The following is a 115,343-nucleotide window of genomic DNA, read 5'->3' as shown; positions in this document are numbered from 1 at the left end:
TAGGCATGGTGCATCCTGTGCATTACTCCATATCCATAAGCGCTTAAATAATTAGATCCCTGAAATACCCATGTTAGCACAAAGCAAACGCGCTCTGTAAATTTAGACATTGTAAACGTTTGGTGTGCTGCGTATCTGTGTAAAAAGAAGGTTTGAAAGAACAAACCTGTATACCATAAAATGATAATAAATATAATAATAGTCATAGTCCTTGCTTTAATTTTGCAAAGGTCTATAATAATAGCCTGAATAAAAATGAACCTAAGTTAAGAAATACGTTTCCTAATTCTGCTTAACGCTTGTGGTGTAACCCCAATGTAAGATGCTACATACTTTAACGGAATCTCTTTTATTAAGTTAGGACGTTCTGTAAACAAATTAAGATAACGCTCTTCTGCTGATTCGTTTAACAGCGATTGCTCACGTTTTGATTTGATCAAAAATAAGCGCTCAGAGGATAAACGTCCAATCACATTACCTGCAAAACTTTTCTCATATACTTCTTGTAAATCTTTATGAGAAATACTCCACATTGTAATATCCGATAACGCTTGCAACTTGTAAAGTGATGGTTTTCTTGTTAAAAAAGAATCATAAGCACTTACAAATTCATTTTTAAAACAAAATCCAAAGGTTAAATCTTTCTCTTCATCTTCCTTCGGAATTAAAAAGCGCGCGATACCTTCCTCGATAAACGAAATATAGTCTTCAGTCTCTCCCACCCCAAGAATTGTAGTTTTCTTTTTAAAGGTTCTGACTTTTAATTTAGAAGAAAACAATTGCCAATCTGCATCAGAAACAGCTACTGTTTTTTCTATATACTCTCTAATGTTTATCATATTTGCTTGTCCCTGCAAATATCGCTATATAATTTAAGAGTTATATTAAAATTGACTTAAATACCATCGTAGTTTGATTATATATGATCGATATCCTAATTAAACACATTACTTCTGAGTTTTTAGGTAACTAATACAAGTAAAACCCTTCCGAATCCATACTTTTTAGAAAGCATGAATCCACCTTCCCTGAAAAAAAGGGAAGGAATACTTACTGTTGTGGCTTGCGGGGATTTGATTACTCTTTTGTAAAAGATCAAAAAACAAAAAGAAAAGCAAGAACAGCAGAGTAAAAGTCTCCTCCTTTTTTTAAGGAGGAGAATGAATTTAAAATTGCCTTAAAAGAATTTTAAAGAAAGAGGTGGTTATTTCTTACTACTATTTAAAACAAGCTTTTATACCATTAAGTACATAATCCAAATCCTCAAAAATAAATTTGTTCTCAATTCTGAAAATAGTAAAACCTAAATTATTTAAAACCTCATCACGTTCGTAATCTTTTAATTGTTGTTCAGAACGCAAATGATAGCCACCATCCAACTCAATGATCAACTTTTCTTTTGGACAATAAAAATCAACGATATAATTTAATATACTATGTTGCCTTCTAAATTTGCGTCCTTCTAACTGTTTTTGTTTTAAATGATTCCATAGTGTTGCCTCAGCAGACGTCAAATCTTTACGGAGTGCTTTTCTTTTATCTTCTAAGTATTTACGATTATGTATGGGTTTCATTTTTACATCTATTGAATAATTAAAGTTATGAAAATATATTTTATTGATTTTGATTGACTTGTGTTTGATTACTCTTATGTTTAACCCTTCCGAATCCATGCTTTTTAAAAAGCATGAATCCACCTTCCCTAAAAAAAGGAAGGAATACTTACTGTTGTGGGCTTACTTAACTCTAAACTCTTTTTTAAATTATAATAAAAAACGCAACCTTTTTGAGGTTGCGATTTTTGCATTAGGGATAGTAGTGGCATCCTTTTGCCTTTTAGCAAAAGATATAACGGATAGCCCGACACTTTGTAGCTTAAGCGGAAAAGTGTAATGCCCAAATAATAGTTTTATTCAAGATTGCATCGTCATACCTTCTGGCAAGGACATTACAATACATTATCCATAATATCTTGCACACATTCTGGATTAAGCAATGTACTTGTATCACCTAAATTTTCGGTTTCATTACTAGCAATTTTACGTAAAATACGTCGCATAATTTTTCCGCTTCGTGTTTTAGGTAATCCGTCTGTAAACTGAATTTTATCTAACTTAGCGATAGGTCCTATTTGCTCTGTAATAATTTGATTTATTTCTTTACGCAGGTTGACATGATCTCTACTTTCTCCTGTTTCTTTAAGCGTTACGTAACCATACAATGCGTTTCCTTTAATATCGTGCGGGAAGCCTACAATTGCACTTTCGGATACCGCTGGATGCTCGTTAATAGCATCTTCGATTGGTGCAGTTCCTAAATTATGTCCCGATACGATAATCACATCATCTACACGACCTGTAATACGATAATACCCAACCTCATCACGTAATGCTCCATCTCCTGTAAAATACATATTATCATAAGCGGAGAAATACGTGTCTTTATAGCGTTGGTGATTCCCCCAAATGGTTCTAGCTATACTTGGCCAAGGGAATTTTATACATAAACGCCCATCCACTTGATTCCCTTTAATTTCTTGTCCATGCTCATCCATTAATGCTGGTTGAATCCCGATAAAAGGCAAGGTTGCGTAGGTTGGTTTGGTTGGAGTAGCAAATGCAATTGGTGTAATCATGATACCTCCAGTTTCGGTTTGCCACCAAGTATCTACAATTGGTGCTTTTTTCTTACCAACATTATCATCGTACCAATGCCAAGCTTCCTCGTTTATAGGTTCTCCGACGGTACCTAAGACTTTTAGAGACGATAAATCGTGTTTTTCTAGATGCTCTACTCCTTCTTTTGCGAGTGCTCTAATAGCGGTTGGCGCTGTATAAAACTGGCTTACTTTATGTTTTTCTACAATCTCCCAGAAACGTCCAAAATCAGGATAACTTGGTACGCCTTCAAACATAACGGTTGTTGCTCCATTACATAATGGTCCATAAACAATATAACTGTGTCCTGTAATCCAACCTATATCTGCCGTACACCAATACACATCTTCCTCTCTGTATTGAAATACATTTTTAAACGTATACGCCGTATATACCATATATCCTGCTGTGGTATGTACCATTCCTTTTGGTTTTCCGGTAGATCCTGAGGTATATAAAATGAATAATGGATCTTCTGCATCCATAATTTCTGGATCACAATCGTGATAGGCTTCGTCCAATAGTGGTTGTAACCATTGGTCACGACCTTCTTGCATGTTTATATCTGAATTGATACGTTTTGCTACCAATACAGTATTTACATCTGGACAGTCCTCTAAAGCTTCGTCTACAATCCCTTTTAAGTCGATTGTTTTTGCGCCACGATAAGACCCATCTGATGTGATTACCATTTTACAATCACTATCATTAATTCTGGTTGCTAATGCTGTTGAAGAAAATCCTGCAAAAACTACAGAGTGTATTGCACCTATACGAGCACATGCTAAAACAGAGACTGCTAATTCTGGAATCATTGGTAAGTAAATACAAACACGATCGCCTTTACCTACTCCATTTTCTTTAAGTACATTGGCGAATCTACAAACACGCTCATGTAATTCTCTATATGTAATATGAAGCGCTTTTTCTTTTGGACTGTTAGGCTCAAAAATAATTGCTGTTTTATCTCCTCTTGTATATAAATGCCTATCCAAACAGTTTTCTGTAATGTTTAATTTAGCGCCTTCAAACCATTTGACTTCAGGTTTAGAAAAATCCCAACTTAAAACGTTGTCCCATTTTTTACGCCACATAAAATGCTCTTCTGCGATTTCTTCCCAAAAGCTTTCTGGGTTTCTGACGGATTTACGATAAACTTGGTAGTACTCTTCTAAATGTTTTATGTGATAATTACTCATAATTAGTTTTATTTATTAAACACGTTGATTGTGTTTAGTGGGATATTTATATTATTAATTTTTTTTTTTTCTAGACACTTCGACTCCGCTCAGTGTGATAAATAGTTTTTTATATTTATAGATCTCGATACAATTTTTTCATACTTCAAAAATCACTCGATGTGACGTTATCTTTTGGTCACATAAGATAGAGTGATGCCATTTTAAGAGCATTGTATCGATAGCTTATTTATGAATCCCAATACTATGGGTTTTATATACTATTTTTATTTCGTCTATAATTGTAACATCATCAATGGTTGATGGTATATTATACTGTTGTTCGTCTGCGATATTACGCAACAATTTACGAAGAATTTTTCCACTTCGTGTCTTTGGCAATCGGTTTACAACTAACACCTCTCTAAAAGAAGCGACTGCACCAATTTCTTGACGAACGGCTTGTATTATTTGGTTTTGAATCGCATCGTTATCTAAAGCTATTTCTGTTTTTAAAACCACTAGCCCTAATGGTTTTTGCCCCTTAAGCTCGCAATGGACACCAAATACAGCACATTCTGCTACCGATTTATGTGAGGACACAATTTCTTCCATTTCGGCAGTCGATAATCGGTGCCCTGCCACATTAATAACATCATCTACACGACCGGTTATAAATACATAACCATCTTCGTCTTTATAACCACCATCTCCTGAAAAATAATAGCCAGGAAAACGCTCTAAGTACCCAGATTTAAAACGCTCTGGATTCCCCCAAAGATTACTTAATGTACCTGGTGGTAAAGGTAATTTTACGGTAACGTAACCTTCTACGCTAGACTGTACCTCTTCTCCTTCTTCATTTAAAATCTGGATATCATAACCACTTACAGGCAAACTTGCTGATCCTGGTTTTATCTCCTGTAGTCCTACACCGACCATATTAGAAATCATTGGCCAACCACTTTCTGTTTGCCACCAATGGTCAATTACTGGTACATTCAATTTTTCTTCAGCCCATTTTAAAGTAGCCACATCACAACGTTCTCCTGCCAAAAACTGATATTTTAAGCACGACAAATCAAAACGCTTTAACATATGCCCATTTGGGTCTTCTTTTCGTATTGCTCTAATAGCAGTAGGCGCTGTAAACATTGCTTTTACATTATGCTCGCTAATGACACGCCAAAATGTAGACGCATCTGGAGTTTTGATGGGTTTTCCTTCAAACAGAATGGTTGTGTTTCGATTTAATAATGGTCCGTAAGCAATAAAACTATGTCCTACAACCCATCCAACGTCACTTGCAGCCCAAAATGTTTCGCCTTCGTTTACGCCATAAATGTATTTCATAGCGAATTTTAAAGCGGTTGCATAACCACCTGTATCTCTTATAATACCTTTTGGTGTGCCTGTTGTTCCTGATGTGTATAAAATATATGACGGGTGTGTAGACTCTATAGCAACAGCAGCAATGGAGGGTGATGCCTCTACTAAAGTTGTATAATCTATATCGTAGCTTTTCTTCGGAATCTCAACACCTAAGGCTCTATCAAAAACGATAACGTGTTCTGGTTTGTTTTTAGCTTTAGTGATGGCTTGATCAACAAATGGTTTATAAGGTATTATTTTCTGAATCTCTACTCCGTTGGATGCTGTTATAATTGCTTTTGGTTTACAATCGTCTATCCTGATAGCCAACTCATGTGGTGCAAAACCACCAAATACTACCGAATGTATTACGCCTATTCTAGCACAAGCTAACATAGCATATAACGCTTGCGGAATCATTGGCATGTAAATAATACATGTATCCCCTTTTTGCAATCCTAAACTTTGCAATCCACCTGCAAGTTTTGACACTTCGTGATGTAATTGATTAAAAGTAATATGTTGCTTTACATTAGTTACAGGAGAGTCGTAAATAATAGCATTCTGATCGCCAAAACCCTCCTTGATATGTTTATCAATACACAGATAACTTAAGTTAAGTTGCCCATCTTCAAACCATTGATCATAGTCATATTTATCCTTAGACAATATGGTTTTTGGCACTTTAAACCACTCCAATTGCATAGCTTGTTCTTGCCAAAATTGCGTTGATTGGTCTATACTTTTTCTATAAAATTCTTGATAATACATAGCTAGGCTTTTTTAGAATTAAATAAGCCGAACCAATTGGGATTAAGTACTTTTAATTTGACAAGTGCATAGATTATAAGCACAAAACAGAGTCCCAAAACAATTGAGAGCATTGGACTTGTATAGGTTTGACTTTCAAATTTAAACCTAAGATAAAGCGTAGCGATAATATAAATACTAATTATAATATCTGACGCTAATGGGTTGATGTGAAATTTCATGTCTTTAAACTTTAATTAAACTTAGTTTGTTTGCACACAAAACCAATTTTAAATAAACTTAAAAAACTGTTTTAAGTCACTAGTTCCAATATTTCTGAAACTATTTTTTTTACTGAAAAAGGTTTTGTTAAATACTTATCTGCTCCAAGTTTTAAACCTTTTTCAATATCTGAAGCTTTATTTTTTGCAGTTAAAAACACCACTTTGGTATCCTTTAAACTATCTGTATTTTTAATTTGCGTTAAGGTTTGAAAACCATCAACGTTTGGCATCATAATATCTAACAAAACCACGTTAGGAATATGATGTTTTAATATCTCTAAAGCCTCACTTCCATCTCTTGCAATAAACACTTCAAAACCTTGTTTTTTGAAAGTGTATTCTAACGACATGACAATATTTGGCTCGTCGTCAACAATTAAAATTTTCTTCTTCATACTTTACGACAACAATTTACTTAAAAGGTATGGTAAAAACAAGCATTGCGCCATTTTTAACGTCTTTTTTTGCCCAAATTTTCCCGTTATGCTTTTCTACAATTTGTTTTGTAATTGCTAAACCTAATCCACTGCCTTGTGGTTTGATGGTATTTTGGTGTTTTGACTGATAAAATTTATCAAAAATAAACTTATGATCTTCTTCCGGAATTCCTTTACCATTGTCTGTTACAGAGATTTCTATCGTTTGATTCCCTAGCTTATAATCTATTTCAATAACTCCTGTTTTTGGATTACAAAACTTGATGGCATTAGACAGTAAATTGGTTAATACCTGCAGAATACGATCCTCGTCATAATTAGTGATAAACGCATGTGGGTTTTTATTAACTATTTTAACGTCTTTTTTAGCTGCAATCTGAGAAATACTACTAGTAGCCTTGTGTATTGTTTTCTGGATATCTTGATATTGTAAATCCAAGTGCAAACGCCCTGTTTCTAACTTTTCAAAATCAAGGATATTATGTATTAAGCGTCCTAAACGATCGGAATCTTGAAGGATATTTTTTAAAAACTGTGCCTTAATGTCTTGTGGCATATCATCGTCTTCATCCATCAAAAGCTCTGTTGCAGCTCTAATACCAGTAATTGGTGTTTTTAACTCATGCGCAACAGTGTCTAAAAATTCGTCTTTTTGCTTGTCTTTACTTATTAATTCATCATTAGCATCTTTTAACTTTGAAGATAGCTGAGATAATTCATTTGATTTTTCTATTAATACTTTATTACTGACGATATTTTCTTTAGACTCTTCCAAAATCTTTAATACTTCGACTAAACTAATTTGCTCTTCCTTGACTACGCTGGCAATTAATATTTTGGCTGAAGCCGAACCAATGCTTCCTGTTAACAATTTTTCTGAGAAATTAATTAATCTAGCATCCGCTAATTGTGTGTCTTGAGGTAATTTGTATTTAGTGAAGAATATAGTCAGTGCACGAGTGGCTCTTTTTTCACCTAAAAACCGAATTAATACACTTTTAATATCGGAGACGTAAGCTTCTCCTTTCCAAACCAATGCATTATCCTGAAGTGTCGTAAAGTTATTACTATCCACAAACATCTCAGCATAATTACGCTCTCTGTAATTTCCTTTTGAGGTTAATGAAAACACCGCATAGCACAACATGTTAAAAGTAATACTCCAGAAAAAAGCATGTGCAGGCGGACTTAAAAAATCAATACCAAATAATGCATAAGGTTTTAAAGCTGAAATACCGAACAAACCAAGTTGCGTAAAATCATCTGTACCTGTGTAAGCTTGAAGTGTAAAGGGTAACACTAATGTATACACCGCTATAAAAAAACCGACTAATATCCCTATAATTGCTGCTTTAGAAGCCCCTCGATTCCAATATAATCCTATAAAAAAGGAAGGCGCTAATTGCGAAATAATAACAAACGATATTAATCCAATAGAATACAACGATAATTCTTTTGAGAATAACACATAGAAAAAATAGGCTGTAATAATGATTGTAAAAATAGAAATACGACGGATATTCTTAATGTACTTAGAGTTTCGTTCTGGTTGATTTTTTATAAACTTATCTAAAAACCCATAAGGAATAATCAAGTTGTTACTCACCATAGTAGACAACGCCAAAGTGGACACAATAACCATTGATATTACAGCGGAAAAACCACCTAGAAAAACTAATGTTGCTAAAAACGAATTCCCATTTTCTAATGGTAATAATAACGAGTAATATTCTGCATTCTGAGTCGATCCAAACGTGATTTTACCTGCCCAAGCTATAAAAATAACAAACAGATTAAATAATAATAAATACAAAGGGAACAACCAAATAGCCTTTTTAAGATGTTTTTCTCTGTTGTTTTCTAAAACCGAAACCTGAAATTGTCTCGGTAATAAAAATATTGCCATAAAAGACAATCCTATTAAGAAAAACCAGTTAAAACCATCCTCCACACCACTAAGCGTGGTGAGTTGTTTAAAATTTTCAGTTTTTGAAATCTGATTATAAATATCTGTAGTCCCATCAAACAAGTAATAGGTCACATAAACGCCAATAGCCAAAAAGAATACTAGTTTTAAAACCGACTCAAAAGCCACAGTAGCAATAATTCCTTTATGCTTTTCGGAAGCATCCGCATTTTGTGTCCCAAAAAAAGTAGCGAATATCGCTAACAATAAAGCGACGTAAAAAGTAGAATCGTCAATTACAGTTGTAGAAACATAACTAGTATCGTCAGACATAATTTCAAACGTTTCGGAAACTGCTTTTAATTGTAATGAAATGTATGGCAAGGTTCCAAACAAACAGACTATGGTCACTAACGCTCCAAGAAACCGACTATTTCCGTAACGTAGGGAAATAAAATCGGCAATAGTTGAAATTTTATGTTGTTTAGAAATCCTTATAATCTTCCGAAGCACAACAATCCACAAAGGCGCTGCTATAACTGGCCCTAAATAAATTGGTAAAAAATTAATTCCTGAATTTGCCGCAATACCAACACTTCCGTAATACGTCCATGCAGAGCAATACACCGCTAAAGACAGTGTATATACGTAGGGATTGTTAACCCATTTGCTTTGTTTCTTTTTTTCACCAAGAAAAGCAATGTAAAATAACACCGCTAAATAAATTACAATTATGGCAATTAGTGCGTAGTTATTCATAGTGACGTTTTAATACGATATATGAAATAACGATAGATACTAACCAAATTGAAAATATTGAAAAATATAAGGTTGGAATACCAAAAATAGCACCTTTAAAATTAAAGACTAAGATAAATGGGACATTAAAAATTAAACATAATGCTATTGATAATACAACTAGCTTTTGTTCGTGGCGTTTTTTCATTGGAAATTATTATCTAAATAGATTTATTGATTAGACTTCACCTAGCTCAGTCTGACATGATTTGAGCAACAGAATTTAGTTTATTTTACTAATATAAGAAATCAGCACTACATAAATGTAATGCTGATTTGCATACTAACTAAATTAAAATTAAGTTCTTTAATTTTTAGCGAAAGCTAAAAACGATTAAAGACCGAACTCAATGCCTTAATGATCTTGAGCTTCTCCAGCTCCTGAAGGGATTCTTATACTTTCAACCATATCTTGTACATTCTGAGGTGGCGCAGGTGTTAAGCGCGATACCACAAGTGACACCACAACATTTAAAATCATTGCTATAGTACCAAATCCTTCTGGAGATGTACCAAACCACCAATCTTCTTTTGTACCACCACCAAACATGTCGAGTTTAAATTTCATCATGTAGAATAACATTAAAACAATACCGACAACCATTCCTGAAATAGCACCTTCGCTATTCATACGCTTATCAAATATTCCTAAAATAATAGCTGGAAAAAAGGACGCTGCTGCTAGACCAAATGCTAGTGCGACGACCGCTGCGACAAATCCCGGCGGATTAATACCAAAGTACCCCGCAATTAAGATGGCTACAAAAATGGCGATTCTTGCGACTTTCAATTCGTCTTTATCAGAAATATCCGGCTTCAATTGTTTTTTAACTAAATCGTGAGACACAGATGTCGAAATTACTAACAACAATCCTGCTGCTGTAGATAGTGCTGCTGCCAATCCTCCGGCTGCCACTAATCCAATAACCCAATTTGGTAGGTTTGCAATCTCTGGATTTGCCAATACCATAATATCTCTATCTACGTAAAGCTCGTTTGAAGCATCACTAACATTAGACACGATACGTTCTCCACTTGCACCTCTAGCATCTGTATATATTGGTTTTTTACTTGATAAGGCATCACCTGCAACATATTGGATTTTTCCATCTCCATTTTTATCAGACCATGCTATTAACCCAGTGTTTTCCCAGTTTTTAAACCATTCTGGAATTTCTTTATATTCTTTATTACTAACCGTTTCAATTAAATTAGTTCTTGAAAATACTGCAATTGCAGGCGCTGTTGTATATAAAATAGCAATTAAAAATAAAGCATAACCAGCAGATTTACGGGCATCTTTTACTTTTGGCACTGTAAAGAAACGTACAATTACGTGCGGTAATCCTGCAGTACCAGTCATTAAAGCTAATGTGATTGCAAAAACATCCCAAGTGGATTTTGTTCCGCTGGTATACTCGTTAAATCCAAGTTCTGTATGTAATAAATCTAATTTATCTAATAGAAAGGCACCACCTTCAACCTTACCTCCCATTCCAATTTGAGGAATAATATTTCCTGTCATTTGTAAAGAGATAAAAAATGCAGGCACCATAAAAGCGAAAATCAAGACACAATATTGTGCGACTTGTGTGTATGTGATACCTTTCATTCCTCCCAATAAAGCAAAAGTTAAAACAACCGTCATCCCAATGATAACACCTATATTAATATCTACTTGTAAAAATTGAGAAAATACTATTCCTACACCACGCATTTGACCTGCAACATATGTAAATGATACAATTAATGCGCAAATTACTGCTACTGTTCTTGCTGTGTTTGAGTAATATCTATCTCCAATAAAATCTGGCACTGTAAACTTACCAAATTTACGCAGGTAAGGTGCTAATAATAACGCTAACAGTACATAACCACCAGTCCATCCCATAAGATAAACTGAGCCATCATATCCTGAAAAGGAAATAATACCAGCCATACTAATAAAGGAGGCTGCACTCATCCAATCGGCTGCTGTAGCCATACCATTTGCTAACGGAGAAACACCTCCACCAGCAACATAAAACTCTTTAGTTGAGCCTGCTCGGGCCCAAATTGCTATTCCAAAATATAAGGCAAAAGTAATTCCTACTAATAACCATGTCCAAAATTGTACACTCATAATATCTTATTTTTTAAGTTATTAGTTTAGACTACTCGTCAAAACCGTATTTTTTATCTAGTTTGTTCATTAATCTTACGTATACGAAAATTAAAATCACGAATACATATATAGATCCTTGTTGGGCAAACCAAAAACCGAGTTTAAAGCCTCCAAGTCTAAATTGATCTAACTCTTCTCTAAATAAAATGCCACATCCAAAGGATACCACAAACCATATGACAAGAAGTATAGCCAAATATTTAATATTTTCTTTCCAATACGCTGACGCGTGTTTTTGTTTATCACTCATAGTTGTTAGTTTTTATAGATAAATCATAGCTTGAAGCGAAATAGTATTTGCATCTAAAGCCCCAAATTCTTGGTTTTTATATTCTAAAGTTAATTTTGAATTATGTCCACTCATATAAGCGTTAACACCAACACCTAATATAGATCTGTCATCACCTACAGCATCATAACTATGCGTACCGTAACTTACATAAGGTTGAAATCTTGTTTTTGTAACATCGCCTTTAAAGACATAACCAACATGACCATAAATCATACTTCCAGTACCATAAGCACTGTATAAGTAATCTTTACCGTAATCGCTATTTTGATAGACCGCATAAGCCGTTATTGCGCTTCCATTATCACCAAGTGGCGCATCATAAAAAGCATCTACTGCAAAGATTGAAATATCCTCACCTTCTAAGTTTGGTGTTAATGCTGTACCAGTATCAATTACAGATCCTTTTGGATGCAAGAAGAACCCTGCTCCAACATTAAAAATCTTTTTTCCTCCTAAATAACTTCCTACTTTGTACGGCAGAAAATTAGATTCTTGATCTAAGAAATTATAATCAAAATAACCGGCGTATGTTTTACCCGCATCTTTAGATCCTAAAGTAGCACGACCATTATAAACTGCGTCTCCACCAGCAACTGCTGTGCGACCGTCTAGTGTTGATACCGCAGCGTCATTAATCGCGACACGATATTGAAGCTTATCAAATTTACCTTTTGCAAAAACACCTAAATGACGCGCAAATTGATCGGATAAACCAATGGTTGCCCAAGATTGACGGTTGTTATCCAACGTCATCATATTAAGTGTACTTTGATTATTTAGTCTTGAAATACCATTAAAATAATGTAAACCACCACCAACAGTATGGTCTTTACCTAAATTGTATTGTGCCCAAACATCATGAAAAAAGAGTTGAGAACCATCTCCTTTTCCCGTTGGACTTAATGTAGAACTTGTTAAACTGTTTAATCCAAAGTGTGTTACGATTAAAAAGTCTTTATTAATTTGTGCAAACATTAAAATACGAGCACGACGTAAATTAAAATTTAATTTACTGTTCTCGTTTCCGTTTGCATCAAATGTATCGTCTGTATTATAGTTAGCTTGGACTTGCGCCCAAGAAATAAGCCGAAGATATTTAGAACCATCTTCGTTAAACTTAAACTTAAGACCTCCATCATAATCGGGAGAGCCTTGAGCGGTCATTAATTGAAAGGACATTAAAAAGAGTCCTGCCAATAATAGGGTTTGTTTTTTCATTGTTTAAAGGATTAATTAGTAGTTAATTGGTTTTGTGTGCACTACTAAGCTCTTAAAAACAATGTGTTAACAGAAAATTAATATATTTATCTGTTAATTTATTATACTAATCTTTAAAACGCTCCCATTTAATCAACATAAATTTATCCCCTAGTTCAGTAACAACAACACCTGCACCCTTAATATTTTGAGCATTACTAAAATAAATACCCAGTTCTGTAGCGTTTAAAATCTTATAGGTTGGATGGTAATTAGAATTATAAGGACGTTTAATATTGTACTTTTTCACCCAATTCATGATACTGACGTGAGAGATCCCTAAAATGCGTTCGATTTCTCGATAAGTCAATCCTTCTAGGTATAGTTGCAGTGACTTGTTAACGTAGTAATCATCTATCTTCTTACCTATCTTATTAACAGAGAAAAAATAGTTGCATTTTTTACACTTATAACGCTGTCTATCGTTAACAATTCCGCTTTTAATGTAATGGTCTGATCCACAATTGGGACATAAATCTACAGTCATGTATATTAATTTAGCATAAATATATCAATTTAGCAATAAAATAAAAACCAAATTGTTAAATAATTAATTATTACCCTAAAAAAAAGCCCTAAAACCAACAATATCATTGATTTTTAGAGCTTATATTATTAAAATAGGAATACCTATGTGAAATCAGCTATTAAAAAAAGCCTCCTCTTCTGTAGTTAATAATCTAGAATGAATTAAAAACCGAAGTCCTAAAGGGATTTCTAAAGAAAAGCTAGCACCACGACCTTCTGTTATGTCCACAGTAAGGTGTGTGTGCTTCCAATATTCAAATTGATCTTGATTCATATAAAAATTAACGCCTTTTAGCGTTCCTAACAACACATCGCTTTCATCTAGATACATATCGCCTTTTTCAAAAACCATAGGCGCAGACCCGTCACAACACCCGCCACTTTGATGAAAAATTAAATCGCCATGTTTTGCTTTTAGTTGTTCCAAAACCGCTATTGCGGCTTCTGTAATTGCTACTCTTTCCATAACTTAAATGTATTAAAAAAGGCTGAATTAACTAAACTCAGCCTTTTGTGCTATTAATAAAACGTTTCTAAATAACTACTAAAAGAACCCTAATTTGTTTTTATCATAAGAGATTAACATGTTTTTAGTTTGACGATAGTAGTTTAGCATCATAACATGATTTTCTCTACCAAATCCAGATTTTTTATAACCTCCAAATGGTGCATGCGCAGGATACGCGTGGTAACAGTTTACCCAAACACGACCCGCTTTTATTGCACGCGGAATTTGATATAATTGATGTGCATCTCTAGTCCAAACGCCTGCTCCAAGTCCGTAAAGCGTATCATTAGCAATTTCAATCGCTTCAGCCTCATCTTTAAACTTAGTCACACAAGCTACCGGTCCAAAAATTTCTTCTTGGAAGACTCTCATTTTATTATGACCTTCTAATAAGGTTGGTTTTATGTAAAACCCATTTGCTAGATTACCACTTAGATTATTTGCAGATCCCCCGGATAATACTTTAGCACCTTCGTCTTTACCTATTTTAAAATACGATTGTATTTTCTCATGTTGATCTTTAGAAGCTTGTGCCCCAACCATTGTATTTACATCGTATGGGTTATCTTGTATAATGGCATTTGTGCGCTCCACAACGCGTTTCATAAACGCATCATAGATATCTTCTTGAACCAATATTCTAGAAGGTGCAGTACAAACTTCTCCTTGATTAAAAGCAAATAATACCGCACCTTCAATAGCTTTATCTAAAAAGGCATCGTCATGATCCATAACAGAGTTAAAGAAAACATTTGGCGACTTACCACCTAATTCCATCGTTACAGGATTCAAGTTTTTAGAAGCATATTGCATAATTAATTGCCCTGTTGTTGTTTCCCCTGTAAAGGCTACTTTATCCACTTTCGCGCTTGACGCTAATGGTTTTCCGGCTTCTGGCCCAAAACCATGTACTATATTTATAACACCTGGAGGGAAGACATCTGCAATTTTCTCCATTAATAATGTTGCTGTAGAGGGTGTTTGTTCTGCAGGTTTTAAAACCACACAATTACCTGTTACTAATGCTGGCGGTAATTTCCAAGACAACATTAATAACGGAAAATTCCATGGTATAATTTGACCAATAACACCTAAAGGCTCCTTAATATTCATGGATAATGTATTTTGATCTAACTCGGTTGCACTTCCTTCTTCAGATCTAATACACGCTGCAAAATAACGCCAATGGTCTATTGCTAAAGGGACATCTGCATTTAAAGTTTCACGGATAGGCTTACCATTATCGCAGGTTTCCATAACTGCAAACTCCTCTAAATTTGCTTCAATAATATCGGCTACTTTATTTAATAACGTGGCTCTCTCCGTTGCTGAGGTATTTCCCCAAGCTTCTTTGGCAGCATTGGCAGCATCTAAAGCCAGCTCGACATCCTCTTTCTGAGAACGCGGATATTTTGCAATTAAACTATTATCAATTGGTGAGGTATTCTCAAAATATTGCCCACCAATAGGAGCGACAAATTTTCCATTAATAAAATTAGCATATTTCTCTTTAAACTTAGGTTTAGAATAACTCATATAAATTGATGTTAAATTAGTAATTAGATAATTTTATGTTCTAAAAAATATATTATCTTTAGTTTTGATAAAGTTATTTTATCAAATCCGAAGTTTATTGCACGTATTTATCATAATTGTGAACATATCTCTTATTAACAGATCTGCTGACTAAAATTTTGTAATATTGACTATGAAACCGCTTTTAAATCAACATCTAAACACCAGAAAACTAACCACTTTAGTAGAAAACAGAACGACTTATAGTGCCGACTATGCAGAACTTAATATCTATGAGACACACGCTTTCGCGGAAAAAGTCTCGTTGACATTTAATTTTCCAATTATAGCAAGCATGTTAACTGGCCAAAAAGTTATGCATATTGATGGTTATGATCCTTTTGATTTTTTTCCAGGCGAATCTGTAGTTATGCCTTCTAATAAAGAAATGGTTATTGACTTTCCAAATGCAACACAAAATAACCCAACACAATGTTTAGCTTTGGGAATTGATGCCTTTAAAATTGATGAGGTTGTTGAAAAATTTAATCAACAAGTCGCTATTGAAAATGAGAATAATACTTGGGATTTAAATGAAACCACATCACACTTAATAAATAACACAGATGTTAATCATTTAATAGAACGCTTGACTTACACTTTTACAAACAATAATAAATCTAAGGATGTGTTGTTGGATTTAATGATTCAAGAATTAATTGTTAGGCTATTACAAACCAAAGCCAAGTCTTTAATAATTAATGATCCTAATCAGGTTTTTAACGACACCAGAATAGGCACCGTTATTAAATATATAAAAGACAACTTAACTGATAAAGATATTAGTGTTGATCTGCTGGCTAAAAAAGCTTACATGAGCACATCGCACTTCCATAAACAGTTTAAAAACACCTTAGGCATCTCTCCTATTGATTATATAAATTCTGAAAAGATTAAATTTTCTAAAAAGCTAATTAAAGAATCTAAAGATTTTAGAATGTCTGAAATTGCCTTTAAATCTGGTTTTAATAATACCAGTTACTTTAATAGACAATTTAAAAAAATGGAACTAATGACGCCTCAACAATTTAAGGCGTCCGTAAATAAAGCTTAAACTTGTTTTGCCTCTTTCATCCTCTTAAAATAATCTTTTGCTGCTTTTATTACTCTTGGCGATAAGATTAAAGTTGCTGTCATTGTCGGAATTGCCATTAATGCAAAAACACCATCAATTAAATTAATCATTAAAGCTAAAGATGTTGTTGCTCCTAAAATAATACTGACAATATAAAAGTAATTGTAGTAGTGTTTGTTTTTATCTCCTATTAAAAAGGATAAACATTTACTTCCGTAATAAGAATACGAAAACAGTGACGATACACTAAACACAACAATACATATTAACAATAGATACTTACCATAAAGTGGCATTGCACTACTAAATGCTTTTGCTGTTAAGCTAACTCCATTAGCATCTGTGGTTTCCCAAACACCAGTTACTAAAATAGCTAAAGCAGTAAGTGTACATACAATTAATGTATCTATCGCGGGTCCTAACATGGCTACTAAACCTTCGCGAATAGGCTCGTTAGTTTTTGCTGCACCGTGCGCTAAAGGCGCTGTACCTATACCTGCTTCGTTTGAAAATGCACCACGTCGGATACCTAAAACTATCAATCCACCTAAAAGACCTCCTAAAAAAGCATCTCCTTTATAATTTTCTGCTGCAAAAGCATCTGTGAAAATCAATTTAAAATAAGTTGGCACGACTTCCGCATTAGCGAACAAAATAATAAGTATCAACACAAAATATAGTAATACCATACTAGGTACTAGTTTAGATGCCACCTTGCTTATTCGGTTTAACCCCCCTAAAATAACCACTGAAGTAATAGTTACTAATACCAATCCTATGATTAAATTTGAGGTAAAATTTACAGTAATTCCGTTAGGTTTTAAGACAATATCGTTGATGGCTTGCGTTAATTGATTGACATTAAAAACGGGTAATGCACCTATTAATCCACAGGCGCTAAAAAACATAGCTAACGGTTTCCAGTTTTTACCTAATCCTTCCATTATAAAGTACATTGGACCACCTTGGGTATTACCTTCGCTATCCTTACCACGATACATTATAGCTAAACTTGAGGTGAAAAACTTGGTAGACATCCCTACTATTGCACTAATCCACATCCAAAATACAGCGCCTGGCCCTCCAATAGAAATTGCCACTGCTACTCCTGCAATATTCCCCATACCAATGGTCGAGGATAACGCAGTTGTCAAGGCTTGAAAATGAGTGATTTCTCCGGTATCTTCTGGGTTATCATACTTACCACGAAGGACTTGTATGGCATGTCCCAAATACCTAAATGGTAAAAATTTAGATAATATCAATAGGTATAATCCACCTCCAATTAATAAAATTAGTAAAGGTAAACCCCAAACAAAAGAAGCAAAATCTCCAACCCACTCATTTATTTTATCGTACATATTATTCTAAAGTTTTAGACTTTAAATATAACTATTATCTTTACATGACTAACAAATATTACTACTTGAAACCAACCAGACTATTTTTTCTTGATGCTGTTAGAGCTTTTGCTATACTAATGATGCTACAAGGTCATTTTATAGATTCGCTTTTAAACCCGATTTATAGAGACACCTCTAATACGGTTTACAATGTATGGGCCTATTTTAGAGGGATTACCGCACCTACCTTTTTTACAATTACAGGATTAGTCTTTGTATTTTTATTATTAAAAGCTAAAGAAAAAGGCACAGAACGCGAGCGAATTAAAAAAGGAATTAATCGCGGGCTATTGCTTATTATATTAGGTTATGCCTTACGATTCTCGTTTTTAAGCTTGATGTATGGTAAAGTTAACATGAATTTCCTACAAGTGGATGTCCTGCAATGCATAGGGTTATCGCTACTAATTTTAATCTTATTATATAAAATTAGTTTTAAAAACGAATGGGTTTTAGCACTACTCTTCTTAATTCTAGGGTGTGGTATTTTTGTTTCTGAACCGTTGTACCGTACTTTAAATCTAGCGGATGCACCAATCCTTTTTGTTAATTATATAAGCCAGCAAAATGGCTCTGTGTTTACTATTATTCCATGGTTTGGCTTTGTTGCTTTTGGTGGCTTTATTGCGGTATTATTTTTCAAGTTTGGACATAAAAACAACTACAAACCTTTAAAAATTATTGGTTTTCTGGTTGTTGGTTTGGCATTAATATTCTTTTCCAGTGCGGGTTTAAAACTTATAGATAATCTGTTTGATATTCCGTTATTTAATAAAAGTGCTAACTACAATTATTTGTTTAGTAGACTAGGTAATGTATTAGTGATCTTTGGCGTATTCTACACTTTTGAAACGTACCTTAAACAAGCTATAATTACTAAAATAGGACAAAAAACATTATCTATTTATGTGATTCATTTTATGATTATCTACGGTAGTTTTACAGGTTTAAGCTTAAAACACTTTTTATACAAGAGTTTAAATCCAACCCAAGCCATCCTTGGAGCGATAGTGTTTATAGTGGTTGTTTGCTTTATTTCATTTTATTACGTAAAAACCAATACTTATATTTACAATAAGATAAGACGCTTTTATAAAAAGCTAAAAACTAAATAAATGTTAAAGTGTATTATTATATCTAACCGATTAGTTAGTTTTGTCGTGTAATTAAAAATAATGGCTAGAAAAAAGCAATATATAGAGGAGGAAGTTGTTGACAAAGCAATGCAATTGTTTTGGCGTAATGGCTACGAAAACACATCTATGCAGATGCTTGAAAAAGCAATGGGCATTAATAAGTTTTCCATCTACTCTAGCTTTGAAAGTAAACATGGTTTATTTTTAGAAAGCCTAAAACAATACAAAGTAAAAGTCAGTGTGACTTTAGAAAAGTTAAAAAACGGAACACAAGGTGTTGAAGACATCAAACAATTTTTTTACGATTCTGTAAGTTCTAGTTTTAAAAGCGACAATATAAAAGGTTGTTTAGTAACAAACACGTATAATGAATTTTCTGAAACTGAAGATGAATTAGTCAAAGCACAAATGACTGCTTTTATGGCTAATCTAAAAGATATTATTATCCAAAAGTTAGCATTGGATAGCAATAAAGACGAAGCGACAATATTAAAACAAGCTAACTTTTTACTTTTAGCAAAGCACGGATTAGCTGCTGCGTCAAGGGTAAATACAAAACAAGAAATAGAAGATTATATAGAAATGATTTTTAAAACAATTTAAAATCATTTTTTTTAAACAATAACTAAACGAACGTTTAGAAAAATTAACAAACAATTAATAAAAATAATTATGACAACTTTAAAAATTCACAACATTGCATCTGCTCCTGAACAAGCAAAACCATTATTAGAAAAGTCTCAAAAGGCTTACGGAATGATTCCTGGGTTACATGGCGTATTAGCTGGAGCACCTCAATTATTAGACGCATACCAACAATTACATGAGTTATTTACACAAACATCTTTTAATGAAGAAGAATTGACTGTGGTATGGCAAGCAATAAATGTTGAACACGGATGTCATTATTGTGTCCCTGCACACACAGGAATTGCAAAAATGATGAAAGTTGATGATGCCATCACAGAAGCTTTACGTAACCAAACAGCTTTAGAAAATCCTAAACTAGAAGCTTTACGCACAATGGCATTAACAATTGTTAGAAACCGTGGTAATGTAACGCAAGAAGATTTAACTACTTTTTATGCTGCTGGATATGGTGAGCAACAAGTATTAGAAATTATTTTAGGGTTATCTCAAAAAGTAATTAGTAACTATACAAACCACATTGCCAACACACCTGTTGATGATGCTTTCAAAGCTTTTGCTTGGAAAAAATAAGGTAATCCCTTTATTACTAATAAATAGCTGTAAACCTTCTGTTACTTTTACAGAAGGTTTACTAATTTTATAAAAAACATATTATGATAAAAGTATCTGTAATGTACCCAAACGGTAAAGACGTCACGTTTGATTCTGATTACTACACTAACAGTCATTTACCAATGATTGTTAATGCACTTGGTGATGCCTTAAAAGGTTTAGAACTAGACTTAGGCATTGCTAGCAGAGTTCCGGGAGAACCTGCTCCTTATGTCGCTATTGCACATTTAAAATTTGATGATGTTGCTGCTTTTCAAGCTGCTTTTGGACCTCATGCAAAAACGTTTGCTGATGATGTCAAAAATTATAGTAACGTTGAGGGACAACTTCAAATTAGTAACCTAGTAACTTTTTAATTATGACAAAAAAACTTAAAATAGATATCGTATCTGACGTTGTATGTCCTTGGTGTACCATTGGATACAAACGCTTAGAAAAAGCAATAAAAGAACTTGGTGTTGAAGATAAAGTAGAAATAGAATGGCAACCGTTTGAGTTAAATCCAAACATGCCTGCCGAAGGTCAAAATGTAAACGAACATATTACAGAAAAATATGGCTCTACAATAGAACAACAAAATCAGTCCAAACAACACATGACGGAAGTTGGGGCAGAATTAGGGTTTACTTTCGATTATTTTGATGACATGCGTATGGTCAACACTTTTGATGCACACGTTTTATTAGAATATGCAAAAGATTTTGGAAAACAAACAGAACTAAAAATGACACTTACTAAAGCGTTTTTTAGTGATCGTAAAGATGTCTCTAAACATGATGTTTTAAGAGCTGCATTGTTAGAAGTTGGTTTAGATGCTGACGAAGCTTTAGCTAAACTAGACAATGAAGACGCGCGCTTAGAAGTAAGAACAAAACAAGACTATTGGAAAAACATGGGCGTAAATTCTGTGCCAACTATTGTTTTTAATAGAAAAAGTGCAGTTACAGGCGCACAACCTGTGGATACCTTTAAACAAGTGCTTTCAGAATTAATCGCTGAACAATAATATTTAATTATAAAATCACAATACTATGGATACCACAAAAAACACAGGACCTTTAGATGCCTTATTAGATGTTAAGCGTCAAGACGGTGCTTCAAAATTTACTGAGGAGAAAAAGAAAATTTACGCTGATGGTATTGCTAGTGTTTCCGATTCAGGAATCCTAGATACCGCTTTAAACGTTGGTGATAAAGCACTAGACTTTTCATTAAAAAATCAACTAAATCAGACCGTATCTTTATATGACCAATTAAAATATGGTCCTGTTGTGTTAACATGGTATAGAGGTGGTTGGTGTCCGTATTGTAATATTACTTTACACTATTTACAAGATAAATTACCTGAAATTAAAACTGCAGGTGCTACACTTTTGGCATTAACACCGGAGTTACCGGACAACTCATTAAACACTTCTGAAAAAAACAATTTAGAATTTTCTGTATTAAGTGATGTTGGTAATGTTATTGGTAAAAATTATGGTGTTGTATTTGAATTAACTCCAGAAGTAGCCACTATTTATAATAATGGTTTTGGTTTAAATGAAAAAAATGGAGACGCTAGTAACCAATTACCACTAGCAGCAACCTACGTTATAGATACAAATGGAATTATACAATATGCGTTTTTAGATGCTGATTATACCAAACGTGCAGAAGTTTCTGAGATAGTAACTGCTTTACGTAAATTAAAATAACAGATGAAATAATGACCAAATCAGTAAAAATTATAACAGGTATTCTAGGTCTTATAATGTTAATACCAGGATTAGCCAAATTGAAAGAGCCTTTTAAAACGTTTATTTACAAGCATCTTACAGGTATTGGCTTTCCTTTTCCAGATTTAATGCAATACGTGGTTAAATTTAGCGAAATTGGGGTTGGACTATTACTCTTGTTTTTAGCATTTAAAAGCACTACTTTAAGTCAGAGATTGACTAAAAATTTGTTTTATTTAGGAAACTTAACAGTAATAATAATGATGTTAGTTGCTGTTTATACGCATTTACATCCTGATGTGCCTGCAAACGTGTTACCATTGGAGTTTAAACCTCCAGTAATGCCTATTTCCTATTTACTACTAGTCTTTTTAAATATCTATTTATTTCAAAAATCTATAAAAAATGAGTACTAAAACCAGACCTAAAGTTTTGTTTTTTGATGTAAACGAAACCTTATTAGATTTGACGATAATGAAAAAACAAGTTGGTGACGCTTTAGGCGGAAACGAAGCGTTGTTATCATTATGGTTTACTACAATGCTACAGTATTCATTAGTGGTATCTGCTAGTGGGCGTTATGAGCCTTTTGGACATATTGGTGCTGCTGCATTGCAAATGGTAGCTGCCAATCAGGATATTAATATTCCAGAAGACAAAGCACGAGATATTATTGTAAATGCGATGCAAAATTTACCACCTCATTCAGAAGTTAAAGAAGCCTTATCTGAATTAAAAAAAGAAGGTTATACTTTAGTTGCATTAACTAACTCTAATAAAGAAAGCTTAAAAAACAAATTTGAAAACGTTGGTTTAACTTCTTATTTTGACGCGCTATTAAGCATTGAATCTGTGGGGAAATTTAAACCTTTTACAGATGTTTATAATTGGGCTTCAACAAAAATGAATGTAAAACCAGAAGAGTGTATGCTTATTGCTGCACATGGTTGGGATGTTGCAGGCGCACTTTGGGCGGGCTGGAGAGCTGCTTTTGTAAGTCGTCCAGGACAGCAAACATTTCCGTTAGCTCCACAAACAGAAATAAACGAACCAGACTTAAATAAAATAGCTGATATTCTTATTTCTTATAAATAAGGATATCAGCTATTATTAAACTTAAATAATTAAGTCTTATTTCAAATAGGCTAAAACATTAGTTTCAATACGTTCTTGTATGTTAGACACCTCTGCTTTTACAAAAGGTTCCCCCATAATATTTTCGTATAATTCAATATAGCGTTCTGATACCGTTTCAATATACTCATCAGACATTACAGGTACAGTTTGACCTTCTAAACCTTGAAAATTATTAGCAATTAACCATTGTCTTACAAACTCTTTAGACAGCTGTTTTTGTGCTTCGTTATTATCCTGACGCTCTTGATAACCTTCTGTATAAAAATAACGAGAAGAATCTGGCGTATGGATTTCGTCAATTAAAACAATTTTTCCGTCTTTAGTTTTACCAAATTCATATTTAGTGTCTACTAAAATTAATCCTCGTGAAGCAGCTATTTCAGTACCTCTTTGGAATAATTTACGTGTATAATCTTCTAACACACTATAGTCGGCTTCACTAACAATTCCTTTTTTCAAAATATCTTCTCTAGAGATATCTTCATCATGATCACCCATTTCTGCTTTAGTTGCAGGCGTAATAATAGGCTCCGGAAACTTATCGTTTTCCTTCATCCCTTCTGGCATTGCAACGCCACAAAGCATACGTTTCCCTGCTTTATACTCGCGTGCAGCATGACCAGACATGTAACCACGTATTACCATTTCTACTTTAAAAGGCTCGCATAAATACCCAACAGCAACGTTTGGATCCGGAGTACCCGTTAACCAGTTTGGCACCAAATCTTCAGTCGCTTTCATCATGCTAGTCGCAATCTGATTAAGGATTTGTCCTTTATAAGGAATTCCTTTTGGCATTACCACATCAAACGCACTAAGTCTATCTGTTGCAATCATGACCAATTCTTCGTCATTAATATTATAAACTGCTCTAACTTTTCCTTTGTAAAGGCTTTTCTGATTCGGGAAGTTAAAATTGGTATCTATTATTGTATTACTCATTACTTAATCTGGTAATTTATTTATTTTATATTTTTTTAAAAATCTAATCTACATTCTCGATGTTCTTGTATGCTTCAATAATTTTCTTAACTAATTTATGACGTACAACATCTTTATCATCAAGAAAAACCATTCCAACACCTTCTACCCCTTTTAGAATAAGCAACGCTTCTTTTAAACCAGAAATGGTACGACGTGGTAAATCTATCTGTCCTGGATCACCAGTTAGCAAAAACTTAGCATTTTTACCCATTCTGGTTAAAAACATCTTCATCTGTGCATGTGTTGTGTTTTGACCTTCGTCCAAAATAACAAATGCGTTATCCAATGTACGTCCACGCATAAATGCTAATGGTGCAATTTGTATGGTTCCGTTATCTATATAATGTGCTAATTTTTCCGCAGGTATCATATCTCGCAAAGCATCATAAATAGGCTGCATGTAAGGGTCTAATTTTTCTTGCAAATCTCCTGGCAAAAACCCTAAATTTTCTCCTGCTTCTACTGCTGGTCTAGTTAATATGATACGTTTAACTTCTTTATTTTTTAAGGCTTTAACAGCTAATGCAACACCAGTATATGTTTTTCCTGTACCGGCTGGTCCAATAGCAAAAACCATATCGTTTTTACGCATCAGCTCCACCATTTTACGTTGGTTGGCTGTAATAGCTTTAATTGGTTTTCCGTTAGCACCATGTACTAAAACTTCTCCACTTTTTTCTGAAGTCTTATAATCGTCACTACTTTGACTGGTCAATACACGTTCAATAACGTTTTCATCAATAGCATTATATTTAGAAAAATGCTTAATCAACATAGTCATTCTACGATCAAATTCTTCTAAAAGCTCCGCATCACCAATGGCTTTAATTTTGCTTCCGCGCGCAATTATTTTAAGTTTTGGAAAGTATTTTTTTAAAAGTGTTATGTTCTCGTTTCCTGTTCCAAAAAACTCTTTTGGAGAGATCTCCTCTAGTTCAATAATTATTTCTTTCAAAAGCGTGGATTTATTAAATTAGTCTGTACAATTTTATTAGTTTTGTGTATCTAACAAACTTACACAATTTTTGTGTGTTTAAGGTTAAAAAAATATCAACAATACTACATGCCAATTATAACGCTTACCACAGATTTTGGAGAGAAAGATCACTTTGCTGGCGCAATAAAAGGAGCTATTTATAGTGAATTACCTGAAGTAAGAATTGTTGATATCTCTCATTCTGTCTCACCATTTAATAGTGCAGAAGCTGCATACATTATTCAAAATGCATACAGTAGCTTTCCAAAAGGAACTATTCATGTTATTGGAATTGATTCAGAAATAAACCCTGAAAACAAACATATTGCGGTAGAATTGGACGAGCATTATTTTATCTGTGCAAACAATGGAATAATGAGTATGATTGCCAATGAAATTGCACCTTCTAAATTAGTCGAAATTAATATACATGACAAAATAGAAACTAGTTTTCCGGTATTAGATGTTTTTGTAAAAGTGGCCTGTCATATTGCGCGAGGTGGTACATTAGAAGTTATTGGAAAAGCGATTAGCAATATAAAGCCAATTAAAAACTTAGTCCCTTACGTTAATGAGGAACAAACCCAAATTATTGGAAGTATTATATATATTGACAATTACGGTAATGTAGTGACTAATATTAGAAAAAACTTTTTTGAAACACTTCAAAAAGGACGCCCTTATGAGGTCTCTGCTAGAAACTATAAGTTTAAAAAAATACAAAATAAATATAGTGATATTGTTAATTTTGAAACGCCCGAAGACAAACGTAATGACGAAGGACGTGGTCTGGTGGTTTTTAACAGCTCTAACTACCTAGAAATTGCGATATATAAAAGTAACAACCAAACCGTTGGTAGCGCAAGTAGCTTAATGGGATTAGGAATAAGAGATACTGTTACTATTAATTTTTTTAAAGAGTAATTATTTCGCTTAAGCGGAAATTAAAAAAGGTAAAATTCATGTTTGTAAGAATTGTAAAATTAAGTTTTGCTGAAGAAAATATTGACACCTTTTTAGCTAATTTTGAAATCATAAAGTTTAAAATAAGAAACTTTGAAGGCAACCAATTATTAGAATTGTATCGCGACAAACACAATAGTAATGTGTTTTTTACGTATAGTTATTGGGATGCTGAGAGCGACTTAGAAAACTACCGAAACTCTGAACTATTTAAAGGTATTTGGGCAAAGACAAAACCGTTGTTTAATGCCAAACCCGAAGCTTGGAGTGTTGATAAGTTAGCATCACTTAAGTAATAAATAATACAAAAACCAAGAAAAAGCATGCTAGCCATACTTAAAAAAGAAATAAATTCATTTTTCGCTTCGCCAATAGGCTATTTAGTGATTGCTATATTTTTGCTATTAAACGGTCTCTTTTTATGGGTGTTTAAAGGCGAATTTAATATACTAGACAATGGATTTGCAGATTTGTCTCCGTTTTTTTTATTAGCGCCTTGGATTTTAATATTCTTGATTCCTGCGGTAACCATGCGTAGTTTTAGTGACGAGAAAAAACAAGGAACATTAGAGTTACTTTTAACTAAACCTATTAGCACATTACAGTTAGTATTAGGCAAATACTTTGGTGCTTTTGTATTAATAATTATCGCATTATTACCAACAATATTATACGTCTATACAGTATACCAATTAGGAAATCCAACAGGAAATATAGATTTTGGAAGCACTTTAGGGTCTTATTTTGGACTGTTATTTTTAGTGGCTGCTTACACTGCTATTGGTGTATTTGCATCTACATTATCCGATAATCAAATTGTAGCCTTTATTGTTGCCGTATTTTTATGCTTATTCTTTTTTATTGGTTTTGAAGGGATTGCAGATGTGGCTTCCAGTAATATGATTGAGCAATTGGGGATGAATGCGCATTATAAAAGTATGAGTCGTGGTGTTTTGGATACTAGAGATATTATTTACTTTTTAAGTGTAACTATACTGTTTATTGCGCTAACCAAATTCAATATCAAAAAACAATAATATGGTTATTACTATTACTTTAATTATATCGTTTGTTGTTGTTTTTGTTTTGGCTTGGTTATTTATAAAAACCATTGGAGACAATAAATGGGTCAGCTTACTTATTACTTTAATTGCGACACCACTACTCTATTTTTATATGTTTTACCCTTTAGTAAATATCTTTTCTAACTACCATCATCAAAAATATTTTAATGCTGAAAACTGGGCAGAATACCCTGAACTGCGTTTTGAAATGATGGACCAGCTAAATAAAGACAATCAGTTAATTGGAAAAACTAAAGCACAGATAACTACGGATTTTGGTACTGCAGAATGGTTTGGTTGGGATGATAGCATCAAAGCCAACTCTAAAGACCAATGGAACTATAATATGGGCTTTAAACCAGGTGCTTTTAATAATCAACAAGAGTGTGTCGAGTTTAAATTTAAAAACGATACCATAGTTGCTGTTAAAACCTATAAACTTGAGAAAAAATTTGAATAAACTTATCAAAAATATCGCACTTATAGTCGTTGGTTTAATACTACTAAACGTACTCTCACAGACTGTTTATAAACGCTTCGATTTAACTACAGATCAACGTTATACGCTTAATCCTTCCGCTTTAGCGATATTAGACAAAGCTGACGCACCCATTGTAATTGATGTCTTTTTAGAAGGGGAAGCATTTCCTTCAGAGTTTAGAAAACTACAAATAGAGACCAGACAATTATTGGAAGAGTTTAAGGCTTATAACAACAATATCAGTTTCAGTTTTATTAATCCTATTGAAAATGATGCAACTCGTGATCAAACCATTCAGCAATTAAATGATCGAGGATTAACACCAATGCAATTAAATGTAAAGGAAAACGGAAAATCTAGTCAAGCCGTTATATTTCCTTGGGCATTAGCCAGTTTTAATAATACAACCGTAAAAATTCCTTTAGTAAAAAATACCATTGGAGCAACGCAACAACAATTAGTTACAAATTCTGTACAACAATTAGAATACGCCTTTGCTGATGGGATTAGTAAATTGGTTAATCCTAAACGTCGTAAAATAGCAGTTTTAAAAGGTAACGGACAACTAGAAAACAAATACATTGCGGATTATGTAAAATCTATTAGAGACTACTATTTTATTGCCCCATTTACGTTAGATAGCGTTGCTAATCAGGCGGAAAACACCTTGAAAAAACTTCAGGAATACGATTTAATTATTTCGGCTAAGCCAACAGAAGCTTTTACAGAGAAAGAAAAATTTGTTTTAGATCAATATACCATGAATGGCGGAAAAAGCCTATGGTTGCTAGAACAAGTCGCTATGGACAAGGATAGTCTTTACAACGACTTAGGTAAAAATGTGGCCATCCCAATGGATTTAAAACTAACTGATTTTTTCTTTAAATATGGCGTACGTATTAATCCATTAATTGTAAGCTCTATGTACTCTGCTCCTATTACTTTAGCCTCTGGCGAAGGTAGTGATAGCCAGTTTCAAAGTTACCCTTGGACGTATTCTCCGCTTGCAAAAGGAAACACGAAGCATCCAATTGTAAATAATTTAGACTTTTTAAAGTTTGACTTTGCAAATCCAATGGATGTTTTAAAAAGTAGCACTAAGAAAACTATATTGCTACAAAGTGCACCTTTGAGCAAACTAGAAGGGACTCCAAGAGAAATAAGCTTGGATATGGTAAACGACCAATTAGATCCTAAAAGCTTTAATAAAGGTCCGCAAACGCTTGCTGTTTTGCTAGAAGGCACCTTTACATCTGTTTATAATAATAGAGTAAAACCGGTAAATCTACCAAATACCAAAAATGAAAGTGTACCAACCAAAATGGTCGTGATTAGTGATGGTGATATTATTAAAAATGAAGTAGGTAGAACTGGCCCAGAAGAACTTGGTTTTGATAAATATACAGGGCAGACTTTTGGGAATAAAGAATTTTTAATAAATGTGGCTAATTATCTTTTAGACGACACTGGACTTATAAACATTAGGTCTAAAGAAATTGCGGTTGCCTTTTTAAATCCTGAAAAAATAAGTGCCGAAAAAACAAAATGGCAACTCTTAAACATCTTATTACCATTGGTTTTATTAGGTGTTTTTGGATTTGTATTTAACTACTTAAGAAAGAAAAAATACGCTAAGTAAGTGTTGATAAGTTTGTTTCTTAATTTAAGACATTAACAATATATTTGTAAGACCAATTATTAATAGTATTAATTTCCATATATAGATGAAATTTATTGTATCAAGTACTTACTTACTAAAACAATTACAGGTTTTAGGAGGTGTTATTAACAGCTCGAATACACTGCCAATTTTGGATAATTTTTTATTCGAATTAGACGGAACAAAACTAACCGTATCTGCAAGTGATTTAGAAACAACTATGTCTTCAGTATTAGATGTAGAAAGTGATAACGAAGGTAGCGTTGCTATTCCTGCACGTTTACTTTTAGATACTTTAAAAACGTTTCCAGAACAACCGTTAACGTTTGTAATTGAAGAAAACAATACAGTAGAGATTAGCTCTAATCATGGTAAATACGCTTTAGCTTATGCGGATGGTAACGAGTTTCCAAAAGCAATTAGCCTAGAGGATCCAAGTAATACAAAAATGCCAGGTCATATTTTAGCAACTGCAATTAACAAAACTATTTTTGCTGCTGGTAATGATGATTTAAGACCTGTAATGAGTGGTGTTTTCTTTCAGTTTTCTACTGAAGGTTTAACGTTTGTAGCTACAGATGCTCATAAATTGGTAAAGTATACAAGAGCTGATGTACAAGCATCTCAGGTTGCAGAATTTATTATGCCTAAAAAACCTTTAAACTTATTAAAAGGAATTTTAGGAGCAAGCGACGAAGAAATCACTATCGAGTATAATGATTCTAATGCTAAATTTACTTTTGAAAACACAGTATTAATCTGTCGTCTAATTGATGGTAAATATCCAAACTACGAAGCTGTAATACCAAAAGAGAATCCAAATAAATTAACAATAGACAGAACTCAATTTTTAAACTCTGTACGTCGTGTTAGTATTTTCTCTAACAAAACAACGCACCAAATTAGATTAAAGATTGCTGGAGCAGAATTAAATATATCTGCAGAAGATATTGACTACTCTAACAAAGCTGAAGAGCGTTTGACTTGCGATTACCAAGGAGATGACATGCAAATTGGATTTAACTCGCGTTTTTTAACAGAGATGTTAAACAATCTAGGATCTAACGATGTACAATTAGAATTAAGTATGCCTAACAGAGCAGGTATCTTAACGCCTATTGACGATTTAGAAGAAGGAGAACATGTTACAATGTTAGTTATGCCAGTTATGTTAAATAGCTAATAACTACCGCTTAAATAATATTAAAAAGGCAACTCTATCGAGTTGCCTTTTTTTTTGACAAATAACCAATGTGTTATTGCTACTTATTTTAGTACTTTTAGCGCTTAAAACAATATTATTAATTTCCCTCAGTTATTATAATTACATTTTATTGAAACAATTAATCCAAAGTATGAAAAGTAACATTAAACTAATACTTTTAGTTCTAGCATGTTTAACACAGTTATCTTGTCAAAACGATAACAACACAACAAGTACAACTAGTAACAATTCCATTATTGGAGAATGGTTAAGAAGTGACTACTTAGTTGATACATCTACAGAATATAAATTATTTTTTTATGAAGATAATGCTAATGGCTTAATAACAGAACAACTAACCACCCAAGCAGGAATTATATCTAGTGCCAACCCATTTACTTGGACACTTAACGAAGCTGAATTAATTCTAACCGAACAAAATGGCACAGAAACCATAACATCAGTGCAATTTTTGGAAAATGGAAATCTAATTTTAGAAAATTTTTCGACTTTAGAATTTATAAGACAATAAACGCAAACAACATAGTATATAACCTAAAAACGCAACCCTTACAGGTTGCGTTTTTCTCTTTATCATAGTAATATAACTAACTAATAAAATTAAAAGATAAAGGGTATTCTGGGGTTTCGCCATTACTAACTTTAACAGCATTTATTACTGGATATATAATAGATACTAGGCCTAGAACAAACCAACCTAAAAAACCTAATCCAAATAACAGTATTAAAGGTACACATACAAAGTATAAAACAACAATACTTAACTGAAAGTTAACGATTGCCTTTCCATGTGCATCCATGTCGTATACTTTATCTTTTTGGGTCAACCATATTATTAATGGTAAGATTAAGCTACCGCATCCTATAACTAAAGATGCCAATTGACTTAAATGGGTTAATACTAATAATTGTCTGTCTGTTTTCATTTTTACTTTAATTCGCTTTTTAGATTTACACCTATATGACGTATCATTTGTAAAAATGTTACAGAGTTTGAAAAATATTTTTAATTAATGAGGCAATTTACCCTTTAAAACACCATATAAAAATGTCCCTAATGCTGCTGACAAAAACACGATAATAATAGGCAGATAACCCGCACCTATAAGCACAAATATTGGTCCTGGACATGCACCAACTAGTGCCCAACCAAGTCCAAAAATAATACCTCCAAGTAAATATCTAGAAAACGATTTTTCCTTTGGTGCAATTACAATTGGATTACCATCAAACGATTTGACGTTATACCTTTTTATAATTTGAACAAACAAAATACCAAACGCTAAAGCTGTACCAATAATACCATACATGTGAAATGCTTCAAAACGAAACATTTCATAAATTCTAAACCAAGAAGCAGCTTCTGATTTGTACATTATAATCCCAAAACAAAGTCCTATAAAAATAAAAAGTAGTTTTTTCATATTAAAAAATTAAAGGGAATAATAAATGAACCATTACTAATCCACCGATAAAAAAGCCTATAACAGCAATTAAAGACGGAAGTTGTAAATTACTTAATCCAGAAATAGCGTGACCAGAAGTACAACCTCCAGCATATCGTGCTCCAAAACCAACCAAAATACCACCAACAACTAAAATTATAATGGTTTTTATATCGCTTAAAGCGGAAATAGAAAATAACTCGACAGGTAAGTATTGGTTTTCAGTTGAAATATTTAAACTAGATAACGATGCTTTTGTAGCATCACTAATGGCTGGCATATCTGTAGCTGACAAATAATGTGATGCTATAAACCCACCAAGCATAGCTCCTATCACGACTAATAAATTCCACACATCCGATTTCCAATCAAATTTAAAAAACGAATTGACTTTTCCGGCACCACAAGCAGCACAAAAAGTTCTTAAGTTTGATGACATACCAAACTTCTTTCCCATTAATAATAAGAATAGCATTGTACAGGCAATTAAAAATCCTGAAACAAACCAATGCCAAGGTTGAAATAAAAAATCCATAAATTAAATTTGCGCAAAAATACATGCTACAAATCAATTTATGGAATTTTACAACACCAATTTTATAGGAATAAAACTAATGTTATTTAACACTACAACCTGCACCTTCTTTCCTCACACCTAACTTTACTAATATTGTTTCTAACAAACACCATTTTGTAAATGCAGACTGTATTAAGTTAACGCCAATAAACACAGTAAACCACATCCATTTTGGACTTACATAAACAGAAAGCACCACACTTAATAATACCATTACACCAACAATTACTCTAAAATATGTATTCAACATCTTTACTCTTTTTTTTAAATTTATAGCTTAACATTCACGTCATTCTGAACTAGTTCAAAACCTAATTATTCACAACTCAACTTTCTTTTTATTACCCAATCTTATCAGCAAACCGCACGTCATTCTGAATTCATTTCAGAATCCCATCATTCACAACACAATTACCCATTATTTATAATTTTGCTTCTCTATCATATAATAAACAAGAGGCACAACCAGTAAAGTCAATACTGTAGACACAATAGTCCCTCCCATTAATGATATCGCCAATCCTTGAAAAATCGGATCAAACAGTATCACAAATGCTCCAATAACAACCGTTCCTGCTGTTAATAAAATTGGCGTTGTACGCACCGCACCTGCTTCAATACACGCTTGCTTTAGTGGCACACCTTCTGCTGTTCTTATATTAATAAAATCAATAAGTAATACCGAATTCCGAACCATAATTCCTGCTAAAGCAATCATACCAATAAACGACGTTGCGGTAAAAAACGCTCCCATAATCCAATGTCCTAGTATAATTCCGATTAACGATAATGGTATCGCAACCATCATAACGATTGGTGCTTTAAAGTTTTGAAACCAGCCTACAATTAAAATGTAAATTAAGATAATAGCTCCTAAAAAGGCAATACCTAAATCTCTAAATACCTCTAAAGTAATTTGCCATTCACCATCCCATTTTACAGTATAATTATCTTCAAAATCTGGTTGACCTAAATACATTTCGTTTAACTCATAGCCTTTTGGTAACGGAATCTCTTTTAACTTTTCTTCCATTCCAAGAATAGCATACGCAGGACTTTCTAATTCTCCAGCCATATCTGCCATCACGTAAACCACGCGCTTTTGGTTTTTACGATAAATACTTTTTGCAGCTATCGTTTCCGTAATAGTTACCAAATCTGCAATAGGCACCATATTCCCGTGTTTCGATTTTAGTTTTAATTGCGAAATATCACTAATTGTAGATTTCTCTTTTTCATCTAAAGCCAATATCAAACCTACTTGAGTAACCGCATATTCATCATATAAATTTGTGATCGCTCTATTAGACAATGCCATATTCATGGTATACGCAATTTGTTGTGGCGCAACACCATACAGCATGGCTTTTTCTTTGTTTATATTAAATTGATATTCGGTTTGATCGGCTTCCACCATCCAATCAATATCAACCACATCATCTGTGTTTTTTAAAATCTCTTGAACGCCATTGGCGATTTTAATTTGCTCATTATAATCAGGTCCATACACTTCTGCAACAATCGTTGACAATACTGGAGGTCCTGGTGGTACTTCTACCAATTTAATATTAGCGTTATACTTTGCAGCAATTTTCTGAATATCTGGACGCATTACTTTAGCAATGCCATGACTTTGAATATCACGTTCGCCTTTATCAATTAAATTCACTTGGATATCAGCCATATTGCTTCCTCCTCGTAAATCGTAATGACGCACCAAACCGTTAAACGTAATTGGTGCAGATGTACCAACGTAATTTTGATAATTAACCACTTCTGGTCGCGTCGCTAAGTATTGCGACACTTCTTGTGCTACAACTCCTGTTCTTTCTAGCGTTGTGCCTTCAGGCATATCAATAACCACTTGAAATTCATTCTTATTATCAAATGGTAACATTTTTACAGCAACCGATTTAGTAAAAAACAACACCATTGTGGCCATTAAGACCATAAACGTTATCCCTAAAAACAACCAACGCTTACCTTTGCTTTCTAATAAAGGACGTTCAAACTTGTTATAAATCTTATAAATAAGCGTGTCTTCAACTGCTTTTTCTGGTTTCTCCGCTGCTCCTTTTTTATCTTTTTCTTTTAGAAAAATATATCCTAAATAAGGTGTAATAGTTAAGGCAACAAATAAAGACAATATCATGGCAATAGACGCACCTATCGGCATTGGCGCCATATATGGCCCCATTAATCCAGATACAAAAGCCATAGGTAAAACTGACGCTATAACTGTAAATGTTGCTAAAATCGTTGGATTCCCAACTTCATTAATCGCATATAAAGCTGCGTCTTTAAATGGTAAGCGTTTCATTTTAAAATGTCGGTGCATATTTTCGGCAATAATAATCGAGTCATCCACCACAATTCCCGTTACAAATACTAACGCGAATAAGGTAATTCGGTTTAGCGTGTAATCCATCATGTAGTAACTCAGTAAGGTCAAAGCAAACGTAATTGGCACCGATAAAAACACGACCAATCCACCACGCCAACCCATTGCTAGCATCACTACAAGTGTTACTGCAAAGATAGACCCAATAAGGTGCCACAGTAATTCCGATACTTTATGAGACGCTGTTTCACCATAATTTCTAGTGACTTCCACATGTACATCATCGGGAATTAAAGTACTACGTAAATGATCTACTTTATCAATAATCACATCAGCAATTTTCATGGCATCTGCACCTTTACGTTTCGCTACCGAAATAGTTACTGCAGGATATTCCGACTTATAATCAACCGATTTTACACTTCCTTTTCCGTAACCTAAACTCACATAATTTTGTGGTACTTCTGGTCCTTCAATAATTTTAGCGACTTGCTTTAAATAAATAGGCTGATTTTGTTGCACACCAACCACCAGATTTTCAACATCAGTAACCGAAGCTAAAAACGAACCTGTATTTACTAAAAACTCAGTATCATTCTTATCAAAACTTCCAGCACTTAATTGGCTATTATTTGCTTTAATCATTTCCGAAACCGACAAGAAATCCAAACCACTTGCAGCTAATTTATCTTTATCTAAAACCACACGTAATTGACGATCTCTACCACCAATTTTATGCGTAATAGCCACATCGTTTATCTTCTTAATTTCGGCTTCTAATTCTTGAGCCATTTGGTTTAACTGGTAATCGTCATAATTTTCACTCCACAACGTTAAACCCAACATTGGCACATCGTCAATCGCACGCGTTTTTACTAACGGAAACGTAACACCTTCCGGCATTTGGTCCATGTGCTTGTTAATTTCGTTGTATAATTTCACAAAAGAACGCTCAATATCTTCGCCAACATAAAACTGTACGATGACCATTCCTTGCTCTTTCATAGACGTAGAATACACGTATTCCACACCTTTAATATTCGAAATTAATTGCTCTAAAGGCTTAATCACACGTGACTCTACTTCCGTTGGACTTGCTCCTGGATACCCCACAAAAATGTCTGCCATAGGCACATCAATTTGCGGTTCTTCTTCACGCGGAATTAAAAACGAACTGTACACACCAACCACCATAAATACAATCATCAAAAGCACTGTAAGCTTCGATTGCATAAAGACTTTGGCAATTTTACCTGCGATTCCTTCTTTCATAATTATTACTTTTTTTCATTCCCATGACAATGGAAATCTTTATATTTTGGGCGTTTTAACAGGCTATCCACTGTATCTTTTTTATCTGTCATTACGAAGTGATTTTTTTATTTACTGTGACCATCTCTTAATCGATTGGGAGATTACCACGTCGTTGCACTCCTCGTAATGACTACTTATTTATTAAGTAAAAAAGGATGTCGTTTCTATCCCTAACGCAACTTATTAGTTATTGAATTGTAACTTTCGCACCATTAAACAGTTTACCTTCAGCAGAAACAATGTATGCTTCGTCTGTATTTAAACCAGATAATACTTCTACTTGATCACCAAACGTTCTACCTAAACGTAACCAACGTAATAATGCTGTATTGCTTTGGCTTACTGTATACACACCAGATAATTGTCCGTTTGTGACAATAGCTTCGTTTGGTATTAAAACCATTGATGACGTTGCTTTTCTTTCTACAGGAAATTGCACTGTTGTAAACATCCCAGATAAAATATTAGCCTCTGTTTTATCTAAATCTATTTTCACTAAATATTGTCCTCCAGTATTTTTAGCAGAAGTACTCACTTCTTTTACTTTTCCTTTTATGGTTTTATTGATTGATTTAACTAACACATCAACAGTAGCTCCTTTTTTAATCGCTGAAATTTCAGTTTCCGGTACCATTGCCATCACTTCAAAATTCCCAGGTGTTTCTATACTTATTAATGATACACCAGGATTTGCCATGTTACCAGCTTCTACATTTTTACTAGTTACTGTTCCGCTAAAAGGTGCAGTAATATTACTGTAAGCAAATTGTGCGTTAATTTCGTTTTTCATTTGATTAGCGCCTTCTACTCTAGCTTTTGCCATTTCGTAATTTGCAGTCATATCATCCATCTCTTTTTGAGACGCACTATTATCCGCAAATAAATTTTTAAAGCGGTTGTAATCTTTTTGCGCATTACTTAAAGCTGCATTTGCTTCTGTAATTCCTGCATTTACTTGCGCTCTTTTAGCTTGCAAATCGCTATTATTAATAGAGACTAATAATTGTCCTTTACGCACTTTGTCTCCTACGTTTACATGTACTTTATTAACGTAACCCATCATTCTAGTACTTAAATCGGCACTATTAGTAGCCTGTATTTTACCGCTTACAGATAAAAAAGGGCTATTCCCATTTGCTGCTACTTGACTCGTTTTTACAATAATTGCTGGCGAATTATCTACAACTGGTTTTTTGTCTTCGCTACCACAACTCGCTACTAATAGCGCTACAGAAAGTGTTAGGATTGTATATATTTTTTTCATGGTTGTTATTTTTTATTTAAGACACTTCGACAAGCTCAGTGTGACATTTTTTATAATTAAAAACTCTCGGAAATCAATCTTGATTCTTGGTTCTATATTCTTGTATCTTTTTTATTCTTTAGTTAAAAATTGCAAATATGATTGTGTGTAATTGTATTCAAAAATAGTTTGGTAGTATTCCAATTGCTTTTGTGCATATTGCGTTTCGGCAATTAATAAATCTGATGTTTTTTCTAAACCCTCTTTAAATCTATTGGTTCTAATTCTTAAAGATTCTTCAGATTGCTGTAATGCTAGAGTAGTTAATTTCAACTTATTGTTAGCATCTGTAAACGCTCGCTTTGCTTTATTTAATTCTAAATTACTTTTAGATACATATTGCTGATACTCTAATTTAGACTTTTCGAATTCTGATTTACTTTTTTGAGCTTTACCAATACGTTTAGACCCTTGAAATATATCCCAACTTAATTGTGCTCCAAATAAATACCCATTTGCATCACCTTGAAAAATTTTATCATCATACAACTCATAACTCCCAAACGCATTTAAACGTGGTAAAAACGCCATTTTATCTGCTTTATTCATAGCTTCATAAGCATTGGTTGCTAATTGCATGGCTTTAATGTCAGAACGATTTTCAGACACCATTTTATCTTCTAAAGTAAAAGAGGCAATGGTTAATTCATCTGTTGGTGTGTAAACTACATAAGCATCATCATTCATTAAAAAAGACAAATAATTAGACGCATTTTGCACATTACTTTTAGCGGTTTGCAACTGATTCTGAACTTCAGTAACACGTACTTCCACATTCAAAACATCTGCGCGTTGTAAATACCCTTGTTTAAAACTATCATCTGCTAATTTTTTATTAGCGTTTGCAGCTACTAATGCCTTTTCTAAAACAGTAACTGCTTTATATGCTAACTGCAATTGCATGTAGGCTTTATCAACTTCAAACACTAAATACTCTTGTGTACGTTCTGTTTTTAAAGACATAGCTTCCATTTTAGATTTGGCTGCTTTACGTTGGTAAATACCATCTAAATTTATTAATGGTTGCTGAATTTCGAATTTGGTTGCATAGTTTTCAATTTGAGAAGGATCGTTTAACAACGCAGGACTAAAATCATTCTGAGTTAAAATCTCCTGATTTAATTTAGAACCAAAAGCCATTAAAGGATTGGTTGTCGCCATTGCAGTGTGACTTGCTGTAATGTTTGGCAAAAACACGGCATTAGTTTGTCTGTAGTCTGCTCTAGCTGCGTTAAAATCTTGTTCAGAAATTTTTATACTAGTATTATTCTCAGATACTTTTGACAAAACATCAGATTTTGCTATGGGCACCAAGTCTTGTCCTTTTACAGACATACTGAAAACAAAAAGTAAAGCGACTATATATATGTGTTTTTTCATTTATCATTAATTTACAGTACAAAAATAGTTCAGGAATTTACTTTAGTTAGTAACATAGGTTACTTAAGAAAAGTAATAGTACTCCAGACATCGTTAATAGTTCTAAATTTATAATAAATAAAAAGTCTACACACTGACAATTATCATGCAAAATACTGACTATTAGGTAATTAAATGAAACCAAATAAAAAAAAATGCTGACAATCTCCTTTTAATAAGCGCCCAAAAAGTAACTTAAGTATTGTAATAAATATATTGGTATCCCTTACTTTTGTATTTGATATGGATTCATTAACACAAATAGTATTAGGTGCAGCTGTAGGCGAAGCTGTTTTAGGTAGAAAAGTTGGAAATAAAGCCATGCTTTATGGCGCTATTGCAGGAACTATTCCTGATTTAGATGTCTTAGCATCTTTTTTTACAGACAATGTCACTGCTCTTTATGTGCATCGTGGATTTACACATTCCATTATGTTTTCTTTACTTTTCTCGCCCATATTGGCATGGATTGTGACACGGTACGAAAGCTATAAAAACTTTAAAAACTGGACTTGTCTATTTTTTTTAGCATTTGTAACACATCCTATTTTAGATGCACATACGACTTGGGGAACACAACTGTTTTGGCCTTTTGATTTACGATTAGCGTTTAAAAACATATTTGTAGTTGATCCATTATACACCGTGCCTTTTCTAGTGTTTTTAATTTTGGCAATGCGCCAGAAACGGACTACTGCAAAACGTCGTTTTTATAATAACATGGGATTGATTTTAAGTACCTCTTATTTAGCATTAACTTTATTATTAAAGTGGGCTGCTTATACAAAATTTGAATCTGCTTTAGCAACACAAAATATTGATTATTCAGATATTGACACTAGACCATCACCTTTAAACACGATACTTTGGAGTGCCAATGTGCAAACTGAAGATGCTTATTTACTTGGTAATTATTCGTTTTTTGATAGCCAACCCATCACTTTTGAAAGCTATCCAAAAAACCACGACTTATTAGGTAGTCTTGTTGAGGATAAAAGTGTTAAACAAATGATTGTTATTACTGAAGGTTGGTATACTATTACTAAAGAGAATAACACACTTTACTTTAACGATTTACGCTTTGGATTATTAAGCCTAAAACCAAAATCAACCAATTTTGTTTTTAAATACAAATTAGAAGTTGATCCAACGGGTAAAGTTTCATTTATAGAGGCGCCTAAAGATTCTAATGATGGTAAAAAGCTATTATCAGAACTTTGGCAACGCTTAAAAGGGAATTAATTTCGGTTTAAAAACCACTATTTAATTTCAACTAGACTAATTATTACATACTATTAATTTCTTTAGAATTTGAGAATGGAAATCTTTCAAATTTTAAATATCTTGTAAACTAAACTTATAAATTTATGGACATTACTGCAGCATATACGGATCTATATCAAATTACAATGGCGCAAGTCTATTTTGTGACTAAACCAAATGGCAAAGCGGTGTTTGACTATTATTACCGTCGTAATCCTTTTGATAATGGGTATGCCATATTTGCGGGGTTAGAAGATGTTTTAGACATACTAGAATCGCTTAAATTCTCAGAGTCTGATATTTCTTATTTAAAGCAAAAAGGATTTGAGAACGAGTTTTTAGAGTATTTGAAAAACTTTAGCTTTAAAGGTAGTATTCGTTCTAGTAAAGAAGGTGATATTGTTTTTCCTAACCGTCCAATTTTACAGGTTGAAGCCAATATTATAGAAGCACAAATTATAGAAACCCTTTTACTAAATATTCTTAATTTTCAAACCTTAATCGCAACCAAAGCTAGCAGAATACGCTATAGTGCAAAAGATGCCATACTATTAGATATGGGGTTACGTCGTGCCCATGCTACAGGCGGTTATTATGCGTCAAGAGCTGCTGCTATTGGTGGTTTTGACAGTACTAGTAATGTGAAAGCTGCAGAAGATTACAACATCGCATCAACAGGAACAATGGCACATTCGTTTATTCAGAGTTATGATAATGAATTAGACGCTTTTCGTGATTTTGCGCAAGTACGCCCTAAAAACTGTGTGCTTTTAATTGATACTTATAATACCCTAAAATTAGGACTTCCAAATGCGATTATTGTTGCAAAAGAAATGGAAGAGAACGGTGAAAAATTATTCGGAATCCGATTGGACAGTGGTGATTTAGCGTATCTATCTAAAAAAGCGAGAGCCATTTTGGATGCTGCTGATTTAAGTTATGTAAAAATTGTAGTCTCTAATCAGTTAGACGAATTTGTTATAAAAAGTTTAAAAGAACAACAGGCGCCTATTGATGTTTTTGGTGTAGGAACTAATCTGGTTACTGGAAGACCAGATGCGGCGTTAGATGGCGTTTATAAATTATCTGAATACAATGGTGATCCAAGAATTAAACTCTCTGAAAACATCATAAAAGTATCGCTGCCTTTTAAAAAGCAAGTGTATAGAATGACTGATGCCGACGGACAATTTTATGGTGCAGATGCTGTGGCTATTTATGCCGAAGGTGAGATTGATCAAATGGAACACCCTTTTGATATTACCAAACAAATAGATATTAGTGCACTAAAAAAAGAACCGTTATTAGAATTAGTCATGGAAGATGGTAAACGTATAATTCCTGCTAGAACTGTTAACGAAATTGCAGAATATTCGCAATCGCGTTTAGCACAACTTCCGGATGAATATAAACGTTTTCAAAATCCACATACTTATAAAGTTGGATTGAGTAGTCAACTTAAAAAGGAACGAAACGATCTAATTAACAAACATAAAAGTTAAAGTAATACTGCAGATGGTTGGATAAATCGTAGTCTAATTCATTAAAAAATAGTCAAACTATGAAAACACTTTTAGTCATTGATGTACAAAACGATTTTATGCCTAGCGGATCTCTTGCAGTGCCCGATGGAGATAACATTGTTCCCGTAATAAATACCATACAAGATAAATTCGATTTGATTGTAGCTACGCAAGATTGGCATCCAAAAACGCATTCTAGCTTTGCTGTAAACCATGATAATAAATCTAATTTTGATAGCATAGAATGGCGCGGGAAATTGCAAACCTTATGGCCGGAACATTGCGTACAAGGCAGTAAAGGAGCCGAATTACATCCAGAATTAGACACTACAAAATACGAGGCCATTTTTAGAAAAGGTACCGATATTAATATTGATAGTTATAGCGCCTTTTATGATAATAATCATTTAAAATCAACAGGATTAACAGGTTATCTAAAAGATAAGGAGGTCACAAAGCTCTATTTTTGTGGTCTTGCATCTGATATTTGTGTTTACTTTTCTATTCGCGATGCTATTCAAGAAGGTTTTGAATGTTATTTTATTGAAGATGCTGCTAAACCTTTAGATCTAGAAGTATTTGAAACTATTAAGATTAAAATGGTTGCTATGGGTGTACATATTATAACTTCAGAATCCATATAAAATTATCTAACTACATCAAGTATTTAATTTCTTGTTCCGCCATGCCCTCCGGCTACCACAAGCATTATTTTTATACTCAAATAAATGAATTTGAAAAACTGAATGATGGGATTCATCATTTTAAATCTTTGATATCTTGATATTCTTTCTGTCATGGTATTTTTTTTAATTGTTGAAAGTTTGTTGATTTATAAAATCGGTTGTGAGTTTAGAAAAATACCCCTAAAGCCTCCTCAAGGGGACATTACTCATTTCCGCTTACTCAAAACCCATTAGTTAAAACTAAAATAATATTTAAGAAAATTTATTCTGGAATCAACCACCAAAAAGGTTTCATTTTTGCTTTATAGATGAACGCATAATGCAACGCTAGTTTTAACCAATGTCCAGCTAAACCTATTTCTCCAAAAGTTTTTCCTAATTGCCTACCTTGTGTTTTTGGATATTTTTCGTAATCTGGGACAATTGGGTAGGTTGTAATACTAACACCACTCCCCTTTGTCATTCCATAACCAGCCGAAGCAATACAAGCTGCTCCCATATTTCCCATAGAACCTTTGTGATTTAAAGATTCTTTACCACTTTTAATAGAATCTATAATATTATCGGCGACCAATTTGGCAGTAATACCAGAAGGCATTCCTGTACGTGGAGGTGCTGGCGAAATTGGCGTTCCGTTTTTGCTAGTTCTTGGTTTAGAAATGGCGTGTGGTGGTGCAAATGCAATTCCTGGTGCAAAAATGTTTTTATAACTCGGATTTTGATACGTTTCTGGCCAATCTTTTACAGACCATTCTTCGTATGGTTTTGACGTGTAATCGGCGTCAACAATCATAAAGCCTTTAAATAGTTTTTCTGTGATGTCGTTTTCATTTTTATCATAAGCTTTAAAACCGTGACCAGAAAACGAAGGAATTAACATTGCAAAATCATAAGTTTCTACTTTATATTCTCCTTCTAAATTTTCGTAATGCGCTATACCGTCTTCAATTTTGTTTACGCCAGCTCCAAGGATCCATTTGATGTCTCTGTCTTCAAAAACCATTTCGACCATTTCATGAGATTTCATAGTCATACTACCATAACTTAATAACATACCATCCATCCCAAAATCTCCTAGTTGGTATTCGTTAGAAATCCAAGTGACTTCTGCCATATCACGAACATTATGACGTCGCAATTCTTGTTCTACATTTAATATATATTCAAAAGCAGCACCCTGACAAGTTGATTTGGCGTGCCCTGTACCTATTAAAATTTTAGTTTTTTTACCAGCTTTCATTTGCTGGATGATTTCCTTTAAACCTTCCCAAGCATGGTCTGCGTGAGAATATGTACAAACAGAATAAGCTTTGTTTTTACCAGGAATTAAACCTGGAGTAGCTTCAAAATTAAGTCTTGGACCTGTAGCATTAATTAAGTAATCATATGTTATTTTTTCTTGTTGGCCTTTATTGTCTCCTACTACATATTCCGATAAAACATAAGGTTTTTCTTCCGTTCTATCGCCTTCAGGAAAAAACGAAATTGCTTTTGCTTGTTTATAACCAATCCCCTTCTTTTTATATAAAGGTTTTAATGGGAAATAAATTTTCTCCGATTTCATTCTTCCAATTCCAACCCAAATATTAGATGGTACCCATTGGTAATTACTGTTAGGAGACACTACAACAACTTCGTGTTTTTTGGGTAGTTTTCTACGTAAATGAGTTGCTGCCACGTGACCAGCAATACCGGCTCCTAAAATGACTATTTTAGACATGATTGTTATTTTTATATAAAGATAACTTCAACATAAACACCGTACAGTCACTTTTGTTACACAAGTGTTTTAATTCGTTTTCTTATAACTCCAAACCGCTAATCCATTCATAATAAAGGCATAAAGAAGCGTTTTTAATAACTGAGGAAGAATATCTATAAAACCAGAACCTTTAAGCATCACCATACGCATGACTTCTACAAAATATCGTATTGGGTTAAATTCGGTAAGGGTTTGTGCCCATTTAGGCATACTTTCTATTGGAGTAAATAAACCACTCATTAAAATAAAAATGACTGTAAAAAACCAAGCAATAAACATGGCTTGTTGTTGTGTATCTGTAAAGTTAGAAATGAATAAACCGATGCCTAAAATAACCAGGATATAAATTGATGTATAAAAATATAGTAAAGGCAAACTACCAAGCATAGGAACATTAAATATGACCTTTGCTAAAATTAAGCCTACAGTTAATAAGCCCATTCCTATGACCCAAAACGGAAAAAGTTTCCCAATAATAAATTGACTCTTTTTAATTGGTGTAACATTGATTTGTTCTAGAGTACCAATTTCTTTTTCGCGGACAATATTCATTCCTGACAGGAAGAGCGTAATCATGGTGACTAGTAAAACCAGTATACCAGGAACCATAAAAGTTTTATAATTTAAAGTTTTATTATACCAAAATAATGGAATAGCCGCTATGGTAATTGGTTGTATTTGTTTGTCTGAAACTTGTAACAAATTCACTTTTATGTTTTGATTGAAACGTTGTACAATTTGTGTGACATATACATTTTCTACTCCTGCTGCTGCGCCATCAATAGCATTAATAGTTACACCCAAACTGTTATGCTTATCTTTTTGTAAATCACGTTCAAAATAGTGTGGAATTTGTAAAAGCACATCCACATCGCCTTTTAACATGGAAGCACTTGCTAATGCTTCCGAAGGAAAATCCGTTAACACATTAAAATAAGTAGAAGCATTAAATTTTTCAACTAACGCTCTAGACGTTGATGTGAGATCATTATCAATATAACCGAATTTAATATTCTTTACTTCAAAAGTAGCTGCGTTAGATAATATAACGAGCTGAAATAATGGCAAAACAAAAATGATAGGAAGCATGCCTCTATTTCTAAAGATTTGCTTGAACTCCTTTTGTATGATGTATAGTATTGTTTTCATATTATTTCCCACCTTTCGGTTCCGCTAAAGATAAACTTCAGCAGGAATCTTTATTTAAATTAAACATAGTTACATAAGAAAATAACCCTTGCTTTATTATATTTTACAAGCCTAAAGCCCCTTAAGAGGACAATCCGCCAATTCAACCGAGTGAGCCGTCCCCTCGAGGGGACTTTAGGGGTGTTTTTACATTTCTATTCAATTTTTCACTCCAATCTAATTTTATATTTCTTTACACTTAATCCCATAAAAAAGATCGTCATTCCTACTAAAATCAAGGTTTCTTTCCATAGATATTGTAACCCTACTCCTTTTAGCATAATCCCTTTTATGATGATGATAAACCATTTTGCAGGAATGATGTTACTAATCACTTGCAATGGTATTGGCATGCTGGAGATTGGGAAAATAAAGCCTGATAATAGAATTACAGGTAGCATTAATCCCATTAAAGAAATCATCATTGCTGTTTGCTGTGTTGCAGAAATTGTTGAGATTAAAATACCTAAAGCTAATGCTGTGATTATGAATAATACGCTTTCAAAACCTAATAAAAACAAGCTTCCTTGGACTGGCATTTTAAATATAAATATGCTTAAAACTACAATGACGATGGCGTTTATAATAGACAGAAAAATATACGGAAACACTTTACCAACAATAACCTGAATTGGTTTTATTGGTGACACTAAAAGGATTTCCATAGTTCCTAATTCCTTTTCTCTTGTAATAGAAATGGATGTCATCATTGCAGAAACTAACATTAAAATGATAGTCATAACACCAGGAACAAACATGTACACGCTTTTTAATTCTGGATTGTAAACCATTCTAGTTTGTGGTACAATTTGATAGGCGATTGTGATGTCTTTATTCAATTCTTTTTGATATTGCTGAAGAATGGCATTGACATAATTACTTATGGTATTTGCAGTATTTGGATCTGTAGCATCTGTAATAATCTGAATAGTTGCTTTATGATCTTTGATTATCTTTTTACTGAAACCTGCTTCGAAATTTAAAACTGCTTTTACTTTTCCTTTTTTGAAAATAGTTTCAATATCTGATTCTTTCTCAATAAATTGATTGATACTAAAATATTTTGAAGCTGAAATTTTATTAATAATTTCTTTTGTTGTTACGTCTTTTGAATGGTCTAAAACTGCAATATCGACATTGTTTATTTCATTGGTAATCGCGAAACCAAATAACATAATTTGTGCTATTGGCATTCCGAATAGAATAAACAACGAGCGTCTATCTCTAAAAATGTGATAGAATTCTTTTTTTATGAAACCTATGAATCTTTTCATCCTCTAGCTAGTTTTAAAAACACATCGTTCATATTTGCAACGTTAAATTGTTGCTTAAGCTTTTTAGGTGTATCTAAAGCTTCTATTTTTCCGTTTACCATAATAGACACGCGGTCGCAATACTCAGCTTCATCCATATAATGTGTGGTTACAAAAATGGTTGTGCCTTGATTAGCTGCTTTGTAAATCATTTCCCAAAACTGACGTCTAGTAATAGGATCTACTCCTCCTGTTGGCTCATCTAAAAACACAATTTTTGGATCATGAATTAAGGACACAGAAAAAGATAATTTTTGTTTCCAACCTAAAGGTAAAGCACCGACTAATTGGTTTGCTACGTCATCCAATCCCAGCTCTTCAAGCAAGATTGCTGTTTTTTCTTTTATTCGTTTTCTGGATAGTCCATAAATCCCTCCAAAGAATGTGATGTTTTCTTTAACCGTTAAATCGTCATACAAAGCAAATTTCTGACTCATATAACCAATATTTTTCTTGATGTCTTCAGCTTGTTTATAAACATCAAATCCTGCAACTTTAGCTTTTCCTGCAGTTGGTTTAGAAATACCAATTAGCATTTTCATAGCTGTTGTTTTCCCAGCTCCATTAGCGCCTAAAAATCCAAATATTTCACCTTTTTTGACATCAAAAGTAATGGCATCAACAGCTGCAAAATCTCCGTACATTTTGGTTAACCCTTCTACTTGTATGACTTTTTCGTTACTCATTATTTTGCTAGTTCCATAAAGGTGTCTTCAATGGTTGGTTGTGTTTTATTAACTTCTATATTAGTTAGGTTTCTAGATTCTAAATACAGTATTAAATCCTTAGGATTAAAATCTGCTCTACAATCTGTATAATGCACAAACTCACCAAAAGGATAGACACTATGATTATATTCGTAAGTCTTTAAACTCTTAATAAGTTGATACGTATTATTTGCTCTAACGTTATAAATCTGTTTTGGATAATGCTTTACAATGGCTTGAGGTGTATCTATCTGTAAAATTTTACCATCTTGAATCAATGCAATTCTGTCACACAAAGCAGCTTCATCCATATATGGTGTAGATACTAAAATGGTAATACCTTTTTGTTGCAAACGTTTAAGCATGTCCCAAAATTCTTTTCTCGACACTGGGTCCACTCCTGTTGTTGGCTCATCTAAAAACAACACTTTTGGTTTATGAATTAAAGCACAGCATAAAGCCAGTTTTTGTTTCATTCCTCCAGATAGTTTTCCTGCACGACGGTTTTTAAAAGGTTCAATTTGAACATAAATCTCTTTTATTAAATCGTAGTTTTCTTCTATGGTTGTTCCGAAAATTGTTGCGAAGAAATTTAAATTTTCTTCAATGGTTAAATCTTGATAAAGCGAAAATTTCCCTGGCATATAGCCTACATTATTTCGAATCTTTTTATAGTCTGCAACTACATCAAAATCAGCAACCGTTGCAAAACCATCATTAGCAATTAAGAGCGTAGTTAAAATTCTAAACAACGTTGTTTTACCTGCGCCATCAGGACCAATAAGACCAAAAAGCTCACCTTCTTTTACATTAAAAGAAATGTTTTCTAAAGCTTTTACGCTTTTGTAAGATTTTGATATGTTAGAAACTGTGATACTCATTCTGCAGTATTTAGCCATAGTTCTGCAGGCATTCCAATTTTTAGGCTTCCATCATTTTGAACGTCTACTTTTACAGCATAAACTAATGCCACACGTTCTTCTTTAGTTTGAATTATTTTTGGTGTGAATTCTGCTTCCGAAGCTATCCAGCTAATCGTTCCTTTATAGGATTTCATAGTATCGGCATCATCAATTTTAACAGTTACTTCTTGCCCTATTTTAATATTTGGTAATTGCGTTTCACTTATATAAACTCGTAATTGCATGGTGCTTAAATCTGCGATTTTATACAATGGTTTTCCAAAAGCGGTAATTTCATTTGGTTCTGCATATTTGGTTAAAACAGTTCCGATTACAGGATTTGTGATGTTACTTTTTTGGATTTGGTCATCAATTTGTTTTAACTGCACATCAATAGATTTAAGCTCATTCACGACAGGTGCATTCTGTATTTCGACACTTCTAATTTGGCTTTTTATTACATCCATTTCGCCTAAAACATCATCCAATTGTTTTTGTGTTCCCGCATTGTCCTTTATAAGGTTTTGAGCGCGTGTTTTATTTGTGTTTGCAGTTTTAAGCTTTGCATTTAATACATTAATCTGTGATAAAACACCTCTAGACTTTGAAGCAATTACAGCTTTAGAAACCTCTAACTGCTCACGTTTTAATGCTAACGGAATAGTATCGATATAGCCAATAAATTGTTCTTTTTGAAGTATATCACCTTCATCAAGATTAAACTGCATCAGTTTTCCATTATTTTCTGCTGAAATGGTTATTTCTGTTGCTTCAAAATTCCCGTAACCATCTGCTTTTCCGTTATCGTTTCCGCAAGAAAAGAATGTAAAAAACATGATGCCTAATCCGATTATATATGTGCTCTTATTCATCTTTCTCTTTTTATTGTCCTTTAATGACATTGTAATTTGCTTTTGCTAGTTGTAACTGAATGTTATGCTTAACCATGGTATTTTCATCTTCGTATAAATTAGTAAGCTCTGTGATGTATGCTGAAGACGTAATCACACCATTTTTAAGTTGTGATTCTGCAGATTTAAGCACGTCTTTTCTAAGGTTAATTATTTCTAAATCTGATGTGATAAAAGATTCAATTTTATCGATTTCTTTCTGTTGTTGGTTTAACGCAATGTTAGTATTGAGTTTAAAAACTTCAGTTTCATTATCTATAAAATCTTTGTTGATAGCTAATGATTCTCTTTGTTTTTTGTTCGCTTTCCAATCCAAAATAGTCCAATTCACTTTAACACCAACTGTATAAAATGTTTGAAACGAATTATCCAACATATTTAATCCAGGATTGCCATAACCTCCTGTTGCAAAACCTAGTAATTTAGGTGCATTTTGTTTAGATAACAGGGTTTCAGAATTTTCAATTTCTTCTTTTTTAAGTTGATATAATTCTAATTCTGGTCTTACTATTTCTGTTTGTAATTGTGTTTCTATAAGTGGTTTTTGAAATGTTGTAGACGCTTGTAATGGTTGACTTATTAAACTAGATAACGTTTCAATAAGAGTTACTTTGTTACTTTCTAATGCGTTGAATTGTTGACGTATTTTTAATAATTCAGCCTCCAAAATTTTATCTGAAGTTGGTAAAATAACACCATACTTAATTCCTGATTGTACTTCCTTTAGCTTGGCTTCTAATTGCGTTTTTTTCGCTTTTAATAATAACTGAGATTCTTGCGCTAATAAAACAGAAAAATAGAGTTGATTCATTTGCTGTTTTAGTTGGTATAAACTGACTTCGACTTGTTTTTGTTTCGTTTTTAATTGCGCCGATTTTAAATTTAAAGACGCCTCTGTTGCTCTTCCATTATAAATAAGCTGATTTACAGAAACAGTTGCACGATATTGGTCTTTGTTTAATGGTTCAATTCCTGACATTGCCAAAGGAAATTCAATCACATCAGACTGATACGTCGCTTGCGCATCTAAACTTAACTGTGGTAATTTTGAAGTAGCAATAACTTCTGCATCCAATTTGTTTTGCGCCTCTAAAAGTTTGGACTGTTTTGCTAACGGATAATTTTCTGTTACTAATTGGTAACATTCCTCTAACGTAATGCTTTGTTGCGCAACACTTGGCAAACCAATTAAGAATAATAAAATGATGAATAACTGCTTCATATTATTTGAGCTTTATAGAATTAATAATAAAGTCGGCAACTTCTGTTTTTCTATCTTCTATCAGTTGACTGTAAGCGTCATCATCTGTATCTGTAAAGGCCATAAGCAACGGTTTTGCAACAAACGGAAAAATATTTAATGCCATAATATTGATGAATAATTGTTCTGCACTAATTGGTTTTATAATGCCTTTTTCAATTTCTTGTTCTACTCGAAGTTTAAATTTATCAAGGTTTAAAAAACTTGGGTTGTCTTTCAGTTTTATAATAAACCCTGGATTTCTATTGAGTTCTTGAATGATAAAATTTGGCAAATAAGGATGTTTAACAATGAATGCTATATAGTTTGACGTGAAGTTTCTCACCTTGTCTTCAATAGTAGACTCGTCATTTAAAACCGCATTTAATTGAGGCGCTAATAAGCTAAAGGCGTTTTTAAATACCGATTCAAACAATAACTGCTTACTTCTGTAGTAATAATGCAACATAGCTTTATTAATACCTGCTTTATCTGCTATTTCTTGCATGCGTGCGCCATCCATTCCTTTAGATTGGAATATGCTTTTTGCAGCATTTAGTATTAGTTCTTCTGTGTTTTTATCTTTTGCTTTTCTCATTATAACTACATGGTTTAACCAAGTGGTTAACAAATGTATAATGAATTGATATTAAATTAGATGACTAATATCATGTAAACTGAATAAATAGTTATTTATTCAGTTTTTTATAGATTAATTTAGCAACTACAAGTCCTAAAACGCCTCCTAAAATAGAGACAAAACAATTGACGACGAATAAAGTTATATTAAAACTTTCATTTTGCATTATTGACCAGGGATCAAAACCTAATCTTCCAAAAGATTTGATTAAAAAAATACTTCCAAAAACACCGACTAAAGTGTTTCCTATGAACCCAAAAGAGTACTTTTTATAAAAAACACCAAAGATATTAGCCGCAATAATGCCAATAAGAATACTAACTAGTGAAATTAAAGTCCCTGTCATAATAGTAAGTTTACACTAGTGTCCGTAATCCATTTTGTCAACTTTTCCTGCCATTAGTCTTTTTTGAATAATGAAGTAAATAACAATCAGAATAAAACCAATAATTGCCCAATTAAAAGCTACTGATAAACCATAACTTTCTGTAGCTGTATTGTAAATCGTTAAATGCTCATGCGTATTATTGATAGACGGTAATATAACCGGAAATAATGACGCCAATGACGATGTAATTCCCCCTAAAATTAATAAGGTTGAAAACATAAAACCATGACTTTCTTTCTTTAGTTTGTTGATAAAAAACAATCCAATTAATCCTGTAAGATAAATAAGAGGAAAGACTATTAAATAAGGCCTTTTTATAAAGTTATCTAGCGAGTTAGGGTTAACAATTTGCCATACAAATAGGGAAAACACCGTTAGTATTACTAGAGCGATATTCAACTTAAAAATGACACCTTTAAGTTTGGTATTAATTGAAGAATTAGTTTTTAAAATCACCCAATTAGCACCATGAATAGCTAAGGTGATCACAGAAATTAACCCTATAATAATTGTAAACCAGTCTATAATTCCTGGTGTATCACTCAATGGACTAAAACTACTATCCCATAAGGGTAAGAAAAAATAATGTCCTTCGTAAGCTGAAACTCCATTTTCAACACCTCCTAAGTTTACACCTCTAACAATATTACCTAAAGCAATACCAAAAAACAAAGCTAATAACAAACTTGACACGCCAAATGAGGTGTCCCAAATGTCTTTCCACATTTGATACTTAAATTGACCTCTAAACTCTAAACCAATAGCTCTAAATATGATTAGCCATAGCACTATAATTAATGGTAAATAAAAGCCACTAAATACAGACGCGTAAAATGTTGGAAACGCCATAAAAAGCATCCCTCCTGCTGCAACTAACCAAACCTCGTTAGAATCCCAAAATAATCCAGCCGATTTTGCGATGACTTCTTTGTCTTTTTCTTTTTTAGCAAAGAACAAATGAATGATTCCTGTACCAAAGTCGTAACCATCTAAAATAAAAAACACTGCTAAAACAATAGCGATTGCTATATACCAAAATACTTCCATAATTAATGTGTTTGAGGTTTTGGACCTTGATTAATAGTTTTACCAACTAAGACTAGAAATAACAAGCCTAAAAGCATATATAAAGCTACAAAACCAAGTAATGTAAATAACGTGTTTCCTGAAGATACTGTTGGCGAAATCCCATCCCTAGTTTTTAATAAACCATACACTAGATAGGGTTGACGTCCTAGTTCTGCAGTATACCAACCTGTAAGGTTTGCGATATAAGGAAATGGCACCAAAAACATAATGGTCCATAATAATGGTTTTAATGTGTATAGTTTTTTTCGCCATAAAAAGAAAAGTGCCAATGCCATTACACCTATAAAAATAGTTCCTAATCCAACCATTATGTGATAAGAATAATAAAGCGCAGGAATATTACTTGGCAATTCTTCTTCTTTAAACTGATCCATTCCCGGAATTTGTTTATCCCAATCTTGATGGGTTAAAAAGCTTAATATATTAGGTACTGCTATTTTATTATCTAGCTTCTTTTCTACCATATTAGGTTGTCCAACTAAAACAATTTCGGCTCCAGCCTCTTCTGTTTCAAAAATCCCTTCCATAGCAGCAAAAGAAGCTGGTTGGTATTCTGCAACATTTTTAGCATTCCAATCACCTGTTGGAAAAGCAACCAATACACTAGATATTAATCCAAAAATCACACCTGTTTTTAAGAATAATTTCCCGTATTCCGTTTGTTTATTTCTTAATACATAAAATGCACCAATACTTGCTACAACAAACGAAGACGTAACCACAGATGCTATTTGATTGTGCAAAAAGGCTGGTAATAGCCAAGGATTTGTAAAGAGTGCTGAAAAGTTTTCTAAAACAAATTTACCGTTTTCTAAAACCTCATAACCTACAGGATGTTGCATCCAAGCATTAGTAGCTAGAATAAACCATCCACTTGCCCAAGAGCCTAAAAAGACTAGAAAACCTGTTAGAAAGTGTAGTTTTTGTCCCATTAGTTTTTCACCAAAAATAAAGAGTGCTAAAAACGAGGATTCTAAAAAGAAAGAAAACATCCCTTCCATAGCCAAAGTCTGACCAATAATACCACCTGTGAGTTCTGAAAACTTCGCCCAATTGGTACCAAATTGAAACTCCATTGGAATTCCTGTAACCACTCCCATGGTAAAATTGATAGCAAAAATTTTCATTAAAAATTTTGCTGCATTGTTATACTTTTCGATGTTATTTATTAAATACTTTCCTTTAAAAAAGACAATCAATAATGATAATCCCATGGTTAATTGTGGAAATATATAATGAAATGTGATAGTAAATGCAAACTGCAACCTATCGTAAAAGAGCATGTCTTCCATATCCTAGTTTTTAGACTATAAAAATACGACACAACGCTTAAACGCTGTGTAACCTTTATCACAAAAAAGCCTCGAAAATGAGGCTTTTTTGTTATTTATAATTAGTTTGAATTATTTTTTTAAGATTGCATCTAAGACTAAGTCTTTATCTAGTTTTTTAGTACAGAAAAACCAGTCTTTACAGTCTAAATCTTCGGTAGATGTCATACGTTCTTCAGCAACACCACATGATCCAGCAGGAGATACAATTACATCATCTCCAGGATTCCAATCTGCAGGAGTAGCTACATTAAACTTATCTGAAGTTTGCATAGCTATTAAAGCTCTGTAAAGTTCATCAAAATTACGACCTAAACTTAATGGATAATAAATGATAGCTCTAACGGTTTCGTTTGGATCTACAAAAAAGACAGCTCTAACTGCTTGTGTTTTGCTTTCTCCGGGTTGAATCATTCCATATTTTTTGGCAACTTCCATCGAGATATCCTCAATTAAAGGAAATTTAACTTCAATGTTTTTCATTCCGTTAAATTCAATTTTATCCTTTATTGTTCTTAACCAAGCAATGTGACTATACAAACCATCAATAGACAAACCGATAAGACTACAGTTAGCTTTTTCAAATTTTTCTTCTAAATGCGCAAATGTCATAAACTCAGAGGTACAAACAGGTGTGAAATCTGCAGGATGACTAAATAATATAGACCATTTGCCTTTATAATCTGATGGATAATTAATATTTCCTTGCGTCGTTACTGCTGTAAATTCTGGTGCTTTATCACCAATTCTTGGCATTGCAAATGTGTCTTGTGGTGTTGTTTCTAGCGTATTCATAGTATATCGAGTTTTAATTATTTATAGTATAAAATTACTCTAGAAGAGCAAGTTGGTTTGTAACATTTGTGACTTAAACCATACGTATTCCCTATCCTATTATAAGTGTTAACAATAGCTAAAACAAACACTTTATTGCATAAAAAAAAGCGCATAATATGCGCTTTTTAAATTATTATCTGTAATGTTTTAAATTATCTTTCTTTTGGCTCTTCTTTATCTCTATCACTGTTTGTCATTGAACTTACTAATAAACCAATAAGTCCTAAGCAAACAAGCGCGAATATAGCAATCATTATTACTCCGTTGTTCCAATTGTATAATGCAATGTTTTGAGATATCATAGTATAAAATTTATGTCGTTATTTGATAGTGTAAAATTACTATTGCCTTTTTAAATTTAATATGACAAATATCAGTTTTATCAAACCTTTGTTAGTTATCCTTTTTTTTGAATGATAAAAAACAATTCTCGTCCTGCTCTTGGCTTTATTGAGTTATAAGCCTCGTCCATAATCTTAATATCAAAATAGGGCCTAAAATAGCCTAAATACTCCGTTTTACTACCTCCAAAAGGTGGATGCGTTGTATTTAACACAGCATCAAATAGTAATCCCGAAACGCTACCTTTTGAATTTAAAATCTCAGAAGCTTTTTTAGCGTAAGCATTTCTTAAACTTGGATCTAGAGCACAAAAAAAAGTTTGCTCTATAATTAAATCAAACGTCATATTTAAATCAAAAAAATTATTTAAAATCAAATTTGATGATGGAAAATCGGGTACTCTAGCTTTTAAGTTATCTAAAGCTGTTTTAGATAAATCGACAACAAAGATATTCTTGAAGCCTTTATTATAAAGGTATTCTGCTTCATGACTATTACCACCACCAGGAATTAAAATTTTTAAATCTAAATTAGTTAACTGATCAAAATAAGCTTGCAATGGCGGAGAAATGGTTCCTAAATCCCAACCAATATCATTAGATTGGTATCTATTATCCCAAAAATCTGCGTTTAAATCCATTAATACGTTGCTGTAATAACATCAATCAATTCGTTTTTTTGTAGCACACCTGATTGTCTCCAAACTTGTTTTCCATTTTTAAATAACAATAACGTTGGCACACCTCTAACTTGATATTTAGATGCTAATTCTTGGTTTTTATCTACGTCAATTTTTATAATTGAAACGCGTTCTTTTAAACTATCTTTTACATCTTTTAAAATAGGGCTCATTGTTTTACAAGGCCCACACCACTCGGCATAAAAATCCACCAAAACTGGTGAATCTTGATTTATTATTTCTGAAAATTTACTCATTATTAATTTTATTTATTTATCAAAACTAATACTCCAAATACCTCTAACCTGATTTATAGAATAACCTGTTGCCTTATCCTCAGGGTACAAATTAGCAAGACTATTTAATGTTGGTCTTTTAATATCTTGATTTGGTTTACCATGACATTGCAAGCACATTGCGTTTGTTGTTATAGGATAATATACAAGTACTTTGCTATCTAAAACATCAACTATAGGTTTTGGTTCTGTATTATTTTTGATGTCGTTTTTAAAAGATTTAATATACGTTAATTCTTTATTATTTGCTAAATTATTTTGATTTCTTGGTTTGTCGGAAACTCTTTTTATGATTGCATTATGAACTACAGACATGCTATCTGTTAAAGGATAAGCCTTTTCATTACAAAACGCCAAAGCTTCTAACGTCCCTTTTTTCTGGATAGTTCCCATTAGGTTTTTTCCTAAAACAGCTTTAGTTGTTAAGGCATATTTTAATCCACGTTCCGCGTACGGTAAATCTTTAAAATTTACTTCTGACTGCTGCTGGTTAACGTTATTTTTATTTCTATTTCCTTTATGGTTACCATTTTCTTCATTAAAATGGGCTTCAAACCAATCTGGTTGATCAATATCATAATCAAACATATAGTCTGCTATTTTAGCAATTGTCTCTTCTGGAAATGCTTGCTTTGGCATAACACCAAAACGTTTTACTGCTCCAAACATTTTAGCGTCTTGTGCATTGGGATTTTTGACCCATGCTTGCATATTTTCTACAAATTGCGCTTTAGTTGTATTTTTATCTATATAATGCTTTTTGATAGCAATCATTGGCGGTCCAATCCTTTCAGATTGACTTGCTGTTGGACTATGACATGTGTAACAGTTTGTTTCCATTAGCTTTTTTCCAGGATGCTTATTAGCCTCCATTTGTGTGTCAAATGCAGAACGTTTTTTATTTTTAGAATTATTGCAGCTAACCAAAAACAACGATACTATTATAAGTAAGTAGACCTTTTTCATGATTTTTTTTTATTGTGAAAGCTTTCCAGTAGCACAACTAACAAAAGATTTAGCTTTAGATACTAAATTATTATCATCATCTATTGAAGGGTAACCTAATGCTTTAAGTCGCTCTTTTACTACTAAAGCTTCTGCTTGATTATTATGATTAAATGCTACTACACTATTGTCAACATCTATTGTTATCTCAGAGATGTTTTCTATTTCGGCTAATTTTGTAGTGATAGTGTTTGCACAACCACCACATTTTAAGTTTTGTACTACTATTGAAGTGTTCATTTTTAATTCTATTTTAAATTTCGGTAAAATGCTCGGTTCATTTTTAATTCTATTTTAAATTTCGGTAAAATGTGTTCGCTAAAATGCTCGGTTCATTTTTAATTCTATTTTAAATTTTGGTAAAACTGTTTCGCCGTAAGGCCAAAGTATTAAAGTAATATATAAATTTACTACAAATTGAAATCTTAAACGGTAACTAATGTTACACAAAAAAAAGCGCGTATTACAATTATGCAATACGCGCTTTTACTAACTAAAAATAACTTTAATATTATTTTAATGTTGTAGGACAAACAAAGTCTGTTCTTGGTATGTCTGTTTTCTTGATGGCACCATAACCTCCGGCGACATCTATTAAGTTATGAATACCTCTGCTTTTTAATATTGATGCTGCAATTACAGATCTGTAACCACCAGCACAATGAATGTAAAACGGTTTATCTTCTGGAAACTCGCTTAAATGACTGTTTAGATTATCTAAAGCGGTGTGTTTTGCACCATCAACATGCTCGGCAGTAAATTCGCCATCTTTTCTAACATCAAAAATAACGTCTTTGTTTTCTTCGTATCGTTTAGCAAACTCTTCTGCAGAGATTGATGTTAATGTATCATAATCCATTCCTGAACTTTTCCAAGCCTCAAAACTACCGTCTAAATACCCAATTACATTATCAAAACCAACACGAGATAAACGTGTGATTACTTCTTCTTCTCTACCTTTTGGAGCGACTAATAAAACCGGCTGACTAACGTCTGCAATCAATGCACCAACCCAAGGCGCAAATCCACCATCAATACCAATAAATATAGAACGAGGAATATGTCCTTTTATAAATTCGGTTTGATTACGCACATCTAAAACAATAGCTTCTGTCTCATTAGCTGCAGCTTCAAAAGCCTTTGGAGTTAATGGTTTCTGAGATTTAGTCATGACTTTATCAAAGCTTTCATAACCTTTGATGTTCATCATAACATTTTGAGGAAAGTATGCTGGTGGCTCTGATAACCCGTCTAATACTTCAGCAATAAATTCGTCTTTAGTCATATCTGCACGTAATGCATAATTAACTTCCTTTTGATGTCCTAAAGTATCTGTGGTTTCTTTACTCATGTTTTTACCACAAGCAGAACCAGCGCCATGTGCTGGATATACAATAACACTATCTGGTAACGTCATAATTTTATTACGAAGCGAATCAAATAAATACCCTGCTAGCTTTTCTTGTGTTAAGTCTGATGCTATTTTTTGTGCTAAATCAGGACGTCCAACATCTCCAATAAATAATGTGTCTCCTGTAACTATACCGTGCTCTTTTCCATTTTGGTCAATGACAAGATACGTCGTGCTTTCCATAGTATGACCTGGTGTATGGATGGCTTTTATTTTATAGTCTCCTACTTCAAATATTTGACCATCCGTTGCTATAACTGCATCATAAGATGGTTTTGCTGTGGGTCCAAATACAATTTGAGCGCCTGTTTTTTCTTTTAAATCTAAATGGCCAGACACAAAATCTGCATGAAAATGCGTTTCAAAAATATATTTTATTTTAGCATTGTCTTGCTTTGCTCTTTTTATATATGGCTGCACTTCCCTTAATGGGTCAAAAATTGCTGCTTCTCCATTACTTTCTATATAATAGGCTGCGTGTGCCAAACAACCTGTATAAATCTGCTCTATCTTCATTTTGAATTCTATTTTATATTTTGGTAAAATGTGTTCGCTTTAATAGCTCGGTTCATTTTGAATTCTATTTTATATTTTGGTAAAATGTGTTCGCTTTAATAGCTCGGTTCATTTTGAATTCTATTTTATATTTTGGTAAAATGTGTTCGCTTTAATAGCTCGGTTCATTTTGAATTCTATTTTATATTTTGGTAAAATGTGTTCGCTTTAATAGCTCGGTTCATTTTGAATTCTATTTTATATTTTGGTAAAATGTGTTCGCTTTAATAGCTCGGTTCATTTTGAATTCTATTTTATATTTTGGTAAAATGTGTTCGCCTTAAGGCTAAACATCTTATTTAATTCTTCAAATTTACTAATGTTTTTAAATTTTTACAGCAACATAAGTTACATAATTAAAAAACCAACTCCTTAAAAATTATATAAATTGACATTACTAATACAAAGTAACCAAAGCTCTTTTTTAGTTTTTTTCCTGAAACAAATTTAGAAAAATAACCACCTACCAATATCCCAACAATTGTTAATAAAGAAAAAGTTAACAGAAAAAACCAATCAATATCTAAAGTTTGAGCATCTCCAGAAAACCCTATTAATGAGTTAATTGCTACAATAACTAAAGATGTTCCGACTGCTTTTTTCATATCTAAACCAGCCCAAAGCACCAGTGCAGGAACATATAAAAAACCACCTCCAGCACCAATTAACCCTGTTATAACACCAATTATTATGCCTTGAACAAACGTTTTGTAATAGGGTTGAGACCCGTTAGAAATAGAATCTTTTTGTTTTGTTTTAATCATTGAAAAAGCTGCCAAAAACATGATAATAGCAAAAAATATCATGATTGCCATACCTTTAGTTAATGCAAAATCTCCTATTGTAAAAAGCACATCTGGTATTGCTGGCACCAAATATCTTCTAGAAATAAAAACAGCAATAAATGATGGAAACGAAAAGGCTAAACCTGTCTTAAAATCTACTAATCCTTTACGGTACTTTTGAACCACACCTACAAGAGATGAAGATCCTACCACAAATAAAGAATACGCTGTTGCAATTATTGGATTAAACCCTAAAAAATAAACCAATAATGGTACTGTTAAAATGGAACCACCACCACCAATTAAGCCCAAAATAGCTCCAATTAAAAATGCTGCAACGTAAGTAAAAATTTGTGTAAAATCCATAGGTTAAATTATCGAAAACAAAACTACTGTTTTAAATAGTAATTATATGTAACAGTTGTTACGCTTATAAATCAATTACTTTAATATTATTTCGATGAAGTTTTATTTTACCATCAATTTCTAAGGTTTTTAATAATCTAGAAATCACGACTCTAGAGGTGTGTAAATCTCTTGCAATTTCTTGATGCGTGACATGTATAACTTCATTATGATTAACCATCGCCTTGTCTTTTAAGTATTTAAACAAACGCTGATCCATCTTTAAAAAAGCAATGGTATCAATAGCTTCTAACAATTCTGACATTCGATTATGATAGCTTTGTAACACAAATTTTTGCCAAGATTTATACTTACCTAACCACTCTTCCATTTTTACAATGGGCACCATGATTAATTTAGTATCGGTTTCGGCAACAGCCCTAATTTCACTTTTAGAATTACCTAAACAACAAGACAATGTCATGGCACAAGTATCTCCTTGCTCTATAAAGTATAGTATCAATTCGTCACCATCTTCATCTTCCCTCAAAATTTTAATAGCGCCACTTACTAAAAGTGGCATTGACTTTATGTAGTCACCAATTTCGATTAATTTAAAACCCTCAGGAATATCTTTATAAGTCCCAACATTATTAATTTCTTGAATCAATTCATCTTCAAATAAATACCCGTAATTTTGTTGTAACTCTTCTAACATCTTTTGTTTTTTTATAAGGTAAAGTTAAACAAATTTGCCCAATACATAATTGGTGTTCATCTATTCGGAACCTGCTAGTAGTCGTTGCTTTTAAGCCATTCAGCGAATAAAAAAAAATGAATCTAATTTATCTCTGACATTTGATAAATATATTTAATATTGTAACATGCAAATTAATTTTCCCGTAGACTTTACCCTCTTAATTGATGACGACAAAGTTATTAATTTTTATAACGAAAAAATAGTTAACAAACATGATGATTTTAATCAAGTTATATCTGTTAACAGTGCTTTAAAAGCTTTAAAATATCTTGAAGATGCTAGTAAAGGCTTAGCCATTAAACCTAATCTTATTTTTTTAGATATAAATATGCCTGCCATGAATGGCTGGGAATTTATTGAAGAATATAATAAGCTAGACACAAATTTTACATCATCAATAAAGATAATTTTATTAACGACTTCTAATAATCCTGACGATTATAAGCGTTTTAAAACTATAGATTTACTTGAGGACTTTATAAACAAGCCTTTATCTGCTAGTTTATTAACAACCTTAATAGAAAGCCATTACAAACAAAAAACCGTATAATATCTATTCTGTTGTGTTGTCATTAAACACAGAATAACGCATTACTGTTAATTTATTTTAACGGTTTAAAAAGTGCATAACAACTAACTAACATGTCTTTTTCCATAAAACCATACATAACTTGTATCTTTTTATTTTGTCTACAACTAAATGCTTATAGCCAAGAAAGAGCGACTATTACTGGTAATGTTTCTGATCAATTTGGAACACTTCCGGGTGCTAAACTGAGTATTGAAGGTACTAATTTAAATACCTCTACCGATGTAAACGGAACTTATACGTTGCAATTAGAAGAAGGTGATTATGTTATTACAGCAGGTTTTGTAATGTACAATTCCATATCAAAAAGTATTACAGTTAAAGTTGGAGAAACAGCAACCTTAGATTTTAAATTAGAAACCGGTTTTTCTATAGACCAACCAGTATCTTTAGGATCTAGAGCACAACCAATATCTTCTTTAAGAACCACTGCTCCTGTAGACATTATTTCTCCGCAAGAACTTACAAATGCAACACAAATAGAGCTAAGTCATATCTTACATTATCTAGTGCCGTCCTTCCACTCTACTACTCAAACTATTTCTGATGGTACAGATCACATAGATCCTGCCACATTAAGAGGTTTAGGACCTGATCAAGTATTGGTTTTAGTAAACGGAAAACGTCGCCATAATAGTGCATTATTAAATGTTAACGGAACTGTTGGAAGAGGAACTGTTGGAACAGATTTTAATGCTATTCCTGTTGCCTCTGTAGAGCGCATAGAAATTTTGCGTGATGGTGCAACCTCGCAATATGGATCTGATGCTATTGCCGGTGTTGTAAATATTATTTTAAAACAACAAGTTGAAGTTATTGATATCGTTGGACGCGTTGGTGTTAATAAAGAAGGAGACGGACAAACAAGTTATTTTGGCGCTAATTTTGGATTTGATATTGGTACGGAAGGGTTTATAAATATTACTGGAGAATACCGCAGTAGAGAATCTACTAACAGAGCGGGTAATTATACTGGACCTGTTTATTCTGATACACCTATTGAAGACGCACAATTAGTTAGTGAGCACAACTTTTTTAATAATACAGGATACGATGATCAAAAAATAATGGAAATTGGAAGTGCCAAAACACAAAACTTAGCCATTACTTTTAATGGTGAAATTCCTATTTCTGAAATTACAACCTTTTATTTTAACGGTAGCAGAAACTACAGAGAAGGTCAAGCTAAAGGATTTTATAGATTACCAAAGGATGAAGACCGTGTGGTCTTAGAGTTGTTTCCTAATGGGTTTTCTCCACAAATTTTAACCGACATACAAGATGATGCGGTAACAGCCGGAATTAGAGGTGTCAAAAATAATTGGGATATAGATTTTAGCCATTCTATTGGAAAAAATGCTTTAGACTACACGGTAAATAATTCTATTAATGCCTCATTAGGTATTGCTTCTCCAAAAACATTTTATTCAGGAGGATTTGCTTACAAACAAAGCACATCCAATTTAGATCTGTCTAGAACTTATGATTGGTTACATGGTGTAAACATTGCTTTTGGTGCAGAATTAAGAGTTGAAAACTATCAAATTATTGCTGGAGAAGAAGCGTCTTTTATTGACGGAGGCAGTACGTATATAGATGCCTTTGGCGACGAACAACCGCGTATTCCAGGAGCACAAGTATTTCCTGGTTTTCAGCCAGAGAATGAGTTAAGTCGATTTAGAACAAATAGTGCCGGATATATTGATATTGAAACTAACATTACTGAAAAACTATTAATCAAAACTGCTGCTAGATTTGAATCTTATAACGATTTTGGTGGACAGTTAATTTGGAAAGTTTCCGGTCTATATAGAGTTAATGATGCCTTAGGTATTAGAAGTGGTATTTCTACAGGATTTAGAGCTCCTTCCCTACACCAAGTTTATTTTCAGAATATAAGCTCGCAATTTATTAATGGTGAAATTATTCAAGTAGGTACGTTTAATAACGAAAGTGCTGTAGCGCAAGAAGCTTTTAAAATTGAAAACTTAAAGCCTGAATTATCTAGACATTATAGCTTAGGAATTAACGGTAAATTAAAAGATAATTTTTCTTTCACTTTAGATTATTACTACATCAAAATTAAAGATCGTATTGTATTATCTGGTCGTTTTGATGAAGGTTATGAAAGTATCTTAGAACCCTTTAATGTAGGAGCTGCTCAGTTTTTTACAAACGCCATAGACTCTAGAACCACTGGTTTAGATGCCGCTATACAATACAAAACAATTATTGGATCAGGAAAACTAAATGCCTCTTTAGCAGCAAACTTTAATAAGACAAAGGTCATCGGTGATATTAAAGTATCAGAATCTTTAGTTGGTCAGGAAGATGTCTTATTTAATAGAGAAGAAATTGCAAGAGTAGAATCTGGACAACCAAACTATAAGATAAACAACCTGTTGTCTTATGAGTTTGACAGTTATAAAGTATCTTTAGGAAACACCTATTTTGGTGACGTCAGCTTTATACATCCAGAAGATGGTAATCGTGACAATTGGGTTTTAAATGAATTATCTGGAGAAGTAGAATCTAGAGATCAAAAATTTACACCTAAATTACTTACAGATTTAGCTGTTTCTTACAAATTTAATAGTAGTATTGAGCTGACCTTAGGTGGTAATAACATATTTAACGTCTATCCAGATAAACACACACACTCTGCCAATATTGATAATGGTAATTTTGTTTACAGTAGACGTGTGCAACAATTTGGAGTTAATGGTTCTAACTTTTACATGAGAGCCTTTTTAAAACTATAATGAAGTCAAACCTAAAAACAACACTCTATAATCTAAAACACAAATCAGTAGTGGTTTGTGTTTTACTGTGTTTTTATGGTTTATCAATTCATGCCCAAACAACAAATCAGCAAGTAAAAAGATTACAACGGGCCATTTTTGTATACAATTTTGCACAACAAGTAGGTTGGCCAAATCAAATAGATGCTACACAATTTAAAATAGGTGTACTAGGTCCGGACCGTGCTATAATAGACTTTAAATCTTTAGCACAAAAACGTAACATAAACAACAAACCAGTTACGGTAGTTAATTTTAATAGCGTTAAAGATGTCAAAGACGTACAATTACTGTACGTCAATAAATCCTTCAATTTTGACATCAATTACATCTTAAATAAAATTTCAGGTCAAAATATATTACTAGTTACAGAAGATTACAATTACCACACAACCATGATTAATATGGTAAATGTTGGAGATTCTTTTGAATATGAAATTAATAACAAGACTATTGATAAAGAAGGTTTTAAAATAGCAAACTCGTTACAACAATACGCTATTAGCTCCTCCCAAAAATGGAAAGATTTATACCAAAATAGTGAAGCTGATCTTGAAGCTTCAAAAAAAACAGAAGCAGAACAACAAGAAAACCTTGTTACAAAAGATGCTGAAATATTATCACAGAAACAACAAATCAATACGCAAGAAAGTAAAATAGACACCATATTAAACACTGTAGTTACACAAGATAAATGGATTGAAACACTATCCAATCAAAGCGAATTACATAAACAGCGATTTGAAGATAAAGTTAAAATAGAACAAGATTTAGAAGACAATATTAAGCGTCAAATTGAATTTATTAAAAGTCAAGATCAAAACATTATTAGCCGTAATCTGGAAATACAAAAGCAACATAATTTTATACAGAACCAAATTGCTGAAATTGAAACTAAAGAGTTTATTTTAAAACAAAAAGAATCTCAGCTTAACACTCAAAAAACCATAAACATCTTACTAATAACCTTAATCAGTTTAGCGGTATTGGGCGGGATACTTATTTATAGAAGTTACCTAAGTAAGAAAAAATTAAACAAAAAATTAAAAGACAAAAATGCTGCTATCCAAAAACAGAGTCTTGAGTTAGAGATAAAAAATGACGAGCTTGAGCAGTTTGCATACATTGCAAGTCATGATTTAAAAGAACCTTTAATTACAATTACTGGATTAATAGATTTATTAGTCGAAGAATATGAAGACAAACTAGACGATAACGGTAAAATGAGTCTTAATTTTATTAGTCAATCTAGCGCAAGAATGCAAAAACTTATTGATGCCATTCTGCAGTATTCTAGACTTGGAAAAAGTAAAAACACAACGAACATAAATTGTAATAGTGTGATTTCTATTTTAAAAGACGATTTAAAAAACGTTATTGATAGAACAGAGTCTACAATTATTACCACTGACCTACCTACAATTAAAGGGGCAGAATTAGAACTTAGATTATTGTTTCAGAACCTGATAAGTAACGGTATTAAGTTTACAAAAAAAGGAGTAAAACCTATTATTTCAATTGATTGTAATCTGCAATCTAATGTAGAGAGCGTTGACTATTGGGTGTTTTCTATCACAGATAATGGAATAGGAATACCAGAAAAACATAAAGACCGTATTTTCTCTATCTTTCAACGTTTGCATTCTAGGGACGAGTATGAAGGTACAGGAATTGGATTAGCACATTGTAAAAAAATAGTCGAAGCCCATAGTGGTAGAATATGGTTAGACTCTGAAGTAGGAAAAGGAACCACTTTTTATTTTACGATCCCTGCTTAGGTTGCTGAAAACAAAGCGAAAGCATTTTAAATAATTCAGGATGTTTTTGCTTAAAAAGTTTAGGTCTTTCAAAAAAGTACTCTGATGCAACCGCAAAAAATTCAGCTTGACTGGTACCGCCATATTTTCTTATATCAGAGGCATCATTATTAATACGCTCCATTTCTTTATGCATTAGCTCTAACCATGGGCCAATATATTCTTTTCCTAAAAAAAATTCAGGCATACCATCCGTTTCGCCATCCATTTTGTCCAATAAATGTACAAACTCGTGAACGGGCGTATTATGCTTATCGGTTTTATTACTAAATGCTAAACGTATGGCCTTTTTTGATAAAATCATTTGTTTTTCAAATCTCCCCGTTCCAACCATTCCTAATATTTTTTTGTTTTCATCTTTATCAGAAAATTGCAAATCAGCATTAAAGGTATCAGGATAAACAATAATACCTGATAAGTTATTATAACTCCAATTTGAAAAACCAAATACAGGAATAATAGCACTTGAAGCAATTAGTATTTTATCTAAGTCTTCGATTATTGTATTAACACCATCAATATTTATTTCGCCTAAAAATAACAACATACGCTTCCTGAAAATGGCTTGATCCGCTGCAGAAAGGTTTTTATAAAACAAAACATTTTTTACCAAAAGATCATGCCAATGCTTTGGGAACATTTCAATCTTCTTTGGGCGCATGACATAAAACGCGTAAATAACAAGTATAACTAATGCTATAAAAATAATTGTGTAAATCATATTAATCTATTGGTTATGCAAAATATTCTAATTCTTACAGAGAAAAAAATATATGTATGGTAAAAAAGCACATAATAAGTATCTTCGCCTAAAAACTAGACCAATGCTAAAAGCTGTTTTATTTGATATGGATGGTGTAATTGTTGACACAGAACCGTTACACAAAAAAGCCTATTTTTTAATGTTTGACCACTTTAACATAAATGTTTCCAGTGCGTTGTATGAATCTACTACAGGGCAATCTACTATCAATGTTTGTAAAAGACTATGCGACGTTTTTGGTTTAGACAATAACCCAGAAGAGTTGGTCCAATGCAAACGTAAGATTTTTACAGGATTGTTCCATAGCGACCCTAGTTTAAAGTTAATAGATGGTGTGCTTGACATTATCCAAGATTACCATAAAAATGGCTTAACGCTTGTCCTAGCCTCTTCTGCATCCATGCAAACTATAAACAATGTCTTTACCCGTTTTGATTTAGATCAATATTTTGTAGCTAAAATTAGTGGTGCAGATTTAAAAGCATCAAAACCACATCCTGAAATTTTTGAAAAAGCAGCAGGATTAGCAGGACATCCACAAGCCCATTGCATAGTTATTGAAGACTCAACTAACGGTATTAAAGCAGCTAAATCTGCTGGTAGTTATTGTATTGGTTTTGATAGTTTCCATTCTAAAAACCAAGATTACACTTTAGCCGATCATGTGGTTAATACGTTTAATGATATTCCTTTTAAAACAATTACCGCCTTATTATATTAAATTTTAACTTATGATATTAGTCATATTTTAACTTCTAATAAGACACTAACTTTGACGTATAAACAAAAAAGTTATGTGTTTTTCATTAGTAAATAAATATAATGTTGCCGGACCTAGATATACTAGTTACCCGACTGTACCGTATTGGAATGTTGATAAATTTTCTTTAAAACAATGGAAAGAAAATCTAAAAAAAGCATTTGAAGAAAGTAATACTACAGAAGGTATCAGTCTTTATATTCACTTACCTTTTTGCGAAAGTTTATGCACTTTTTGTGGGTGCAACAAACGCATTACAAAACGCCACGAACTTGAATCGCCTTACATAAGTGCGGTTTTAAAAGAATGGGATTTATACTGTGATTTATTAGGCGAAAAACCTAATATAAAAGAGTTACACTTAGGCGGTGGAACACCTACTTTTTTTGATTCTAAAAATCTAAAAATATTAATTGATGGCATTACACGCAAAGCAAAATTAGCGGATAATTACGAATTTAGTTTTGAAGGTCACCCAAACAATACGACAGAAACGCATTTACAGACCTTATTTGACTTGGGATTTAAGCGTGTTAGTTTTGGAGTACAAGACTACAACCCTATTGTACAACAAGCTATACACAGAATACAGCCTTTTGAAAACGTCAAAAAAGTAACGGAACAAGCAAGAGCTATTGGTTACACATCTGTTAGTCATGATATTATTTTTGGACTACCTTTTCAAACCGAAGCACATGTTGCTGAGACTATAAATAAAACAAAAGAATTACTACCAGATCGTATTGCCTTTTACAGCTATGCACATGTCCCTTGGATAAAAGGAAATGGACAACGTGGTTATAAAGACAGTGACTTACCAACACCAAGCATTAAACAAAACCAATACCAATTGGGTAAAAAACTACTAGCAGATGCTGGTTATTATGATATTGGAATGGATCACTTTGCATTAAAAACGGACAGTCTTTATACTGCTAGTGTATCAGAGACTATGCACCGTAATTTTATGGGATATACCGCTTCCAAAACAAAAGTAATGATTGGTTTAGGCGTGTCCTCAATAAGTGATAGTTGGTATGCTTTTGCTCAAAATGTCAAAGGAATAGAAGAATATTACCACTTAATAGAATCGCAAATTATACCTGTATTTAGAGGACATATTTTAACTAACGAAGACCTTATAATTAGACAACATATTTTAAACTTAATGTGTCATTTTAAAACGAGCTGGATCGATTCTGATTTATATTTTGAAGAAATCCCAGTGGTCTTATCCAAATTGAAAGAAATGGAAGATGATGGGTTATTAAATATAGAGTTGAACCAAATTTTTATTACCGAAAAAGGGAAACCTTTTGTTAGAAACATTTGTATGGCTTTCGATTTACTTTTACAACGTAATAAACCTGAAACACAACTGTTTTCAATGACCATTTAAGGGTGTTAATTAATACATAAAAACTAAAAACTGATTTAAAGATTTATTAATTTTAGTAAATCTTAATACTAATAAACCACTAAACATGAAAAAAATAATTGTACCAGTAGACTTTTCAGATCATTCAAATTATGCTTTAGAATCAGCTGCTATATTAGCAAAAAAATATGATGCTGAAATATTAGCATTACACATGTTAGAAATATCAGAAACGATATTAACAAAAGGAGAAACTGATTTACAAGCCGAAACTGTATTTTTCTTAAAATTAGCGGAACAACGATTTACAGATTTTTTACAACAAGATTTTTTAAAAGACGTAAAAGTAACCCCTATTGTTAAACATTTTAAAGTATTTACTGAAGTTAATGAGGTTGCTAAGGAGCATAATGCGGACCTAATTGTAATGGGATCTCATGGAAGTAGCGGATTAAAGGAAATCTTTATTGGTTCTAATACAGAAAAAGTAGTACGCCATTCTGATGTGCCAGTATTGGTTATTAAAAACAAACCAACAAACCTAAGTTTTGAGAATGTGGTATTTGCTTCTGACTTTTCAGAAAGCACAGTAACACCTTATATAAACGCAACAAAATTATTTGATAAACTTGGTGCTAATTTACATCTTATCTATGTGAATACCCCAGGAGATAATTTTAACAGCACTTCAGAAATGGAGCAAATTGTTGTTAACTTTTTACAAAAAGCGGATGGTAATTTAGATAAATTATCAGAAGTAAAATACATCTCTGACTACACCGTAGAAAAAGGTATATTAAATCATGCTAATGTATCAGGTGCAAATGCAATAGCTGTCGCAACACACGGTCGTAAAGGTTTTACTCACTTTTTGGCAGGAAGTATCTCTGAGGATATTGCAAACCACTCATCTTTACCTGTAGTGACTTTTAAAATCAAATAATACAACACACTAATAAGGATTAAACCCCTATAAAGATGAGTTATCATTTTTATAGGGGTTTTCTTATTTAAAACTAATATATATCATTTTTATAGTTGTTTTTTAATCATAGCTTTAAGTATACCAAAACCCTAACGTTATGAAACATATACTTCTACCTTCAGATTTTTCGGATAATGCGTGGAGCGCAATTGTATATGCTATAAAATATTATAGAGATGATATCTGTACTTTTTATTTACTACACGCAAAACCACTAAATCCATCCTCTTTAGCAACCTTGTCCGATGTTTATATAAAAAGTATAAGGCAACAAAGTAATCAACAGTTACTTGAATTAAAACAACAGGTTTTAAACGCCGACAAAAACCCTAATCATACTTTTAAAACGGTTATTAAATTTATGGAATTAAATAGTGCTGTAGATCAATTTATCTTAGATACAAAAATTGATTTAATAATTATGGGTACTAAAGGAGCGACTAATAATAAAGCCTTGTTTTTTGGAAGTAACACAGTGCATTTAGTAGACCACATTAATACATGTCCTATTTTAATTATTCCTGATCAATACAATTATAAACCAATAGATCAAATTGTGTTTTCAACCGATTTAAACCGATTCTTTTTTGAAAAAGTAATTAATACAATTTCCGAATTTACTACAAATAACAATGCTGTTTTAAGAGTAATAAATATCCAGACAAATAAAGCTTTAACTGAGATTCAAAAATATAATTTAGCGGTATTAAAAAGTGGTTTAAAGCGCTTTGAAACACATTACCATTCCGTTCCTAATTACGATAAAAAAGCTAAAATAATCTCAACTTTTATTAACGATTTAAACATTGATTTATTAATTATGGTTAACTACAAACATAGTCTTATAGCGCGTTATTTAAACCAACCTATTATAAAAACAATAGGGTTTAAGCCTAGCATTCCTTTTCTAATACTTCCTGATAATAAATAGTAACACATGAATAATCAAGATATTTATATAAAAAAGGCATCAGGAAAGCTTGTTAAATTTTCAATTAAAAAATTAAGAAAATCTTTAATAAATTCTGGAGCAGATATTATGTTAACAGATAGTATTGTTAATAATGTTAGGGACCAATTATATCAAGGCATTTCTACAAAAGAAATTTACAATAAAGCGTATGCATTACTAAAATCTAAAAAAAGTCATATAGCCTCCAAATACAAATTAAAAAAAGCAATTTACGAATTAGGTCCAACAGGTTTTCCGTTTGAGCGTTATATAGCTTCTATCATAAAAGCGTCTGGTTATGATGTAAAAGTTGGACAGATAATTAATGGGAAATGTGTAAATCATGAAGTAGATATACTAGCCACAAAAGAAAAAGCAACTATTGTTATAGAATGTAAATTTCATGGTGAAGCTGGTTTAAATTGCAACGTTAAAATCCCATTGTACATTCATTCTAGATATAAAGACATTCAATCTAAATGGAATAATCAATTAGGATTAAAAACTAAAATTACCGAAGGTTGGGTTGTTACTAATACTAGATTTACTAAGGATGCTCAAACCTACGGAAACTGCATTGGACTATATTTATTAAGCTGGGATTACCCTTTACATAATGGATTAAAAGACCGTATTGATAAACTAAAATTATACCCAATAACCACCTCTACTTTATTAACAAAAAGAGAAAAACAGTTTTTATTAAATAGAGAGGTTGTCTTATGCAAAGATTTAATAAATGATGCTTTTTATTTAGATCACTTAGGAATATCAAATATTAGAAAAAAAAGAATTTTAAACGAAATTAAATTACTGTGTAACCTAAAATCATAAATTATGAAAACTAAAGTAAAAATTACATTTTTAGGAGGCGCAAAAACAGTAACAGGATCTAAATATCTTATTGAAGCTTTTAATACTTCTATATTAATTGATTGTGGTTTATTTCAAGGTCTAAAAGATTTAAGACAACTAAATTGGAACCCTTTACCCATTGCTGTTTCAAAAATTGAAACAATATTACTAACTCATGGGCATTTAGATCATGTTGGCTATTTACCAAGGTTAATAAAACAGGGTTTTAATGGTAAAATAATTGGTACAGCACCGACTCTAGCTATTGCCGAAATTATACTTAAAGACAGTGCTAAAATACAGGAAGAAGAAGCAAAAAAAGCAAACAAAGAAAAATATACTAAGCATCAACCAGCTTTACCTTTTTATACTGCTAAGGAAGTAGATCAAACCGTATCAAAATTTGAAGTACAAGTCGAAGACAAATGGATTGCTATAAATAATCACATCTCTTATCGATTTAAATATAATGGTCATATAATAGGGTCTACGTTTATTGAACTTGATATAGAAGGAAAACGATTTGTGTTTTCTGGAGATATTGGTAGGGTTAATGATTATTTATTAAACGACCCAAAACGACCTGATCAAGCGGACTATTTGTTTCTAGAAAGTACTTATGGCAACAAACTACACCCTATAGAAGACATTGAAAATAAACTAACTCAAATTATTAAAGAGACCATAAACACTAGAGGCAATTTAATTATACCAAGTTTTGCGGTAGAGCGTTTACAAATGCTAATGTTTATCTTATTTAAACTTTATCAAAAAAACAAAATACCAAACATCCCCATTTTTGTTGATAGTCCAATGGGTAATAATGTGTTAGAGATTTTTAAACGTTTTCCTAAATGGCATAAGCTATCTGAAACCGATTACAATGCTATGTGTAAGCACATAAATATTATTAAAAGTTATGCAGATACTTGGAAAACCATTGATGATCCAAGAAGTAAAATTATAATTGCAGGTAGCGGAATGGTTACCGGTGGTCGCGTTTTAACATACTTGCAACAATTAATAGATGATGCCTCTACAACTATTTTATTGGTCGGCTATCAAGCAGAAGGCACAAGAGGTAGACTATTAAAAGAAGACGCTCACGAAATTAAATTTTATGGTAAATACTATCCAGTAAAAGCAGCTGTATTAACGATAGATAGTCTCTCTGCTCATGCAGATCAGAATGGGTTACTACATTGGTTAAGTGCTATTAAAAACACGCCAAAAACAGTTTATCTAATACATGGCGAACCTACTGCCCAAAATGCTTTAAGAGTTAAAATTAAAGATACCTTTAACTGGTATACTTGTATCCCAAATTTATTTGAAACTATAGAAATAGAGTTATAGATAGTGTGCAACATGATATTTATCATACTAATTAACTTGTAATAATTCTATCTTTAACTTAGAGTAAAAACCATATAATATTTAGATTACAAAATCTAACATTTTAAAATTACCACACGCTATTAATCATTAACACGACGCCTCAAAAACAGTCTTGTTAATAGGTAATAAAAGATGATGTAATCTTTAAACAGGAAGTATGGCCTACTTTACTTCCTGTTTTTTTTTAATAAACAAATCATAAAAATGAAAACACAAAACAAAATCAAAATGGTAGAATGGTATGGTGCAGACCGCATGCATGAAATGTCTAAAACCTGGTTATCTGATTTAAATTTTATTAAAGATGAACAAGTGTTTTTAGAAGAATTAATTACAGATTACACACAACTAATTATAGATGACCACGTATTAGCTAGAGCGCAAGATGCAGCAACTGCTTTATTGAGAACAAAAAGAGGCAGTCAAAAATTAATTACTGCTTTAGTAGCACATGAAAATGATCTTGAGCTAATGGTTGACGGTAAAAATGAATTAGATAAAGAAGAACAATATAAAGCTGATCATCTAGCCTTTATTAAGCAAGTAAGTTCGTTTTTTTATGATTATAAAGCTGTGAAATCTGAAATTTTCAATTTGGTAAAAACCTTAATGAAAAGAGATAAACAAGACCATTTATTAAACTAAATCATGAAACAACTCTTACTACTATTACTTGTTTGTTCGCTTTACAGTTGCGGAAGTACACAATTAAAAGACCGTTGGATTAGTCCCGAAGCAGATAATTACACACTTGAAAAAGTGTTTATTGTTGGGTTGACTGACGATCCTGAAGCTAGAGAAAAATTCGAAAAAAAATTACAAAGCCAATTAACGTCACGAGGAATTGAAGCTACAATTAGCCTTGATAAATTTGATGCAGAATTTCTTGCTAAAAAAAGAACCGACACAGAAATAAAAGCTTTAGAAAACCAGCTATTAAAAGAAGGTTATGATGCTGTTGTGTTTACCAAAGTGGTTGGAATTAAAAATAAAATCCAGTTTAAAAAAGACTATTCCAATAGCTCTAAAAGTCATAATCGTTTTAACGATGATTATTTAATGTATCAAGACCAACATTTTAATCCAGATGCATATAATGAGTATCAAGTCTATAACGCAGAAACGGCTGTATACTGCTTATGCCCTACTAAAGACCGCACGTTAATATGGAAAGGATATATAGATATTGTGGATCCAAAAAATATTAATAAAACGGTAAATGATTACTCAAAACTTTTAATTTTAGTATTAGAAGAAGATAAAATAATACCACAAAAAAACTAATATATATTACATGATTAGTGGTAACACATTAATCATGTAATATATATAATGGAACACTAGCTATTTTACTATGTTTTGTTATTGGTGACCCCATAAACAAACGTTCTAAAAAGCTAGTTTTTTGTATAATAAAGACTTCTAAATCTATTGTATTTGTTTGCATATACGTATCTACAACTTTATCCATTGGTACATTTATAACGTGATGATATTTATAATTACCAGACTTTAAAAGGCTTTTTAAAGTGTTAATATCTGTAGTATCATCTTCTGCTGTTTCTGTAATTCTTAAAACATGAAAATGAGACGCTTCTTTGCTTACAAGATTAAAAATCTGATTCAATCTTTGTTGATTAAGTTGATCCTTTTCGTCTAATGGAAGTAAAATCGATTTTGGTTGAACAAACTTAAAACCATTTGGTATAATTAATGTTGGACAACTTACTTTTCTAATTACATTAAGTGTGTGACTTCCAAAAACAACCTCATCAGCACCAGTGACTCCGTTTGTACCCATAATAATTAATTGGATACCATTTAAAATCACAAACTGGTTAATAGCATCTGTAAACACATCGTAATCTATATGTACGTTATACGTGTGTTTTGGGTTGTTATATTCCGTTTGTAAGTCTTGTGCTAAATCTTCTAGATCTTCTTTTGGTGTTTTAACTATAGAGGCATACAAATTAGCATTTCCAGTTGTCATTAAATCTGCAGATGTAAAAGCAGACGCTTTGTGCACATATACTAAATGGAAATTAATAGCTTTATCTTCAAAAAGCATAGCTGCATAATGCATGGCATTTTTAGAGCTATGAGAAAAATCTGTAAGTAAAAGGATGTTTTTCATTTTAAAGACGTTTTTTGAGTAAATAAGGTTTGATAATTTACGTTTATTTATAAGACTAGCAGCTATTTACTAGCATTAAATGTGCCTGGCATTATTTCCGCGAAAGCGAAAAACAATGTTTTCTTTTAATGACAATCTATAGCACTATTTACCATCTCCACCACGGGACTTGGTGATATATAAGGAATACCTAAACCTAAGCCACGTAAAATAAATAAGGCACCAATAATAACGATAAATACAGGAATAACCTTTTGAATACGTTGTTTTACTTGTGCGTTTAAAAATTTACCTAAATATATTGCTGTGGTCATTAACGGTATTGTACCTAAACCAAAAAAGGCCATATATAAACTGCCTTGCCATGCTGTACCTGTTGCAATAGCTCCAAAAACAGCCATATAAACCAATCCACAAGGTAAAAATCCGTTTAAAAAGCCAATGGTTAAAAAGGTGTCTGCAGTCTTCTTTTTTAAGGCTTGACCCATTTGTTTTTTTACAAAACCTACTGCCTTGTAAATGGGCTTTACTATAAAATTTTGACCTAATTTTTTATAAGGAAAAAGGATAACAACAATCATTAAAACACCTATTACAATAGATAACTTTTGTTGTAATCCAAAAATATAAAGGCTTTTACCTATTAAACCAAAAATTAATCCGATAATACTATAGGCTAATAGACGTCCAAAATGGTAAGCCGCTATTTGTGTAACTTTTTTAAAAGAATTACTTCTGTCTACAGGCAACATAAAAGCAATAGGTCCACACATACCAACGCAGTGAAAACTACCCAATAAGCCAAATATGAGTGCTGTAAGTAACATTAGTACTGTATTTCTTCTTTAAGCATGTAGTTTGTATCTTTATAGCTCCAATCTATTTTAATATTCCAACGACCATCTAATAAACGTTTGTCAGGTATGAGCAAATTGTGATTAGACAACAAAATTGTGGTTTCGAAGTCTAGTTGTTTATTAGATGGTCTATATAGGAATACTTTACCTGTAATGTCTTTGTCTTCAAAATCAGCTGGAAAGCTAATAACAATACCTTCGGTTGTTTTTTTCCAAGTCACTTTAGACGCTAATGTTTTGGCGTTTTTTTCTTTATTGATATCGTTCTGAAATTCTAATTCTTGCTTGTAATAGTTTTCATCTACTAAATCGTGATCTAGGCTTTTATCCGTATTCATGGATATCACAAAATACATGATAAAGCTTATAAATAGTATAAATGCAATTACAACACCTGTTCCCCAGTTAAATTTCATAGTCTTATTTTTTAATTATAGCTTCTAGGTCCTAAGAAGTTTACTGTTGTGGTTTCTATTAATTTGTTATGACTGTAAACCTCTATAGTTAATTTGGTTTTATCATCTTTTAAAACGCCTTGATCAAGCTCTATAAACAATGTTCCTTGTGCTAAACCTTGTGCTGGTACTACAAAACTATTATCTGTTGATACTAACTTGACAGTCCCTTTATATTTTTTAAGTTTGAAATTGACATTATCAATCTCCTGAGTTGTTTTATTAACAACCTTGTATGTAAATACATTACTAATGACATTATTTGCCTTATGCTCAAACAATTGCCCAGGTAATCTTAAGACTCTAGCTTCGACATCATTACGCAATTGTAACATCGCTATTAAAACACCCGTTAAAATAACTAGTACTACAATATAGGCTTTAAGACGCGTGGTTAATTTAAAAGGCGCTTTCTTTTCTATATTATCCTCACTAGCATAACGTATTAACCCTTTAGGGTAACCTACCTTCTCCATTATATCATCACACTCGTCTATACAAGCTGTACAGTTAACACATTCTAATTGTGTCCCGTTTCTGATATCAATACCTGTTGGACAAACGTGCACACATTGCATACAATCTATACAATCACCATGACCAAGTGCTTCTCTGTCTTCGTTTTTTCTAAATTTTTTGCGTCCATTTTCTCCTTCTCCACGTTTATGATCGTAAGCAACAATAATGGATTGATTATCTAATAGCACACCTTGTAAACGTCCATAAGGACAAGCTATAATACATACTTGCTCTCTAAACCATGAAAATACAAAGTAAAATAAACCTGTAAAAATTAATAACGGAAATAAGGTGCTTAAATGCTGAGAGGGTCCTTCTGTTACGTAATTTAATAACTTATCACTACCAATTAAATAGGCTAAAAACACATTAGCAATAAAAAAGGAAATGATTATAAAAATGGTATGTTTTAATACACGTTTTCTAATTTTTTCTGGAGTCCATTTGGTGCGTTTTAACTTCATTTGCGCCCCTCTATCCCCATCTATCCAATACTCGATACGTCTAAATACCATTTCTAGAAATATGGTTTGTGGGCAAATCCACCCACAAAATATACGCCCAAAAGCAACCGTAAATATGGTAATAAAGACCACACCAATAATCATAGAGATTACAAATAAGTGAAAATCTTGAGGCCAAAACGGAAATCCAAAAACATTAAAACGACGCTCTAGAACATTGAATAATAAAAACTGGTTACCATTAATTTTAACAAATGGAGCTGCAAATAAAAAGACTAATAGCACATAACTAACAATCTTCCTATAATCGTAAAACTTACCACTGGGTTTTTTAGGAAAAACCCAAGCACGTTTACCGTCTTCGCCTATAGTTGATATTGAGTCTCTAAAACCCTCGTTAATTGGAGCTTCCATTTTTATAATTTAATTATTACTAGAAACAGTTTCACCTATTTCTAAAGCTTCAGTGTTTTCTTGTTCTGCTGGAGTTGTAGTATCTTCTGTTCCTTCCGGCTGCCATAAATCGCCTTCAGCATCTTTACCTTTAGCTGGCGTTGTACCTTGTAAAGACAATACATAACTTGCAACTTGAGCCATTTCTAGAGGTTTTAGACCTTCTTTTTTCCAAGAGACCATACCTTTTCCTGATCTACCTCCTTCAGAGATTGTATGAAACACGCTTTTAATGTCTCCTCCTAAAATCCAGTATTTATCCGTTAAATTTGGTCCAATACCTCCACCTCCATCTGGCATATGACAGGCAACACAGTTAGCATCAAATACTTTTTTACCAATTTGAAGATCTGCCGCATCTGTTAATAAAACTACCGAGTTAACATCTACTAAATTTTTAGCTGTTTTTTTATACGCTTCAATTTCTATTTTAGCTTGAGCATACTCGTTATCCAATTCTTCGTATTGTGTATCTGATGACCCTGTAACATGAAAATTAAATAAATAAATTACAGCAAAAACCATAGAAGCATACCAAGAATACAACCACCATGGTGGTAAATTATTATCCAACTCTTTTATACCATCGTAGTTATGGTCAAGGATAATTTCATGCTCCTCTTCTATTGGAGTTTCTCCTCCTTTTAATTTATGGTAAAGCGCTTTAGCTTTTTTAAACTCTGGTACTTTAGAGGTGTTTGCTAGGTAACGTGCTTTACCTGCTTCATCTAAACTTTGAAACAATACGTTTTCTATAGATCCAACAATACCTTCTACAGCAATTAGTATAAATAATACTAACACTAAAAATAACATGATAATTGGATACTCTAAAAAAGCGGGTTTATCTCCAGAGTCTACAAAATATTCTACCAATCCAAAGATGGCAAAAAAGAGAGCTGGGACTCTTACATATGATGGGATTAATTTTTTCATTTGATTAGTTTTTATTGTTTTGAAATAGACAAATAGAACCTTTGACTTTTATTATTTTATAATTAAATAATAAAGCGTTTGGTCTGATCATTCGATTTCGTTTTCGTTTTCGTTGTCTAATTCTAATGGAATATTACTTACTTGAGTGATATAGTCTTTTTTGGCGGTAATTACCCACCAAAAAAGGACTACAAAAAAACCAAAGAATATAAGTAATGATAGTATTGGGTATATCTCTACACCTGCAATACTGTCTAAATGATTTTTTACAAATTTTAACATGACGTTTTAGTTTTGTACGGTTGTTTCTTCTTTTCCTTCTTTAATATCAGTACCTAAACGTTGTAAGTAGGCTATAACTGCTACTATTTCGCGGTTACGCATTTCTACAAAATCAGCACCTCCGTTTTTCTTACTAGCCTCATAAGCTTCTGCAAAATCAGGATCTGTGTAAAGGTTTTTCTCTATCTGTGTTCCTTGCGCTAACATTTCGGCTTGTGCATTTGCAATATCCTCATCTGTATAAGGGACACCTAATGTTACCATCACTTTCATTTTAGCTTCGATATCAGTCTTATCTAGCGTATTATCTATTAACCATTTGTAAGCTGGCATTATAGATCCTGAAGAGGTACTTTGTGGATCATACATATGGTTAAAGTGCCAGTTGTCGTTATACTTACCACCTATACGGTGTAAATCTGGACCTGTACGTTTACTTCCCCATAAAAATGGATGATCATAAACAAACTCTCCGGCTTTACTATATTCTCCGTAACGCTCTACTTCACTTCTAAATGGTCTAATCATTTGAGAGTGACATCCAACACAACCTTCTCTAATATAAATATCACGACCTTCTAACTCTAAAGGAGAGTATGGTTTAACACTACTAATGGTTGGTATATTAGATTTAACCATTATTGTAGGTACAATCTGTACAACACCACCAATTAAAATAGCTATTGTAGCACCTATAGTTAATTTAATAGGTTTACGTTCTAACCAAGTGTGCCATCCTTCTCCAGAAACACGTTTTTTAGACACACGTTGTAATGCTGCAGCTTCTGCTAATTCATCTTCAACAACACTACCTTTTCTAATGGTTTGGATTACGTTAAACACTAAGATTAACATTCCTGTTAAGTATAAAGTCCCTCCAATAGCACGCATCCAGTACATTGGCATAATCTCAGTAACTGTTTCTAGAAAGTTACCGTATTTTAAATTCCCATCAGGATTAAATTGTTTCCACATACTAGCTTGTGTAAACCCTGCAACATACATTGGTAAGGCATACATGATAATACCTAAGGTACCAATCCAAAAATGAAGGTTTGCTAATGGTAAAGAGTATAATTTTGTTTTAAATAATTTTGGTACCAAATAGTAAATCATACCAAAGGTTAAAAATCCGTTCCAAGCTAATGCTCCAACATGCACGTGTGCAATAATCCAATCTGTATAATGCGCAATCGCATTTACATTTTTAAGCGATAACATTGGACCTTCAAACGTTGCCATACCATAACCTGTAATAGCAACTACCATAAATTTAAGTACAGGATCAACACGTACTTTATCCCACGCACCACGAAGTGTTAGTAGTCCGTTTATCATACCTCCCCAAGATGGCATCAATAACATAATAGAAAATGCAACACCTAAATTTTGAGCCCATTCTGGTAAAGCTGTGTATAATAAATGGTGTGGTCCAGCCCATATATAAATAAAGATTAACGACCAAAAGTGAACAATTGATAATCTATAAGAATATACTGGTCTGTTGGCTGCTTTAGGTACAAAATAGTACATTAACCCTAAAAACGGTGTTGTTAAGAAAAAGGCAACCGCATTATGTCCATACCACCATTGTACTAAGGCATCTTGCACCCCTGCGTAAACTGAGTAACTTTTCATACCCGTTAAACTAACCGGTAACTCTAAACTATTAAATATGTGTAATACAGCGACAGTTACAAATGTGGCAATATAAAACCAAATAGCAACGTATAAGTGACGTTGACGACGTTTCATCATCGTACCAATCAAGTTAATCCCAAAAGCCACCCAGATTAAAGCAATAGCAATATCAAAAGGCCATTCTAACTCTGCGTATTCTTTAGATGTAGAGTATCCTAATGGTAATGTTATGGCGGCACCAACAATAATTAATTGCCATCCCCAAAAGTTAATATTACTTAGTAAATCGCTATACATTCTAGCTTTTAGTAAACGTTGCGTAGAGTAATAAACCCCTGCAAAAATAGCATTACCAACAAATGCAAAAATTACCGCATTGGTGTGTAAAGGTCTTAAACGTCCAAAGCTTAGCCATGAAATTCCGTCTGTCATATTCGGGAATAAAAACATGTAGGCTAAAAGCAACCCTACAAGCATACCAACAACTCCCCAGAGCATGGTTGCGTAAAGAAACTTTTTAACGATCTTGTTATCGTAATAAAATTGCTGCATTTCCATAATTAATTGTGATTAGTCTTTTTATTATTCTTAGTTAGTGATTCTGTGGTTTTAACCAATTCATCTTCAAAAAGCATCCTTACTGAAGGCGTATAGCTATCATCAAATTGTCCGTTTCTTATTGCCAATATAAAGGCTATAAAAAAGACAATTGCGACAACAATGCTGACTGTTAGTAAAATGTATATAACGCTCATACCTATTAGAAGTTATGCTACAAAAGTAGCTTAGATGCCTGTTTTAAAAGATGACATTTATCATGTTTGAATTAATTTCTGAAAAAAAATTAAGATTTATTTAAGATTGTTTTTCGCTTACGCGGAATATTTGCCAAAACGCAGTAATTTAAAACGAAACGATAGTGATACTAGAAAAAAAAGTACACAGAGCAGTCTTAGTGACTTCCTTCTATTTATCAAACAACTACTTTAATTTTCGTCCTACCAAATTAGTGGCTATTGTTGTAAAAACAACAATACTAATAGAGCTTAAAGGCATTAAAATAGCAGCAATTACTGGCGCTAATTGTCCTGTTACCGCAAAATACAATCCAATAACATTGTAGAAAAAAGAGAGTACAAAACTCCATTTTATAATTTTAATGGCACTTTTAGACGCCTTTATATATTGGTGTAATTGATTAAATTTTGTTGCATCCAAAATAGCATCACAAGCTGGAGAAAACACATTAACATTTTCAGAAATAGCAATACCCACGTTACTTTGTGCCAAAGCACCAGCATCGTTTAAACCATCCCCTACCATTAATACTTTTGCGCCTTCCGTTTGATGGTATTTAATATACTCCAACTTATCATCTGGCTTTTGATTAAATAGCATTTTAGTTTTTGCTGGTAGTAACTTTTTAAGGTTTTCTAGTTCCCCTTCATTATCACCCGATAAAATGACAAGATCAAAATTCTTTTTCAACTTATTAAACAGCTTTGATAACCCTTTACGGTAACTGTTATAAAACGTGTATTTTCCTTTATAGCTATTGTTAGCACTAATATGTACTGCTGTATTTAATACTGCATTTTCATTTTGAAATCCTACAAATTTAGCAGAGCCAATTTTAATGTTCTCAGAAGCATGAGACGCTTCAATCCCTTGACCTAAATGCTCTTCAAATGTATCTAGTGTAACTATATTATTCTCTTCTAAAATATCATACAAGCCACGACTTAATGGATGATTAGAGCCACGCAGTGTGTTTTTAAGTAAGACTTCTTCAGAAGCACTTAAAGGTAATCCCTCATACTGTGCATCACTTTTTCTATTAGAAGTAATTGTTCCTGTTTTATCAAAAATAATAGTATCGATATGTGCTAATTGCTCTAATATCGAAGCGTTTTTTATATAGAATTTTTTCTTTCCTAAAATGCGTAATAAATTTCCAAAAGTAAAAGGTGCGGATAAAGCAATAGCACACGGACAAGCAATAATTAAAACTGCTGTAAATACATTTAAAGCTTTACTAGAGTCTTTAAACAACCAAAATACTGTAGCAATAAAAGCAATACTTAAAACAGCCACTGTAAAACGCTTACTAATCGCATTGGTTAACGTTGTAAAGCCATCGTCCTTATTTTTGCTAAACACATCATTGCTCCATAATTGTGTTAAATAACTTTGCTCAACCGACTTAATCGCTTCCATCTCAATAACTCCAGAGGTTTGCTTACCTCCGGCAAACAACTTGTCACCAGATTGCTTGGTAACCGTTTCAGACTCGCCAGTAACAAAGCTGTAATCTATTTTCGCATTCCCGTTAATTAATATACCATCTACGGGAATTAGTTCTTGGTTTCGGATTAATAAACGGTCCCCTTTTTCGATATCATAAACCTGAACCGGCACTTCTTCGCCATTAAAAATTTTTGTAACTGCTATTGGAAAATACGACTTGTAGTCGCGTTCAAAAGATAAAAATGAATAGGTTTTCTGCTGAAAAAACTTTCCTAATAATAAAAAGAAAACCAACCCTGTTAAACTATCAAAAAATCCTGAGCCCAAATCGAATGCTATTTCTGCTGTACTACGTGCAAACAAAACAATAATACCTAAAGCAATAGGAATATCAATATTTAAAATTCGTGTTCTAATAGCTTTGTAAGCCGATATAAAATAATCTTGAGCAGCATAAAACACAACAGGTAAAGAAAAAGCAAACATAATCCATCTAAAGACATGCTTGTATTGCTCTAACCAAAACTCGTTGACCTCAAAATACTCTGGAAAAGATAAAAACATCACATTCCCAAAAGCAAAACCGGCAACTCCTAATTTGTAAATTAAACTACGATTTACATTTTCTTGCCCCGTTTTATAATCGTCTAAGCTAATATAAGGTTCATACCCTACAGAGCTTAACAACAATACCAACTGCTTAAGCGAAAACGATGCTGTATTATAAGAAACACGCACTGTCTTTTTACCAAAATTAACTTGAGATAAAGTAACCGCAGGATTTAACTTATTTAAATTTTCTAGAATCCATATGCAAGAACTACAGTGGATATGTGGAATGTAAAGTGTGACTATTTGTGTTTTACCATCATCAAATTCGACTAACTTCTCAATAATTTTATCTTGAGATAAAAAGTCGTACTTCCCCTCAATCTCTTTTGGAATAGCTCCAGGAGACGCTTGTAAGTCGTAATAACACGTTAAATCACTTTCAGACAAAATTTCATACACCGTTTTACAGCCTTGACAACAAAACGGTTTATCCTCTAAAAGGATAGTTGTATCTGTACAATTATCGCCACAATGATAACATACTTTAATTTCCATAATTTGCTCATTTACCTGTAACAAAGGTTACACTATGATACGAAATATTATATGATATTTGTCATATTACGGATAGTATACTTTTGGTATACTGCAACAAAATTAGGTATGAGTAAATGTGAACAGTGTATTGTAAGGCAATTTAATAGTTTAAAAATGCTTACAAAAGAAGAGTTAGTGCGTGTGTCTGCATGCAAAACAAGCAGTGTAATCAAAAAAGGAACCACTATATTTAGAGAAGGAGAAACTTTAAACGGAATTTACTGTGTTAGAGAAGGCGTTTGTAAATTAACTAAACTTAGCGATAACGGAAAAGAACAAGTTGTAAAACTAGCTATTAAAGGCGGTATGATGGGGCAACGCTCTTTAGTTAGTGGAGAAATATCAAACCTGACAGCTGTAGCTATAAATGATATGCAAATTTGCTTTATTCCTAGACAAGAAATTGTTCGTGATTTACAAAAAAACGTCAATTTTTCTATGGATATTTTAAAACGCATGGCTCAAGATTTAAAGACTTCTGAGGATAGTCTTGTTAATATGGCACAGAAAACCGTAAAACAGCGCTTAGCAGAAACCTTAATCTATGTACAAACAACGTTTGATATAGACCAAGACGGTTATTTAGCCTTAAACTTGTCTAGAGATGATTACGCTAGTATTGTTGGTACTGCTACTGAAAGCGCCATCCGTATTTTATCTCAATTTAAAAAAGAAGGCTTGATTAGCACTAAAGGAAAACAGATAAAAATTGAAAACCTACAAGACCTAAGTCGGGTCGAATAACATTAAATATTTTAAAGTATAAAAAAAAGGATGTAATTAAAAATTACATCCTTTTTTATTGTTTAGGCTAAGGGCTATCAATCTTTAATTAATTTTAAGGTTTGGTTACCTTCATCAGAATATATTTTTGCAAAATATAATCCTGAAGGCATATTATCTGTAGGTATTGCAAATTGCAAAGCGTCTATTTTTTGTGTAAAAACAGTTTTTCCTAATACATCAAAAACGTGTACTGTATTTACTGTTTTTGTAGATTGAATATTCCAATCTGATGTTGTAGGATTTGGAAAAACAGAAAACGTATTAGCACTAAATCTATCAACACTTAAGCTAGTCCCTGGGTTTAAAGAAAAATATAAGTTATCAAAATAAGCGATACCTGTATTTAAATCTGACTCGGTTCCTATTTTAAATTGAAAAAACTTATCTAAGCTAAAGCCTTGATCTGTGAAAAAAGATAATGGTATATCAACACTTTGCCATTGGTTAAAAACGAATGCTTCTTCTGTTGGAAGTTCATAAAAATACTCAAAAACAGCACCATCTTCTTCAATCAAAATCATTCTAATCTGAGTGGCATTGGTCGTATAATAATCAAAATGAAAATTATTATATGCCGATAAATCTGTTACTGCACCTGGATTTGTTCCTTCTCCATATCCTGCAATAGAAAAATCCATTTTAAAGGTATTATTAATCACCGCTGATGGATCTGTATCAACTATTGTAGTTTCTCCAAACGTATAATCATTTGTCCAAACATTAGTAAATCCACCTGTATCTCCAAAAATACTTAACACTTCGTTATTAGGTGTTGTAGGTGTTGGTGACGGAATTTCTAACTCCGGTATTGGTGCTATATTTGTTCCTCCTTCAAAGTCATCTACTAAGTAGATACCTACTTCATTGTTATTAAAGTCAGGAAAAAACACCATTAAGTCGTAATTACCTAAACCTGCAGGAAAATCTAAACTTACCACTTGCCAATCCGTACCGGTAGTTGTAAAAGATAATTCTGTATTTGGGCCTGTACCACCTTCAAATTTTAATAAATGTGTACGTGTCCCATATTCTGCAATAGGTTTAATTCTAAAAGTAATAGTATTATTAGCATCGTCAGACAGATCTAAATTTTCTGCTAGATTAAGTTGTGCGGTATCGTATAACAAACCACCACCTGCTATTTGGCCGACATCATTTCCGGCATCTGTTGTGAGCATAAAACCACAATCAAAACAATTCATGACGTCAGCTGGATCTGAATAATCTATAGGTAATACCTGAGATATCCCTAGTGTTGTCGCAAATAAAAATACTAATACTGTAATTTTTTTCATGGTGATTATATTTAAAATTAATTAGACCCCGACACTTTTACGTAGTCAATAATAAAGTCTTGAGGGAAAATAGAATCATCCACTTCTGGACCTCCAAAATTTCCGCCAATTGCCAAGTTTATTATTAGATAAAAAGGTTTATCAAAAGGCCATGTTTTTTCATTTTTAACGTCTGGAGAAAAGGTATAAACTAAATTATCATCTACATAAAATGAAATCGAATCTTTAGTCCAATTGGTTTTATAATTATGAAATCCTTCCTCTATATCTTCAATCGTTGAAATTTTTGTGTTTACAGACTTTCCATAACTGTCTGGTGTATGTAATGTAGTATGAATTTGATTAGGCATTTTACCTACATATTCTAAAATATCAATCTCACCACAAGCAGGCCAAGTATTAGTATCTATATCAGACCCTAGCATCCAAAATGCAGGCCATAAACCTGAACCTAAAGGCAACTTTGCTCTAACTTCTACTGTTCCATATTGAAATTCAATTTTGTCTTTAGTTGTGATTTTTCCTGAATAATATCCAGTCGAATCTTTAGTCGCTGTTATAATTAAGTTACCGTCTTTTACAGATACATTTTCTTTAGTATAAATCTGTCTTTCATTGTTACCCCAACCACATAAATTAGGGCAACCATCACCAAGGTCGTAATTCCAATAGGACTCATTTAACTGCGTTCCTTTAAACTGATCCGTAAAACTAAATACATCATTAGCTTTACTTAACTTCTTGTTATCTTGATTCTCTTTACAAGAAAAACAAACAACAAGTAATACGATTAGTTTTAAAAGCTTCATTATAATTTGAATTTATCCGTTAATACTGTCTCAGAACTTCCCCCTACAAAGACTTCAAAATCACCATCCTCTACAATAAAAAGACCTTGATTATTAAAAAAACCAAGTTCTTCTTGAGTTAAAGACAAGGTTATTGTTTTTGTTTGGTTTGGATTTAATTCGACTAGCTCAAATCCTTTTAGCTCTTTTACAGGTCGTGTGATACTTGCAAATAAATCTCTGATATACAATTGAACAACTTCTTTTCCTTTCAATTCTCCTGTATTAGTAACATCTACTGAAACCGTTACTGTTTTGTTTTCTGAAAAAGTGTTTTCTATTTTTAAATTATCATACTTAAACGTCGTGTAACTTAAACCATGACCAAAAGCGTATAAAGGTGTGTTTTTCTCATCTTGGTAATGCGACCAAAACACAATATCCTCTCCTGGTAAAGTTGGTCTACCCGTATTTTTATAATTATAATAAATTGGGACTTGTCCAACGTGTCTAGGAAATGTCATTGGTAATTTACCACTAGGATTATAATCTCCGTATAAAACTTGTGCAATAGCATTACCAGATTGTGTTCCTAATTGCCAAGCCTCTACAATTGCAGGTATATTTTTATCTGCCCATGTCACGGTTAGCGGACGACCATTATTTAATACTAAAACAATGTTTTTATTAACTTTATATACTGCTTCTAAAAGCTGTTGCTGTACACCAGGTAATCCTAAATCTGTACGACTTCTACCTTCTCCACTTTGAAAACCATGTTCTCCTAAAACCATAACCACTACATCTGCTTTTTTAGCAACTTTGATGGCATCATTAAAGTCACTTTTATCAGAGGTGTTAATTTTTACTTCAAAAGCAAATTCCGTTTTACCTATAGAGACGTCCGCACCTTTAGCATAAGTAATGGTATTACCTGAGTATTTATTTAGACCTTCTAAAACAGAAACCGCAGTGCTATCCTTTGCAGCAATACGCCAGCTACCTAAAGGGCTTGTTTTATCTGATGCTAAAGCACCGATTAATGCTATTTTTTGTCCCTCTTTTTTAAGTGGAAGTATATTATTTTCGTTTTTAAGAAGTACAATAGATTTTTTAGCCATATCTAAAGCTGCATCATGTATTTCTTGACTTCCTATAACTTCTTTTTCTCGAGTTTCATCTAAATACTTATATGGATCTTCAAATAATCCTAATTCAAACTTGACACGTAAAATTCGGCTTGTAGCATCATTAATATCTTTAATATTAACCGTACCGTCATTAACCAAACCAGCTAACTCTTCGACATATAAGTACGACTCCATATCCATATCAGAACCTGCCTTTACAGCTAATTCTGCTGCATGCTTACCGTTTTCGGCATGTCCGTGAGCAATCATTTCTGTAATTGAGCCCCAATCCGAAACTACAAAACCATCAAATTGCCACTGTCCTTTTAAAACATCACGTTGTAAGTATTCGTCTCCAGTTGAAGGCACACCATTTAATTCGTTAAACGAATTCATAAATGTTCTAACACCCGCATCTTTTGCTGCTTTAAATGGCGGAAAAATAACGTTGTATAATGTTGAAGTTCCGACATCTGCAGTATTATAATCTCTACCAGCTTCTGCAAAACCATAAGCTGCAAAATGCTTAGCACATGCTGCTATTGAAAAAGGGGTTGACAAATCGTCACTCTGAAATCCTTTAACTCTTGCCACCGCAATTTTAGACCCTAAATACGTGTCCTCTCCTGCGCCTTCCATTACACGTCCCCAACGGGCATCTCTAGAAATATCTACCATTGGTGCAAATGTCCAGTTGATACCTGCTGCCGAAGCTTCTTTTGCTGCAACCTCTGCTGATTTTTTAATAGCCTTTAAATCCCAACTTGCAGCTTCTGCAATTGGAATTGGACTTAAGGTTTCATAACCATGAATAACATCAAAACCAATAATTAAAGGAATCCCTAGACGTGTTTCTTCAACCGCTATTTTCTGAACAGCTCTCACGTCTTTGACGCCTCTAACATTAAGCATTGAGCCTACATATCCTTTACGTAAATGCTCGTACTTTTTAGCTTGGTCTCCATTTTCTGGTACTGGACCTGTAACGTCCCAAAAGCCATTGTACTGATTCATCTGACCTATTTTTTCTTCTAAGGTCATTTTAGACAATAGCGTAGCGACTTTATCATCAATACTTGATGTTTTGTCATCACTTATAGCTAAGTCGTTCTCATTATTATTTTTACATGAAATAATGAGAAGACCTGCTAAGACTAAATAATAATACTTGCTTAATTTCATATTTATTGATAAACTCTTACGTAATCTATTTCCATTGTATCCTCTGTAAATGCTGGATCAACATCTCCTCCAAGACTTCCTCCCATTGCCACATTTAGTATAAAAAAGAAATCACTATTAAATGGTAATGCATCTGAATTAATTACTGTGTGAAAAACGTCTCCATCTACAACAATCTTAATAACATCTGGTGTCCACTCTACACTATAATTATGAAATTCTGATGTTGACGTTGCTACTTGCGTTGCACCTCCATTAGCATTTCCACCTGACATTCCTGGATAATGTAACGTCCCTAAAGTCGTGTTTTTATCCTGACCTGTTTGTTCCATAATATCAATCTCTCCACTTGTTGGCCACCCAACTGTTTCAAAGTTTGCACCCAACATCCATATTGCAGGCCAAGTCCCTTGCGCTGCAGGTAACTTTGCTCTAACTTCTACTCTACCATACGTAAACTCAAATAAGTCCACAGATTTAATACGTGCAGAAGTATAAGAAGCACCATCTGCTTTTGCAGTGATTTTTAAAATACCATCTTCCACAATTACGTTATCAGCATTACTAGTATAAGACTGCAACTCATTATTACCCCAACCGTTATCTCCTGTTCCTAAGTCGTATGTCCAATTAGCTGGGTTTGGAGCACCATTAATGTCAAACTCATCAGCCCAAAATAAATCGTTATAAATAGTCTGTAACTCATTAGAACTACCTTCTTCTTGAGAAGTAATAATAAACCACCAATCAAACTCGCTATTTCCATCTGTAGTTCTAATAATCATCTCATTAGGAATATCACGACTAAAAATTTCATATCTATGATTACCTCCAGTGTAATACCCCATAAACCCTAAACCTGTAAGATTAATGGTTTCTACACCTCCTGGTGCTGTAATTACCCAACTTTCAGAATAGTCTTGGTATGGATAATTTTCGATATCTGCTCCATTTGGCGTTTCGCTATGTGGACCTAATTCATTTATTAAAGGCTCACGTCCAAACACAGTTCCTTCAGGGTTAACTGTAGGATCATCATTTACACTATTAACAATATGAGTAAACGTTCCGTCTGTATTAAAAATATAACGGTCGTCATACATTCCTGTTGCCGATTTTTCTCCTGGACCAGCACCATACCATTCCGTAGGTACTACACCTCCAATTGGACCAAGACCAAAATGTCCTGGACTTTCAGATTTTATTCGCCATGTTTTTGATCCATCACCAACTAAAGCATTTAACAAATCTGCAGGTGCAGAATAGGTTGCCAAAACTTCAACTTCAAGTGTTGTCGTTGTAGACACACCTCCTGTACCGTAAGCAACCACCGTTACCGTATAAGTGTTTACACCTAAATCTGAAAAGGTAAAATCTGTAGTTCCAGAAGGTGCATTTACAACAGCACTTCCAAAACTATATTTAAAGCTTAATGCATTATCTGCAGTTGCTGTAAAATTTACTAATCCACTTCCATCTCCATTAGGATTGGCAGCATCTTGACCAACAATCTCTGGTACTACAACAATATTTGTTGGCGCCACTATATTACCAAACGTCTGATCCTCTTCTTGGCAAGCAATAAAGAAAATAGCAATGCTTAATAGCAAACTAATTTTTAGTATATGTTTCATTTGTTCTTTTTTTAACTGATTATTAGTTCTTCAATTCAAATTCATCATAATAATACACTGAATCATCACCTGCTACTCCAAAATCAAAGAATAACACGACTCTATCATAATTAAAGTCTGCTGCACCACTAATATCAAATTCTAACTCTTCCCAAGCATTTATAGTTGTTGTACTTAGGTCAATTTCGAAAAACTGTGTGTTATCAGCACTATTTTCAATTTTTAATCTCACCACAGCTCCCATTTTAGGAGACCATGTTTTAACGCTTAATTTGTTATACGTATTAACATCTAAAGGCGTTGCTACATCAAAAAATGCACCTGCCCAAACTTCCGAACCAGCTGTTTTAACCAACTCTGCAACATTAGCTGTTGTATTTAAACCTGACATATCTGGGTTAGCAATTACTTGTACATCTGCAATATTTCCAAATGCTGTAAATGCTGGTGCTGCACCTTCAAAATCTTGAAAAGGCAATGCAGGAGTTCCGCCTGAACCTCCACCTGTACTCACAACTTCTATTTGATCAAAATAATAAGTAGAATCGTCTCCTGCTACTCCAAAATCATAGAATAATACGACTCTATCATAAGTTAATGCTGCTGCTGCAGAAACATCAAACACTAAAGTTTCCCATGTATTAATAGAAGATGTAGTTGCATCCGTTTCGTAAAACTGAGTATTATCAGCACTATTTTCTATTTTAAGTCTAACCGTTGCTCCTGCTTTTGGTGACCAAGACTTAACGCTTATCATATTACAAGTAGATAAATCAATTGGTGATGCGACGTCAAAAAATGTTCCTGCCCAAACTTCTGATCCAGCTGTTTTAACCAATTGTGCCACATTAGCTGAAGTGTTTTCTCCTGACATATCTGGATTAGCAATAACTTGCGTATCTGCTATATTACCAAACGATGTAAATGCAGGTGCTGTTCCTTCAAAATCTTGAAGTACTGCACATGTTGTATCTCCCATTGCAGAAGGTGCTTTATGGAAATACACATTATCTATATAAAAATCAAAGGTTCCTGTTGGTAAACCTGAAAATATTAATTGTTGAATTGAATTTGTTGCAGTCATACCAGCAGCAATAAAATCAGTCATAGGAATATCTAGAGACACCCATTCGCCTTGAGCGATACCATCAAACACTATTTCTGCTTCCGTTGCAGTACCTCCTAAATCAACTAACTTTACTCTAAATGTTTCCGCATTAGCGGTCCAAACATCTAAGTGAAAGAATTCCATTGTCGAAGCATCTACAGCGTCTCCACCATAAAATTCTACTCCAACAAAATCTGCATCTACATAAGACTTAGTATCATCGCCATCAATTTGAATATCTGTTAATGTACTTGTACTCCAATCTGATCTCCAAGAACTAACATTTACATCTGTTGTATATGCATTACTAAACATAGAAATTTTGTCTTCATCAGCTCTAGTTGGCGGTGTTGGCGCTGCTGCTAAAGGAGCTGTAATTTCTGTTACAACAAACTCTTCCGTATAAGACACCGTATCTACAGACCCACTAAAAGCAGTTACTGTAATAGTATATGTTCCTGCTTCTTCATAAACAAAAGAAGTAACCTCTCCAATATTAGTCGTTATTACTGTTCCTGCTGCGTCACCAAAATCTACATCATAAGACATTCCAAAATCTGCAGTTGCAGTTACATTGACTTGTCTAGAAACACCTTCGTCATTTGCGATGGTAACCACTAAATTTTCTGGTGCTTGAAAAGACACAACTATTGTTTGTGCGACAGTCGTTGTTTTTCCATTTATTGCTGCTGCTGCAATTACAATATCATATGCCCCTTCTGCATAAGTATGCTGAGTGCTTTCTCCAGGATTAAGAAGGCCAGAATCTGTACCAGATCCATCACCATAATTAATTCTAAAATTAGCTACATTTTCTCCTGTAGGCGTAATTGTTACTAACCCCGAATTATCTTGAGCTATAGTAATAACTGCTGCCACGTTAGTTGGTGCAGGTAATGCACTTACATCTGGCAAATCATCATCTTGTTCGCAACTTACAAAAGCTGTTATTACCAAGAATAAACTAAGAATGTACTTGAAATTTTTCATGTTATATTTCGTTTTAATTTTCATATTATTTTATTAATAACCAGTGTTTTGAGACCAACGATTACCTGTTAATTCTATTTCTATTTGAGGAATTGGAAATACTTCATGTTTTCCTGACATAAAACCATCAATTTCTGATGCAGCACGACCTGTTCTTACTAAATCAAAAAAGCGGTGGCCTTCTCCTACTAACTCAACACGACGCTCATTATAAATAGCCTCAGTTAGAGTACTTCCTGAAGACGTAATGTTATGATCCATATCTCCAAAAGCACGCTGTCTTACTAAATTAAGATAGTTTTGTGCTCTATCGTCAGCAATAGATCCTCTATTTAAAGCTTCAGCAGCCATTAATAGTACATCAGCATATCTAATAGCTCTGTAGTTATTTGGATTAGTCAAGTTTTGATCTCCAATATTAGAATCGCCTTGACGTGCTATATACTTTCTGTTATAATATCCCGTGTGCTCATTACCTGTTCCAAACGTAGCACCTGTGCTAGTTGCCCATGCATTAATATCTAAAATAGCTGTATCGATTCTTGGGTCATCACTTTCAAAAGCATCTACTACCTCTTGAGTTGGTACATTAAAACTAAATCCTGAATCAAATAAAGGTCCATTGTAATTACGAATACCGTTAAAACCAACAGCTACATTACCTTCGCTACACTGTAAACATCCAAATCCAGCACCTTCTAAATCTGCGTATTGTACTTCAAATACAGATTCGATACTATTTTCATTATCATTTTCAAAAAGTGTTGTGTAATCTGCAACCAAATCATGTGGACCCGAGTTTATTAAATCCTCTAAAACTAACGCTGCTGCGCCAAATTTATCTTGATATAAGTACACTTTACCTAATAATGCTTGTGCTGCACCTTTTGTAACACGTCCTAACTGAGTTTGTACATATGGTAAATTCTCTGCTGCGTATAATAAATCCATTTCGATTTGTGTATATACTTGCTCTTTAGGTGTTCTGTCTGCAGTAAATTGGTCTCCGAATAAAAAACGTTGATCAACCACTAATGGCACATCTCCAAACCATTTTACTAATTCGAAATAATAATATGCTCTTAAAAATCTAGTTTGAGCTAATACATTTTCTTTACCAGAAAACGCTGTTTTATCCTGAAACTCCATGATGTAATTGGAACGATTTACTCCTGCAAACATCCAACCCCAAATAGAACGTAACTGCTCGTTATTAGGTGTGTGAATCATGTCATCAATTTGTTGTATTCCTGGCACATCTGTTGCACTTTCTCCTCCTGCTAACGTATTGTCTGAAGCAATTTCTCCTAACATTACATTTAAGTAAGTAGATTGTAACAAATCATATGCACCAATTAAAGCATCTTGATAATCTTGTTCTGAATTAAAATAGTTTTCAGAACTTTCATTTTGAGATTCAACGTCCACAAAATCGTCACTACACGCTATTATTGTCGAAGCTGAAACTAAAAGTAGAATTATATATTTTATGTTTTTCATCTTTTAAAATTTTACGTTTGTTCCAATTAAAAATGTTCTTGGATTTGGATAAAATCCACTATCAATACCGTCTCCAATAGGAGCTCCGTTAGATGTTGTTGCATCAAACCCTCTATATTTTGTTAATGTAAATGCATTACTAACAGATGCGTAAACTCTAATATTATCTAGACCTATATTTTGTAATCTTTCTTTATTAAAAGTATACCCTAATTGTATGTTCTGTGCTCTAAGAAATGATCCATCTTCAACAAAATAATCTGAGAATACTGTATTAGCAGTCGCACTATTTGTAACTCTAGGATCTGAATTTGTAGATCCTGGACCAGTCCATCTGTCTAAAACGTATGTTGTTAAATTTGTTTTTGCACTATTACGATCGTAGTTTCTTACTATATCATTACCAAGTGAAGCAAAGAAATACGTCTGAAAGTCAAAATTCTTATAATCAAAAGATAGGTTTAATCCCATAGTTACATCCGGAATTGGGTTACCTATAAAAGTTCTGTCGTCTGCATCAATCACTCCATCTTGATTTACATCAACAAATCTGATATCTCCTGCTTCTGCATTTGCTCCTAATGCTAATTGAGATGGATGTGCATCCACTTCTGATTGTGTTTGAAAAATCCCATCCATTTGTAAACCATAAAAGACACCTATTGGCTGCCCAACTTGCATTCTTGATGGCGGATTAGCTTGACCAATACCAAAACTACCTCCTACTTCATAGCCAATACTGTTATTTACTTCAATGACCTCATTTTCTAAAGTTGAAATATTATAACTTACGTTGAATTTAAAATTATCTGAAATTTGGTCTTTGTAAGAAATTTGAAATTCTAAACCACTATTTTCAACAGTACCTGCATTAACTACAGGGTTTCCAGAACCTGGTGCTGCTCCTCCTAAAATTAAAGAACTTTCTACAGGTAATAATAAGTTTTCAGTCGTACGTTTAAAATAATCTGCAGTAATATCAATTTTACTATTAAATAATCTTGTTTCAAAACCAATATCAAATGCTTTTTGCTCTTCCCATTTAATTTCAGGATTAGAAATAGCACCAACTGCTGTTCCTAGTTCCAAAGCATCATCCAAAACATATACGCCTTCTCCATCTAATAGAGATTCGAATCTGAATCCAGGAATTCTATCGTTTCCTAATACTCCATAAGAACTTCGTAACTTTAAAAAGTTTATTGTACTACTATCCTCTAAAAAGGCTTCGTCGGATACTACCCAACCAATAGAACCCGATGGAAAAATTCCAAATTTATTTTCAGGTCCAAAAGCTGTTGATCCATCACGTCTTACAACTGCAGAGAATAAATATTTTCCTTTGTAATTGTATTGTACTCTACCAAAATATGATAGTAATCTAGAATCGAAAAAACGATTACTTATTTGTGCATAAGGATCTGTTATAGTCGTTGCATCATTAATATTAGCTTCACTAAAAATAGTGTCTTCTGGCATTCCGTCTCCAATAGCTAAGTAATAATCTCCTGTTGTTTTAAATACTGACGTTCCTAAAGTTGCTTTTATGTTATGTGTCTCATCATTTATAGATGTTTCATAATTTACAAAAGCATCAAAAGTATAATCTCTAAAAAAGCTTGTTCCTTCAGTAAATTGAACATTATCTGTATTGTCAAATACTGATCCGTTACCATATTCTACTAATGGATTAAGCCCTCTTGTTCTTACTTCAGAATAATTCCATTGGTAATTAGCTTCTGCGCTAAATCCATCTAAAAACTTATAATTTAAACCAAAAACACCACTAAGCTTATCAACCTTTGTTCTATTAAAAGTATTAGCAATTTGCTTCAAAGGGTTAACAACTTCAATCGGATAGTTAGCTGAAGATGTATATTCTCCATTACTATCTCTAGGTGAATCAGTAGGCGCAAAATTAACTGCGTTAAATAAAACAGACCCTAAACCACCTTCTGATAATGCTTTTCTAACAGTACCAGTATAAATTAAGTTGGCCTTTAAATTTAGATTCTCAATAATCTCTAAACCATAATTAGCACGTGTTGTATAACGTGTAAAATTAGCTTTGCTTCCTCCTATAATACCATCTTGAGTTAATAAAGAAGCACCAAAAGAATAGGTTGACTTTTCTGTACCACCACTTGCTGTAATAGCATTATTAAAAATTGGAGCCGTTTCAAAAACTTCGTCTTGCCAGTCTGTACCTCTATTTAGGCCAAATGTATCTGGAAAAGGTAATGGACTACCACTAGCAGCAGCAGCTTCATTTTTAATTAAAGCATATTCTGTAGCATTTAATAACGGTATTTTTCTTGTTGTTTTCTGGAATCCTACGTAAGAATCGTACTGAAAAGACATTTTCTTGTTTTTACGTCCCGTCTTGGTCGTAATTAATATCACTCCATTGGCAGCTCTAACACCATAAATACCAGCTGTTGCATCTTTTAATACAGTATAGCTTTCTATATCTCCTGGATTTATAACACTTAAATCTTCAATAACATTACCATCTACTAAAATTAAAGGTCTATTGTCTCCGTTAGTTGACACCCCTCTAATCCTAATATTTGATGCACTACCTGGTGATCCCGATTGTGAAGAAATATTGACACCGGCTACTTGACCTTGTAACGCTTGCTCTATTCGCGTTGGCTTTAGAGCTTCAATAGTTTCGCTAGTTACTGTAGATACAGCTCCTGTTACTTCTTTTCGTTTTTGAGAACCATATCCAATAATAACCACTTCTTCTAAACCTTCTACATCTTCAGAAAGTTTAACATTAATAGCATTACCATTAGTTACCGTAATTTCTTTTGTTTTATAACCAACATAAGAAAATACTAAAGTTGCGTTTTGCTGTACATTTTTAATAGTATAATTTCCATCAAAATCTGTAGTAACACCGTTTGATGAATTTTTAACTAGAATGTTAACAGTAGGTATGGGAAACCCATCTTGTTCACTAGTTACATTTCCTGATATTGTATACTCTTGTCCAAATGCGGATAGTGTAAATACTAATAACAGAAATGAGAGAATAGTTTGTTTCATATTTGAAAGTTTTTGTGCTTTTACCAAAATTATCAAGATTATCTGATAATTTGATAAAATTAACCGCTACAAAAAGCATACAACACAAAAAAAAATACAAAAACATGCGTAAATGATATATTTAGATAGCATTAACGTTTAATTAACGATTCTAATACAATAGTTTAACAAGAGCCTAAAATAGGGCTTTGTATAGGTAATGTAGTGGTGAATTAAAGAAATGTATAGTTTTTAAATACTAAGTATATAGTCCGTTAAATTTACATCATGCTCTAATTCCATTTTTTTACGCAAACGATATCGTTTAACTTCTACACTTCTAGGCGAAATATTAAGCAATGGTGCAATCTCTTTAGAAGATAAGTTTAACCTTAAGTAAGCACACAACCTTAAGTCATTGGATGTCAATGTTAGGTGCCTAGATTTAACTTTCTTTAAAAAGTCTTTATCAGCATTATTAAATGCTTCTTCAAACAAATTCCAGTCATCTTTGTTATTAATATTCTTATCAATAATTCTTATTACAGATTTTAAATTTGAGTCTTTAACTTTATCATTTAATTCACTTTTTATGGTATTCAAAAATTCGTTCTTTTTTATAAGACTCATTGTTGAAATAGCCAGTTCTCTATTTTTACTTTCAATTTCTTGTCTAAGATTTTCATTATTTAAAGCCATAAGTTGCTGCTTAGTTTCAAAATCTTTAAGTTCTAGTTCTTGGTTAGATTTAAGCACTAGCTTTTCTTTTTGCTTTCTATAGTATAACTTATAAAAATAATTAATAAGCAAGCTTACTACAAATCCCAAAATAAAGTAAAGTACAACCATTAAGTTTGACAAATACCAAGGTCTTGCTATTGTAAAAGTATGCGTTGCTTGGTTGTCCAATGCTTTACCTCCTACCCTTGCCTTTACCTTAAACACGTAATCTCCGTATGACAAATTTTTATACAATATACTCGCTTTAGTATCCCATTTGCTCCAATTATCATAAAGCCCTTCTAATTTATGAGAATATTCTGCTTCAAGGTATTTATCAAATTCTGCCACACTATATGCAAACTCCAAATTGTTTTCTTTATTTGCGAAATTACTTTCTTCTTGTAAATCAATTAATGTCTTAGAAGAACTTAAGGGCGTTTTATTTATAGCATTAATGCTAACTTGATAATTCTTTGAATGAATTTTAGAAATATCTAACGTGATATAGCCTTTTGACGTCCCAAATAAGTAAACATTAGGCTTTATATTGGACAAGCTTTCATATCCAGATAGCCCTTCTCTTAAAGAATTTGGTAATGCAACAAATGTTATTTCTGGTGTTGTACTTAATTTTCCAGGACTAATGTAGTTTACGCCCTTCTGCGTAATAACCCATAATGCATTTGTGTTTTTATCTACTATTAATCTACCTGAAGCGTATCCTTGTTCTTCATATAATTGACTTAAAATAGTATCCTTAACAAAATCGCTTTCTGAGGCTTTCTTTTTAAAAACACCATGTTCCGTTGCGTAATACAGTGCACCATTATACTCAGTAAGTGATGAAAACAATCCTTTTTCCAAAGTCTCTATTTTTGAAACTGAAACCACTTTCCTAAAATCAGCATCTACGTTGATTTTAAAAACACCTTTATACTCGTGATTTACAAAAATTTTGTTTTCTTCTGAAAACACAAAAAATCTAGACGAATTATCAAACCCCTCTATTTTGTTTCTAAAGCGCCAAGTATCACCTTGCTTTTCAAGAATATTTAAACCATTGTAATTACCTTGTATTAAGAGGTTTGGGTGATTTTTTATTGTTTTAAAATCCCAAGTTCCATCAATGCTTGCTATTTTTGTTGCTACAGTATCTTTTAATAAAAAAGACCCCGTATTATGCCCACAAAACAACTGATTACCAATAACTTTTAGATTCCAAACTTGACCTTTTGTGTTTTTAATAGCTTTAAATTCAGTGTCGTTTTCTTTTTTATAAAACACGCCTTGGTTGGTCCCTAAATACAATATATTATCAAAAATAACAGATGTGTAAACTGTCCCTAAAACACCTTTATCATCATTAAATATTTTGAATGGCGCATTCTTATTTATATAATTAATACCGTTATCTAATCCTAGCCAAATATTACTATCTACATCCTCAAAGACAGAAAGCACAGTATTATTACCTAGTCCGTTAGATTGATTGATAACCTGCTTAATATTACCTTCTAAATCGACTCTAAGCAAACCATTAGATATGGTTCCAAACACTAAACTATTATCCTGTAATCTAATACTACTATAAATGGAATAATCTACAAGCGTTTTATTTAGAGATTCCGACCAAACCTTGGCTTTGCCATCTTCTAACCTATAAACACCATGGTTTTGAGTAACAACTAGCAACTTATTATCTACATCATAAACGCCAACTATAATTTTCTGATTAAAAGCAGAAGCCCCTATAATTACTTTAGGTTCACCATTTTCTAATTTTAACAACCCTTTTGCTCTGTCTTGATAATAAATAGTATTATCAACTTTAAACATTTTAATAATACCGACTTCCGATGTTATTATTTTAAAACTATCTGTTTCTAAATTATATACATAGATGCGATTTAAAGACTGAAACAATAACCAATTATCTAAGTTAGTTATTTTCCAAAACTGCTCATCTTCTAATAATCTCTCTTTTACTTTTTCCGAAAGTGATGTATAAGCAAGAGCACCAACCTGCGTTTTAGACCAAAATCCAAACTCCATATAACTACCCGTGTAAATTTTATTATCTACAACATTAACCGATCTTATTATAGTTTTATTTGGTGAAGGATATAACATCCAATCTGCTCCATTAAACTCTAAAAGCCCTTTAGAATTTGCTATATAAATATGCTTATCCTTACCCTGAGAAATTTCCCAGTTTTGGTTTTCTGCTTCGTATTGTTTGGGTGAAAAGTATTGTATTGGAGGCAAATCTTGTGCAAATAAAACGTGCACATTTAAAATAAAACATAGTAAAAACAAGACTTTACTAAGGGATCTATAACTTGTTTGTTGTCTATAAAGCATAAAGCAATATACAACATTGTATGGTTAAAAGAAACAGCACCATTTAACCATACGCTTTTAAGTATTCTTAGATTTTACTTTTAATACACCGGAGCAGGTGTTAATAAAGTTAAAATCAAAATAATTACTGTTGCCAGTAAGAAGACTATTGTATTGAATTTTCGATTACTCATAACTATAAATTTATTGATGAATAGTTAACACTGTATTAGAATGAAGTTGTTTTAATGTTGAAAAAACATTAGATCTAAACATCCCTATTTTTCTTAGTATATCTGGTTTTTTATCAACAACGCACATGATTCCGTCCATGTGCGACTTTGCATAAGTTTTTAAACTAAAAGAAGTATGTGCGTATTGGAGTGCCACTGTGCTATTGGTCTTAAGTTTTAAATAAGTTAGCATGGCTTCTAAATGGTTAGCTGCACTATCACTTAAAGTATTCTGTTTCGCCAATATTAATACGGTGATTTCTAAATTAGTATGTTCTAAAATATTGCAAAAGCCATCAATTTGTGCTGTATTAACCTGTTGCTTAAAGTCGGATGCTATTGTAATGTTAACCGTATTACAACTGGCTGCATGCGGAGGAACTATTAATACTGGACAACATCTTATTTTGTCTACAATAGCTTGAGTTTTTACCCCTAGCCTATTTTTATTTTTGCTAGTCAATATTATTAAATCTATATCTAATACTTTAGTGTTTTTCTGAATACTAGATAACAGCCCAGAACACTCAGAAACCGCGAAAAAATGATGGTTTAAATCATAACAATTTAAAGTATAACGTTCCACTAATTTACCCAACTGTTTTAAAGCATAATCTCTTGGTCTATCAAACCAATCCTCATCCGCTTGCAACATCGCAATAGCATCAAGTCCATTAGCATTATAGGAATATGTATTTAAAAAATAAAAATCGCAATACTCATGTTTAAAAAGTTGCAAAACATAATCAATGGTTTGAAAGCTATTTAAAGTAAAATCTGTTGGAATTAATATTTTTTTCATCTTATTGCATTTAAATTAATATATCTAATACTGCAGCACTATCATTTCAAACCCAGATATTATAACGACACCTCCAAGACGAGCTCTATTATCTTTTGTAACGTTCTAGTAACGTATAAAACTTGATTCTAAAATCATGAAGCTCTCTAATTAATTGAACAAACTGCAGTCTTTTTATTTCATGAACCTTAGCGCGACTATCATTATACTCTGTTTTCCCGTATTCTATTTCAGTTTTTATTTCTTGTTCATATTTGCAAAAACTAGCCATGTTTAACGTAAATTTTCTACGCAAAGCCAACATCGCATTTGACGTTTCTATATTTTTAATAAGTTGTTTTTCGATAAGGCTAAAATGTTGAAACTCATTAACAGCCAACTCTAAAGTATCAATCCAATGATTGGTCTCTTTGTAATCTTTAATTAAACACAAGCGTCTGTGCGATTCTATTTTATAACCTGTAGCTGTATTCAATTATTAATTAACTTTTAATAGCGTGAAGGTTCCTTGTACTTTATTGAAAAACTCATCTTTTAATCTTCTGTATTTATCTAAATGATATAAATAACTACGTCTATAGCTTTCGTGCTCCGTTATGTATATCATATCGCATTGCGTATCCTCGCACTCGATAATATTTAATCTAGATTTAGAATATGTATTTAAGGCATTAAGAAGTGTTTGGTTTTCTACCTCTTTTTTCTCAAATTTATTAGCAACGCTATTATCGTCTAACTTATCCTTAAGCTCGTTTTGACAAATATTAATAAGATTAGACAACTCCTTTTTTATGTATTTTAAATGATTGATCCAATTATCTAGCTCCATTGTATTTATTTTATGCGTCACATCAAGATTTGTATCATGATCAAAAATTTGGATTTTTTCTGTTTTCATAACAATTTGGTTTAAATATTTATATCAATTTCTTTTAAGCTTTCTTCTTTTTGCACATCAACTATCCTGATTTTTTGTGCACCTCCAGGAAAATCCCAATCTATAGTATCGTCTTTAGAATATCCAAAAAGTGCAGCTCCCATTGGAGTTAAAACGGACACTTTGTTAAGTGTCACGTTTTTCTCCATTGGCACAACCACTTGCAACTCTTTTTCCCAACCGTTATCCGAGGCTATAGTAACGATACTATTAAAACGTACAATGTCTTCAGGCACTTCGTCATTATTTACAATTTGCGCTGTCTTTAACTCCTCAGACAATTTTACTAAAGATTTAGTTACACTAGCATCATCTCCATATCCCGAAATATTGAGTATGCGCTTGAGATACACATACTCTTTTTTTTCTAATATTAAACTTCCGTATTTCATCTTATATGTTTTAAAATCAAGGAAAAATACCTCTTTGAATGTATGCTTTTTCAATACGTTGTATTGCTATACAAAATGCAGCGGTACGCAAATCCACAGTTTCATTTATGGCATAGTCAAACACTTTATTAAATGATTCTTTCATTTTTTTATCCAATTTAGCCATGACTTCATCCAATTGCCAAATCTCTCCATTTCGGTTTTGTAACCATTCAAAATAACTACCAACGACACCTCCTGAATTACATAAAATGTCTGGTATGATAGTAATTCCGCGTTCTAACAAAATCTTTTCTCCTTCTACATTTGTTGGTCCGTTTGCTCCTTCTGCAATTAATCTTGCTTTAATTTGATGCGCATTTTCTTTTGTAATTTGGTTACCTAAAGCAGCAGGAATACAGATCTCACAATCTAAAGTGAAAAACTTTTTAGTATCTACCGTTTCAGAATCTGGGAAGTTTACAATACTACCATCGTTAATTTGACTGTATTTAAATAAATCCTCAACGCTAATTCCGTTTTGATTTTGAATACTTCCTGTAGCATCTTGTACTGCAACTAATTTAGCGCCCTCTTTTTCTAGAAAATGAGCTGCCCAATAGCCAACATTACCAAAACCTTGAACAATAAACTTTTTACCATCTAAACTAGTATTGCTTTTATCTGCCCAAAATTTAATAGACAAATACACACCATAACCTGTTGCTCTGTCGCGTCCTTCTAATCCACCACTTGCATCAGGCTTACCAGTAACCACATGTTGATTAGCAGTACGTTCTGCGGGTGGACGCGTACTCATGTAGGTATCTGCAATCCAAGCCATAGTTTGACTATTAGTATTAACATCTGGAGCAGGAATATCATGTTCAGGTCCAATGTTATCTGCTAAAGCAAACGTAAAACGTCTTGTAATACGCTCTAACTCTGATTGCGAATATTTAGACGGATCAATTTTAATACCTCCCTTACCGCCACCATACGGTAAACCAGCTAAAGATGTTTTCCAGGTCATCCACATGGCTAGTGCTCTAGCAGCATCAATATCTACTGTTGGATGATAACGTAAACCCCCTTTATAAGGTCCAAGCGCATTGTTATGTTGCACTCTGTAACCGGTAAAAATCTCAACATCTCCATTATCCATTTTTACAGGAAAATTGACTAATATCTCGTTATTAGTGATGCTTAAAATTTTTCTAATACTTGGATGCAAATTAATATGGTCTGCAGCACTATTAAACTGCTCCATAACATTATCCATCATACCTCTTACAGGTACTTTTTTTGTTACTTTTTTCAAATCTGCTGTTGCTGTTGTCATTGTAATGTGTTTGTTGTTTTTATTTGAAATAGCGATTGATTATTGATCTTTCGTAATATTTTTGTGAGATATATTTATCTCTAGCTTGGCTTCTATTAGATTTTTTATCTGACGCCTCTTTATTTCCAAAAACGGATGCTAATGTGTTAAAAATCATGAATTCTGTTATTAAATGTTTAAACTAAAACTAACTCTTGCTCTGGTTGTTTTACTTGCTCTGAAGTTAGTTGATTGGGTTGACCTGAATTAAATGCATCAAACTCGCTACAAGACCAAACGTTATCTTTTTGGGCTGTTAATACACAATAATTGCGATGGATACAATCTGGACAAATATTAAAATGACTCATAGGTGTAAAATTTATAATCTATATACAAACCTATTGGCAATGCATGTGCCAAACGAAAAACACAAACTATCACAAATGCAAAAACCCCTTTAAATAAAGGGGTTAGATGATTTTAGAATATGAAAAAAGAAATTACAAGTGGTACAAAATTACCCAACTGAGTAAGAATGTACCGCTATAAAATAGTCTAATCTGATAATTTTTGACGAATAGTTTTTCTGTCAATTTGAAGAATCTCAGCAGCTTTGGTTTTATTGTTTCCTGTAGCTCTCAGCACTTTTTCTATGTATTGCTTTTCAATGACTTTTAATGGTTGTAAAGTGTCCGAAGCGTGTTGTAATGTATATTTTAAATGCTCAGGTAAATGCGACACCTCAACCGTTTTATCACTAAGTATAACTGCACGTTGGATAATATTTTCTAACTCTCTAATATTTCCTGGCCAATTGTAACGTTCTAATATTTTTAAAGCTTCAGGAGTTATTTTAACATAGCCATCCTTATACTCCACACCGTATTTAAACAAAAACTTATCTACCAATAATTTAATATCGTCTTTACGAGCTCTTAAAGGTGCTACATCAATCTCTACGACTGTTAATCTATAATACAAATCCTCTCTAAAGGTTTGCTTTTTAATCATATCACGTAAATCACTATTGGTGGCAGCTATAATACGTATATCTACTTTTTCTGCTTTTGTAGACCCAACCTTTACCACTTCTTTTTCTTGCAAAACACGAAGTAATCTAGATTGCACTGTTAATGAAGCATTACCAATTTCGTCTAGAAAAATAGTACCTCCATTTGAAGCTTGAAAAAAACCTTCACGATTAGTTTCTGCTCCTGTAAAAGCTCCTTTTAGATACCCAAACAACTCTGCTTCTAATAGGTTTTCTGGTATGCCACCACAATTTACTGCAATAAATGGTGCTCTAGAAAATTTACCTTGATAATGAATGGCACGCGCAACTAGTTCTTTTCCTGTACCACTTTCGCCTTTAATAAAAACAGTGGCTTTATTGTTTTTAACACGTTCAATAATCTGAATTACAGTATTAATTTTATCGGAATGCCCTATAATTTCGCCGTAAGGCTTATCGTTATTAATTATTGAATTTGTAGGAAATTGCGCTACGCTATCTGAATTTACCAAACATTTATCCAACGCCATTTTAAGCTCGTCTTTAGTGAATGGTTTAGTCAAATAATCCACAACTCCTGATTTTATTGCAGCTAATGAGTCCTGAACCGATGGATATCCAGTAACTACCAATTTTGGCATTTTAGGATAGTGCTCAGACACAAATTTAATAAGCTCTGAACCGTCCAATTCTGGCATTTTTAAATCGGTAATTAATAAATCTATAGTCGAATCTCGTAAAATACTAACTGCTTCTTTAACAGAAACTGCTTTAAACACATGATAATTCCAAGACTGTAAGTGACGTTGTAATAACTCTAAGATATTGACATCGTCGTCCACTATTAGTATGTTTTCTTTACGTAATTGCATGACTTAACTTTTATTTTGGGAGTGTAATAGTAAAAGTAACTCCTTTATTTTTATTGTTTTTTGCGGTAATTGTTCCTTTATGCGATGCTACAATACCATGTACCACACTTAGTCCTAATCCGGAACCATCACCAATAGGTTTGGTGGTAAAAAAGGGTTGAAAAATCTTATCTAAATCTGCTAGATCGACACCTTTACCTTCGTCTTTAATTTTTAAAACAATTGCATTTTTTTTAGATTTAGCCTCAATTGTAACCAAACCTTGTTTTGGCGAGAAATAAATAGCGTTAATTAATAAATTGAAAATAATCTGAGTTAATTGAATTGGATCTGCACGCAAAAACAAATCCTCTTCTTCTATTTTAACAATGTACTTGACCTCTTCTTTTCTAAAAGTGGCATCTAATAAATTTATTGCATTTTTAATATTTGGCACTAAGTTAACTTCCTTCATTTCTTGTGGCATTTTGCAAGCAAAAAACATTAACTTTTTAACAACTTCTCTAGAAAATATAGCGTTTTTAATAATTTTATCTACATCCTGAGATGCTTTTATATCTGTTTTTAAATCCTCTTTAAGCAGCTCCGCAAAGCCTAAAATATTAGCTAATGGTGTATTTAGCTCATGTGCTATGCCTGCGGTGATTTCTCCTAAAATACTCAAACGATCTGCATGTTCCATTTGACGTTTAAGAGAGGTTTCGTTTTTCTGAATTTCGATACGTTCTAGAAAACTGCCTATTTTAAGTGCTATATTATCTAATAGTAATTGTTCTTCGTTTAAAAAATCGTTTTGAGAGCATTGTGCTTCATTTAAAAAAGCAATTAATGTCCCTTTGTCTTCATTAAACAATTTTATTTTAGACTGAATACTTATGCTGCTTTTAACGTCATTACACGTTGCTATGCTTAACGAAGAAGCATTAATCTGAATGTCTGTTTTTTTAGGATATTGGAATCCTTTTTTGATACTAAACACAATTGCCTGTAAAGTATCTTCGATTAACTCTTCGTTAGCATTACCTATTATTGAAGACACCTCATACAAACAGGTTAACTCCTTAATACGCTCTTTTAATGCTTTTTGGGTGGTATTCATTTCTAAATTTATTTAGAGCCTCTCTAAGAGGTTTACAACAACTATCTAAAAGTATAATAATCTGTGTATTTGACATACTATTTTAACTTTTTAACTAGACTTGCATTGGGCCTAAAAAAAATACGAACAAAAAAAAGGTCCAATCTTATATATTTAAGATTAGACCTTTATAGGAAAGTATAGTATTTAAAATTGCTTTTTATTTAATATACTGTTTCAATATTTTTTTAAGTAACGTAGTATCTTCAGCTGTATTACGTACTAATTTACCCTTGTTTTCCGTTTCAAATAAAGCGTAATCAATTGTAATTAAATTGATATCCTTTTTTGCTAACATCTCTTTTCTTCTGTGATTGTACTTTTCTATTTGCTGACCTCTAGTAATACCACTTACAGTCAACTCTTCTAGTTTTGCTAATTGTGCCTCCGTTTTGTGTTTCTTTTCAGCAAATTCAATAACTAAATTAGCTTCTTCATAAAACGCTGCTACCGGTAATAATGTTCTTGTTTTACCTTTTTTATGCATGTCTCCAAATAACCAAGAAAACGTGTGCTTACGTGATGCACCTTCCTTTAAAATCTCATCACACAAATTAACGATATAAAACTCGTCTGTACTTTCTCTTTTTGCTTTTGCAGTATCTTTTTTAGACACTTGAGTTATAGCTTCGTTTTTAGGAAACTTAGCACCTGCCCTTACAAAATACCAATACACTGCTGTATCTGTTCTTTCTGGATGTAATAGCGGAATAGTGTCTAAAGCATTTTCTTTATCTAAAGCACGTAATACTTTACGAAGTGGTAATCCCTTTTTCTGATCCTTTACAAAAACACCTGCTGCCACAAGATCTGACATGATCTGTTTTGCTGGTATCCAATCTGTATCTGTATGTGTGTTAAAGTAATCTTCTACTACCTTATTTATTTGTGCTACTCTGTCTTCGTTATTACGACTTCTATCCATGATTGTAATTTATTATATTATTTGTCTTAACTACAAATAAAACGCTGCAAGATAAGCCAATATTTTTTTGAAATAATTATACTGCTTATTAAATTGACTATTAATTGCTATAATTTTAAAAACCTCCTATTTATTAACTAAATAGAAGGTTTTACCATTACTAAACAAAACAAAAACAATGCTATTAATTATTTGATATTAAGGTTTAATGAGAATACAGATAAAAGTGTGCTTCCAGAACCTACTAATCTTTGCCCCCAAATCTCGATGTAATCACCTGGATCCAATTCAACAGTACCAGAGATTGATATACTATTAATATCTGACGTATTATTAACACGCATTAACGTGTTGGTTTCTGTTAAGGTCACTGTTCCGTTTTTTCTGATATAAAAAGCATAAAAATTACCCGTAGACGTGCCACCTCTTACAGATAATGACGCACTAATTTGAAAAGTTCTTGTTTTTTTCCCTAAATACGTCAATCTATTATCTACTAATGAAGACATCCTTAATAAGTTTACTGCACTAGTAGTATTAGCATTACCATTCCCGCTTAAATTTAATGGACTACCATTGGGTACCGTTTGAAAAAACCCAGTAGTAATTGCTCCATCATAATAAATATTACCGGTAGCAACCTGGTCTGATTCTACAGGTATACCAGGACAATCTACAGTCCAACTATTAGTAAAATTAAAACCTGGATAAGTACCAACTGAATATCTATTTATATATTGTGTACTAGTCCCACTAAAGCTAGCACCTGTTAATACGCCACTTTCAACCGCCGGATTACTACTTACATCAAAACCTATTGCAGCTCCATCTACTTGAGAAAACCCGCCTTGTTTTTCTAGAATACCAAAACTGCCTGAGAAGGTCTCATAAGTTCCTGTATTATTAGATAGCCATCCCATATTACTCAACAATAATTCATCAATATTATTATATGTAATACCAGTTGTGTTTCCTGAAAATTGAACAATACTTAAAAAAGCTAACCCAAACCCTTGAATAATACCAACTGAAGCTGAATTTGCCACTACAGCATCTCTAAAAACAAGATTATGAGAACTAGATCCTGATAAATTAAAAATGGTACCTCCAGGAGCTGTTAACGTTAGACCTTTAATACTTCCTCCTGAAGTACCTACAAACATAGTTCCTCCTGTTTTTACTAAAATATCCTCGTTGGTATCTAAACCAATAATGTAGGCGTTATTTAAATTGATAGATTGTGTTAGTAAAATTGTTCCATTTATTTCATACAAAGTATTTGAAGACAATAAATATTCGCTTCCACCTCCATTAGACAGCTCCTCGCTTAAATCCGCAGCAGACTTAATTAGCTTATAGTTATTACGCTTCTCAGAATCCATTCTAGTCCAAACGCTTACTTTATAATAGTAAAAGGCACTTTCTGTTGTGTCATATACCAATAAGCCATCTGCAGGAGTTACAATAGCAATTCTTTCGGTTGAAGTCATTCTGGGCGTTAACATCCCTTTGTCTGTTGATGTAACGTCTAATATAGAAGAGCTATTGGGAGATGTTGTTCCAATACCTACTTGAGCAAGTGAGGAATAGTTACAACACAAAAAAAGTAATAGCAATAGTGTTTTTAACGGTAGTTTAATGTAAGATTGTCTCATTAATATGGGCTTAAGTTTTTTATGAATTAAATAGCGATTTGAAACAAAATAATACTAGGTTGAAGAGGGGCTAGCTATTATATGTTTCTTTATTTTCGTAAAACAACTTAGTTCTAATGGATTAATTAGGACATTTTATTCTTCTTCAGAACATTCTATCATTATATTTTTTACTATTTCTTGAATGGTTATTGTGGCAGAAAACATACCTCCTAATTCATTAAAAATTGGAGCCACAGTTACTTTGTAAAAACGCTTTTTGCTTTTTCTATCAAATTTGTAGGTTTCAAACTGATTGATGTTTTTAGTAGAAAACGCAAAGTCTATATTTTTTTTAAAGAAATCAAATGTTGGTAGCTCTACATGATCATACAAATACGTACCTAATAATTCTGCTCTAGAAATACTACAAAAGCTTTTGTTTACATTTAAAATTTTACCGTGTTTTGTAATTATAAACACGTTGTATGGCAGGCTTTCTAAAAAGCTTTCAGTTTCTGTTTTAATCTCCAAAAGTTCGTCTTTTTGCTTATGCAACTTAGTTACATCATTATACAAGGCTAAATATTTAGTGTTTTTATCTATGTCATTTTCTATAGGAATAATTGTAGTGTCTAAATACACAATACTACCATCATGCAATGTTTCGCTTAAAATACCATTCCATTGTTGCCCCATTTTAATGGTCCTCCAAAGGGCTTTATAAACTGCTCCAGTGTGCAAACGCGATCTTAATAACTCATGAGTTTCTCCTATAACTCTAAAACTTCTACATTTTAAAACATCGCAGTATTTATCAGTCGCAAATTCTACACGCCCTAAAGCATCTGTAATTGTGATAATAGAATTATCATTAATTAGCGATATAACTTCATCGTTTAAATTATGTGGTAAAAAATATTTAACAGCTTCCATGAAATTCGTTTTTAGTTTCTAAACAATATTGCTCTGCCAATCCCAAATCAGAAAAAACATGATAGGGTGTAATGGGATCGTAAAGTCTTTTATAAGATGCTATTAATAGTTTGGTGCCTATAGAGTTGACAATAAATGCTTGGGAGATTCTTAACTTTTCTAGTATAGGAGATTTTGCAATAAAACTAGCTGCTTCCGTGGAGAACGTCCCGCGAAAACCTCTAAGGTCTATAATAAAAGGCATTGGTTTTCCGTCACATAATTTAACCATGACGTCTATGTACTTTTTTGCAGTATTTAAATCTAGATTATGAAAGGCATCATCATCACTAAATTGAAAAAACACAGATTTATTATATTCTTTCCAAAACTTGGCGTGTCCTATTGTTATAATATTTGACATATTAATTTAGGGAGTTATAAGTTCTGGTATCATTAATACAAAACTTAACTGCAGATTTAGAATTTTTAAAAATTAAATCAGGAGCTCCTGGGTTACAGAAAAAGCTTTGTACGTTTAAGCTAATTTGAGAAGGTAAAGAGTGTACTAAAAAAGTTTTAGAAAGTACTAAAGATTTAATTAACGTATTATTAGACAAAAATTTAAAAACCTTAATAGCGTTTGTGAAGCTAAGATCCTCCATATCAAATAAGATAGGCATGTGCACATCTCCTGATAGTTTAAATATCTGATTTAAAAATATATTCTCTAAATCGTCTATTTCTTTTGTTCCATCAAAATTGTTAAATATCTTGCAATGGATAATCTCCTTATCCACCCAAAATTTAAAATTATTTACTAGCCTTTCGTTCTCCATAACTATTTATTTGAAAAACATAATCCAATAGGGATGCCACAAATAAAAATGGAACAAAAAAAAATCACAAAACGCTGATTTTAAGTGATTTATGATTTTTTTACTTTTTTTTAATAAAATTATAAGCGTCGGTATACCGTTAAATTTTTAACTAAAAATACAAAAGTCACGGTATACCGTTATTTTAATCTGGCTTTTTAATACCTAATTTATTCATCTTATCACGTAAGGTACTAGGTTTTAGTCCTAACACACCAGAAGCACCCTTTGCACCACTAATTTTCCATTGGCTTTCTTCTAAGACTTGAAGTATATGATTACGCATAACAGTATCCATAGTAAGATCCACAGTGTTAATACGTTGCTTTGTTTTTTGGTTTGTAGTTTCAAAACCAGGAATACTTAAAGTATCACTGTTAGACAGTATTGATGCTCTTTCAATTAGGTTTTCAAGTTCCCTTATATTTCCTGGCCAATTGTAAGCTCTTAACTTACTCATAGCCTCATCCGGAATAAACTTTATATTCTTTTCGTAAGCTTTATTAAATTTATCTACAAAATGCTCTACCAATAAAGGTATATCATCCTTACGTTTACGTAAAGGAGGTACATCTATTGGAAAGACATTAAGCCTAAAGTATAAATCTTCTCTAAATTGTTTTTTCTGAATCTCTTCTACCAAATTTCTGTTAGTTGCTGCAATAACTCTAGCATCAATCTTTTTGGATACAGCGCCACCAACGACTTCAATTTCTCCTTCTTGCAAGAATCTTAGAATTTTTGGTTGCATATCTAAAGGCAACTCACCTATTTCGTCTAGAAATAAAGTTCCACCATCTGCTAATTCAAATTTTCCTACTTTATCGCTAAACGCGCCTGTAAAAGACCCTTTTTTGTGACCAAAAAGCTCACTTTCTATCAACTCTCTTGGTATAGCAGAACAATTGACTTTAATTAATGGTTTCTTATTTCTTGTACTTGTATTATGTATTGCTCTTGCTAACAACTCTTTACCCGTACCAGACTCTCCTTGTAGTAAAACAGTCGCTTTGGTTGGTGCTACTTTTTCAATTTCGTTTAAAACATTACTAAACTCTACACTACCATATACCATTTCTTCATAGTTAAATACTAAATCTAACTCGTTTCTTAAGTATACATTTTCTTGTTCTAATTGATTACGTAAAGTAGTCAACTCCTTGTTAGCTTCTACTAATTGTATATTAGCTTTTGCTATTCTACTTTCCGCTATAGTGCGTTCTTTACTTTCTACAAGTAATGACACTATACTTGCTATAGATGTTGCAAAGCTTTCATCTTCATTTGAAAAAACCCTTTTTGGCATTGTACTTTCAAAGCTAATAATACCATAATTATCATGCCTTCCATAAATAACCACATCAATTCTTGAGGATATATTGTACGGTATAAAAAACTCATCAGAAAACGATTTTGTTATCGGATCGTTAACAACATCCGAAATATTAATACTGTTTTTGTTTTCAAATACACTAAAGTAATGCGGGAAATTAACTTGCTTTATTGTTAGTTGTTCTTTCTGAAACTCTTGATTAAGTCCATTATAAAAAAGTTTGCTTAGCAATTCTGTTTTTCCTTTTTTATACTTCCAAATAGTTACTAAATCTACATCCAATGCCTTAGCTGATGTTTCTGCTATTTTTTGCAACGACAAGTCAAAGTCTTCTCCAATAAGACTTGCCAGTTGTATAATAATATTTTTTCGTTGATCAGATCTTATTATATTTTCTTTTAAAATATTTTCTGCTTTTACCCTTAAAGAAATATCTGTTATGGTGGTGAAATACGCTTCGACCTCTCCGTCTTTATTTTTAATTACTGAGTCTGAAAACGAAGCCGGAAAACGTTCGCCATTCTTACGCATTAAAATAAATCTTTTATTAGACCCAAAACTTTCTATTGGGTTATTAAAAGCATTATATATATTCTCATACTCTTCTGGTGGCCAATATGGAAAAGGCGCTTTAATACCTAGTAATTCGTCTTCAGTAAATCCAGTCATATTACACAAAGCTGAATTTACTTTTATATGCACACCGTCAAGATCCACAACAGATAACCCATCATGAAGTGACGTAATTAACTCTTCAGAAAATTCTTTTTCTAATTTCAGATTACTTTCCGCCACTTTACGCTCTGTACTTTCTAAAATTAAAGAAACAATACTAGCTATAGATGTCGCAAATTCTTGATCTTCTGGTGCCCATTTTTTTAATGGTAATCCAACATTTTCAAAACAGATTACACCATAATACCCATTAGCACTATTAATAAAAACATCCATAATTGATGTAACATTATTAGGCATTAAATAGTCCTTATTCATTGATTTTGTGATGGCGTCCTTTTGCGCATCAGACACCAATATAGCGTGGTTTTTAGATAATGTTTTAAAATACTTAGGATTATCTTTATAAGACATTGAGCATCCTGATTGATAACTATTACTTGCTAATGTATACACTTTTTGACAAGTCAACTGGTCCTTACCGTTATTAAAACTCCAAACACTAACTCTTTCTATATTTAAAGTTTTGGCTGATAATTCGGTTATTTTATTTAGTGATGTATTAAAGTCTTGACCAACTAGATTAGCTAATTGTAAAATGACTTCCTTTTTTTGCGTCGATTTTATTGCTATTTCCTTTAAAGTTTCTTTTAGTTTTTCGTCTTCAGACACGTCCTTTACAGAAGCAAATATGGCAATAACCTCATCATTATCATTTCTAATTAGACCCGCCAAAAATGATGCTATAAACTTACTTCCATTTTTTCTAACAAATTCTAATTGAAAGGACGGTGCTTTACCCTGTGCAATCAAATCCTTAATTTCCATCATCCTTTCGTAGTCCTTCTCTTGAGCAAAAGGATACGGTAATTCCATACCTATAAGCTCGTCATTAGAATACCCCAACATATTACAGTAAGACTCATTCACTCTAATAATAGTCCCCTCTAAATCAACCATAAGCAAGCCTTCTTGCATGGACATTACTAAGTTTTCTGTAAACTCGTTTACAATTTTTAATTCAATCTCTGCTTTTTTACGTTCGGTAATATCTTGAATCGTCCCTACAAAACTGACTGCAACACCATTGTCATATACGATTTCGCCTAGACCATGTATCCACTTTAATTCTTTATTATTTTTTGTATAAACCCTATATTCTAAATTAAATTTTTGCTTTAATAATTGACTTTGTATAAC

108 protein-coding genes (2 of these 108 running past the window's edge) are annotated in these 115,343 nt (G+C 32.7%); 31 read left to right on the top strand and 77 right to left on the bottom strand.

The window, feature by feature from the left end; genetic code table 11:
• The 14 genes from ACZ2G2_RS12440 to ACZ2G2_RS12375 all read right to left on the bottom strand — a co-directional run.
• Positions 1 to 206, bottom strand: the 5' end (the start) of a protein-coding gene (locus tag ACZ2G2_RS12440) for an acyl-CoA desaturase (protein WP_470392439.1). The gene continues 532 nt to the left of window position 1, outside the view; only the first 206 of its 738 coding nucleotides appear in the window; the start codon lies at positions 204 to 206; its stop codon lies beyond the left edge, outside the window.
• A 60-nt stretch (positions 207 to 266) separates the two neighbouring features.
• Positions 267 to 839 (bottom strand): Crp/Fnr family transcriptional regulator, encoded by a 573-nt coding sequence (locus tag ACZ2G2_RS12435; RefSeq protein WP_470392438.1) that lies wholly within the window; start codon positions 837 to 839, stop codon positions 267 to 269.
• 378 nt (positions 840 to 1,217) lie between these two features.
• Positions 1,218 to 1,574: an endonuclease domain-containing protein gene (locus ACZ2G2_RS12430; protein WP_470392436.1), complete on the bottom strand. Its 357-nt coding sequence runs from the start codon at positions 1,572 to 1,574 to the stop codon at positions 1,218 to 1,220.
• Positions 1,575 to 1,948: 374 nt separating this feature from the next.
• Entirely contained in the window at positions 1,949 to 3,856 is a 1,908-nt protein-coding gene (gene acs, locus ACZ2G2_RS12425; protein ID WP_470392435.1) for an acetate--CoA ligase, read from the bottom strand.
• 225 nt (positions 3,857 to 4,081) lie between these two features.
• On the bottom strand, positions 4,082 to 5,977 hold the full coding sequence (locus ACZ2G2_RS12420; protein WP_470392434.1) for an acetate--CoA ligase: 1,896 nt from the start codon (positions 5,975 to 5,977) through the stop codon (positions 4,082 to 4,084).
• A gap of 292 nt (positions 5,978 to 6,269) precedes the next feature.
• Positions 6,270 to 6,635 (bottom strand): response regulator transcription factor, encoded by a 366-nt coding sequence (locus ACZ2G2_RS12415; RefSeq protein ID WP_028283086.1) that lies wholly within the window; start codon positions 6,633 to 6,635, stop codon positions 6,270 to 6,272.
• Between the two features lie 16 nt (positions 6,636 to 6,651).
• A complete protein-coding gene (locus ACZ2G2_RS12410) occupies positions 6,652 to 9,342 on the bottom strand; it encodes an ATP-binding protein (protein ID WP_470392432.1) in 2,691 nt (896 codons plus the stop codon).
• Positions 9,335 to 9,529, bottom strand: a complete 195-nt coding sequence (locus ACZ2G2_RS12405) for a hypothetical protein (RefSeq protein WP_470392430.1) — start codon at positions 9,527 to 9,529, stop codon at positions 9,335 to 9,337. The genes ACZ2G2_RS12410 and ACZ2G2_RS12405 overlap by 8 nt, the downstream gene beginning before the upstream one ends.
• A gap of 207 nt (positions 9,530 to 9,736) precedes the next feature.
• Positions 9,737 to 11,503, bottom strand: coding sequence for a sodium:solute symporter family protein (locus ACZ2G2_RS12400; protein WP_101018938.1), 1,767 nt, complete (start codon positions 11,501 to 11,503; stop codon positions 9,737 to 9,739).
• A 31-nt stretch (positions 11,504 to 11,534) separates the two neighbouring features.
• Positions 11,535 to 11,795, bottom strand: a complete 261-nt coding sequence (locus tag ACZ2G2_RS12395; RefSeq protein WP_090838695.1) for a DUF4212 domain-containing protein — start codon at positions 11,793 to 11,795, stop codon at positions 11,535 to 11,537.
• 12 nt (positions 11,796 to 11,807) lie between these two features.
• The gene (locus ACZ2G2_RS12390) at positions 11,808 to 13,055 is read right to left on the bottom strand and encodes a hypothetical protein (RefSeq protein ID WP_470392428.1); all 1,248 of its coding nucleotides are present in this window, start codon (positions 13,053 to 13,055) and stop codon (positions 11,808 to 11,810) included.
• Positions 13,056 to 13,161: 106 nt separating this feature from the next.
• A complete protein-coding gene (locus tag ACZ2G2_RS12385; protein ID WP_157823377.1) occupies positions 13,162 to 13,581 on the bottom strand; it encodes a transposase-like zinc-binding domain-containing protein in 420 nt (139 codons plus the stop codon).
• Positions 13,582 to 13,734: 153 nt separating this feature from the next.
• Positions 13,735 to 14,088 (bottom strand): DUF779 domain-containing protein, encoded by a 354-nt coding sequence (locus tag ACZ2G2_RS12380; RefSeq protein ID WP_470392427.1) that lies wholly within the window; start codon positions 14,086 to 14,088, stop codon positions 13,735 to 13,737.
• Positions 14,089 to 14,166: 78 nt separating this feature from the next.
• Positions 14,167 to 15,666, bottom strand: a complete 1,500-nt coding sequence (locus tag ACZ2G2_RS12375; protein WP_470392425.1) for an aldehyde dehydrogenase family protein — start codon at positions 15,664 to 15,666, stop codon at positions 14,167 to 14,169.
• Between the two features lie 172 nt (positions 15,667 to 15,838).
• Here ACZ2G2_RS12375 and ACZ2G2_RS12370 point away from each other — a divergent pair, with 172 nt between their 5' ends.
• A complete protein-coding gene (locus ACZ2G2_RS12370; protein ID WP_470392424.1) occupies positions 15,839 to 16,759 on the top strand; it encodes an AraC family transcriptional regulator in 921 nt (306 codons plus the stop codon).
• Here ACZ2G2_RS12370 and ACZ2G2_RS12365 read toward each other — a convergent pair.
• Positions 16,756 to 18,141 (bottom strand): alanine/glycine:cation symporter family protein, encoded by a 1,386-nt coding sequence (locus ACZ2G2_RS12365; protein ID WP_090838706.1) that lies wholly within the window; start codon positions 18,139 to 18,141, stop codon positions 16,756 to 16,758. The two genes, ACZ2G2_RS12370 and ACZ2G2_RS12365, sit on opposite strands and share 4 nt — an antisense overlap.
• A 44-nt stretch (positions 18,142 to 18,185) precedes the next feature.
• Between ACZ2G2_RS12365 and ACZ2G2_RS12360 the strand changes: the two genes are divergently transcribed.
• The 8 genes from ACZ2G2_RS12360 (at position 18,186) to ACZ2G2_RS12325 (ending at position 23,395) form a co-directional block, all read left to right on the top strand.
• Complete coding sequence (locus tag ACZ2G2_RS12360; protein ID WP_470392422.1) at positions 18,186 to 19,298, top strand: heparan-alpha-glucosaminide N-acetyltransferase domain-containing protein; 1,113 nt, start codon at positions 18,186 to 18,188, stop codon at positions 19,296 to 19,298.
• A gap of 60 nt (positions 19,299 to 19,358) precedes the next feature.
• Entirely contained in the window at positions 19,359 to 19,922 is a 564-nt protein-coding gene (locus ACZ2G2_RS12355; RefSeq protein ID WP_470392420.1) for a TetR/AcrR family transcriptional regulator, read from the top strand.
• 69 nt (positions 19,923 to 19,991) lie between these two features.
• Complete coding sequence (locus ACZ2G2_RS12350; protein WP_470392418.1) at positions 19,992 to 20,540, top strand: carboxymuconolactone decarboxylase family protein; 549 nt, start codon at positions 19,992 to 19,994, stop codon at positions 20,538 to 20,540.
• An 83-nt stretch (positions 20,541 to 20,623) separates the two neighbouring features.
• The gene (locus ACZ2G2_RS12345) at positions 20,624 to 20,938 is read left to right on the top strand and encodes an EthD family reductase (RefSeq protein ID WP_090838712.1); all 315 of its coding nucleotides are present in this window, start codon (positions 20,624 to 20,626) and stop codon (positions 20,936 to 20,938) included.
• A 2-nt stretch (positions 20,939 to 20,940) separates the two neighbouring features.
• Positions 20,941 to 21,588 carry a DsbA family oxidoreductase gene (locus ACZ2G2_RS12340; protein ID WP_470392416.1) on the top strand — a complete coding sequence of 216 codons (648 nt, stop codon included), beginning with the start codon at positions 20,941 to 20,943 and terminating at the stop codon, positions 21,586 to 21,588.
• Positions 21,589 to 21,613: 25 nt separating this feature from the next.
• Positions 21,614 to 22,279, top strand: coding sequence for a peroxiredoxin-like family protein (locus ACZ2G2_RS12335; protein ID WP_470392414.1), 666 nt, complete (start codon positions 21,614 to 21,616; stop codon positions 22,277 to 22,279).
• An 11-nt stretch (positions 22,280 to 22,290) separates the two neighbouring features.
• On the top strand, positions 22,291 to 22,716 hold the full coding sequence (locus ACZ2G2_RS12330; RefSeq protein ID WP_470392412.1) for a hypothetical protein: 426 nt from the start codon (positions 22,291 to 22,293) through the stop codon (positions 22,714 to 22,716).
• Positions 22,706 to 23,395, top strand: coding sequence for a haloacid dehalogenase type II (locus tag ACZ2G2_RS12325; RefSeq protein WP_470392411.1), 690 nt, complete (start codon positions 22,706 to 22,708; stop codon positions 23,393 to 23,395). Before ACZ2G2_RS12330 ends, ACZ2G2_RS12325 begins: the two co-directional genes overlap by 11 nt.
• A gap of 36 nt (positions 23,396 to 23,431) precedes the next feature.
• On the opposite strand, the gene ACZ2G2_RS12320 is transcribed toward ACZ2G2_RS12325, so the two are convergent.
• Positions 23,432 to 24,379 carry a phosphoribosylaminoimidazolesuccinocarboxamide synthase gene (locus ACZ2G2_RS12320; RefSeq protein WP_470392409.1) on the bottom strand — a complete coding sequence of 316 codons (948 nt, stop codon included), beginning with the start codon at positions 24,377 to 24,379 and terminating at the stop codon, positions 23,432 to 23,434.
• Between the two features lie 43 nt (positions 24,380 to 24,422).
• Positions 24,423 to 25,376, bottom strand: a complete 954-nt coding sequence (locus ACZ2G2_RS12315; RefSeq protein WP_090838722.1) for a PhoH family protein — start codon at positions 25,374 to 25,376, stop codon at positions 24,423 to 24,425.
• Between the two features lie 108 nt (positions 25,377 to 25,484).
• Between ACZ2G2_RS12315 and ACZ2G2_RS12310 the strand changes: the two genes are divergently transcribed.
• The 7 genes from ACZ2G2_RS12310 (at position 25,485) to ACZ2G2_RS12280 (ending at position 31,301) form a co-directional block, all read left to right on the top strand.
• Entirely contained in the window at positions 25,485 to 26,321 is an 837-nt protein-coding gene (locus ACZ2G2_RS12310; RefSeq protein ID WP_090838724.1) for an SAM hydrolase/SAM-dependent halogenase family protein, read from the top strand.
• A gap of 38 nt (positions 26,322 to 26,359) precedes the next feature.
• Positions 26,360 to 26,656, top strand: coding sequence for a putative quinol monooxygenase (locus tag ACZ2G2_RS12305; RefSeq protein ID WP_090838727.1), 297 nt, complete (start codon positions 26,360 to 26,362; stop codon positions 26,654 to 26,656).
• Positions 26,657 to 26,683: 27 nt separating this feature from the next.
• On the top strand, positions 26,684 to 27,397 hold the full coding sequence (gene gldF, locus ACZ2G2_RS12300) for a gliding motility-associated ABC transporter permease subunit GldF (RefSeq protein WP_090838729.1): 714 nt from the start codon (positions 26,684 to 26,686) through the stop codon (positions 27,395 to 27,397).
• 1 nt (position 27,398) lies between these two features.
• Entirely contained in the window at positions 27,399 to 27,884 is a 486-nt protein-coding gene (locus tag ACZ2G2_RS12295) for a hypothetical protein (protein WP_101202354.1), read from the top strand.
• Entirely contained in the window at positions 27,877 to 29,544 is a 1,668-nt protein-coding gene (gene gldG / locus ACZ2G2_RS12290) for a gliding motility-associated ABC transporter substrate-binding protein GldG (RefSeq protein WP_470392406.1), read from the top strand. The genes ACZ2G2_RS12295 and gldG overlap by 8 nt, the downstream gene beginning before the upstream one ends.
• An 85-nt stretch (positions 29,545 to 29,629) precedes the next feature.
• Positions 29,630 to 30,748 (top strand): DNA polymerase III subunit beta, encoded by a 1,119-nt coding sequence (dnaN, locus tag ACZ2G2_RS12285; RefSeq protein WP_090838733.1) that lies wholly within the window; start codon positions 29,630 to 29,632, stop codon positions 30,746 to 30,748.
• Positions 30,749 to 30,920: 172 nt separating this feature from the next.
• Positions 30,921 to 31,301, top strand: a complete 381-nt coding sequence (locus tag ACZ2G2_RS12280) for a hypothetical protein (RefSeq protein WP_470392404.1) — start codon at positions 30,921 to 30,923, stop codon at positions 31,299 to 31,301.
• Between the two features lie 76 nt (positions 31,302 to 31,377).
• On the opposite strand, the gene ACZ2G2_RS12275 is transcribed toward ACZ2G2_RS12280, so the two are convergent.
• From ACZ2G2_RS12275 to ACZ2G2_RS12245, 7 genes are all read right to left on the bottom strand, one after another.
• Positions 31,378 to 31,716: a DUF4870 domain-containing protein gene (locus ACZ2G2_RS12275; RefSeq protein WP_470392402.1), complete on the bottom strand. Its 339-nt coding sequence runs from the start codon at positions 31,714 to 31,716 to the stop codon at positions 31,378 to 31,380.
• A gap of 84 nt (positions 31,717 to 31,800) precedes the next feature.
• Positions 31,801 to 32,214, bottom strand: a complete 414-nt coding sequence (locus ACZ2G2_RS12270) for a DUF6691 family protein (protein ID WP_090838739.1) — start codon at positions 32,212 to 32,214, stop codon at positions 31,801 to 31,803.
• Between the two features lies 1 nt (position 32,215).
• Positions 32,216 to 32,770, bottom strand: a complete 555-nt coding sequence (locus tag ACZ2G2_RS12265) for a YeeE/YedE family protein (RefSeq protein WP_470392399.1) — start codon at positions 32,768 to 32,770, stop codon at positions 32,216 to 32,218.
• Between the two features lie 82 nt (positions 32,771 to 32,852).
• A complete protein-coding gene (locus ACZ2G2_RS12260) occupies positions 32,853 to 33,062 on the bottom strand; it encodes a YgaP family membrane protein (protein WP_090838743.1) in 210 nt (69 codons plus the stop codon).
• Positions 33,063 to 33,230: 168 nt separating this feature from the next.
• Positions 33,231 to 36,425 carry an efflux RND transporter permease subunit gene (locus ACZ2G2_RS12255; protein WP_470392397.1) on the bottom strand — a complete coding sequence of 1,065 codons (3,195 nt, stop codon included), beginning with the start codon at positions 36,423 to 36,425 and terminating at the stop codon, positions 33,231 to 33,233.
• Between the two features lie 229 nt (positions 36,426 to 36,654).
• Positions 36,655 to 37,731 carry an efflux RND transporter periplasmic adaptor subunit gene (locus ACZ2G2_RS12250; RefSeq protein ID WP_470392395.1) on the bottom strand — a complete coding sequence of 359 codons (1,077 nt, stop codon included), beginning with the start codon at positions 37,729 to 37,731 and terminating at the stop codon, positions 36,655 to 36,657.
• Positions 37,732 to 37,842: 111 nt separating this feature from the next.
• Positions 37,843 to 39,150: a TolC family protein gene (locus tag ACZ2G2_RS12245; protein ID WP_470392394.1), complete on the bottom strand. Its 1,308-nt coding sequence runs from the start codon at positions 39,148 to 39,150 to the stop codon at positions 37,843 to 37,845.
• A 282-nt stretch (positions 39,151 to 39,432) separates the two neighbouring features.
• On the opposite strand from ACZ2G2_RS12245, the gene ACZ2G2_RS12240 reads away from it, so the two are divergent.
• The 3 genes from ACZ2G2_RS12240 (at position 39,433) to pncA (ending at position 42,619) form a co-directional block, all read left to right on the top strand.
• Positions 39,433 to 40,431: a metal-dependent hydrolase gene (locus tag ACZ2G2_RS12240; RefSeq protein ID WP_470392392.1), complete on the top strand. Its 999-nt coding sequence runs from the start codon at positions 39,433 to 39,435 to the stop codon at positions 40,429 to 40,431.
• A 125-nt stretch (positions 40,432 to 40,556) separates the two neighbouring features.
• Positions 40,557 to 41,954, top strand: coding sequence for a nicotinate phosphoribosyltransferase (locus ACZ2G2_RS12235; protein WP_470392390.1), 1,398 nt, complete (start codon positions 40,557 to 40,559; stop codon positions 41,952 to 41,954).
• 59 nt (positions 41,955 to 42,013) lie between these two features.
• Positions 42,014 to 42,619: a bifunctional nicotinamidase/pyrazinamidase gene (gene pncA, locus ACZ2G2_RS12230; protein ID WP_470392389.1), complete on the top strand. Its 606-nt coding sequence runs from the start codon at positions 42,014 to 42,016 to the stop codon at positions 42,617 to 42,619.
• Between the two features lie 304 nt (positions 42,620 to 42,923).
• Here the strand turns inward: pncA and ACZ2G2_RS12225 are convergent, their stop codons facing one another.
• The 20 genes from ACZ2G2_RS12225 to ACZ2G2_RS12130 all read right to left on the bottom strand — a co-directional run bounded on the left by ACZ2G2_RS12225 (position 42,924) and on the right by ACZ2G2_RS12130 (position 61,105).
• Complete coding sequence (locus ACZ2G2_RS12225; RefSeq protein WP_470392387.1) at positions 42,924 to 44,381, bottom strand: NAD(P)/FAD-dependent oxidoreductase; 1,458 nt, start codon at positions 44,379 to 44,381, stop codon at positions 42,924 to 42,926.
• 69 nt (positions 44,382 to 44,450) lie between these two features.
• Entirely contained in the window at positions 44,451 to 45,572 is a 1,122-nt protein-coding gene (locus ACZ2G2_RS12220; protein ID WP_470392385.1) for an ABC transporter permease, read from the bottom strand.
• A gap of 206 nt (positions 45,573 to 45,778) precedes the next feature.
• Complete coding sequence (locus ACZ2G2_RS12215) at positions 45,779 to 46,885, bottom strand: ABC transporter permease (protein WP_470392383.1); 1,107 nt, start codon at positions 46,883 to 46,885, stop codon at positions 45,779 to 45,781.
• Positions 46,882 to 47,610 (bottom strand): ABC transporter ATP-binding protein, encoded by a 729-nt coding sequence (locus ACZ2G2_RS12210; protein ID WP_470392381.1) that lies wholly within the window; start codon positions 47,608 to 47,610, stop codon positions 46,882 to 46,884. The genes ACZ2G2_RS12215 and ACZ2G2_RS12210 overlap by 4 nt, the downstream gene beginning before the upstream one ends.
• Positions 47,610 to 48,512: an ABC transporter ATP-binding protein gene (locus tag ACZ2G2_RS12205; protein ID WP_470392380.1), complete on the bottom strand. Its 903-nt coding sequence runs from the start codon at positions 48,510 to 48,512 to the stop codon at positions 47,610 to 47,612. The genes ACZ2G2_RS12210 and ACZ2G2_RS12205 overlap by 1 nt, the downstream gene beginning before the upstream one ends.
• Entirely contained in the window at positions 48,509 to 49,405 is an 897-nt protein-coding gene (locus tag ACZ2G2_RS12200; protein WP_470392378.1) for an HlyD family secretion protein, read from the bottom strand. Before ACZ2G2_RS12200 ends, ACZ2G2_RS12205 begins: the two co-directional genes overlap by 4 nt.
• Before the next feature lie 10 nt (positions 49,406 to 49,415).
• On the bottom strand, positions 49,416 to 50,666 hold the full coding sequence (locus tag ACZ2G2_RS12195) for a TolC family protein (RefSeq protein ID WP_470392376.1): 1,251 nt from the start codon (positions 50,664 to 50,666) through the stop codon (positions 49,416 to 49,418).
• Between the two features lies 1 nt (position 50,667).
• Positions 50,668 to 51,282 carry a TetR/AcrR family transcriptional regulator gene (locus ACZ2G2_RS12190; RefSeq protein ID WP_470392375.1) on the bottom strand — a complete coding sequence of 205 codons (615 nt, stop codon included), beginning with the start codon at positions 51,280 to 51,282 and terminating at the stop codon, positions 50,668 to 50,670.
• A 91-nt stretch (positions 51,283 to 51,373) separates the two neighbouring features.
• Positions 51,374 to 51,670, bottom strand: a complete 297-nt coding sequence (locus tag ACZ2G2_RS12185; protein WP_090838756.1) for a hypothetical protein — start codon at positions 51,668 to 51,670, stop codon at positions 51,374 to 51,376.
• A 15-nt stretch (positions 51,671 to 51,685) separates the two neighbouring features.
• A complete protein-coding gene (gene cydB / locus ACZ2G2_RS12180) occupies positions 51,686 to 52,759 on the bottom strand; it encodes a cytochrome d ubiquinol oxidase subunit II (RefSeq protein ID WP_470392373.1) in 1,074 nt (357 codons plus the stop codon).
• A gap of 2 nt (positions 52,760 to 52,761) precedes the next feature.
• Positions 52,762 to 54,093 carry a cytochrome ubiquinol oxidase subunit I gene (locus ACZ2G2_RS12175; protein WP_470392371.1) on the bottom strand — a complete coding sequence of 444 codons (1,332 nt, stop codon included), beginning with the start codon at positions 54,091 to 54,093 and terminating at the stop codon, positions 52,762 to 52,764.
• Between the two features lie 111 nt (positions 54,094 to 54,204).
• Positions 54,205 to 54,927 carry a peroxiredoxin gene (locus ACZ2G2_RS12170; RefSeq protein WP_470392369.1) on the bottom strand — a complete coding sequence of 241 codons (723 nt, stop codon included), beginning with the start codon at positions 54,925 to 54,927 and terminating at the stop codon, positions 54,205 to 54,207.
• A 194-nt stretch (positions 54,928 to 55,121) separates the two neighbouring features.
• A complete protein-coding gene (locus tag ACZ2G2_RS12165) occupies positions 55,122 to 55,271 on the bottom strand; it encodes a hypothetical protein (protein ID WP_168800759.1) in 150 nt (49 codons plus the stop codon).
• Positions 55,272 to 55,366: 95 nt separating this feature from the next.
• Positions 55,367 to 55,951: a class I SAM-dependent methyltransferase gene (locus ACZ2G2_RS12160; RefSeq protein WP_470392368.1), complete on the bottom strand. Its 585-nt coding sequence runs from the start codon at positions 55,949 to 55,951 to the stop codon at positions 55,367 to 55,369.
• The gene (trxA, locus tag ACZ2G2_RS12155; protein WP_101202341.1) at positions 55,951 to 56,247 is read right to left on the bottom strand and encodes a thioredoxin; all 297 of its coding nucleotides are present in this window, start codon (positions 56,245 to 56,247) and stop codon (positions 55,951 to 55,953) included. The genes ACZ2G2_RS12160 and trxA overlap by 1 nt, the downstream gene beginning before the upstream one ends.
• Positions 56,248 to 56,259: 12 nt before the next feature.
• Entirely contained in the window at positions 56,260 to 57,252 is a 993-nt protein-coding gene (locus tag ACZ2G2_RS12150; RefSeq protein ID WP_470392366.1) for a c-type heme family protein, read from the bottom strand.
• A 9-nt stretch (positions 57,253 to 57,261) separates the two neighbouring features.
• Positions 57,262 to 57,531 carry a heavy-metal-associated domain-containing protein gene (locus ACZ2G2_RS12145; protein WP_090838771.1) on the bottom strand — a complete coding sequence of 90 codons (270 nt, stop codon included), beginning with the start codon at positions 57,529 to 57,531 and terminating at the stop codon, positions 57,262 to 57,264.
• 271 nt (positions 57,532 to 57,802) lie between these two features.
• Positions 57,803 to 59,218 (bottom strand): MBL fold metallo-hydrolase, encoded by a 1,416-nt coding sequence (locus tag ACZ2G2_RS12140; protein WP_090838773.1) that lies wholly within the window; start codon positions 59,216 to 59,218, stop codon positions 57,803 to 57,805.
• A gap of 395 nt (positions 59,219 to 59,613) precedes the next feature.
• Positions 59,614 to 60,408, bottom strand: coding sequence for a sulfite exporter TauE/SafE family protein (locus ACZ2G2_RS12135; protein WP_090838775.1), 795 nt, complete (start codon positions 60,406 to 60,408; stop codon positions 59,614 to 59,616).
• A gap of 64 nt (positions 60,409 to 60,472) precedes the next feature.
• Entirely contained in the window at positions 60,473 to 61,105 is a 633-nt protein-coding gene (locus tag ACZ2G2_RS12130; RefSeq protein ID WP_470392364.1) for a Crp/Fnr family transcriptional regulator, read from the bottom strand.
• A 166-nt stretch (positions 61,106 to 61,271) separates the two neighbouring features.
• On the opposite strand from ACZ2G2_RS12130, the gene ACZ2G2_RS12125 reads away from it, so the two are divergent.
• The 3 genes from ACZ2G2_RS12125 (at position 61,272) to ACZ2G2_RS12115 (ending at position 66,315) form a co-directional block, all read left to right on the top strand.
• Positions 61,272 to 61,697 carry a response regulator gene (locus tag ACZ2G2_RS12125; RefSeq protein ID WP_470392362.1) on the top strand — a complete coding sequence of 142 codons (426 nt, stop codon included), beginning with the start codon at positions 61,272 to 61,274 and terminating at the stop codon, positions 61,695 to 61,697.
• 92 nt (positions 61,698 to 61,789) lie between these two features.
• Complete coding sequence (locus tag ACZ2G2_RS12120) at positions 61,790 to 64,498, top strand: TonB-dependent receptor (protein WP_470392361.1); 2,709 nt, start codon at positions 61,790 to 61,792, stop codon at positions 64,496 to 64,498.
• A complete protein-coding gene (locus tag ACZ2G2_RS12115) occupies positions 64,498 to 66,315 on the top strand; it encodes a YfiR/HmsC family protein (protein WP_470392359.1) in 1,818 nt (605 codons plus the stop codon). Before ACZ2G2_RS12120 ends, ACZ2G2_RS12115 begins: the two co-directional genes overlap by 1 nt.
• Here the strand turns inward: ACZ2G2_RS12115 and ACZ2G2_RS12110 are convergent.
• Positions 66,299 to 67,075 carry a M90 family metallopeptidase gene (locus ACZ2G2_RS12110; protein ID WP_470392357.1) on the bottom strand — a complete coding sequence of 259 codons (777 nt, stop codon included), beginning with the start codon at positions 67,073 to 67,075 and terminating at the stop codon, positions 66,299 to 66,301. The two genes, ACZ2G2_RS12115 and ACZ2G2_RS12110, sit on opposite strands and share 17 nt — an antisense overlap.
• A gap of 103 nt (positions 67,076 to 67,178) precedes the next feature.
• Here ACZ2G2_RS12110 and ACZ2G2_RS12105 point away from each other — a divergent pair, with 103 nt between their 5' ends.
• The 8 genes from ACZ2G2_RS12105 to ACZ2G2_RS12070 all read left to right on the top strand — a co-directional run bounded on the left by ACZ2G2_RS12105 (position 67,179) and on the right by ACZ2G2_RS12070 (position 74,729).
• The gene (locus tag ACZ2G2_RS12105; RefSeq protein WP_470392355.1) at positions 67,179 to 67,838 is read left to right on the top strand and encodes an HAD family hydrolase; all 660 of its coding nucleotides are present in this window, start codon (positions 67,179 to 67,181) and stop codon (positions 67,836 to 67,838) included.
• A 73-nt stretch (positions 67,839 to 67,911) separates the two neighbouring features.
• On the top strand, positions 67,912 to 69,276 hold the full coding sequence (hemN, locus tag ACZ2G2_RS12100; RefSeq protein ID WP_470392354.1) for an oxygen-independent coproporphyrinogen III oxidase: 1,365 nt from the start codon (positions 67,912 to 67,914) through the stop codon (positions 69,274 to 69,276).
• 85 nt (positions 69,277 to 69,361) lie between these two features.
• Complete coding sequence (locus ACZ2G2_RS12095; protein ID WP_470392353.1) at positions 69,362 to 70,198, top strand: universal stress protein; 837 nt, start codon at positions 69,362 to 69,364, stop codon at positions 70,196 to 70,198.
• Positions 70,199 to 70,337: 139 nt separating this feature from the next.
• The gene (locus tag ACZ2G2_RS12090) at positions 70,338 to 71,171 is read left to right on the top strand and encodes a universal stress protein (protein ID WP_470392352.1); all 834 of its coding nucleotides are present in this window, start codon (positions 70,338 to 70,340) and stop codon (positions 71,169 to 71,171) included.
• A 6-nt stretch (positions 71,172 to 71,177) separates the two neighbouring features.
• On the top strand, positions 71,178 to 72,026 hold the full coding sequence (locus ACZ2G2_RS12085) for an ATPase (RefSeq protein ID WP_470392350.1): 849 nt from the start codon (positions 71,178 to 71,180) through the stop codon (positions 72,024 to 72,026).
• 3 nt (positions 72,027 to 72,029) lie between these two features.
• Complete coding sequence (locus ACZ2G2_RS12080) at positions 72,030 to 73,403, top strand: MBL fold metallo-hydrolase RNA specificity domain-containing protein (RefSeq protein WP_470392349.1); 1,374 nt, start codon at positions 72,030 to 72,032, stop codon at positions 73,401 to 73,403.
• A 246-nt stretch (positions 73,404 to 73,649) separates the two neighbouring features.
• The gene (locus ACZ2G2_RS12075; RefSeq protein WP_470392347.1) at positions 73,650 to 74,090 is read left to right on the top strand and encodes a hypothetical protein; all 441 of its coding nucleotides are present in this window, start codon (positions 73,650 to 73,652) and stop codon (positions 74,088 to 74,090) included.
• A 3-nt stretch (positions 74,091 to 74,093) separates the two neighbouring features.
• The gene (locus ACZ2G2_RS12070) at positions 74,094 to 74,729 is read left to right on the top strand and encodes a hypothetical protein (protein ID WP_470392346.1); all 636 of its coding nucleotides are present in this window, start codon (positions 74,094 to 74,096) and stop codon (positions 74,727 to 74,729) included.
• A 28-nt stretch (positions 74,730 to 74,757) separates the two neighbouring features.
• Here ACZ2G2_RS12070 and ACZ2G2_RS12065 read toward each other — a convergent pair whose 3' ends face one another.
• The 9 genes from ACZ2G2_RS12065 to ACZ2G2_RS12025 form a co-directional block, all read right to left on the bottom strand.
• The gene (locus ACZ2G2_RS12065; RefSeq protein ID WP_470392344.1) at positions 74,758 to 75,582 is read right to left on the bottom strand and encodes a universal stress protein; all 825 of its coding nucleotides are present in this window, start codon (positions 75,580 to 75,582) and stop codon (positions 74,758 to 74,760) included.
• 125 nt (positions 75,583 to 75,707) lie between these two features.
• Complete coding sequence (locus ACZ2G2_RS12060) at positions 75,708 to 76,409, bottom strand: sulfite exporter TauE/SafE family protein (RefSeq protein ID WP_470392342.1); 702 nt, start codon at positions 76,407 to 76,409, stop codon at positions 75,708 to 75,710.
• Positions 76,409 to 76,855 (bottom strand): FixH family protein, encoded by a 447-nt coding sequence (locus tag ACZ2G2_RS12055; protein ID WP_101202327.1) that lies wholly within the window; start codon positions 76,853 to 76,855, stop codon positions 76,409 to 76,411. The genes ACZ2G2_RS12060 and ACZ2G2_RS12055 overlap by 1 nt, the downstream gene beginning before the upstream one ends.
• Before the next feature lie 11 nt (positions 76,856 to 76,866).
• Positions 76,867 to 78,291, bottom strand: a complete 1,425-nt coding sequence (ccoG, locus tag ACZ2G2_RS12050; RefSeq protein ID WP_101202326.1) for a cytochrome c oxidase accessory protein CcoG — start codon at positions 78,289 to 78,291, stop codon at positions 76,867 to 76,869.
• Between the two features lie 9 nt (positions 78,292 to 78,300).
• Positions 78,301 to 79,266 carry a cbb3-type cytochrome c oxidase N-terminal domain-containing protein gene (locus ACZ2G2_RS12045; protein WP_470392339.1) on the bottom strand — a complete coding sequence of 322 codons (966 nt, stop codon included), beginning with the start codon at positions 79,264 to 79,266 and terminating at the stop codon, positions 78,301 to 78,303.
• A gap of 87 nt (positions 79,267 to 79,353) precedes the next feature.
• Positions 79,354 to 79,548 (bottom strand): CcoQ/FixQ family Cbb3-type cytochrome c oxidase assembly chaperone, encoded by a 195-nt coding sequence (locus tag ACZ2G2_RS12040; RefSeq protein ID WP_090838809.1) that lies wholly within the window; start codon positions 79,546 to 79,548, stop codon positions 79,354 to 79,356.
• Positions 79,549 to 79,554: 6 nt separating this feature from the next.
• The gene (gene ccoN, locus ACZ2G2_RS12035) at positions 79,555 to 81,747 is read right to left on the bottom strand and encodes a cytochrome-c oxidase, cbb3-type subunit I (protein WP_470392337.1); all 2,193 of its coding nucleotides are present in this window, start codon (positions 81,745 to 81,747) and stop codon (positions 79,555 to 79,557) included.
• A 2-nt stretch (positions 81,748 to 81,749) separates the two neighbouring features.
• Positions 81,750 to 81,944 (bottom strand): cbb3-type cytochrome oxidase assembly protein CcoS, encoded by a 195-nt coding sequence (ccoS, locus tag ACZ2G2_RS12030; protein WP_090838814.1) that lies wholly within the window; start codon positions 81,942 to 81,944, stop codon positions 81,750 to 81,752.
• Between the two features lie 226 nt (positions 81,945 to 82,170).
• On the bottom strand, positions 82,171 to 84,543 hold the full coding sequence (locus tag ACZ2G2_RS12025; protein WP_470392335.1) for a heavy metal translocating P-type ATPase: 2,373 nt from the start codon (positions 84,541 to 84,543) through the stop codon (positions 82,171 to 82,173).
• 156 nt (positions 84,544 to 84,699) lie between these two features.
• Between ACZ2G2_RS12025 and ACZ2G2_RS12020 the strand changes: the two genes are divergently transcribed.
• Positions 84,700 to 85,329, top strand: a complete 630-nt coding sequence (locus ACZ2G2_RS12020) for a Crp/Fnr family transcriptional regulator (RefSeq protein WP_470392333.1) — start codon at positions 84,700 to 84,702, stop codon at positions 85,327 to 85,329.
• Between the two features lie 77 nt (positions 85,330 to 85,406).
• On the opposite strand, the gene ACZ2G2_RS12015 is transcribed toward ACZ2G2_RS12020, so the two are convergent.
• The 23 genes from ACZ2G2_RS12015 to ACZ2G2_RS11905 all read right to left on the bottom strand — a co-directional run.
• The gene (locus ACZ2G2_RS12015; RefSeq protein ID WP_470392331.1) at positions 85,407 to 86,666 is read right to left on the bottom strand and encodes a T9SS type A sorting domain-containing protein; all 1,260 of its coding nucleotides are present in this window, start codon (positions 86,664 to 86,666) and stop codon (positions 85,407 to 85,409) included.
• 17 nt (positions 86,667 to 86,683) lie between these two features.
• Positions 86,684 to 87,475: a glycoside hydrolase family 16 protein gene (locus tag ACZ2G2_RS12010; RefSeq protein ID WP_470392329.1), complete on the bottom strand. Its 792-nt coding sequence runs from the start codon at positions 87,473 to 87,475 to the stop codon at positions 86,684 to 86,686.
• On the bottom strand, positions 87,475 to 89,766 hold the full coding sequence (bglX, locus tag ACZ2G2_RS12005) for a beta-glucosidase BglX (RefSeq protein WP_470392327.1): 2,292 nt from the start codon (positions 89,764 to 89,766) through the stop codon (positions 87,475 to 87,477). Before bglX ends, ACZ2G2_RS12010 begins: the two co-directional genes overlap by 1 nt.
• 2 nt (positions 89,767 to 89,768) lie before the next feature.
• Positions 89,769 to 91,400 (bottom strand): glycoside hydrolase family 16 protein, encoded by a 1,632-nt coding sequence (locus ACZ2G2_RS12000; RefSeq protein ID WP_470392325.1) that lies wholly within the window; start codon positions 91,398 to 91,400, stop codon positions 89,769 to 89,771.
• A gap of 22 nt (positions 91,401 to 91,422) precedes the next feature.
• Positions 91,423 to 93,498: a PKD domain-containing protein gene (locus ACZ2G2_RS11995; protein WP_470392323.1), complete on the bottom strand. Its 2,076-nt coding sequence runs from the start codon at positions 93,496 to 93,498 to the stop codon at positions 91,423 to 91,425.
• Positions 93,499 to 93,531: 33 nt separating this feature from the next.
• Positions 93,532 to 94,998, bottom strand: coding sequence for a RagB/SusD family nutrient uptake outer membrane protein (locus ACZ2G2_RS11990; RefSeq protein WP_470392321.1), 1,467 nt, complete (start codon positions 94,996 to 94,998; stop codon positions 93,532 to 93,534).
• Positions 94,999 to 95,001: 3 nt separating this feature from the next.
• Positions 95,002 to 98,052 (bottom strand): SusC/RagA family TonB-linked outer membrane protein, encoded by a 3,051-nt coding sequence (locus ACZ2G2_RS11985; RefSeq protein ID WP_470392319.1) that lies wholly within the window; start codon positions 98,050 to 98,052, stop codon positions 95,002 to 95,004.
• Between the two features lie 231 nt (positions 98,053 to 98,283).
• Entirely contained in the window at positions 98,284 to 101,043 is a 2,760-nt protein-coding gene (locus ACZ2G2_RS11980) for a helix-turn-helix and ligand-binding sensor domain-containing protein (protein ID WP_470392317.1), read from the bottom strand.
• Positions 101,044 to 101,298: 255 nt separating this feature from the next.
• On the bottom strand, positions 101,299 to 102,129 hold the full coding sequence (locus ACZ2G2_RS11975; protein ID WP_470392315.1) for a universal stress protein: 831 nt from the start codon (positions 102,127 to 102,129) through the stop codon (positions 101,299 to 101,301).
• An 88-nt stretch (positions 102,130 to 102,217) separates the two neighbouring features.
• Complete coding sequence (locus ACZ2G2_RS11970; protein WP_470392313.1) at positions 102,218 to 102,604, bottom strand: hypothetical protein; 387 nt, start codon at positions 102,602 to 102,604, stop codon at positions 102,218 to 102,220.
• A gap of 3 nt (positions 102,605 to 102,607) precedes the next feature.
• Positions 102,608 to 103,027 carry a hypothetical protein gene (locus tag ACZ2G2_RS11965; protein ID WP_090838835.1) on the bottom strand — a complete coding sequence of 140 codons (420 nt, stop codon included), beginning with the start codon at positions 103,025 to 103,027 and terminating at the stop codon, positions 102,608 to 102,610.
• Positions 103,028 to 103,038: 11 nt separating this feature from the next.
• Entirely contained in the window at positions 103,039 to 103,458 is a 420-nt protein-coding gene (locus tag ACZ2G2_RS11960; RefSeq protein ID WP_101202313.1) for a GreA/GreB family elongation factor, read from the bottom strand.
• A gap of 16 nt (positions 103,459 to 103,474) precedes the next feature.
• Entirely contained in the window at positions 103,475 to 104,779 is a 1,305-nt protein-coding gene (locus ACZ2G2_RS11955; protein WP_470392310.1) for a Glu/Leu/Phe/Val family dehydrogenase, read from the bottom strand.
• 19 nt (positions 104,780 to 104,798) lie between these two features.
• Positions 104,799 to 104,936 carry a hypothetical protein gene (locus tag ACZ2G2_RS11950; protein ID WP_470392308.1) on the bottom strand — a complete coding sequence of 46 codons (138 nt, stop codon included), beginning with the start codon at positions 104,934 to 104,936 and terminating at the stop codon, positions 104,799 to 104,801.
• A 19-nt stretch (positions 104,937 to 104,955) separates the two neighbouring features.
• A complete protein-coding gene (locus tag ACZ2G2_RS11945; RefSeq protein WP_177183514.1) occupies positions 104,956 to 105,129 on the bottom strand; it encodes a hypothetical protein in 174 nt (57 codons plus the stop codon).
• Between the two features lie 187 nt (positions 105,130 to 105,316).
• Positions 105,317 to 106,645 carry a sigma-54-dependent transcriptional regulator gene (locus ACZ2G2_RS11940; RefSeq protein ID WP_470392305.1) on the bottom strand — a complete coding sequence of 443 codons (1,329 nt, stop codon included), beginning with the start codon at positions 106,643 to 106,645 and terminating at the stop codon, positions 105,317 to 105,319.
• A gap of 10 nt (positions 106,646 to 106,655) precedes the next feature.
• On the bottom strand, positions 106,656 to 107,744 hold the full coding sequence (locus tag ACZ2G2_RS11935; RefSeq protein WP_470392304.1) for a sensor histidine kinase: 1,089 nt from the start codon (positions 107,742 to 107,744) through the stop codon (positions 106,656 to 106,658).
• 199 nt (positions 107,745 to 107,943) lie between these two features.
• A complete protein-coding gene (locus ACZ2G2_RS11930; RefSeq protein ID WP_090838843.1) occupies positions 107,944 to 108,708 on the bottom strand; it encodes a hypothetical protein in 765 nt (254 codons plus the stop codon).
• A 188-nt stretch (positions 108,709 to 108,896) separates the two neighbouring features.
• Positions 108,897 to 110,363 carry a hypothetical protein gene (locus ACZ2G2_RS11925; protein WP_470392301.1) on the bottom strand — a complete coding sequence of 489 codons (1,467 nt, stop codon included), beginning with the start codon at positions 110,361 to 110,363 and terminating at the stop codon, positions 108,897 to 108,899.
• 135 nt (positions 110,364 to 110,498) lie between these two features.
• The gene (locus tag ACZ2G2_RS11920; protein WP_470392299.1) at positions 110,499 to 111,278 is read right to left on the bottom strand and encodes a PAS domain-containing protein; all 780 of its coding nucleotides are present in this window, start codon (positions 111,276 to 111,278) and stop codon (positions 110,499 to 110,501) included.
• Positions 111,265 to 111,681 (bottom strand): DUF7793 family protein, encoded by a 417-nt coding sequence (locus ACZ2G2_RS11915; RefSeq protein ID WP_090838847.1) that lies wholly within the window; start codon positions 111,679 to 111,681, stop codon positions 111,265 to 111,267. The genes ACZ2G2_RS11920 and ACZ2G2_RS11915 overlap by 14 nt, the downstream gene beginning before the upstream one ends.
• A gap of 1 nt (position 111,682) precedes the next feature.
• Entirely contained in the window at positions 111,683 to 112,096 is a 414-nt protein-coding gene (locus tag ACZ2G2_RS11910) for a hypothetical protein (RefSeq protein ID WP_470392296.1), read from the bottom strand.
• 184 nt (positions 112,097 to 112,280) lie between these two features.
• Positions 112,281 to 115,343: the 3' portion of a PAS domain S-box protein gene (locus tag ACZ2G2_RS11905; RefSeq protein WP_470392295.1), read on the bottom strand. It continues 3,492 nt past the right edge of the window; 3,063 of the gene's 6,555 nt are visible here — the last part of the coding sequence; its start codon lies beyond the right edge, outside the window; its stop codon occupies positions 112,281 to 112,283.

The organism is Olleya sp. KKT75 (assembly GCF_055635485.1).
Note: the sequence above shows the minus strand (reverse complement) of the source record. Positions and strands in the feature narration are given on the sequence as shown.

Coding starts and splice junctions, on each gene's coding strand:
- ACZ2G2_RS12435 (WP_470392438.1), bottom strand. CDS start 839: ATGATAAACATTAGAGAGTATATAGAAAAAACAGTAGCTGTTTCTGAT.
- ACZ2G2_RS12430 (WP_470392436.1), bottom strand. CDS start 1,574: ATGAAACCCATACATAATCGTAAATACTTAGAAGATAAAAGAAAAGCA.
- acs (WP_470392435.1), bottom strand. CDS start 3,856: ATGAGTAATTATCACATAAAACATTTAGAAGAGTACTACCAAGTTTAT.
- ACZ2G2_RS12420 (WP_470392434.1), bottom strand. CDS start 5,977: ATGTATTATCAAGAATTTTATAGAAAAAGTATAGACCAATCAACGCAA.
- ACZ2G2_RS12415 (WP_028283086.1), bottom strand. CDS start 6,635: ATGAAGAAGAAAATTTTAATTGTTGACGACGAGCCAAATATTGTCATG.
- ACZ2G2_RS12410 (WP_470392432.1), bottom strand. CDS start 9,342: ATGAATAACTACGCACTAATTGCCATAATTGTAATTTATTTAGCGGTG.
- ACZ2G2_RS12405 (WP_470392430.1), bottom strand. CDS start 9,529: ATGAAAAAACGCCACGAACAAAAGCTAGTTGTATTATCAATAGCATTA.
- ACZ2G2_RS12400 (WP_101018938.1), bottom strand. CDS start 11,503: ATGAGTGTACAATTTTGGACATGGTTATTAGTAGGAATTACTTTTGCC.
- ACZ2G2_RS12395 (WP_090838695.1), bottom strand. CDS start 11,795: ATGAGTGATAAACAAAAACACGCGTCAGCGTATTGGAAAGAAAATATT.
- ACZ2G2_RS12390 (WP_470392428.1), bottom strand. CDS start 13,055: ATGAAAAAACAAACCCTATTATTGGCAGGACTCTTTTTAATGTCCTTT.
- ACZ2G2_RS12385 (WP_157823377.1), bottom strand. CDS start 13,581: ATGACTGTAGATTTATGTCCCAATTGTGGATCAGACCATTACATTAAA.
- ACZ2G2_RS12380 (WP_470392427.1), bottom strand. CDS start 14,088: ATGGAAAGAGTAGCAATTACAGAAGCCGCAATAGCGGTTTTGGAACAA.
- ACZ2G2_RS12375 (WP_470392425.1), bottom strand. CDS start 15,666: ATGAGTTATTCTAAACCTAAGTTTAAAGAGAAATATGCTAATTTTATT.
- ACZ2G2_RS12370 (WP_470392424.1), top strand. CDS start 15,839: ATGAAACCGCTTTTAAATCAACATCTAAACACCAGAAAACTAACCACT.
- ACZ2G2_RS12365 (WP_090838706.1), bottom strand. CDS start 18,141: ATGTACGATAAAATAAATGAGTGGGTTGGAGATTTTGCTTCTTTTGTT.
- ACZ2G2_RS12360 (WP_470392422.1), top strand. CDS start 18,186: ATGACTAACAAATATTACTACTTGAAACCAACCAGACTATTTTTTCTT.
- ACZ2G2_RS12355 (WP_470392420.1), top strand. CDS start 19,359: ATGGCTAGAAAAAAGCAATATATAGAGGAGGAAGTTGTTGACAAAGCA.
- ACZ2G2_RS12350 (WP_470392418.1), top strand. CDS start 19,992: ATGACAACTTTAAAAATTCACAACATTGCATCTGCTCCTGAACAAGCA.
- ACZ2G2_RS12345 (WP_090838712.1), top strand. CDS start 20,624: ATGATAAAAGTATCTGTAATGTACCCAAACGGTAAAGACGTCACGTTT.
- ACZ2G2_RS12340 (WP_470392416.1), top strand. CDS start 20,941: ATGACAAAAAAACTTAAAATAGATATCGTATCTGACGTTGTATGTCCT.
- ACZ2G2_RS12335 (WP_470392414.1), top strand. CDS start 21,614: ATGGATACCACAAAAAACACAGGACCTTTAGATGCCTTATTAGATGTT.
- ACZ2G2_RS12330 (WP_470392412.1), top strand. CDS start 22,291: ATGACCAAATCAGTAAAAATTATAACAGGTATTCTAGGTCTTATAATG.
- ACZ2G2_RS12325 (WP_470392411.1), top strand. CDS start 22,706: ATGAGTACTAAAACCAGACCTAAAGTTTTGTTTTTTGATGTAAACGAA.
- ACZ2G2_RS12320 (WP_470392409.1), bottom strand. CDS start 24,379: ATGAGTAATACAATAATAGATACCAATTTTAACTTCCCGAATCAGAAA.
- ACZ2G2_RS12310 (WP_090838724.1), top strand. CDS start 25,485: ATGCCAATTATAACGCTTACCACAGATTTTGGAGAGAAAGATCACTTT.
- ACZ2G2_RS12305 (WP_090838727.1), top strand. CDS start 26,360: ATGTTTGTAAGAATTGTAAAATTAAGTTTTGCTGAAGAAAATATTGAC.
- gldF (WP_090838729.1), top strand. CDS start 26,684: ATGCTAGCCATACTTAAAAAAGAAATAAATTCATTTTTCGCTTCGCCA.
- ACZ2G2_RS12295 (WP_101202354.1), top strand. CDS start 27,399: ATGGTTATTACTATTACTTTAATTATATCGTTTGTTGTTGTTTTTGTT.
- dnaN (WP_090838733.1), top strand. CDS start 29,630: ATGAAATTTATTGTATCAAGTACTTACTTACTAAAACAATTACAGGTT.
- ACZ2G2_RS12280 (WP_470392404.1), top strand. CDS start 30,921: ATGAAAAGTAACATTAAACTAATACTTTTAGTTCTAGCATGTTTAACA.
- ACZ2G2_RS12275 (WP_470392402.1), bottom strand. CDS start 31,716: ATGAAAACAGACAGACAATTATTAGTATTAACCCATTTAAGTCAATTG.
- ACZ2G2_RS12270 (WP_090838739.1), bottom strand. CDS start 32,214: ATGAAAAAACTACTTTTTATTTTTATAGGACTTTGTTTTGGGATTATA.
- ACZ2G2_RS12265 (WP_470392399.1), bottom strand. CDS start 32,770: ATGGATTTTTTATTTCAACCTTGGCATTGGTTTGTTTCAGGATTTTTA.
- ACZ2G2_RS12260 (WP_090838743.1), bottom strand. CDS start 33,062: ATGTTGAATACATATTTTAGAGTAATTGTTGGTGTAATGGTATTATTA.
- ACZ2G2_RS12255 (WP_470392397.1), bottom strand. CDS start 36,425: ATGAAAGAAGGAATCGCAGGTAAAATTGCCAAAGTCTTTATGCAATCG.
- ACZ2G2_RS12250 (WP_470392395.1), bottom strand. CDS start 37,731: ATGAAAAAAATATATACAATCCTAACACTTTCTGTAGCGCTATTAGTA.
- ACZ2G2_RS12245 (WP_470392394.1), bottom strand. CDS start 39,150: ATGAAAAAACACATATATATAGTCGCTTTACTTTTTGTTTTCAGTATG.
- ACZ2G2_RS12240 (WP_470392392.1), top strand. CDS start 39,433: ATGGATTCATTAACACAAATAGTATTAGGTGCAGCTGTAGGCGAAGCT.
- ACZ2G2_RS12235 (WP_470392390.1), top strand. CDS start 40,557: ATGGACATTACTGCAGCATATACGGATCTATATCAAATTACAATGGCG.
- pncA (WP_470392389.1), top strand. CDS start 42,014: ATGAAAACACTTTTAGTCATTGATGTACAAAACGATTTTATGCCTAGC.
- ACZ2G2_RS12225 (WP_470392387.1), bottom strand. CDS start 44,381: ATGTCTAAAATAGTCATTTTAGGAGCCGGTATTGCTGGTCACGTGGCA.
- ACZ2G2_RS12220 (WP_470392385.1), bottom strand. CDS start 45,572: ATGAAAACAATACTATACATCATACAAAAGGAGTTCAAGCAAATCTTT.
- ACZ2G2_RS12215 (WP_470392383.1), bottom strand. CDS start 46,885: ATGAAAAGATTCATAGGTTTCATAAAAAAAGAATTCTATCACATTTTT.
- ACZ2G2_RS12210 (WP_470392381.1), bottom strand. CDS start 47,610: ATGAGTAACGAAAAAGTCATACAAGTAGAAGGGTTAACCAAAATGTAC.
- ACZ2G2_RS12205 (WP_470392380.1), bottom strand. CDS start 48,512: ATGAGTATCACAGTTTCTAACATATCAAAATCTTACAAAAGCGTAAAA.
- ACZ2G2_RS12200 (WP_470392378.1), bottom strand. CDS start 49,405: ATGAATAAGAGCACATATATAATCGGATTAGGCATCATGTTTTTTACA.
- ACZ2G2_RS12195 (WP_470392376.1), bottom strand. CDS start 50,666: ATGAAGCAGTTATTCATCATTTTATTATTCTTAATTGGTTTGCCAAGT.
- ACZ2G2_RS12190 (WP_470392375.1), bottom strand. CDS start 51,282: ATGAGAAAAGCAAAAGATAAAAACACAGAAGAACTAATACTAAATGCT.
- ACZ2G2_RS12185 (WP_090838756.1), bottom strand. CDS start 51,670: ATGACAGGGACTTTAATTTCACTAGTTAGTATTCTTATTGGCATTATT.
- cydB (WP_470392373.1), bottom strand. CDS start 52,759: ATGGAAGTATTTTGGTATATAGCAATCGCTATTGTTTTAGCAGTGTTT.
- ACZ2G2_RS12175 (WP_470392371.1), bottom strand. CDS start 54,093: ATGGAAGACATGCTCTTTTACGATAGGTTGCAGTTTGCATTTACTATC.
- ACZ2G2_RS12170 (WP_470392369.1), bottom strand. CDS start 54,927: ATGAATACGCTAGAAACAACACCACAAGACACATTTGCAATGCCAAGA.
- ACZ2G2_RS12165 (WP_168800759.1), bottom strand. CDS start 55,271: ATGATATCTCAAAACATTGCATTATACAATTGGAACAACGGAGTAATA.
- ACZ2G2_RS12160 (WP_470392368.1), bottom strand. CDS start 55,951: ATGGATTTAAACGCAGATTTTTGGGATAATAGATACCAATCTAATGAT.
- trxA (WP_101202341.1), bottom strand. CDS start 56,247: ATGAGTAAATTTTCAGAAATAATAAATCAAGATTCACCAGTTTTGGTG.
- ACZ2G2_RS12150 (WP_470392366.1), bottom strand. CDS start 57,252: ATGAAAAAGGTCTACTTACTTATAATAGTATCGTTGTTTTTGGTTAGC.
- ACZ2G2_RS12145 (WP_090838771.1), bottom strand. CDS start 57,531: ATGAACACTTCAATAGTAGTACAAAACTTAAAATGTGGTGGTTGTGCA.
- ACZ2G2_RS12140 (WP_090838773.1), bottom strand. CDS start 59,218: ATGAAGATAGAGCAGATTTATACAGGTTGTTTGGCACACGCAGCCTAT.
- ACZ2G2_RS12135 (WP_090838775.1), bottom strand. CDS start 60,408: ATGGATTTTACACAAATTTTTACTTACGTTGCAGCATTTTTAATTGGA.
- ACZ2G2_RS12130 (WP_470392364.1), bottom strand. CDS start 61,105: ATGTTAGAAGAGTTACAACAAAATTACGGGTATTTATTTGAAGATGAA.
- ACZ2G2_RS12125 (WP_470392362.1), top strand. CDS start 61,272: ATGCAAATTAATTTTCCCGTAGACTTTACCCTCTTAATTGATGACGAC.
- ACZ2G2_RS12120 (WP_470392361.1), top strand. CDS start 61,790: ATGTCTTTTTCCATAAAACCATACATAACTTGTATCTTTTTATTTTGT.
- ACZ2G2_RS12115 (WP_470392359.1), top strand. CDS start 64,498: ATGAAGTCAAACCTAAAAACAACACTCTATAATCTAAAACACAAATCA.
- ACZ2G2_RS12110 (WP_470392357.1), bottom strand. CDS start 67,075: ATGATTTACACAATTATTTTTATAGCATTAGTTATACTTGTTATTTAC.
- ACZ2G2_RS12105 (WP_470392355.1), top strand. CDS start 67,179: ATGCTAAAAGCTGTTTTATTTGATATGGATGGTGTAATTGTTGACACA.
- hemN (WP_470392354.1), top strand. CDS start 67,912: ATGTGTTTTTCATTAGTAAATAAATATAATGTTGCCGGACCTAGATAT.
- ACZ2G2_RS12095 (WP_470392353.1), top strand. CDS start 69,362: ATGAAAAAAATAATTGTACCAGTAGACTTTTCAGATCATTCAAATTAT.
- ACZ2G2_RS12090 (WP_470392352.1), top strand. CDS start 70,338: ATGAAACATATACTTCTACCTTCAGATTTTTCGGATAATGCGTGGAGC.
- ACZ2G2_RS12085 (WP_470392350.1), top strand. CDS start 71,178: ATGAATAATCAAGATATTTATATAAAAAAGGCATCAGGAAAGCTTGTT.
- ACZ2G2_RS12080 (WP_470392349.1), top strand. CDS start 72,030: ATGAAAACTAAAGTAAAAATTACATTTTTAGGAGGCGCAAAAACAGTA.
- ACZ2G2_RS12075 (WP_470392347.1), top strand. CDS start 73,650: ATGAAAACACAAAACAAAATCAAAATGGTAGAATGGTATGGTGCAGAC.
- ACZ2G2_RS12070 (WP_470392346.1), top strand. CDS start 74,094: ATGAAACAACTCTTACTACTATTACTTGTTTGTTCGCTTTACAGTTGC.
- ACZ2G2_RS12065 (WP_470392344.1), bottom strand. CDS start 75,582: ATGAAAAACATCCTTTTACTTACAGATTTTTCTCATAGCTCTAAAAAT.
- ACZ2G2_RS12060 (WP_470392342.1), bottom strand. CDS start 76,409: ATGTTACTTACAGCACTCATATTTGGCTTATTGGGTAGTTTTCACTGC.
- ACZ2G2_RS12055 (WP_101202327.1), bottom strand. CDS start 76,855: ATGAAATTTAACTGGGGAACAGGTGTTGTAATTGCATTTATACTATTT.
- ccoG (WP_101202326.1), bottom strand. CDS start 78,291: ATGGAAGCTCCAATTAACGAGGGTTTTAGAGACTCAATATCAACTATA.
- ACZ2G2_RS12045 (WP_470392339.1), bottom strand. CDS start 79,266: ATGAAAAAATTAATCCCATCATATGTAAGAGTCCCAGCTCTCTTTTTT.
- ACZ2G2_RS12040 (WP_090838809.1), bottom strand. CDS start 79,548: ATGTTAAAATTTGTAAAAAATCATTTAGACAGTATTGCAGGTGTAGAG.
- ccoN (WP_470392337.1), bottom strand. CDS start 81,747: ATGGAAATGCAGCAATTTTATTACGATAACAAGATCGTTAAAAAGTTT.
- ccoS (WP_090838814.1), bottom strand. CDS start 81,944: ATGAGCGTTATATACATTTTACTAACAGTCAGCATTGTTGTCGCAATT.
- ACZ2G2_RS12025 (WP_470392335.1), bottom strand. CDS start 84,543: ATGGAAATTAAAGTATGTTATCATTGTGGCGATAATTGTACAGATACA.
- ACZ2G2_RS12020 (WP_470392333.1), top strand. CDS start 84,700: ATGCTTACAAAAGAAGAGTTAGTGCGTGTGTCTGCATGCAAAACAAGC.
- ACZ2G2_RS12015 (WP_470392331.1), bottom strand. CDS start 86,666: ATGAAAAAAATTACAGTATTAGTATTTTTATTTGCGACAACACTAGGG.
- ACZ2G2_RS12010 (WP_470392329.1), bottom strand. CDS start 87,475: ATGAAGCTTTTAAAACTAATCGTATTACTTGTTGTTTGTTTTTCTTGT.
- bglX (WP_470392327.1), bottom strand. CDS start 89,766: ATGAAATTAAGCAAGTATTATTATTTAGTCTTAGCAGGTCTTCTCATT.
- ACZ2G2_RS12000 (WP_470392325.1), bottom strand. CDS start 91,400: ATGAAACATATACTAAAAATTAGTTTGCTATTAAGCATTGCTATTTTC.
- ACZ2G2_RS11995 (WP_470392323.1), bottom strand. CDS start 93,498: ATGAAAAATTTCAAGTACATTCTTAGTTTATTCTTGGTAATAACAGCT.
- ACZ2G2_RS11990 (WP_470392321.1), bottom strand. CDS start 94,998: ATGAAAAACATAAAATATATAATTCTACTTTTAGTTTCAGCTTCGACA.
- ACZ2G2_RS11985 (WP_470392319.1), bottom strand. CDS start 98,052: ATGAAACAAACTATTCTCTCATTTCTGTTATTAGTATTTACACTATCC.
- ACZ2G2_RS11975 (WP_470392315.1), bottom strand. CDS start 102,129: ATGAAAAAAATATTAATTCCAACAGATTTTACTTTAAATAGCTTTCAA.
- ACZ2G2_RS11965 (WP_090838835.1), bottom strand. CDS start 103,027: ATGAAAACAGAAAAAATCCAAATTTTTGATCATGATACAAATCTTGAT.
- ACZ2G2_RS11960 (WP_101202313.1), bottom strand. CDS start 103,458: ATGAAATACGGAAGTTTAATATTAGAAAAAAAAGAGTATGTGTATCTC.
- ACZ2G2_RS11955 (WP_470392310.1), bottom strand. CDS start 104,779: ATGACAACAGCAACAGCAGATTTGAAAAAAGTAACAAAAAAAGTACCT.
- ACZ2G2_RS11950 (WP_470392308.1), bottom strand. CDS start 104,936: ATGATTTTTAACACATTAGCATCCGTTTTTGGAAATAAAGAGGCGTCA.
- ACZ2G2_RS11945 (WP_177183514.1), bottom strand. CDS start 105,129: ATGAGTCATTTTAATATTTGTCCAGATTGTATCCATCGCAATTATTGT.
- ACZ2G2_RS11940 (WP_470392305.1), bottom strand. CDS start 106,645: ATGCAATTACGTAAAGAAAACATACTAATAGTGGACGACGATGTCAAT.
- ACZ2G2_RS11935 (WP_470392304.1), bottom strand. CDS start 107,744: ATGAATACCACCCAAAAAGCATTAAAAGAGCGTATTAAGGAGTTAACC.
- ACZ2G2_RS11930 (WP_090838843.1), bottom strand. CDS start 108,708: ATGGATAGAAGTCGTAATAACGAAGACAGAGTAGCACAAATAAATAAG.
- ACZ2G2_RS11925 (WP_470392301.1), bottom strand. CDS start 110,363: ATGAGACAATCTTACATTAAACTACCGTTAAAAACACTATTGCTATTA.
- ACZ2G2_RS11920 (WP_470392299.1), bottom strand. CDS start 111,278: ATGGAAGCTGTTAAATATTTTTTACCACATAATTTAAACGATGAAGTT.
- ACZ2G2_RS11915 (WP_090838847.1), bottom strand. CDS start 111,681: ATGTCAAATATTATAACAATAGGACACGCCAAGTTTTGGAAAGAATAT.
- ACZ2G2_RS11910 (WP_470392296.1), bottom strand. CDS start 112,096: ATGGAGAACGAAAGGCTAGTAAATAATTTTAAATTTTGGGTGGATAAG.